This window comes from Streptomyces sp. NPDC037301 (genome assembly GCF_055602785.1).
This window is the reverse complement of record NZ_JBVJWD010000001.1, coordinates 517,308-632,650: the sequence shown is the minus strand read 5'-3', so window position 1 is coordinate 632,650 and position 115,343 is coordinate 517,308. Positions and strand designations below refer to the sequence as shown.

Sequence of the window (115,343 nt, the reverse complement as noted above, 5' to 3'; positions counted from 1 at the left end):
GCTCCGCCGCAGGATCCGGCGAAGTAGGAGCCGGACCAGAAGTGTCCGCCCCACAGGTACCGGCGGACATGCGCGTTGTACTCCTGGCGGAGCCTGCGGGAGCTGACGCCTTTGAGGGAGTTGACCAGTTTGGAGAGCTGCACCTTCGGCGGGTAGTGCACGAGCAGGTGGACGTGGTCCTGTTCGCCGTTGAACTGTTTCAGCTCGGCCTCGAAGCCGGCGCAGACCTCCCGCGTGATCTCTTCGGTGCGGGTCAGCATGGCGTCGGTGAGCGCGTTCCGCCGGTACTTCGTGACAAAAACCAAATGAACATGCAGGTTCTCTTGCTGTCCTTCCCGCGCAGGCCGCGCAGGCAGTACTCAAGACGTACTTCCAGGCGTGGAAGAACTGCTGGGACGGCCGCGCCGACGCCCCGAACTTCAAGGGCCGGTTCCGCACGGTGATGTCCGTGGACGTCCCTCAGGGCCGGGACCTGAACATCGTGCGCGTGCACCGCCGCTGGGGCGTGGTCAACATTCCCAAGGTGGGCCGGATCCGGTTCCGGTGGACCAAGGACCTGCCCGTGGGCAAGCACGCAGGCGCGGAGAACCGGATCACCGGGGCACGGCTGGTCAAGGACGCGCTCGGCTGGCACATCGCCTTCCGTGTTCAGACCTTGGAGGTCAAGCCCGAGCCCCACCAGGGGCCGGAAGTCGGCATCGACGTGGGCGTCACCGTGCCCATCGCCCTCTCGGACGGCAAGACGTACGAGCACGGCGAGTGGCTGACGGAGAAGGAGAAGGCCAGGCTTCTGCACCTGGAGCGGCGCGCCGCGCAGCGCAAGCGGCACCGCAAGCCCGGCGAGCGCACCAGCCGCCGGCTGCACCGCACCTACGACCAGATCGCGGGACTCCGCGCGAAAGCCAAGCGCAGGGCTCTGGACTGGCAGCACCGGACGACCACCGCCATCGCCCGCACATACGGCACCGTCGTGGTCGAAGCACTCACCATCACGAACATGGTCAAGTCGGCCAGGGGAACCATCGAGGAGCCAGGGAAGAACGTTGCCCAGAAGTCCGGGCTGAACCGCTCCATCAGTGGGGAGGCATGGGGCCGCACGGTCACCCTGCTGACGTACAAGACCGCCCGGCTCGGCGGCACCCTGCACAAGGTCCCCGCCCCCGGCACCTCCCAACGCTGCTCAGCGTGCGGCTTCACCACGCCCGGCAACCGGGAGAGCCAGGCCGTGTTCGTGTGCAAGAACCCGGACTGCGGCTGGTCGGGCAATGCCGACCACAACGCAGCCCGGAACGTCTTGCACCTGTACCGGATGGGCCTCGCGCTCATCCCGGCTGCCGGGAGGGCAGTCGTCAGGCGTGCGAAGCGCGTCAAGCCCGCTGCCGCAAGGTAAGCAGGAATCTCCCGGCTTCAGCCGGGAGAGCACTTCAATCATGACTGTGACTTCGAGCGATAGGTGGCCAGGGGCGTTCGGATCCGCCCTGGTCAGCCCTCCGTGACGATTCGTAGTTGGCCACTGTGTCGACCGATAGTCGGCCATCGGGGATCCGAACTGCATGGCCGAGTCCGATTCGGGAGACCGACGTGCTTCGGCCCCCGTGCTGCTGTGCAGCGCGGGGGCCGAAGGGGTGCCGTCCTCGCTCCGACTCAGGTCACTGGATTCCGGTGGCTCTGGTCACCATGCGTTGATGACCGGCGCGTCGGGTTCGTGCTGCCGCCAGGCCTCGTTGAGGCGCGCGAGCCGGTCCGCGGCGGCGATGCCGCGCAGGGACGCGACCTTGCCGTCTCTGACTTCGAACGCCACGGCGCCCACGACCCGGTCGTCGACCACGGCGAGGACGGCCGGGGAGCCGTTGACCAGCGCGATATGGATCGCGGGCGATCCGCCGGCCAGCCGCCGCTTCGCCGGCGTGGGCTTGAAGCCGGCCCGCACGTAGGAGGCGACCCGCTCGCGCGTCTTGTACCGCAACAGCCGCTTGCCCAGTCCGGCGCCGTCCGAGACCGCCGTCACGTCGTCGGTGAGCAGCGCCACCAACTGTTCGGTGCGCCCCGACGTGGCCGCGGCGAGGAACTCCTCGACGACCCGGCGCGCGGACGCGGGGTCGGCCTCGCCGCCGCGGCGGCGCTCGGCGGCGACCCGGATCCGGGCCCGGTGGACGTGCTGCTGGCTCGCGGACTCGGTGATGTCGAGGATCCCGGCGATCTCGGAGTGGCTGTACGAGAAGGCCTCACGCAGGACGTAGACGGCCCGCTCGACCGGCGAGAGGCGCTCCAAGAGGGTCAGTACGGCCAAGGCCACCGATTCGCGCTGCTCGAAGGTGTCGGCCGGGCCGAGCATCGGGTCGCCCTCGAGGAGGGGCTCGGGCAGCCAGGCACCGGCCGCTCGCTCGTGGCGCGCCTGCGCCGAGCGGAGCCGGTCGAGGCAGAGATTGGTGACGACCTTGGTCAGCCACGCTTCCGGCACCTCGACCCGTTCGCGGTCTGCGGCCTGCCAGCGCAGGAACGTGTCCTGCACGGCGTCCTCGGCGTCGGCGGCCGAGCCGAGCAGACGGTACGCGAGCGAGGCCAGCCGGCCCCGGCTGGCCTCGAACCGATCGATGGCTGCGCTGTCCACGCGGAGGAGCCTATGCGGCGCCCCTCACACCGGCCCGGTCAGGTGCGATGGCCAGGCGGCGCTTGCGCTTCGGCATGCCGAAGGTCGGGTGGGCGATGCCCCACCCGGCCCCCTTGAGCACGCCCGACTTGAGCCGCGCGGCGGTCCGGCCGCCCAGGTACCAGGACTTCGACCGGACGTCACCGTCCACCATCTGGAAGATCGCGTCCCGCCGCCCGAGGCTGATGTGGTTGCCGTGGTACTTCAGCCCGGTGGTCGGGACCTCGCTGCCCGTCAGGCGCGCGATGATCGCGGCGGTCGCCTGCATGTTGGTGAAGCCGGCCGAGGCGCAGGACATCGGCAGCGGCCGGCCGTTCTCGCCGATCGCGTACACGCAGTCACCGGCGGCGTAGACGTCCGGGTGCGAGACCGAGCGCATGGTGCGGTCGACGACGATCTGGCCGGTCTCGGCGACCTCCAGGCCGCTGGCGGCCGCGATGGGATGCACGGCGAACCCGGCCGCCCACACCGTCACGTCGGCCGGGATGGACGTACCGTCGGCGGCGATCGCCTGTGTCGGCTCGACGGCTTCGATGCCGGTGTGCTCGTGGACGGTGATGCCGAGCCGGTCGAAGGCCTGGCGCAGGTGACGGCGGGCCTTCGGGGAGAGCCAGGCGCCCAGCTCGCCGCGGGCGGCGAGCGCGACCGAGAGGTCGGGCCGGGACTCGGCGAACTCGGTGGCGGTCTCGATGCCGGTCAGCCCCTCACCGACGACCAGCACGGTGCCGCCCTCGCCCAGGCCGGCCAGGCGCTCGCGCAGACGCAGCGCCGAGGACCGGCCGGTCACATCGAAGGCGTACTCGGCCACGCCGGGAACGCCATGGTGGGCTACGGAGCTGCCGAGCGCGTAGAAAAGCGTGTCGTACGCGAGCTCGCCGTCGCCGTCCTCGCCGGTCACGGCGACGGTCCGGCGCTCGGGGTCGACGCCGGTGACGCGCGCCAGGCGCAGCCGCACCCCGGTGCCCGCGAATACGTCGGCGAGCTTGCGGAACGCGAGGTCCTGGCCGATCGCGAGCTGGTGGAGCCGCATCCGCTCAACAAAGTCGGGCACGGCGTTGACGACGGTGATCTCGGTGTCGGCGGGGGAGAGCCGGCGGGCCAGGTTTCCGGCGGCGAAGGCCCCGGCGTATCCGGCGCCAAGTACGACGATGCGGTGCTTCATGGCGTTGCTCCTGTCTCGTTCGCGTGCCCTTTGAACGAGACGGCGCCCCGATTGCTGACAGGAGCCGGGTGTGACGCGGGTCACCGAACCAAGACGGGCGGCTGAGCCTCCGACAGACGCTTGGGCCTGTCTTGGGCAGTCGAAACGGGGCGACGGCCAACTACGGATCGAGATGGCCAACTATCGGTCGGCGTCACAATGACCCCGGTCCGCTTTTGAGGGACGGTAGAGGCGATGGGCGACATCGCGGAGGCGGCGGGGAAGGTGCAGGCGGCTTTTCGCCGGAGCCAGGCACCCCCCCGTTCAGTGCGGTGACGGTTTCGGGTCCAGGGCGTTGCCGACGGTGCAGCCGCCCTCTCCGGGCAACCGCTGGATCCGGGGCGGCACCCACACCGCGGTGGCGCCGGGGCCCACGCGGGCAAGAAGGCAGTCCTGCGCGTCGAAGCCGTTGCCCTTTACCGACAGGAGAACGCCGACCCGGCCGCCGTCCGCCTTCACCTCGGTACGGATCGCCACGGGCTGCACCGTCGCCTTCTTCCTCCGGTACCTCATGGGCGACACGTCGGCGGAGGCACTCCTGACCGGCCGGGAGAAGCTGCCCGACGTGCCGGATGTGGTGAAGGTGGAGTATGCGAAGCCGCACTGAAGCGGCGGTCCGGCCGGTCGCGGCGTGAGTGGGCGAGGAGGCGTGATGCGAACCAGCGACGAGATCTATCACCGGGTCCGCTGGGATCCGCGGTTCGACCCGGCCCGGTTCGTGCTGGGGATCAGCCAGCGCGGGGATGCCTGCAAACGCATCCCGCTGCCTTCATTCGTGCCCGGGGGCGACATCCCGTGGCACCGGGTGGTGTTCATCGAGGCGGACGGCGAGGTGGTCTGGGACCGGGCCACGGGCGTGGACCGCATCGATGCGTCGGGCGCCGGCCGGGTGCGGGACCCGCAAGCGGACCTGAGCTTCGATACGAGCTCCGGCAGGGGCGATCCCGTCGGCGTCCTCGACGTGCCCCCGACGGCCCGCACAGCGGTGGCCTGGATCCCGCCTGCGGAGCTGTGGCCGCCGATCCAGGACATCCGCCGGGATTACGATCCGCAGATCCACCGGTGGCCGCCGCACGTCAATGTGCTCTTCGGCTTCGTGCCGGAGTCCGACTTCGAGCGGGCCGCCCCGCTGCTCGCCGCGGCGACGGCCGAGACGCCGGTCTTCACCGCCCGGCTGGACGGGGTGCGCACCTTCCGGCACAGGGCGTACTTCACCGTGTGGCTCGACCCGACGGCAGCCGGCCAGGCGCCGTGGGCCCATCTGCACCGTCTGCTGCAGCAGCGGTTCCCGCGCTGCAGTGGGCCCGCCAAGAGCTTCACCCCACATCTGTCCCTGGGCCGGACCCGGGATCCGCGGCGAGTCACCGCCGACTGTGTCACCCGGCTCGACACCATGGCGGCGACAGTCTGGGAACTCGTCCTGCTCTCACGCAGGGGCGACGGGCCGATGCGGCCACGGGCCACGGTCGCCCTGCGAACGGGCGCGGTCCGCCGGCTGCCCGCGCCCGGCCTCGGAGCGCCGGGCCCGGAGGACACGGCATGGCTCTCCGGGATCACCGACAGATGAGGCCATGGCCAGCTGGGGCAAAGCGCCGCCGGACAACAGCGTTCTAGCCGCTCCGACCGCCCTCCTCGGCGAGCGTCCTGATGCCCTGGAGGGTGGTCTCCATCCCGGTACGCAGTTCCTTCAGCCGAAAGACGATCATCTCCTGCTCCCGGTCCGGCCGGCTCTCGATGGCTGCGGTGACCCCGCTGCGGCCCGGCCCGAGGCGGACCGCCTGCCGCAGCCGGGTGCCCGAACCCTCGGCCTCGATCTCGTAGCGCCAGGTCGCCATGGACCGCGCCGGGTCCAGCGTCACCTCGCCGTACCGGCCGTCCGCGTCCGTGACGGCCCAGGCGAACACGCGTGGTTCGTCCGCCTCGATCACGTGGGAGACGGTCCGCCACTCGCCGAGCATCCGGTGGTGGTTGAAGCCCTCGAAGCGTGCTCCCACCACGGGCCCGTTCGCCCCGTCGAGCCAGGCGACGCGCCGCAACTCCGGGCTGAACCGGGCCGGCAGGCGGATGTCCGTCACCAGCTCCCAGACCCGTGGCACGGCTGCCTCGATATGGACAACACTGTGCACGCTCGGACCATCGGCGTATTCCAAGGCGTCCTCCTCACAACGGAGTTGCTGATCATTCCGATCCTGGACCATGGGCGCAACAGGCCCTGGCCCGGCTGTGTTCCCGGCGGTCCGGACAGCGCTGCTCAGGCGCCGTCACCACAGGAAACGGGCGGCCTCCGAGGCCGGGAATGCGTTGTCGGTGGGAACCGATACCGTCGGAACATGTCCAACATGGCCGTCCTCGAAGGGGTCCTGGAGCGGATCACCTACGCCAACGAGGAGAACGGGTACACCGTCGCCCGCGTCGACACCGGTCGGGGCGCGGGCGATCTGCTGACGGTCGTCGGGTCGCTGCTCGGTGCGCAGGTCGGGGAGTCCCTGCGGATGGAGGGGCGCTGGAGCTCGCACTCCCAGTACGGCAAGCAGTTCACGGTGGAGAACTACACGACCGTGCTGCCCGCCACCATCCAGGGCATCCGCCGCTATCTCGGCTCCGGCCTGATCAAGGGCATCGGACCGGTGATGGCGGACCGGATCACCACACACTTCGGGGTCGACACCCTCGACGTCATCGAGCAGGAGCCGAAGCGCCTCGTCGAGGTGCCCGGGCTCGGGCCGAAGCGGACGAAGATGATCGCCGCGGCCTGGGAGGAGCAGAAGGCGATCAAGGAGGTGATGGTCTTCCTCCAGGGGGTCGGCGTCTCCACCTCCATCGCCGTCCGTATCTACAAGAAGTACGAGGACGCGTCGATCTCCGTCGTGAAGAACCAGCCCTACCGGCTGGCCGCAGACGTCTGGGGCATCGGCTTCCTCACCGCCGACAAGATCGCCCAGGCCGTCGGCATCCCGCACGACAGCCCGGAGCGGGTGAAGGCCGGGCTGCAGTACGCGCTGTCGCAATCCACCGACCAGGGCCACTGCTTCCTCCCCGAGGAGCGGCTGATCGCCGACGGGGTGAAGCTGCTCCAGGTCGATACGGGGCTGGTCATCGAGTGCCTCGCCGAACTGGCCGAGGACCCGGAAGGCGTCGTACGGGAGAAGGTGCCCTCGCCCGAGGGCGGCGAGCCGATCACCGCCATCTACCTCGTGCCGTTCCACCGTGCCGAAGTCGCCCTCGCAGCCCAGGTGCAGCGGCTGCTGCGGACGCCCGAGGACCGGCTGCCGGCCTTCGCGGACGTCGACTGGGACAAAGCGCTGACCTGGCTCGCGGGCCGTACGGGGGCGAAGCTGGCCCCCGAGCAGGAGGCCGCGGTCCGGCTCGCGCTCAGCCGTAAGGTCGCCGTCCTGACCGGTGGGCCCGGCTGCGGGAAGTCGTTCACCGTCCGCTCCATCGTCGAGCTGGCCCGCGCCAAGAAGGCCAAGGTGGTGCTGGCCGCGCCCACCGGGCGGGCCGCCAAGCGGCTCTCCGAGCTGACCGGGGCCGAGGCGTCCACCGTGCACCGGCTGCTCGAACTGAAACCGGGCGGCGATGCCGCGTACGACCGGGACCGGCCGCTGGACGCCGATCTGGTCGTCGTCGACGAGGCGTCGATGCTGGATCTGCTGCTCGCCAACAAACTGCTGAAGGCGGTGGCACCCGGTGCCCATCTGTTGCTCGTGGGGGATGTCGACCAGCTGCCGTCGGTCGGCGCGGGGGAGGTGCTGCGCGATCTGCTCGCCGACGGCAGCCCCGTTCCGGCGGTCCGGCTGACCACGATCTTCCGCCAGGCCCAGCAGTCCGGAGTCGTCACCAACGCGCACCGGATCAACTCCGGAGTACCGCCCCTCACCCAGGGCCTTGACGACTTCTTCCTCTTCGTGGAGGACGAGACGGAGGACGCGGGCGTGCTCGCGGTGGACGTCGCCGCCCGCCGTATTCCGGCCAAATTCGGGCTGGACGCGCGGCGTGACGTGCAGGTCCTCGCCCCGATGCACCGCGGCCCGGCCGGGGCGGGCACGCTCAACGGGCTCCTCCAGCAGGCCATCACCCCGGCCCGACCCGACCTGCCCGAGAAGCGGTTCGGCGGCCGGGTCTTCCGGGTCGGCGACAAGGTCACCCAGATCCGCAACAACTACGACAAGGGGGAGAACGGTGTCTTCAACGGCACTGTCGGCGTCGTCACCGCCCTCGACCTGGACGAACAGCGGCTGACTGTACTGACCGACGAGGACGAGGAGATCGGTTACGACTTCGACGAGCTGGACGAGCTGGCCCACGCGTACGCCATGACGATTCACCGCTCCCAGGGCAGCGAGTACCCGGCCGTCGTCATCCCCGTCACCAAGAGCGCCTGGATGATGCTGCAGCGGAACCTGCTGTACACCGCCGTGACCAGGGCCAAGAAGCTCGTCGTGCTGGTCGGCTCACGGCAGGCGATCGGCCAGGCGGTCCGCACGGTTTCCGCAGGCAGACGCTGTACGGCGCTGGATTACCGGTTGTCAGGGGGTCTGGGCGGAGGATCCCCGGAAAAAATGATCGATCAAAACGGTGGGAAACATCACGGAGGCCTTCCGGAACCGGAGTCAAGGGGGCAGGATGAGTAAGCTCGCGGCACTCAGTGCCGCGAGTAGGTCCAATGGACGACCCCGAGTGCACTCTCCTGAGCCAAATGGGGGAGGGTGGAGACAGTCAGGGAACCTCGAAGAAGAGGCACTACGTCGGTGAGGGATGACGTGAGCGAGCACACCAACAACGCTGTAGTACTGCGGTACGGCGATGGCGAGTACACCTACCCGGTGATCGACAGCACCGTCGGCGACAAGGGCTTCGACATCGGGAAGCTCCGGGCCAATACCGGCCTGGTCACGCTGGACAGCGGATACGGCAACACCGCAGCGTATAAATCCGCCATCACCTACCTCGACGGTGAGCAGGGCATCCTGCGCTACCGCGGCTACCCGATCGAGCAGCTCGCCGAGCGCTCGACGTTCCTCGAGGTCGCGTACACGCTCATCAACGGTGAGCTTCCCAAGGTCGACGAGCTGTCGACCTTCAAGAACGAGATCACCCAGCACACGCTGCTGCACGAGGACGTCAAGCGGTTCTTCGACGGCTTCCCGCGCGACGCCCACCCGATGGCCATGCTGTCCTCGGTCGTCAGCGCGCTGTCCACGTTCTACCAGGACAGCCACAACCCGTTCGACGAGGAGCAGCGTCACCTCTCGACGATCCGTCTGCTGGCCAAGCTGCCGACGATCGCCGCGTACGCGTACAAGAAGTCGATCGGCCACCCCTTCGTCTACCCGCGCAACGACCTCGGGTACGTCGAGAACTTCCTGCGCATGACCTTCTCGGTCCCCGCCCAGGAGTACGACCTGGACCCGGTCGTCGTCTCCGCGCTCGACAAGCTGCTCATCCTGCACGCGGACCACGAGCAGAACTGTTCGACCTCCACCGTGCGTCTGGTCGGCTCCTCGCAGGCGAACATGTTCGCCTCGATCTCCGCCGGTATCTCGGCGCTGTGGGGTCCGCTGCACGGTGGTGCCAACCAGTCGGTGCTGGAGATGCTCGAGGGCATCCAGGCCAACGGCGGCGATGTCGACTCCTTCATCCGCAAGGTGAAGAACAAGGAGGACGGCGTGCGGCTGATGGGCTTCGGCCACCGCGTCTACAAGTCCTTCGACCCGCGCGCCAAGATCATCAAGGCGGCGGCCCACGACGTGCTGTCCGCGCTCGGCAAGTCCGACGAGCTGCTCGACATCGCGCTGAAGCTGGAGGAGCACGCGCTCTCCGACGAGTACTTCGTCTCGCGCAACCTCTACCCCAACGTGGACTTCTACACGGGTCTGATCTACCGGGCCATGGGCTTCCCGACCGAGATGTTCACCGTGCTCTTCGCGCTCGGCCGGCTTCCCGGCTGGATCGCCCAGTGGCACGAGATGATCAAGGAGCCGGGTTCCCGCATCGGCCGCCCGCGCCAGATCTACACCGGCGAGGTCCTGCGTGACTTCGTCCCGGTCGAGGGCCGCTGAACCTCGTACCGCCCCTGCATCACCCCGGCCGCCGAGGCCGGTCGTCTTCGCCCCGAGTACCGCGCTTTCGCACAGAGCGCGGTGTCCGGGGCGATTTGCGTGACCGCCGCAGCCGTGGCGCAGTGCCGGGCGGACAGCGAGAAGCGCCCCGCCATCGATCCCCCCACGGGCCGACAGCGAGGCGCTTCCCATGTCCCGGAGCGGATTCCCCCCACGGGATCCGGCCGGGCGTCTGCGGGAGCCGAAGCTCCTGGGCGCTCCTCACCTACTGCGAGCTGCGCTCTTCACTTGTACTTCCAGTGCGGTCTGCCGGGGTACGTACGCACGGGAGGGCCGCTCAAAGCTCCCCGGTGCACGTGCCCCGGCCAACGCTTGCCCGAAGCATCCCCCAAGACGCTTCGATGGACGTCCCCCAAGACATCCTTGGCATCGCACTCTTAGACTCGCGAACCCACCGGATGGTTACCCTGAAATCGGTGTGATCTAAATCTCTTTGTGGAAGTTACGTGAAGGCGCGCAACCGCAGGCTGTTCGTCACGACGAAGACCGATGAGAACGCCATCGCCGCTCCCGCAATCATAGGGTTGAGCAGGCCAAATGCCGCAAGGGGTAGGGCAGCTACGTTATAGCCGAATGCCCAGAAGAGATTGCCCTTGATGGTCGCCAGGGTGCGCCGGGAGAGCCGGATCGCATCGGCCGCCACCTTGAGATCTCCACGAACGAGGGTCAGATCGCTCGCCTCGATCGCGGCGTCCGTGCCGGTCCCCATCGCCAGGCCGAGATCGGCGGTGGCGAGAGCGGCCGCGTCGTTGACCCCGTCACCGACCATGGCTACGGAGCGCCCCTGGGCCCGGAGCCGCTCGATGATGCGGACCTTCTCCTCGGGCAGGACCTCGGCATGGACCTCGTCGATTCCGACGGCGTGGGCCACGGCGTCCGCCACGGCCCGGTTGTCGCCGGTCAGCAGAACGGGACGGAGGCCGAGCGCGCGCAGCTCGGCGACGGCTGCCGCGCTGGACTCCTTGACCGCGTCGGCGACGGCGAGGACGCCGCGTGCCTGCCCGTCCCAGGCGGCCACGATCGCGGTACGGCCCTGAGCCGCCGCGTCCGCCACGGCGCCGGACAGGGTGCCGGGGATGTCGATGCCCGCGTCGGCGAGCAATTGCGGGCGGCCGACCAGTACCTGGTGCCCGTCGACCGTGCCGCGTACGCCGAGGCCCGCGACGTTGGCGAAGTCCTCGGGGGCGGGGAGGGGGCCGCCGAGGCGTGCCGTGGCTCCGGCGGCGACGGCCTGGGCGATGGGGTGTTCGGAGGAGTGCTCCAGGGCGCCCGCGAGCCGCAGCACATCGCTCTCGTCCGTACCGTCCGCCGTGTGCACGTCCAGCAGGGTCATCCGGCCGGTGGTGACCGTGCCGGTCTTGTCGAGGACGATCGTGTCGATGCGATGCGTGGTCTCCAGGACCTCGGGGCCCTTGATCAGGATGCCGAGCTGGGCGCCGCGTCCCGTACCGACCATGAGGGCGGTGGGAGTGGCGAGGCCCAGGGCGCAGGGGCAGGCGATGATCAGTACGGCGACGGCGGCGGTGAACGCGGCTGTCACGTCGTCCGTGACGAGCAGCCACGCGATCAGGGTGACCACGGCGAGCACCAGCACCACGGGGACGAAGACCGCGGAGATCCGGTCGGCGAGGCGCTGCACATCGGCCTTGCCGTTCTGCGCGTCCTCGACGAGCTTCGCCATCCATGCCAGCTGGGTGTCGGCGCCGACCCGGGTGGCTTCGACGACGAGCCGGCCGGAGGCGTTCACGGTGGCCCCGGTGACGCGGTCGCCGACGCCCACATCGACCGGGACGGACTCGCCGGTGAGCATGGAGGCGTCCACGGCGGACGCGCCCTCGACGACGGTGCCGTCGGTGGCGATCTTCTCGCCGGGGCGGACGACGAAGCGGTCGCCGGCGGTGAGCCGGCCGACGGGGATACGTACCTCGGTGCCGTCCCGCAGGACGGAGACGTCCTTCGCGCCCAGGTGCATCAGCGCGCGCAGGGCGGAACCGGCCTTCCGCTTGGACTTCGCCTCCAGGTAGCGGCCCAGCAGGATGAAGGTGACGACGCCGGCCGCGACCTCCAGATAGATGGTGGACGAGCTTTCCCCGAGCTCTCGGCTCCGCTCGAGCAGGGGAGACCCCATTGCGCGCGAGACCGTGAAGTCGAAGCCGTGCCGCATCCCGGTCATGCCCGCGTCGCCGAGGAACAGCGCCCACAGGGACCAGCCGAAGGCGGCGAGGGTGCCGACCGAGACCAGGGTGTCCATGGTGGCCGCGCCGTGCCGGAGATTGGTCCAGGTGGCGCGGTGGAAGGGCAGTCCGCCCCAGACGACGACGGGGGCGGCGAGGGTGAGGGAGAGCCACTGCCAGTTGTCGAACTGGAGGGCAGGGACCATCGCGAGCACGACGACGGGGGCGGCGAGGACGGCCGAGACGATCAGACGCTGACGCAGTGATGCGAGGGCGTCGGCGGCCTTCCGCTCGGCGGGGTCGTCGGCGCCGGTGCCGTTGCCGGTCTCGGCTTCGGTGCCGGTCTGGCTCTCGGTGGCTTGCCCGGTGCGGACTCGCGCGCTGTCCGGGCCGCCGCCCTCGGAGGCTCCTGTGGCGGTGATTGCGGGCGTGACCGGTGCTGCGGCACGTGCCGGGGTGGGCGGTGCCGATTCGGGGCGGCGTACCGGCTGAGCGGTATAGCCGGTCTTCTCGACCGTGGCGATCAGATCCGCGAGGTCGGTCCCTGAACCGAAGGAGACACGGGCCTTCTCGGTCGCGTAGTTGACGGTGGCGGTCACGCCGTCCATCCGGTTGAGCTTCTTCTCGACGCGCGCCGCGCAGGAGGCGCAGGTCATCCCGCCGATCGTGAGTTCGGCCCGCGAACTCTCCGCTGCCGGGGGCGCGGCCTCTGTTGCGCTGTGCATGTCCGAACTCCTGAAACGCCGACCGGGCCGTATCCCACCAGTATCTGCTGGTTGGTCCGGCCCGGCGGCAAAGGGGGGTTATACGGGTGTATCCGGCGTATCGGGTGCGCCCCGATGGCGTTCAGGCCCGGCCGACGAGCTCGTAGCCGGCTTCGTCGACTGCGGCGCGCACGACGTCCTCGGCCAGCGGAGCCCGGGAGGCGACGGTCACCTGGCCGGTGGCGGCGACGGCCTTCACCGAGGTGACACCATCGATGCCGGAGATCTCCTCGGAGACGGCGCCTTCGCAGTGGCCGCACGTCATGCCGGACACCTGGTAGACGGTGGTCACCCCGCCCGCAGGGGCGCCGGAGTCCGCACCGTCGTGGCAGGAGCCGCTGGGCGAGCAGCAGGAGCCGGTGGCCTGGGGGAGCTGGGTCTCGGCGGTCATGGTGTTCTCCTCTTCGACGAGCACAAAAGGGTGTGGTGTGTCGGGAACCCCGGGAGACCCGTGCGCCCCAACACTCATCAGACTATACCCCTAGGGGGTATGAATGCGAGTGTCCGCTGCGCGCGCTTGCTCGTCAGTGGGGGCCGGGGTGCATCCCCGTGCGAAGAGTGCGCGGCTCGGGCCGGCGTCGGTGACCTGGGTGGCCGGATCGCGATGTCGTGCATCGAGTCCCGGAGTGAGTGCAGCACGGTGACGCCGAGGTGCGTGGTGTTCGCGGGCGCGGCGAGGTGGAAACGCCCGTTCGGCCTCCGGAAGGAGGGCAGGGCGCCAGCCGGCGATCGCCGTCCGTAGGCCGTGCCCGAACGGTGCGGGCACTCCGCGCGGCACCTCGGTCTCCAGCGGGGCGCGCGGGCCTGTGCCCCGCAGCCGGGCGGGGCGGACGAGGCGGTACGCGAACTGACGGGCGGCGGGGCCCATCTGTCTCTCGACGCGTTGGGCTCCCCGGTGACCTGCGCCGCCTCGGTGCGGAGCCTGCGACGGCAGGGCCGCCATGTGCAGGTCGGGCTGATGCCCGCGGCTGCCGGTGACCCCGTCGCGCCCATGGCGCGGGTGATCGGCCTGGAGATGCTCGGCAGTCACGGCATGGCCGCGCACGCGTACCCGCCGATGATGGACATGGTCCTGGCCGGCACCCTGCGCCCCGATCTGCTGGTGACCTCCACCATCGGCCTGGACGCGGCCCCGGCGGCGCTCGCCGCGATGGGAACGGTGCCCGGGGCAGGGGTGACGATCACCAAATGTCGAGCGGTGGGACGTACACCCCGGCGAAGGAGTGAAGCCCCGTACGGCGGCAGGTGGGAGTCGTTCCCTGTACGGGGCCGGAGGTGTCAGTCCCTGCGTCCTCGGTTGCCGGGTCTTGAGGCGACCCAGGCGCGGATGGTGTCCGCGTACCAGTAGGGCTTGCCGCTCTCCACATGATCGGGTGACGGGAGGTGGCCGTGTTTGCGGTAGGAGCGGACGGTGTCCGGCTGCACCCGGATGTGCGCGGCAATGTCCTTGTAGGACCAGAGTCTTCTGTCCGTCATGGATGACACCTCTCTGCACCGCAGCGGCAGCCGGGACGGCCGTCGGGAGAGCTGCGGCACGGACGCTGACGATCGCTCAGCCTGCGCCCGGTGCAACGACAGGGGGTGAGTTCCGGGGAGGGGCTGTCGAGCGCCTGTGACGGAAGACCCGTGTAACGGAGACATATGTGACGAGGATGTGATCTCTGTTACAGAAGGCGTGCATAGTGCCCAGGGGCTACGGGAGAGGGGCCTGGCGTGCCGGGTCACGCCGGCGGACAGGGGGGCGTGCGGGTCGGTCCCGCGTGCCAGAGCGCCGACCAGGTGACCGGGGTGACCAGGCCGTCCGGCACGAGCGGCGGGTTGTCCGCCTGGAAGCGCTGTACGGCGAGGAGGGTCTGCGGTCCGAACGTTCCGTCGAGCGCCGACCACGGCAGATAGTGACGGTTGGCCAGCATGCACTGCACCTGGGAGACCCGATCGCCCTGCTGGCCGTACACGGTGAGCCCGTCGCCGTCGTAGAAGGCGCAGACCGGGCTGGAGCCGGGCGGTGGCGGCGGGTTGTGCTCGTCGGCCGAGGCGCCCGGGGCGGTGGCGAGGGCGGCGGCCAGGGCGACGACGGCCAGGGCCGAGGCACCGGCCGTCCTGCGGGACGACGACATCTTCCGGATCATGGCGAGCTGCTCCTGGTGCGGTAGTGGTGCGTGCGGTGGTGGGGCGCGGCCGAGGCCGCGCACCCACTTCTCATCGAGGACAACACCGCGTACCGCCACTACGTCACTTCCCGGGGCCGCTTGGTGTGTCAGGGAGCCCGGTGCGGGCTGCCGCAGGAGCGGAGGAAGTCCCGGGTGCGGCGGGCGATGGGGAAGGGCTTGTCGGGCGGGCAGGGATACATGTCCTGCTCGACGATGGCGAAGAGATCGACGTCCAGCTTGCGGGCGGCTGCGAGTACGGGCTCCAGCGCGGGCACCCCGCCCGGCGGTTCGCACATCACTCCGCGTGCCACGGCGGGGCCGAACGGCACTTCGTCCGCCACGACTTCGGCCAGGATCTCCGGGTCGACCTGCTTGAGATGCAGATAGCCGATCCGTTCGCCGTAGGTCTCGATCAGCTTGACGCTGTCGCCGCCGCAGTAGGCGTAGTGGCCGGTGTCGAGGCAGAGTGAGACCAGTTCGGGATCGGTGGCGTCGAGGAAGCGGCTGACGTTCTCCTCGCTGTCGATATGGGTGTCGGCATGCGGATGGACGACGATGCGCAGCCCGAAACGGTCCTGCACCTCGCGGCCCAGCCGTTCCGTCTGGGTGGTGAGGCTGCGCCACTGCTCCGCGGTGAGGCTGCGGTCCTCCAGGACCTCGCCGGTCTTGTCGTCGCGCCAGAACGACGGGATGACCACGAGATGCCCGGCGCCCATCGCCCGGGTGAGTGCCGCGATGTCGGCGACATGTGCCCAGGTCCGGTCCCAGACGTCCGTCCCATGGTGCAATCCGGTGAAAACGGTCCCGGCCGAGACCGTGAGCCCGCGGCGGCGGGTCTCGTCGGCGAGGCGGGCCGGGTCGGTCGGGAGGTAGCCGTACGGGCCGAGCTCGATCCACTCGTAACCCGCCGCGGAGACCTCGTCGAGGAAGCGCGGCCAGGGCACTTGCTGCGGATCGTCGGGGAACCACACACCCCACGAGTCGGGTGCCGAACCGACACGGATACGGGCCGGAGCCAATGCGGAGGAGGTCATGCGGCCCAGCCTCCCGGCCCGGGAGATGAGTGTCAATCATTCGTCCTTATGTCCGGACAAAATATTGACAGGGTTCCGGGGGAGGGCTAGACCTGGGAGCAGCCGCCCCGGTCGCCGGTCGAAGGGATGCATATGCCTGAGCTGTACGACGTGATCACCATGGGCCGGATCGGTGTGGATCTCTACCCCCTGCAGACCGGTGTGCCGCTGGCCCGGGTCGAGACATTCGGGAAGTTCCTCGGCGGCTCACCGAGCAATGTCGCCGTTGCGGCAAGCCGGCTCGGCCGGCGGACCGCCGTGGTGACCCGCACGGGCCGGGATGCCTTCGGGGAGTATCTCCACCACCAGTTGCGGGAGTTCGGGGTGGACGACCGATGGGTGACGCCCGTCGACGCGTATCCGACACCGGTCACCTTCTGCGAGATCTTCCCGCCCGACGACTTCCCGCTCTACTTCTACCGGCAGCCCAAGGCCCCCGACCTGGAGATCCACGAGTCGGAGCTGGACCTCGACGCGGTGCGGTCCGCCCGGGTCTTCTGGATGACCGGCACCGGGCTGTGCGCCGAACCGAGCCGCACATCGACCCTCGCCGCCCTGCGCGCCCGCGACCGGTCCGGCATCACCGTCTTCGACCTCGACTGGCGCCCGATGTTCTGGGACACCACGGAAGAGATCCCCGGGGCCGCGTCCGGCCCCACCGCCCGCTACCGCGAGGCCCTCGCCCATGCCACCGTCGCCGTCGGCAACCTCGACGAATGCGAGATCGCGACCGGCGAGCGCGAACCGTACGCGGCCGCCCGCGCCCTGATCGCCGCGGGCGTCGAGCTCGCCGTCGTCAAACAGGGCCCCAAGGGTGTACTCGCCGCCCACCGCGACGGCACGGTGGCCGATGTGCCGCCGCTGCCCGTCGAGGTCGTCAACGGCCTCGGTGCCGGTGACGCCTTCGGCGGGGCGCTCTGCCACGGGCTGCTCGCAGGATGGGAGACCGAACGCATCATGCGGTACGCCAACGCCGCCGGTGCCATCGTCGCCTCCCGGCTCGCCTGCTCGTCCGCCATGCCGTTCCCGTACGAAGTCGAAGCGGCCCTGACCGAAGGTGCCGTCACCTCCCGCACCACCGGAGCCACCCCATGACCCCCCCGGCCTCCTCGGTCTCCGAACTCGTCCAGCTGCGCATGCGCCACCCCGAGGCCATCGCCGAAGCCGCCGCGCGACGCCGCAGACGCCCCCTCGTCGGCAGCGGCGGCCGCCTGATGATCATCGCGGCGGACCATCCGGCCCGTGGCTCCCTGGCCGTCGGCGACCGCGAACTGGCCATGGCCAACCGCTTCGAGCTCCTGGACCGGCTCTGCCTCGCCCTCTCGCGCCCCGGCGTCGACGGCGTCCTCGCCACCGCCGACATCCTCGACGACCTGCTGCTCCTCGGCGCACTGGAGAACAAGGTCGTCGTCGGCTCGATGAACCGTGGCGGACTCGCGGGCGCCGCCTTCGAGCTCGACGACCGCTTCACCGGCCACCGCCCCGAGGACCTCGCCCGGCTCCGCTTCGACGCGGGCAAGCTGCTGCTCCGTATCGACTACGACGACCCCGGCTCGCTCGACACCATGCACGCCACCGCCCGTGCCATCGACGCCATGGCCGCGCACCGGCTGCCCGTCTTCGTCGAGCCGTTCCTCTGCCGCCGTATGGACGGCCGCGTCCGCAACGACCTCGGCGCGGAGGCGGTCACCACCTCGATCGCCATCGCCTCGGGGCTGGCCGGGACATCCGCGTACACCTGGCTCAAGGTCCCCGTCACCGAGAACCCCGACGACATGGCCCGGGTGATGGAGGCTTCGACGCTACCCGCCGTGCTGCTGGGCGGCGAGGTGGGTGATGACCTGGACGGCGCGTTCGAGAAGTGGCGCACGGCGCTGCAACTGCCGACCGTCCAGGGCCTGGTGGTGGGGCGTTCGCTGCTCTACCCGGCCGATGGTGAGGTGGCCGCGGCCGTCGACACGGCCGTATCGCTGCTGGAGCCGAGAGGAACGGGCGGGGACCGGGTATCAAGTAGGGAATGGGTATGACGACGCACAACGAACCGCGGTACCACCTCGGCGCCGGGAGCGCGGCGAGCGGCCCCTACGCCCTCGACATCGACCCGAAGCGCGCCGGCTGGGACAGGTCGAGCCTGCGTGTGCTGGAGCTGGGGCCGGGCGGAGTTCACACGCTTGTCACCGGGGAGAGCGAATGGATCGTTCTGCCGTTGACCGGTGGCTGTACGGTGCACACCTCAGGTGAGATCTTTGAACTGCTGGGCCGGGAAAGCGTGTTCAGCGGGGTATCCGACTTCGCCTACGTACCGCGTGACGCCCATGCACAGATCGCCTCCGGCGCAGGAGGCCGCTTCGCCCTGGCAGGAGCGAAGTGCGAGCGACGACTCCCCGCTCGCTACGGCCCCGCGCCGGAGGTACCCGTCGAGCTGCGCGGCTCCGGGAACTGCTCCCGCCAGGTCAACAACTTCGCCGCCGCCGACACCTTCGAGTGCGACCGGCTGATCGCCGTCGAGGTACTCACCCCGGGCGGCAACTGGTCGTCCTACCCACCGCACAAGCACGACGAGCACCGCCCCGGCGTCGAGTCCGTGCTGGAGGAGATCTACTACTTCGAGGTGGAGAGCGACGGCCTGGGCTACCACCGTGTGTCGCCGTCGAGGGACGGCGGTACGGACGTCCTCGCCGAGGTCCGCAGCGGTGACGCGGTCCTCATTCCCGACGGCTGGCACGGTCCGTCCATCGCCGCCCCCGGCCGCACGCTCTACTACCTCAATGTGATGGCGGGCCCGGGGGAGCAGCGGGAGTGGCTGATCAGCGACCACCCCGACCACGGCTGGATCCGCGACACCTGGCCGTCGCAGCCGGTGGACCCCAGACTCCCGCTCTACGGACCGGAGGCGACCTCGTGAGCGCGCCACGCACCCGCAGGCTCACCACCGCCCAGGCCCTGGTGTCCTTCCTGTCCCGCCAGTACACCGAGCGCGACGGCCGGCGACAGCGCCTGATCAGCGCCACCTGGGGCATCTTCGGCCATGGCAATGTCGCCGGAGTCGGTCAGGCGCTCGTCGAGTCGGGCCGGGCGATGCCCTATCTCCAGGGCCGCAACGAGCAGGCCATGGTGCACGCCGCAGTCGGCTACGCCCGCCAGTCCGGCCGGCTCTCCGCGCACGCCGTCACCACCTCCATCGGCCCCGGCGCCACGAACCTCGTGACCGGCGCCGCCCTCGCCACCATCAACCACCTCCCCGTCCTCCTCCTGCCCGGGGACACCTTCGCGACCCGGCCCGCCGACCCCGTGCTCCAGCAGCTCGAAGTCCCGTCCGCGGGCGACATCTCGGTCAACGACTGTCTGCGTCCCGTCTCCCGCTACTTCGACCGGATCACCCGCCCCGAGGCCCTGATCCCGGCCGCACTCCAGGCCATGCGGACCCTCGCCGACCCGGCGGAGACCGGCGCGGTCACGCTCGCGCTGCCGCAGGACGTGCAGGCGCAGGCGCATGACTGGCCGGAGGAGTTCTTCGCCGAGCGCATCTGGTACGTACGCCGGCCGGCCCCCGATCCGCACGAGCTCGACCGGGCGGTGCGGGCCGTGCGCAGCGCCCGCCGGCCGCTGATCGTGGCGGGCGGCGGCGTCCATCACAGCGCGGCGGAGGAGACCCTCGCCGCGTTCGCCGCCGCCACTCGTATCCCCGTCGCCGCCACCCAGGCCGGCAAGGGCTCCCTGCGTCACGACCACCCCGCCGACGTCGGCGGCATCGGCCACACCGGCACCGCGACCGCCGACGAGCTGGCCCGCACCGCCGACCTGGTGATCGGCATCGGCACCCGCTACTCCGATTTCACCACCGCCTCCGCCACGCTCTTCTCCGACCCGGCGGTCCGCTTCCTCAACCTCAACATCACCGGCTTCGACGCACACAAACTCGGCGCGCTCCCGCTCGTCGCCGACGCCCGCACCGCCCTCGAAGCCCTCACCGCCGCGCTCGCCGCACGCAACCACCGCGTCGACCCGTCCTACGAGACCGAGTACACCGAGGCCAAGGAGAAATGGGAGCAGCGCGTCACCGCCGCGTTCACCGCCGACGACCCGCATGCCCGCCCCACCCAGGCCCAGGTCCTCGGCCTGCTCGACGTCCTGGTCACCGAGGACGACATCCTGATCAACGCGGCCGGATCGCTCCCCGGTGACCTGCACAAACTCTGGCGGGCCCGCTCCCCGCACCAGTACCACGTCGAATACGGCTACTCCTGCATGGGCTACGAGATCCCGGCCGCGATCGGGGTCCAGCTGGCCGCCCCCGACCGCCCCGTCTGGGCCCTCGTCGGCGACGGCACATATCTGATGAATCCCACCGAGATCGTCACCGCGGTGCAGCAGGAACTCCCCGTGAAGCTGGTCATCCTGCAGAATCACGGCTACGCGTCCATCGGCGGCCTGTCCGAGACGGTCGGCGGTGAGCGCTTCGGTACGGCCTACCGTCACCGTGCCGCGGACGGCGCCTTCACCGGCCCCCCGCTCCCCGTCGACCTCGCGGCCAACGCCGGCTCGCTGGGGATGCGGGTACTGCGCGCCAAGACCGTGCGTGACCTGCGCGAAGCCCTTGCCGAGGCGCGCCTCGCGGACCGTCCCACTTGTGTCTACGTCGAGACCGAAACGGCAGACACAGTGTCGGGCCCCCCTCCGGCGCAGGCGTGGTGGGATGTTCCCGTAGCCGAAACGGCCACCCGGCCGTCGGCCGTGAAAGCCCGGGAAGAGTACGACCGTCACGTCGCCGACCGACGCCACCACCTTTGAAGGAGTTCTGTCATGAAGACCGTCAACCACTGGATCGGTGGCAAGACCGTCGAGGGCGCGTCGGGCAACTACGGCCCGGTCACCGACCCGGCCACCGGCGCCGTCACCACCCAGGTCGCGCTCGCATCGCTCGAAGAGGTCGACGCCGCGGTCGCCGCCGCCAAGGACGCCTACGCCACCTGGGGCACGTCCTCGTTGGCCGCCCGCACCGCGGTTCTCTTCCGCTACCGCGCGCTGCTCGACGCCCACCGTGACGAGATCGCCGCGCTGATCACCGCCGAGCACGGCAAGGTGCACTCGGACGCGCTGGGCGAGGTCGCCCGCGGTCTGGAGATCGTCGAGCTGGCCTGCGGCATCACCACCCAGCTCAAGGGCGAGCTGTCCACCCAGGTCTCCAGCCGGGTAGACGTCTCCTCCATCCGCCAGTCGCTCGGTGTCGTCGCCGGTATCACCCCGTTCAACTTCCCGGCCATGGTGCCGATGTGGATGTTCCCGCTCGCCATCGCCTGCGGAAACACCTTTGTGCTCAAGCCCAGCGAGAAGGACCCGTCGGCCGCCAACCTGCTGGCCGAGCTGGCCGCCGAGGCCGGTCTGCCGGACGGTGTGCTGAACGTCCTGCACGGCGACAAGGTCGCCGTCGACGGCCTGCTCAGCCACCCCGACGTGGCCGCGGTCTCCTTCGTCGGCTCCACCCCGATCGCCCGTTACATCCACGCCACCGCCTCCGCCAACGGCAAGCGCGTCCAGGCACTCGGCGGCGCGAAGAACCACATGCTGGTGCTGCCGGACGCGGACCTCGACGCCGCGGCCGATGCCGCCGTCTCCGCCGCGTACGGCTCCGCCGGTGAGCGCTGCATGGCGATCTCCGCGGTCGTCGCGGTCGGCTCCATCGCCGACGAGCTCGTCGCCAAGATCAAGGAGCGCGCCGAGAAGATCAAGATCGGCCCCGGCAACGACCCGGCGTCCGAGATGGGCCCGCTGATCACCGCCGCCCACCGCGACAAGGTCGCCTCCTACGTCAAGGGCGCGGCCGCCCAGGGCGCCGACGTCGTCCTCGACGGCACCGGCTTCACCGTCGAGGGCTTCGAGGACGGCCACTGGCTCGGCCTCTCCCTCCTCGACAACGTGTCCACCGACTCGGACGCGTACAAGGACGAGATCTTCGGCCCGGTCCTGTGCGTCCTGCGCACCGAGACGTACGAAGAGGGCGTCGCCCTCATGAACGCCTCGCCGTTCGGCAACGGCACCGCGATCTTCACCCGTGACGGCGGCGCCGCCCGCCGCTTCCAGCTGGAGGTCGAGGCCGGCATGGTCGGCGTCAACGTGCCGATCCCGGTGCCGGTCGGCTACCACTCCTTCGGTGGCTGGAAGGACTCCCTCTTCGGCGACCACCACATCTACGGCAACGACGGCGTGCACTTCTACACCCGCGGCAAGGTCGTCACCACCCGCTGGCCGGACCCGGCCGACGCCCCGGCGGGCGTGGACCTGGGCTTCCCGCGCAACCACTGACTCCACTGCCCTTCTGCGCCGACGGCCCGTACGGAAGCTGTATCCGTACGGGCCGTCGCCATGCCCGGGGCACCCCCGCGCTGACGTGTCGCTGACATCGGGGACACATGCCCGTACCGCCGTTCCGACGGCGCTGGACTGCTCTCGTGCTCGTCGACTGGAATGGAGCAGGCACCCGCGAAGCGCGGTACGGGGGCTCTTGCGGAGGCTCGACCTGGCGGAGGCGATGGCAGTGAGTGCGTTGGACGAATGCCCTTCGGGGCCCGAGACGGTGGGCGCCGCCACGGTTGTGGACGACCTGCTCGATCTGCCCCGGTCCGAGCGACGGCAGGCATTGGAGGATCTCGTCGTCGCCGAGTTCAAGATCGTGCTGCTCATGGGCGACGGTGACGAACTCCCTTTGGACGAGAGCTACTTCGATCTGGGGCTCACCTCGCTGACGATCACCGATCTGAAGCAGAGCCTGGAGTCGATGATCGGACACGAACTCAGCGCGAGCCTGCTGTTCAACAGTCCCACCGTGGGCCAGCTGATGGACCACATCTGCGACGAGCTGCTCCCCGGCCTGTTCCGCCCCGCGAGCGTGGCCGCACCCGTGAACGGGCCCGCATCCGCCGCTGCCTCCCGCTCGGTGGACCACTCGGCGGACGCGCTGGTCGACGAAGCCCTCAAGAACCTCTACCAGGGGTAGGAGACATGGCGGATCCGGACGACGCGACCACCGAGAGTGCCCTGAAGCAGGCTCACGATGACCTGCGCAAGCAGCGCGAACTCCTGAAGGAGCTGCTGCAGGAGAAGTACGAACCGATCGCGATCGTGGGCGTCGGTCTGCGCTTCCCCGGCGGAAACAACTCCCTGGAGGAATTCACCGAGTTCCTGCGCGAGGGACGCAGCGCCATCGGACCGTTCCCGAAGGACCGCTGGGACGTCGAGGCATACGCGTCCGGCGAAGGACGCGGCGTCATCCGGACCTCGGGCGGTGGCTTCCTCGACGGGCTCGAACGGTTCGACCCCAGGTTCTTCAAGACGGCCCCCGCCGAGGCGCACTGCCTGGACCCGCAGCAGCGGCTGGTGCTGGAGACCGCGTGGGAGTCCCTCGAACACGCCGGGATCGACCCGACCGCGCTGCGGCACGGCAACGGCGGCATCTACGTGGGGGCCAGCTCCCTCGACTACGTGATGGAGATGGACGAGCTCCGCGACGACGAACTGGACGGCCGGATCGCGGCCGGTGTCTCGCACTCGGGCATCTGCGGCAGACTCTCGTACTTCCTGGGCTGGCGCGGCCCTTCCATCACCGTGGACACCGCCTGTTCGGCCTCCCTCGTCGCACTCCACCTCGCCGTCCAGGGGCTGCGCCACCGCGAGTGCGACATCGCCCTGGCCGGCGGGGTCAACGCCATTCACCACCCCCGCAGCACCGCGCTCTTCTCCGATCTGAGCGCGCTCTCGCCCGACGGCCGGTGCAAGACCTTCGACGACACGGCCGACGGCTACGGCCGGGCCGAGGGCTGCGGCATGATCGTGCTGAAGCGGCTGTCGGACGCCCGGCGCGACGGCGACACCGTCCTGGCGCTCGTCCGGGGCAGCGCCGTCGGGCAGGACGGGGAGAGCGCGGGGCTCACCGTGCCCAACGGTGCCGCGCAGGAGGCCCTGTTACGGAGGGCGCTCGGCAGCGCCCGGCTGGAGCCCGGCGACATCCAGTATGTGGAGGCGCACGGCACCGGAACCCCCCTCGGGGACCCGATCGAGATCGGTGCGATCAGCGAGGTCTTCGCGGACTCGCACAGCAGGAACGATCCGGTGATCGTCGGCTCGTCCAAGACCAACATCGGACACATGGAGCCGGCCGCGGGGATCGGCGGAGTCATCAAGGCCGTTGCCCAGCTGCGGAGCGGCGAGATCTTCCCCCACCTCAACTTCGAGAAGCCGTCGACACGCATTCCCTGGGAGGTCTCCCCGGTCGAGATCCCCACCGAGACCCGCCCCTGGAAATCCGGCACCCGACGGGCGATGGTCAACTCCTTCGGCTTCGCCGGCACCCTGGCGTCCGCCGTGCTCGAAGAGGCTCCCGCCGGTGCGGACGGTCCCGTCCGCGAAGACGTCGAGCAGGCCGGGGGTGCGAGGGACGCGAACCGCGACAGCGGCCATGTCTTCACGCTGTCCGCCAAGTCGGCCCGCTCGCTCGCCCTGCAGATCGAGCGCTACCAGCGACTGCTGGCCGACCGCCCCGACCTTCCGGTCTCCGCCATCTGCTACACGGGCAACACCGGGCGCGCCCACTTCGACCACCGGATCGCCGGAGTCGTCCGCGACCACGCCGGTCTGTCCGCGCTGCTCGCCGACCGGGCCGCCCGGTCCGCGACGGCCAGGCCGGAGGCCGTACGCAAGGCGGTCTTCCTGTTCACCGGTCAGGGCGCGCAGCACCCGGGCATGGGCCTCGCCCTGTACGGGCGCCACCCGCTGTTCCGCCGGACCGTCGACGAGCTGGACGAACTCTTCACCCCGTATCTGGGCCGCTCCATCAGGGAGTTGATGTTCGGCCGTACCGAGGACGCCGGAGAACTGCACCGCACCCGGTACACCCAGCCCGCCCTGTTCGTCCTGGAGTACGCGCTGGCACGGCTGTGGCTGTCCTGGGGCGTGCGGCCCTCGGCCGTCATCGGGCACAGCATCGGAGAGGTGGTCGCCGCCGCTGTCGCCGGCCTCTTCAGCGTGGGCGACGCGGTCCGGCTGGTCGCGGTGCGGGCCCGGCTGATGGACTCGGTCACCGCCCCCGGCGGCATGGCGGCCGTCGGGGCCGACGCGGAGACGGCGACCGCCCTGGTGGAGCCGTACGACGACCTCGCCGTCGCCGCGTACAACGCACCCACGCAGTGCGTCATTTCGGGAGGTGCCGCTTCGCTGGACGCGGTGATCGCCGAGCTGTCCGCCAAGGGCGTGCGGGTCAAGCGGCTGCCCGTCTCGCACGCCTTCCACTCGCCCCTGATGGGAGCGGTCACCGAGGAGTTCCGCGCGGCCTTCGACGACATCGCCTTCCACGAGCCCGAGTTCACCCTGATCTCCAACCTCACGGGCCAGGTCGCCAGGTGGCGGGACATCTCCAAACCCGACTACTGGGTCCGGCACATCTGCGAACCGGTGGACTTCGCGGCCGGTATGCGGACCGTGGCCCGGCGCGGCAGGCACGCGTTCATCGAGATCGGGCCGTCCGCCACACTGTCGTCGCTGGCCCGGGAGAACCTCGACGCCCCGGGTGACATCTGGCTGGCCAGCCTGCGCCCCGCTCAGCAGGACGACCTCGCGCTGCTGTCCTCGGCGGCCAAGCTGTACGCCGCCGGATACCCGGTGTCCTGGTCCGGTTTCCACGCGGAGCGGCGGCTGCGCCGGGTGGTGCTGCCGGGCTACGCGTTCGACCGTCAGGAGTACTGGCTCCGGTCGGCGGACCCCCGCCGCTCCGCGCCCGGGACCGGAGCGGGCGCACGGCCGGGCACCGCCCCGGACGCCCCCGCGTCCGGTCCCGTCGCCGCCGCCCCCGCGGAACTGGACACCGAGCGGCTGCTCTCCATGGACCAGGGCGAACGACTCGCCGCCCTCACCGGACACATCCGTGCGCTGATGGCCGCCGAGCTGCAGTTCGACGACCCCACGGAGATAGAGCCCGGTGCGCACTTCCTCGACCTGGGCCTCGACTCGCTGGCCGCCGCCCGGCTCAGCGGACAGCTGGGTACGGCCCTGGGCCGCAGGACCACGGTGTCCGAGGTCATGGACCACCCCAGCGCACGCTCCCTGGCCGAGTTCGCCGAGCAGCGGCTGACCTCGGACTGAACCCCGTGCCGCACACGGCCGGGGCCCCGACCTCCGGATCAGCCGGACCTGTTGATGGAGAGACCATGGACGAGGCCACGCCAGAGACACTCGCCGCCATCCCCGGACACCACGCCGCCGTCCGGCCCGATCATGTCGCCATGATCCACCTCGGTACCGAGGTGACGTACGCCGAACTCGACCGCGAGAGCAACCGCGCCGCGCACGCCCTGCTCGCCGCAGGGCTCGCTCCCGGCGACCGGGTCGCGTTCCTCGGCATGGAGTCGCAGCACTACTACGAGATCGCCTTCGCCTGCGCCAAGAGCGGCACCGTCCTGGTGCCGGTCAACTGGCGGCTCACCGAGAGCGAGGTCGAGCATCAACTGCGGGACTCCTGCGCCCGGCTGCTCTTCGTGGAGGAGGAGTACCGCGCCACCGTCGAGCGGATCGAGGCCGAGCTGCCGGAACTGAAATGCGTCGTCGGCATGGACGCCGCCGGGCGGCGCGGCGCGGGCTTCCTGGACTGGAAGTCCGCCTTCACGGACACCGGCACCGGGTACCGCCCCGATCCCGCCCAGCCCATCGCCCAGATGTACACGAGCGGCACCACCGGGCTGCCGAAGGGCGTGGTCCTGCCGCACCGCAGCTTCTTCGCACTGGGCCGGGCCATGGACGACAACGGTCTCGACTGGGTGGACTGGAAGCCGGACGACAAGAGCCTGATCGGGCTGCCGGGACTGCACATCGCCGGGCTCTCCTGGTCCATGCAGGGCTTCACCGCGGGCGTGACGAACGTGATCATGCGGATGTTCGTCGCCCAGGACGCGGTCGCCCTGATCCGGGACGTGGGTGTCACCACCACCTTCGTCGCCCCGGCCATGCTCCAGATGATGCTGGCCGAACCCGCCGCGTCCAAGGAAGCCTTCGCGACACTGCGCAAGGCGGTCTACGGCGGCTCGCCGATCGCCGAGGAACTGCTGGTCCGCTCCATCGAGGTGCTGGAGGCCGACCTGGTGCAGGCGTACGCCGCCACCGAGACGGGCAACGCGGTGGCCCTGCTGCCGATGCCCGACCACATACCGGGAAGCCCCCGGCTGCGTGCCGCCGGACGCGCCTGCCCGGGGGTGGAGATACGGATCGTCTCCGACGGCAGGACCTGTGCCACGGGTGAGACCGGCGAGGTATGGGTGCGGTCGCCCGCGTTCATGCTGGGCTACTGGAACCTGCCGGAGGCCAGCGCGCAGACCCTGGCGGACGGCTGGCTGCGGATGGGCGACGCCGGCTATCTCGACGAGGACGGCTATCTCTACCTCTGCGACCGGATCAAGGACACGATCATCGTCGCGGGGGAGAACGTCTACCCCGGCGAGGTCGAGGAGGCACTCGGAAAGCACCCCGCGGTGGCCGAGGCGGCGGTCATCGGGGCCCCGCACCCCCGCTGGGGCGAGGCGGTGCACGCCTGCGTGGTGCTGCACGAGGGAGCGCGGGCGACCCCGAGGGAACTGATGCTGTCCCTGAAGGGGCGGATCGCCGACTTCAAGATCCCCGTCCGGTACGACTTCCTGGACGGCCTGCCCCGCAATTCGACCGGCAAGGTGCTCCGTCGCGAACTGCGGGACCGGTTCTGGGCGGGACGGGCCAGCAAGATCCACTGACGTCGGCCGGCGGCACCGGCACCGGCACCGGTGCCGGTGTCAGCCCCGTCGAGGGCCCGCCGCGTTCCGCCGCAGCCGGCGTGCCAGGTCCGCGGCCACCGCCATGGCGTGCTCGTAGATGTAGAAGTGACCGCCCGGCAGCTCGTTGAGCCCCTGGAACGCGTCCGCCCGGTCGGCCCAGGCACCCATGGCACCCGCTCCCAGGAGCGGATCCGAGGCCCCGCCGTAGGCCACGACCGGGCAGTCGACCCGTGCGCGGTCGTCCGTATAGCCATTGACCACCGTGAAATCGGCGCGCAGTGTCGGGAGTACGAGGTCGAGCAGCTCGCGGTTCCCGGTGACCTCCGGCGGCAGACCCCCGAACTCCCCGACACGGGCCAGGAATTCCTCGTCGGAGAGCTGTGCGACGGGCACCGGGCTCGGTCGGTGCGCACTCCCCTCCCACCCCGAGACCGCGAGCAGAGCGGGAGCGGGGGCGCCGTCCTTCTGCAGGGCGAGGGTCAGCCGGTAGGCGATCAGCGCGCCCATGCTGTGCCCGAAGAACGCGAAGCGGCGTCCGTCGAGGTCGTCCTCCAGGGCCTCGTACACGGCCTCGACGAGTGTGTCCAGATCGGTGAACGCGGGATGGGAGCGGCGGTTCTGCCGGCCGGGCAGCTGGACCGCGGCGACCTCCACGTCGTCGGGCAGCATCTGTGCCCAGGGGGCGTACGTCGCGGCCGATCCGCCCGCGTGGTGGAAGACGTACAGCCTGCACGCCGCGTCGGGCCGTGCCCGGCCGGTGTGGAACCAAGCGGCGCCGAGCCCCGCGTTCTCCTGGACCATCTGCCCCTCCCGCGTTTGTGCCGCAATGGGCGGGGACCTTGCCGCGGCCCCGCCTCGCGTCCGTACCGCTCGACGCTAGGCAGCGGGCGGTGGCCCGGTCGATTACCTGCCAGGTAATCGACACCGTTGCCGCCGTGCGCGGAAGGTGAGCGGACTCGTACCGGTTCGAGCGCGGGAAGGAACGCTGTGACCGACGTCAACACCACACCACCGAAACTTGGCCGGGCCGCTGCCGACCGGCCCGGCTCCCTGGCGCTGCCGGTGATCCTGGCCGGCACCTTCATGGTCGTCCTCGACTTCTTCATCGTGAACGTCGCGATTCCCGCGATGCAGAACGAGTTCGGCGCGAGTACGGCCCAGGTCCAGCTGATCGTGGCCGGATACGGTCTGGCGTACGCCTGCGGCCTGATCACGGCGGGGCGGCTGGGCGACATCTTCGGGCGGCGCCGTCTCTACGTCATCGGGCTGCTGCTGTTCACGGCGGCCTCGCTGGTGTGCGGGATCGCGCCGAACGCCCCGGTGCTGGTGCTCGCCAGGGTCGCCCAGGGCATCGGGGCCGCAGTACTCTCCCCGCAGGTGCTGACCATCCTCGGGGTCACCTACACCGGAGCCTCCCGGGTACGGGCGTTCACGGCGTACGGCCTGGTCCTGGCCTCGGCTTCGGTCGGTGGCCAGCTGATAGGCGGGGCGCTGATCCAGGCCGATGTCGCCGGTCTGGGCTGGCGCAGCTGCTTCCTGATCAATGTGCCGATCGGGGCAGCCGCGCTGCTGCTGACCCCCAGGCTGATCACGGAGTCACGCGCGGAGGGGGCCAGCCGGCTCGACATCCCGGGGATGCTGCTGGTCACGCTGGGCCTGGTGGCGGTGGTGCTGCCGCTGGTCGAAGGGCGGGAGGCGGGCTGGCCGGCCTGGACCTGGGCGTGTCTGATCCTCGCCGTGCCGTTCCTCGGAGCCTTCGTACTGCATCAGCGACGGCTGTCGGCGAGGGGCGGCTCGCCCCTGCTGGATCCGGGGCTCTTCCGTCAGCGTGCCTTCACGGTCGGCCTGTTCGCGGTGATCGTCTTCTACTCGGGGATGGCCTCGTTCTTCCTCGTTCTCGCGCTGTATCTGCAGCAGGGACGCGGGCTGAGCGCACTGGACTCCGGTCTCACCTTCACGATCATGGGAGCCGGGTTCTTCGTCACGTCCGTGTTCGGGCGGCGGCTCGGGGCATGGCTGGGGCGACAGTCGCTGGCCCTGGGCGGGGTGCTGATCGCGGTCGGTCAGCTGCTGCTCTTCCTCACGGTGTCCCGCATCGGCGTCGAAGGGAACATCTGGCTGCTCGCCCCGGCCCTGCTGCTCGACGGGGCGGGGATGGGGATGGTGATGGCGCCGCTCAACTCGACGGTCCTGGCGGGCATTCCGCCCCGTCTGGCCGGTGCGGCCTCCGGGGTTCTGACCACGATGATGCAGGTGGGCAACGCACTGGGTGTCGCACTGATCGGCATCATCTACTACGGCAGGGCCGACGCCGTCCCGGCGAGCGCGGCGGACGGGCTGGACGCCGGGCTGGTGTATCTGACCGTCCTCGCACTGCTGCTCGTCCTCGCCATCCAGCTGCTGCCGAAGAAGGCCACCGAGGAAGCCGCCTGAGCGCACGGCCACCGAGGAACTCTCTGAGTGCACGGCCACCGGGGAGCCCGGCTGAGCGCACCCGCAGCAGCGGCGGGTGCGCTCAGCGGCCGGTCGGCAGCAGGGGAGAGCCCTCGGGCACAGCCGCGCGCAGGTGATCGTTCCAGTGGTGGGAGTGGAGCGTGCCGGCGGTGTGCCTGTCGGCGGGATAGAACGTCTCGATGGTCAGCTCGGCCAGCGTGATGTCGACGGGCGCCACAAAGGTGGTCACGGCACTGAAGAAACTCAACTCGGTCCCGAGCGCGCGGATGTGCAGCGGAATCGCGATCTGGTAGGTGTCCGAGGTGTCCGAGGTGTCCGGGGAGTTCGGCTCCGTGCTCAGCAGAGCCGGCGGGTATTGGTAGGCGCGAACCTCCTCGTACAGGCAGCTGAGCCGCTCGTCATTGGTGAACGCGGCATCGCGCCGCAGCCGGGAGAGCAGATGCCGGCGCCACTCGGCGAAGTTGGTGATCCTGCGCGCCATGCCCATCGGATGCAGACCGAGCCGCACGACGTTGACGGGCGGCAGCAGCAGCTCCTCGGCCACGCCGTCCAGCAGCGCCATCGCCGACCGGTTGGCCCGGAACAGATCCGAGACGGTGTCGAAGACCAGGGCGGGATACGGCTCATGGCCGGTGAGGAGCCGCTCGACGGCCTCATTGGCCCGATTCATATGTGACTCGTCGATCGGCGTCTCCTCAAAGGCCGGCGCGTAACCCGCGGCCATGATGAGGCGGTTGCGCTGGCGTACGGGCACGTCCAACTGATCGCAGAGCCTCAGGAGAAGTTCGCGGCTCGGCCTGGCGCGGCCGGTCTCTATGAAGCTCAGATGGCGGCTGGACGTCTCGGCCAGCAGGGCAAGCGCCAATTGGCTCAGATTCCGTCGATGGCGCCACTCCCGGAGCATGGGGCCGATTCGATTGGACTTCGCGTGTCCGCTGGGCATCGTGTCTCCGCGCATTTACCCATCGTAGGCAGGTCGACTTCGCCATTCTCGGCCCGGCCGTGAGCTGCAATAAATTTTGGCCGGAATGATTCGCCCGCAGCCGCAGGGATCATTTATCGCCTCCCTGGCCTGTTGTTGACTGTCTCGTAAATAAACGGGAATCGGTGTCAAGAATCCGGAGTCCCGATCCCGCACGTGCGAAGCCGCGCTCCGTCCGGTTTCCGGATGGTCAGTCCACCGTCAGGGCCGTATCAGTGGGCCCTGCCAGAATCGCCGACGTGCCGAGTCGCGCAGCTTCCGGCCACTTCCGTGTATCCGCAGCTTTTGTCTCCGCAGCGTCGAGCACCCAGCACCTCGGAAGGAAGACATCGAATCGTGGAATCTCCCACCGGGACCTTCGGACAAGTCGCCACGAGTGGTTCGCGACCGGCCCGACCCGTGTTCCTCAGCTACGACTCGTATATCGCCGGACGTGAGGTGGCTGCAGAAAGACATGTCTACACGGTGAAGACGTCGTCCATTCTTGACGATGTGTTCAGAAGCCTGACACTCAAACGAAAACTGGAACGTGGTAAAGCCGATCCCGCGGAAGCGGCGGACTTCGTCGTGGGGCGCTGCGCGCTGGCCGACGACCGTACGGTCGAGGAGGCATCCCGCAAAGCGGCCGAGGCGGCTCCGGTGTGGGCACGGTTTCCGCTGGAACAGCGTCTCGGGCTGGGCAGGGGAATCCGCGAACGGCTGCTGAGCCGCCACCTGGAGTTCGTCGATCTGCTCATCGCCGAAGGCAACCCGCGGGCACTCGCCGAATGGCAGGTGGCCGGACTGCTGGAGATCTTCAGCGAGGAGACCCTCGGCTGGTGCGCCCGGCAGATGGAGCACAGCATCGAGCACGCCAACCGGCGGATGACCGTACGGCGGGTGGCGGACGGCGTGGTCGCCGTCAACCCGCCGCAGAACGCGCCCGCCAGCAGCGCACTGTTCGGGATCACCCCGCTGATCGCCGGCAACGCCGTGGTCGTGCGGGCCCCGCGCAGCGCACCGCTCGGCGTCATGTACGCGATGCGTGAGCTGGTGGCACCGGCCCTCGACGACATCGGCGCTCCCCCCGGCACGCTCAACGTCTTCTGCTCCCGCCCCGGGCCGGCCATCAAGAGCTGGCTGGAGAGCCCGCACATCAACGACATCTTCTACACCGGAGGCGTGATCACCGGGCTGGAGCTGGAGCGCGACTGCGTCGCGCACGGCAAGAAGCCCGTCCTCGAACTCGCCGGCAACGACGCCGTGCTGATCTGGCGCGACGCCGATCTGGAGGCCGCCTGCGAGGCCCTTGTGGAGTGCTTCTTCGGCTCGGGGCAGATCTGCATGGTGCCCAACCAGGTGATCGTGCACCCCGCCGTCGCCGAACAGCTGCTGGAACGTCTGCGGCTGACCGCATCACTGATCCGCCCGGGACTGCCCGAGGACCCCGGCGCGCTGCTCTCCCCAGTACTGCGCAGCGAGCGCTTCTACGCCTATGTCCAGGACGCCCTCGACAAGGGAGCCACCCTGGTACACGGCGCCCGGCGGATGGAGACCGACGGTACGCCCTCCGACACCGGCCTCTTCCTCGAACCGACCGTCCTGCGGGTGGACGGCCTCGACCACTGCCGCGACATCGAGGCGGTCGCCGAGGAGACGTTCTTCCCGCTGCTGCCGGTCATCGTGCCCGAGCCGGCCCCCGACGGCGAGCTGCTGGACCGGATGCTCGCCTACGTCAACAGCAACCCCTACGGGCTCCGCAACTCGCTGTGGACCCGGGACGAGGCCGTCGCCGACCGCTTCGTGGACGAGGTGTCCAACGGCGGCCTGCTCAAGGTCAACGACTCGCACATCGGCTTCCTGCCCTATCTGCCGACGCACGGTGGCACCGGACGCACCGGCGGCGCCTTCGGCGAGGCCAACTACCCGATGCTGCGCACCACTCATCTGCAGGGCGTCTCGCGCGCCACCGGGGTGCGGCCGCGCGAGGCGGTGTTCGGAGCGTACGCCGAGCTCGCCGGAATGCGCCCGGGGCCGCTGCCGACCGCCACGCCGGATCACAACTCTGAGGAGCAGTAATGCAGTTCATGCAAGCCGACCGCGAAACCTGTGAGGCGCTGCTGCCCGGCCTGCTGGACCGGCTGGACGAAGTGCCCTTCGCCGAGCTGGAGTCCGGCAACAGCCCCGCCGTCGGGATCTTCCGGGACCACGGCGGATCCAACCTGCTGGTGCCCGCCGCGTTCGGAGGGGCGGACGCCACCGCGCTGCAGGCGGCCCGGGTGGTGCGCGCCCTGGGTGCCGCGGCCCCCTCCCTCTCCGTGGCGACCGCCATGCACCACTTCTCGGTCGGCACGCTCTTCGGCGTCGCCGACACCTTCGCGGACGGCACCGACCTCGACGACCTGCTGCTGAAGCGGGTCTCCCAGGAACGCCTGCTGGTGGCCTCGGCCTTCGCCGAGGGCCGTACCGAACAGGGCATCCTCAGTCCCACCATGGAGGCCCGGCCGGTGGACGGCGGGTATCTGCTGACCGGCTCCAAGAAGCCGTGCAGCCTGTCGAAGTCCATGGACCTGATCACCGCGAGCGTCGGGATGCGCAGGCCGGACGGCTCGGTCGACATGGGCTTCCTGATCCTGCCCGCCGACACCCCCGGCATCAGCGTGCACCCCTTCTGGCAGACCAGCGCACTGCTGGGCACCGAGAGCAACGAAGTCCGCCTGACCGACGTATTCGTGACGGACCGCCAGATACTTCAGCCGCCGGCCGAGCTGGCCGAGGAGCTCAGCGAGCTCCAGGAGGTCGGACTGATCTGGTTCCAGATGATCGTGTGCGCCGCGTACACCGGCATGGCCAGCTCCCTGGTCGACCGGGTGCTGCGGCGCGGACGCGGCTCCGCCTCCGACCGCGGGGCCCTCGCCGTCGGCATCGAGACCGCGGCCGCGCTCACCGAGGGACTGGCCCGGCGCGTCATGGACGGCGACACCGACAACGACGGGCTCGCGGCCGCCCTGGTCACCCGGTTCGGCGTGCAGAAGCTGATCGCCGAGACCACCGCACAGGCCGTGGAGATGCTCGGCGGCATGGCCTTCATCTCCTCCTCCGACATCGCGTACCTCGCCGCGGCGACCCACGCGATCGCCTTCCACCCGCCGTCGCGCACCAGCACCGTCGACGGCCTGCTCGACTACTACGCCGGCCAGCCGCTGGTTGTGGCATGACACCGGGAGCATCCACGATGACCACCACGTACACCGGCACCGCACCGGCGCCCGCCAAGGACCCGTACGCCGACCTCGTCACCCGCTACCGCCGCTACCTGAGCAAGGGCCGCGCCTCCCTCGGCGAGATGTTCGGCGGCGATGTGGAGGTCGCCGCCGAGGGCCCCTGGATCCACACCGCGTCCGGAAGCCGCATTCTCAACTGCGGCGGATACGGGGTCTTCCTGATGGGCGCCCGGCACCCCCGGGTCGTCGCCGAGGTGACCCGGCAGCTCAACACCAATCCGGTCGCCACCCGGCTGCTCCTCGAACCCGCCGTCGTCGACGCGGCCGAGGCGCTGATCGACGTCGTCCCCGCCGGGCTGCAGAAGGTGCACTTCGCGGGCTCCGGAGCGGAGGCCGTGGAAGGTGCCATCAAGCTGGCGCGCGCCCAGGGCCGCAGCCGGCTGATCTCCATGGACCTCGGCTACCACGGCAAGACCATGGGCGCCCTCAGCCTCACCGCGAAGGATGTCTTCCAGCAGCCGTTCCGGCCACTGCTGCCCCAGGTCTCGCATGTGCCGTACGGCGACGCGGCCGCCCTGGAGGCCGAGTTGGCGCGCTACCCGGGAGAGGGCTGCGTCATCGTCGAGCCGGTGCAGGGCGAGGCCGGTGTGATCGTGCCGCCCGAGGGCTATCTGCGGGACGTCGCACGGCTCTGCCGTGAGTACGGGGCGCTCTTCGTGCTCGACGAGATCCAGACCGGACTCGGCCGCCTCGGCACATGGTGGGGCGCCGACCGGGAGGGCGTGGTGCCGGACATCCTCCTGGTGGGCAAGGGGCTGGCCGGCGGCGTGGTGCCGGTCTCGGCCCTGGTGGCGACACCCGAGGTGTTCCGGCCCTTCGACAAGGACCCGTTCATCCACACCTCGACCTTCTCCGGAAACCCGCTGGCGATGGCCGCGGCCCGCGGTGCGCTCGCCGCCATCAAGGAGGACTCCCTGGTGGAACGGTCCGACGAGCTGGGGCGGCTGCTGCTGACCGAGCTGGACCGGATCGCCCGCGAGGTACTCGGCCACCGGCTGCTGGAGGTACGCGGAGCGGGCCTGCTCATCGGCCTGGAGTTCACCGTGCCGGGACTGGCGGGGGACCTGCTCCTGGAGCTGATCGGCGCCGGTGTCCTCGCCAACCACTCGCTGAACTCCTCCACCGTCATGCGACTGACGCCACCGGCGGTGCTCGGCCAGGACGACGTGCAGTTCCTTCTCGACGCGTTCGAGAAGGCCGCCCGCGCCGTCATCGCCTGACCGTTACGGCCGCCCTTCCCCCCGACAACTGGAGCAATATCACCATGAGAAGCATTCACCTCCTGGTGGCCCTGGACACCGAGAACCCTTCGGCGGCCTTCGAGACCATCACGGACTTCAGCCGCTTCGCGGACATCGCGGAGGACATCCACGTCGTCGAGACCCATCCGCCCGCCACCCCCAACGCGCCGCGTGACAGCGACTGGGAGGTGAACTTCCGGCGCGGCATCATGCGCTGGAACGAGGCGGAGACCCTCGATCCGGAGAAGCTGAGGATCGAATTCGACCAGACCGACGGCGACTTCGAGGAGTTCCGGGGCAGCTGGCAGCTGACCCCGGCCGGCTCCGGCATCGAGGTCCGCTTCGAGGTCACCTACGACTTCGGCATCGAGAGCCTCGTGGGAATCATGGACCCCATCGCCGAACGCGTGATCAAGCGGGCCATCTGCTCCGTCCTCGAAGGGCTCTTCGGCTCCATCACGGTGCTGGAGGGCGGCGAGGCGCTCACCGACCTGGCCGGTCCCGTTCCGGAGCCGGCGCACTCGCTCTCCGCTCGAGGAGGCGCCTGATGGACGCGCTCAATCGCTTCGACACCAGAACCACCTACCGGCTGATCCGGCTCGAATACCTCTTCGCCCTCGGTGTCAGCTTCTACTTCTTCTTCCGGCACCTGGGCGACATCCGCTGGTGGCCCTTCGCCCTGCTCTTCGTCTACATCGACCTGATCGGCTACATCCCCGGCGCCATCGCCTTCCACCGCAGCAGGACCAAGCGGATACCGAAGGCGTACTACGTGCTGTACAACACCATGCACAGCATGGCGACCCAGGGCGCCGTCGCCCTGCTGTGGATCCTGCTGATCGGCAACGAGTGGGCGCTGCTCGCCCTGCCCATCCATCTGTGCGGGGACCGGGCCCTGTTCGGCAACTTCCTGAAGCCGTTCGGCGTCAGCTTCGAGCCCGTCGTCCATCCGCAGTTCGCCGCGCTGGAAGCGGCCGTGGAACCGGGATCGGGCCGGACCCCGGCCGCCGCTCCCGCCCCGGCCCCCGCCCGTCAGTCCGCCACCTCATGACCTCGCCGATCGGCACGGCGCACCGGCCGGTCGTCGAGACCACGGTGTGGAGCGCCGCCCGCAGGTTCCCCACCGGGGTGTCGGTGGTGACCGTGGGCAACGGGGACGCGGTGCACGGCAGCACGGTCAGCGCGTTCTCCTTCGTCTCCCACGAACCACCGCTGATCTCCGTCTGTCTGCAGAACGACAGCTCGCTGCTCCCGCGCATCACGCAGCACGGTGTCTTCACCGTCAATGTGCTCGCCGCCCACCAGTCCGCGCTGGCCCGGCACTTCGCCAGCCGCTCCAAGAGCCCGGGGCGCGCCCAGTTCCAAGGGGTGCAGTGGACACCGGGCGAGGGCGGCGTGCCCCAGCTGCGGTCCGCCCTCAGCTGGCTGCACTGCCGGGTGCACGAATGCGTTCCGGCCGGGGACCACGTGGTCGTCCTGGCCACCGTGACGGCCTGCGCGGCCGAGAGCACCGGGGCCCCACTGCTGTACTTCGCCGGGCATCTTCACCCCGGTCACATCCGGATCGAGGAGGAAACCACATGACCACGCAGATTCCAGCCGAGGCGGACTGGGACCAGGCCCCCGGACTGCTCGAAGGCGCCATGGACCTGGAGCTCACCGCGGCGGACTGCAACCTCCGCTACTGGCTGCAGGCCGTACCGCAGGGCACCCTGCGCGGCCGCCCGGACGGACACGACCCCGCCCTCACCGTGGCCCCGCACATGCTGGAGGGGCCGTTCTTCGAGGCCATCACCCAGGAGTACGCCTTCCGGGCACTGGCCGAGGAGAAGGCCACCCGGGTGCTGTCGTACCTGGTCCCGATCGCGCCGGACAACGACACCATGGAGTTCTACGCCACCCAGGTGCTGGACGAGTGCCGGCACGCCATGGTGTTCCGCAACCACCTGCTGGCGCTCGGCATCGCCCCCGAGCGGCTGGTCGAGGCCGTCGACACCTTCGCCTCCCCGTACAAGGACAGCGTGCTGGGGCCGCTGGAGCAGCGCAGCCTGGAAATCATGCGTGACGACCGCGACTTCATCGGCGGCGTGGTGATGATGACCATCATCCTGGAGGGCGCCCTCGCCCCCGCGGCCGAACTGAGCGAGCGCAAGTGGCGCCCGCTCGACCCGGCAGCCGCGGAGATCGACAAGGGTGCGGGCATCGACGAGATCCGCCATCTGACGGTCGGGGCGGACATCGCGCGCCGCCATCTGATCGACCACCCGCAGGACAAGGGCCGGGTCGTGGAGCTGATCCGCCGCGGCATGGACATGTGGGAGGAGCTCCCCACCCACGACATGGTGCACTGGCGCGAGGAGAGGTTCCAGGAGGGGCTGCGCCGCCACGGGGACGTGGTGGGCGACTACGAGATCTGGCCGGGCCGTCGGCTGATCGACACCACCCCGCAGGAGCGCCAGGACACCGCCGACCAGTGGTCCGACGACATGAAGGCCAAGCGCCTGAAGTACATGGGGCTGGAAGAGGCCCTCATATGACGGGCCCGGCCGAGGCCGGACGGCGGAACGGACCGGCCGCGGTGCTGTGCGGGCTCGGCGGCTGGCTGCCGCCCCGGGTGGTGACCAACGAGGAGCTCGTCGCCCGGCTGGACACCTCGGACGAGTGGATCCGCACCCGTACCGGCATCCGGCAGCGGCATGTGATCGAGCCCGGGATGTCCACCGGTTCGCTGGCCGCCGAGGCCGGAGCCAGAGCCCTGAAGTCGGCGCAACAGGACTCCGTCGGCGCGGTGGTCCTCGCCACCACCACCTCGGACCGCCCCTGCCCGGCGACCGCCCCGGAGGTGGCCGCCCGGCTCGGACTGGCCGGGGTGCCGGCCTTCGACGTCGGGGCCGTCTGCGCCGGATTCGTCTACGCACTGGCGATCGGCGCCGGACTGATCGCCTCGGGCACGGCGGACGACGTCCTGGTGATCGGCTCGGACGCCTACTCGACGCTGCTCGATCCCGAGGACCGCACCACAGGACCGATCTTCGGGGACGGCGCCGGAGCCGTCGTACTGCGCCGCGGTGAACCGGACGAGCCCGGAGCGCTCGGCGGATTCGACCTGGGCACCGACGGACACCTCTCCGACCTGATCGAGATCCCCGCCGGGGGCTCGCGCCAGCGGGGCAGCGGCGTACCGGCCGGGCCCCGTGACCACTACTTCGCCATGCAGGGCAAGCAGGTGTTCCGGCACGCCGTGCTGCGGATGACCGGCTCCGTGCAGAAGGCCGTCGGCCAAGCCGGCTGGACCGTGCGGGACATCGACCGGCTCGCCGCCCACCAGGCCAACTCCCGAATCCTGGACGCCCTCGCCGAACAGCTCGGGCTGCCGCAGGAACGGGTTCTCGCCAACATCGACCGGGTCGGCAACACAGCGGCGGCATCGGTCCCGCTGCTGCTCGTCGACGCGGTCGCCGACGGCTCCCTGCGCGCCGGCCACTCGGTGGTGCTCACCTCCTTCGGAGGCGGCCTCGCCTGGGGCTCCACCACGCTGCGCTGGCCGCAACTGGACGCCGTCTGACCGCACGACCACACCCGTCCCGTCCAAACCCTTTGCGTACACCGTTAGGAGACAGAGATGCCCAGCGTTCTCGACCGGATCACCGAGGTCCTCGTCAGCCGGTTCGGAGTCGAGCCGGAGGAGGTCACCGAGGACACCACCATGCGCGATCTCGACCTGGACTCCCTGGCCCTGGTCGAATTCGCCCTGGTCGCCGGTGGTGAGTTCAACATCCAGATCGACGACGAGGAGGTCGGCGCGGAATCGTCGGTCAAGGACCTGATCGCCCTGATCGACAGCAAGAGCGCGGTGCTGTGAGCCCCGGCCGCGACGACGCCGGGGCCCGAGACATCGCGGTCACCGGTCTCGGCCTGCTGACCCCGGCGGGCAACGGGGTGGCGGAGAACTGGGCGCGGGTTCTGGACGCCGAGCCGGCCGCGGCCACCGACCCCGGTCTGGCGGGGCTGCTGGTCGACTTCAGCTGCCGCGCCGCGGACTTCGACCCGGTGGCCCACTTCGGCAGGCGACGGGCCTGGCGGCTCGACCGCTACGTACAGCTGGCCCTGATCGCCGCGGCGGAGGCCGTCCACGACAGCGGGCTCGACCCCGCCGACTGGGACGGAGCCCGGGTCGGCGTGGTCCTGGGCAACGCCCTCGGCGGCACCGCCACGTTCGAGCAACAGGTCCGCACCCTCGACCGGCAGGGGGCGGCGGCCGTCTCACCGATGCTGGTGCCGATGTCCGCGGTCAACATGGTGTCCGGTTACGCGGCCATGGAGTTCGGCGCCCTCGGCCCCAACCTCGTCACTGCCACGGCGTGCGCCTCGGCCGCCACCGCCATCGGCACCGCACGGGACCTGCTGCGGTCCGGTACGTGCGACGTGGTGATCACGGGAGGCACCGAGGCGAGCCTGACCCCGGCGGTGCTGTCCGGCTTCGCCCGGATGGGAGCACTCTCCCGGCGGTGCGACGATCCGGCCGCGGCATCCCGCCCGTTCGACACCGACCGGGACGGGTTCGTGGCGGCGGAGGGCGCGGGGGTGCTGGTCCTGGAGCGGCCGGCCGATGCCCTGGCCCGCGGCGCCCGGGTACGGGCCCGGCTGAGCGGATACGGGGCATCGGCCGACGCCCATCACGCCACCGCTCCCGACCCGGAGGGCCGGGGCGCCGAACGCGCGATCCGCACAGCGCTGCGCGACGCGGGCGTGGCCCCCGACGAGGTCGACCATGTCAACGCGCACGGCACCTCGACCCCGCTCAACGACCTCACCGAGGCCCGGGTGTTGAAACGGGTGCTCGGCACGCGCCCCGTGGTGACGTCGTCCAAGGGCGTGACCGGGCACTCACTCGGCGCCGCAGGAGCCATCGAAGCGGCGCTCACCGTACTCGCGCTGGAGCAGGGGATCGTGCCGCCCACCGCGAACCTCGACAGCGTCGACCCCGCCATCGAGGTCGACATCGTGGCGAAGGCGCCCCGGGCCCTGCCGATCGGAGTCGCCCTGAGCAACTCCTTCGGATTCGGGGGGCAGAACGCCGTACTCGTGTTCACCGCGGCCTGACCACGGCGCCATTCGGCCCGACGTTTCGGCCCGACATGAAGGAGAAACGCTCATGCCCGCCCGACAGGACTCCCTGACCATCTCGCCGACAGGCTCCTTCGAGGAACTGTCCGATCTGGTCAAGCAGGCCGGGCTGATGGATCCCCGGAAGGACTACTTCGCCTTCAAGATAATCTCCAACCTCGTTCTGTTCGGGGCCTGCTGGGCGGCCCTGTTCTGGTTCGGGGACACCTGGTGGCAGCTGGTGACCGCGGTCGCGCTGGGGCTGGCCTTCGTCCAGACCGGCTTCATCGCGCACGACACGGGCCACAAGCAGATCAGCAAGGCCAAGGTGCCGTCCGAGGTGCTGGGTGCCATCCATATGAACCTGCTGATGGGCACCGCGTACGGCTGGTGGATCAACCACCACAACCGGCACCACAGCAACCCCAACAACCTCGACCGCGACCCGGACACGATGCGCCGTCAGGTCATCTTCGACGTCGACGAGATGCCGGCGAAGGCGACGAGCGGCTTCCGGAGGTTCGTCATCCGCTTCCAGGCGGTGATGTTCTTCGTACTGCTGGGCCAGGAGGCCTGGCGGCTGCACGCGTCCGGCTTCAAGGCGGCACGCGCGGGCGGGCTGCGCCGCCCCGTCCTGGAGCTCGGGCTGATCGGGGTGCACGCCGTGGTCTGTCTGGCCGCCGTGTTCACCGTGCTGTCACCGCTGACCGGTGTGGTGTTCGTGCTCCTCAACCAGGCGGTGTTCGGCCTGTATCTGGGCGCCGTCTTCGCCCCGAACCACAAGGGCATGGTCGTCTACCGCAGCGATGTCCAGCTCGACTGGCTCCACCGTCAGGTGCTGACATCGCGCAACATCCGGTCCAGCCGGCTGACCGACTTCCTGTACGGGGGGCTGAACTACCAGGTCGAGCACCATCTGTTCCCCGCCATGCCCCGGGTCAATCTGCGGTACGTACGGCCGATGGTCATCGACTACTGCGCGGAGCACTCCATTCCGTACCGGGAGGTGTCCGCCTGGGCCTCGTACCGCGAGGTGGCACGCTTCCTCGGGAAGGTCAGCGACGAGGCCCGCAACGGCGCGGAACCGCAGGCTGCGTGAGTGTCACGGCCGGGTCCGCCGGTGCCGGATCCGGCGGCGGCGGCGCGCGGCATCGGGTGCCGCTGGGCCCGCGTGCCGGATGGTACGTGGGCCCTCAGCCGCACCGGCCGGCACCCAGGCATTCTTGGTTATTTTTTTGCATTCTCTGCTGAGAATGGGTTTTATCACGCTCCCCGGTGAGGCGTCAATTACTGGATGGGTAATGGACTTCGCCAATTGCTGTACTGCACAGTTGGCCGAGCGAGGGGCGTGCTCGATAAATATTCAACGAGTTGCGGCCCTTCCCGACGGTCAACGGATGATTGGACACGGGGGGATTCGTGACATTCAGGGTTCTTGGCTCAGTGGGAATAATAAACGGAACCGGTTTGACCGCCTTACGGGGTGCGCGTCAGTGCACGCTGCTCGCGCTGCTGCTCCTGAAGGCGGGGGAGCCGGTGACCAAGGAGCAGTTCTTCGAGGAGCTGTGGGAGGAGGGAATACCGAGTCAGCCCGGAAACGCCCTGCAGGCCCAAGTGGCCCGGCTGCGAAAAGTGCTCCGCGCCGAGCTCGGTGACGAGTTCGTCTGCCGGCGGCTGATCACCCGCCCGTCGAGCTATGTGCTGGACGTCGACCCGCTCGAAGTGGACGTGCACCTCTTCGGGTCCCTGACGAAACAGGCGCGCGCTTCGATGCGGAACGATCCGGCGGGCGCGAGGGAGCTGTTCGACCGGGCCCTGTCGCTCTGGCACGGTGCGCCGCTGGAGGGGGTCACGGGCGGCCCGATCTGCCAGAGCGCCGCCGCGCAGTTCGAGGAGAACCGGCTCTCGGCCGTGGAGGCGCGGATACAGCTCGACATCGCGATCGACGGATACGCCCAGGCCGTCAGCGAGTTGAAGATGCTCGCCTACCTCGCCCCCTGGCGGGAGCGGCTGTTCGAGCTGCTGATGGTGTGCCTCTACCGCCTCGGTCGTCAGGCCGAGGCCATACAGACCTACAACCAGCTGCGCAGCCGTCTGGTCGAGGAGTTCGGGATGGAACCCTCGCCGAGCGTCAAGAGCTGCATGATGGCGATCCTCAACCAGGACCCGGCGCTCGGCGGCGCCGAACGGCTCGTGGTGGCACGTACCCCGCTGGCCGGTTCCGCGGTCGCGTCCTGACCCGCACTCCCGGCACGCCGCTCCCCTCCCCCACGTACCCCGGAAGCGATTGTCGATGACGGAGGAATTTCTCGTGACGAAGCCCGACCGGTCCGCTTCGCCGGATGCACCGAAGACGGAACTCGACGAAGTGCGCGATCTCATTCTGCGATACCCCGGAGTCGCCCGTGTGCGGCTGGACCACACGTCCGCGGGCCGGCTGACTGCACGCATCCAGGGCTGGGGCAATGGGAATGACCTGTCGCCCGCCGGTCCGTTGAGTGAACTCGCCGAAATCAATCCGCACGAGACACGCTTTCTCTACGACGAGATATTCTCCGCCGAATCGTACTTACAGGGCGGCATCACTCTGCGCGAGGACGCGGTCGTCTTCGACGTGGGCGCGAACATCGGAATGTTCAGCCTCTTCGTCGGGGCCCGCTGCCCCTCGGCCAGTGTCTTCGCGTACGAGCCGGTACCCGATGTCTTCGATGTGCTGCGCCGCAACGTCGAGCGGCACGGAGTGTCCGCGCGGCTGCTCCCCTTCGGGCTGTCCGACCGGGAGCAGGAGATCGTTTTCAACTTCTACCCGGGCATCTCGATCATGTCGTGCCGCAGTGACTACGCGGACCTGGACAACGAGGTCGATCTGATCAAGCAGTACGTCGCCAACACCCGGGAGACCGGTGCCGCGGGCCGGGACGACCATCTGACGCAGGTGGAGGCCCTGGTCGCCAAGGACTTCGAACTCACCGAGCGGCACTGCCGGCTGCGGCCGCTCTCCGATGTGATCGAGGAGACCGGAGTCACGCGCATCGATCTGCTGAAGATCGATGTGCAGCGGGCCGAGCTGGATGTCCTGCGAGGCGTCGAAGGCCGTCACTGGCCCTTGATCCAGCAGATCAGCATGGAGGTCCATGACGAGAAGGGCACCCCGACCGAAGGCCGGGTGCAGCTCGTGCGGGACCTGCTGACCGCGAACGGTTTCCGGGCCACCGTGGCCGAGGAGGACCTGCTGCGTGGCACCGGCCGGTACGCCGTGCAGGCGGTACGCCCCGAGTACGCGGACGATCCCCGCCCGGTGGTGGCCTCGGCCGAGTCCGGCAGGCCGCGCCTCGACCCCCGGACCATCGCCGACTGGCTGGCCGGACGCAGGCCCGCCGGACGCGTTCCGGACGAGATCGTGCTGGTCGACAGCCTGCCCCCGCAGGACTGAGCGACCGGGCCGCCGCCCGCACAGCGTGAAAGACCCCCGGGCCTGCGGGCCAGGGGGTCTTCCGTGCGGTGAGGGGGCAACCGTCAGGCGGTGGCCTCCTCGGGCACCGCATCCAGCAGGGCGTCCAGCTCCGCCAGCGCCAGGTCCGCCGCCGCGGCGGCGGAAGCGCTGTCCGGGTCGCCGGCCAGGCCGAAGAACGAGTTCAGCAGCTGGCCTTCGGCGGCCTCCAACTGCTCCGGTGTCGGTCCCATGACAAGCTCCCGGGTCTCGGAACGGATCGGTTTCCGTACTCCGTACGTCATGAACGGACGGCGGGCCGCACCGGCAGGTGCGGCGCGTCCTCAAATGGCGTTGGACGCCTTGAAGATGTGAAGAAGCCCGCTCAACCGGGCCTCGCCCTGGAAGGCCACGTACTCCGGCAGCACCAGCGGTGCCCACTTCTGCTTGTACGCCAGCTGTGTCTGAGCCGGGTACACAGCGGCGCCATTGGCCAGCAGCCACCGCATGAACCAGGCGAAACCCCTGCTGGCGCCGGGCACTTCGTACTCCTCGGCGAGCCCGGTGAACGGCGTGAAGCCGAAGTGCAGCCAGTCGGCCCCCTCGGCGACGAAGGTGTCGATGGCCGTCCTGTTGATGGCCTCCATGATGCCGGGCACCTTGTCCGGAAGGCGGCGGCTGAGATCGTGCAGCCAGCCGCTGCGGCTGCCGTGGGCGGGCGAGTAGGAGATGTAGCCGACGGGCTTGCCGTCGATCCGGCCCACGAAGAGCCGGCGCAGCGCCTGCGCTTCACCGCCGAGCTCACCCACCAGGAACTCCAGCGGCTTGGCGTGCTCGCCCTTGCTGCCCAGCCAGGCACGGTCGACCTCCGCCACCGCCTCCGCGCAGTCCGCCAGCGGACTCTCCGTCACGGTGAGACCGGCCCGGAACGAGCGGGCGATCTTGTTCCGCAGCTGCATGAAGCGCGTGCCGCGCAGGCTGAAATCAGCCAGGTCGATGGCGTACGACGCACCCACCTGGTTCACGGTGAAGCCGTGTTCGGCGTACAGACCGGTCTCCGCCTGCTGGAGCTGGACCGACACGACCAGACGCTCCTGGGCCGCGGCGAACTCCAGAAAGCCCTTCAGCAGCCGGCCCGCGGCGTCCGGGGGAGACAGGGGACCGCCGAACTGCACCAGATACGGCCCGGAGGTCCGGTACACGATCACTCCGGGAATCCCCGGCAGTGCGAAGCGGGAATTACCGCTGCTGAGGGCCAGGAATGCGCTGGGATTGTCGCTGAACTCCGCCACGGCGCGGAGCGTGTTGTCGAAGTCGATGCTGTCTGCTGTGACACTGGAAGTCATCCTGCACGCCCCACGAGAATAGACGGGTAATGCGGTCTGCCGCCGCGCAGCGGGAAGTCAGACAGATCCGGCCCTGCTCCTGATGGAGTGCAGGGCCGGATCCATTGCTGCGTGCTGCGGAGAGGGCAGGATTCGAACCTGCGTGGACCGTTGAGGGCCCGACCTTGCTTGCGCGCGGTCCCCGATAAACCACTCCGGGCACCTCTCCGTGTTTCCGGTCCGGTTTCCCGTCCCGTTCACAGGTAAGAGTCTGCCAGAGGGGCCTGATATGGCCCTGACGTCCCGCTGATGGTGTGCCGGCCTCGGTTCAACCCTGCCCGGCGCGCTCTCACATGCGCCGCAGGCCCATGTACTGGAGTGCACCCATGGCCCCCACGACCAGGCCCTGGAACACGATCCAGCCGTTGCCGATCCCCGTCGCGGTCAGTGCGTCCACGGCGACAGCCGCGACGCTGGCCACGGCCCAGGTCATGTTCAGAGTGATGATGAAGGCGACCGCGCCGCGGTTGATGCTCTCCTGGCGGGAGACGACCAGCACCCACAGGGCGTACACGGTGAGGAACACGCCCACCGGGTACTGCACCGAGAGGCGCACGCCGAGGAACGAGTCCAGGACCGTGGCGAGTACGAGGTATCCGATGCCGTTCGCACCGGTCAGGATCACGTCCGCCACGAGGGCGAATCGGAGCAGGCTGTCGGAACGGGCGGCGCCCGTCGCCGGGACCGTACCAGCGTTCTGGGACGACGTCATGAGGTCTTCCTTTCGTTGTCATGCTGCTGATCTGGAGGTGTGTGCCGAATGGGCCCGGAGGTGCTCCCGGCACCGGGGAACACCGGGGCGGGCGAACCGAGGAGGACCCGGGTCTCGGTATTCGCCGGCAGGAACGATTCGAGCGCGATGCCGCTCAGCGGACCGGATGGAAGATCGGAGAAGAGGGTGCCGGGGCGCTCGCCGAACGAGGTGACGATGTGGAAGAAGGTCAACAGGTGCCCCTCCCGGTACAGCTCGATGGGCAGAAGCATGCGGTCCGCCTCCCCGGATACGGCGAATTCGGCTTCCTCGGATTTGGCTAATTCGGCATCCTGCGCCGACGGAAGGCCCGCTATGGACGCTTCCAATTCCCGCAGGCGGCCGTTCCCGGTGATTGCGCTCCATCGCCGGAGCATTCGTATGACGTGGTATCTCACCTGGGGAAGATTGGTCAGATGCGGCGCCAGCCCCTCCGGGTGCAGAATGATGCGGAGAAAATTGGCGGGCGCCAGGAGATGGCCGGCGACATCGCTCATCAGCATTTCCATCGTGTGGTTGAGAGCCACGATGTTCCAGCAGCTGTCGGTGACCATGGCCGGATACGGCTCATGGCCGGTCAGCACCTTCTCCAGAACCGGGCGTACATCAGCCGGCAACGGGGGGACGCTGTCGTACCAGCGCAGCTTTCCCGCCGCGGTCGCACGGGCAACGAGCTGCTGTCGGTGCGCGGGCGGCAGCCCGAGCGCCTGGGCGATGTGGAGAACCGTCTCGGCGTCGGGCGTCTGCTCGCAGGCCTCGATTCTCCTCAGATGGTTCAGGGAAAAGCCGGCCCGCTCGGCAAGCACCTGCTTGCTGAGCGATTTCTGGCGCCGCAGGTCACGCAGGAGCAGCCCCAGGACTCCGTCGTCTTCTGTGGAACGCATGCCCATACGGGGACGGTAATGACCGGCACGGGGCCACCTCAATTACCTCCCAGGTAATGCTCGAAGGGGCTGCACCGGCTCGCGGGACGTGTCAGGGCCCGCCCTCCCCAGCCGGAAAGGGGAGCCGCGAAAGCGGCTCCCCTTTTCCGGCCTCACCACGTCAACGCGTACCGTCCGCGGTTCTCTCGGCACCGACCGCCTCGGCGATCATCCGTTCCATCGGAACGGCGCCCACCCGCCCCGAGACCAGGAACGCCAACACCATCGTCGCGACCATGATCACTGTGCCGAGCCACACCATCGTCCCGACCGGCACGGTGTACGCCCCCACGGTCCGCACCACGCACTCACCCAGCAGCGCCGCACCCCACACCGCCGAGAACCGCATCTCCGCCCGCCGGAACGCCGCCGACCGAGCCGAGAGCCGCTGCCAGGCGGTGTCCTTGGCCGCATCGCCCTTGGTCAGCCACGGCCGTACCCCCGCGCTCATCATCGGCTGCCCCTTCAGCGCGGTCACCAGAACGACGATCCCGATGATGCTGCTCACCCCGCTGTCCTTGGCGAGCATCAGCCGCGGGTCACCGACCACCAGACTCGTCAGCAGCCCGACCACGTTGACCGTCACCATCAGCGCCGCCAGCCCGTTGAGCCGGCGCTTTTGGGCGACACCCCACACGGTGCGCACGGCCGGCACCACGCTGCTCCAGGCCAGCGCGGCGAAGGTACCCATGCCCGCCGCCTTCAAGGCGTAGTAGGAGACGAGCGGTACCCCCACATCCACGAGCAGCGGCATCATGCTGTCCAGTAGTGCCTTGCGCGGAGCGAACGGAGCGGCGGCAGCCGGAGCATCTGCGACAGGGGCGGTGGCTGTGGCGGCCGGGCTGGTCATGACGGGTTCCTCTTCCGTATCGGCGGGCGCCTTCGCGGCCCCGCTCTCGATACGTACAGACTGGCCGCCGGAGCCCGGTGCCCGGCAGAGCCGCGTGTACCGAGGTCCGTATGACGAATGTCAGCCCCTGCCGGTGACAGCGGCTGCGCACCGCTTGAAGGAGGCCGGGGGCTCCGACGCACCCGAAACTCGCTCGCCGCGCCGGTCGAACCGGTGCTGTGATGAGGTCATGACCGCCCCGACCAGGCCACAGCACGAGATCCGCGCCCAGTACACGGACACGACCGTCACCGTCTACCAGGCGTACGCCCCGTTCATCGGTCTTCCGGCCGTGCGCGACGGGCGCTTCCCGGAAGTCTGGAAGCGCGACCGCATGACATGGATCAAACCGAGCTTCCTGTGGATGATGTACCGCTGCGGCTGGGCCACGAAGGAGGGCCAGGAGACCGTCCTGGCCGTCGAGATCACCCGTGAGGGCTTCGACTGGGCCCTGGCGAATTCCGAACTCTCGCATTACGTGAGGGCAATTCACCCCGACCGCGCCGCCTGGCAGCGCAACCTGCGCCGGAGCCCGGCCCGTGTCCAGTGGGACCCCGAGCGCGATCTGCGCCTGGACCGGCTTCCGTACCGTTCCCTCCAGCTCGGGCTCTCCGGTGAAGCGGCGCGGCGATACGCGGACGAGTGGACGGTGTCGATCCGTGACGTCACCCCGCTCGCCCGGCAGATCCACGAACTGGTGCGGGCCGGGCGGCTCGACGACGCGGCGGAACTCCTGCCGCGGGAGCCCCCGTACCCGTCGGCCGGCGCCGGGCTCCCGGTGGGGGCGACAGCCTGACCTGTAACCCGGGCAAAAGAGTTAATGCCCTATAAGAGACATATCTGGCGTTACGCTCCGCGCATGACCCACCATGCCATCCCCCTGGCGGCATCCGGCCTGAAGATCGACTGGGCCAGGATGCCGACGTACAACACGATCATGGCGGTGGCCGCCGGTGCCGGGCTGTTGCTCGTGGTGGCGCTGGGGCGTCAGCTCCTCGCGTCCGGGCGCATCATCACCCCCGACGGCTGGGTGCTGGCGTTCGGGGCCATCGGCTTCACTCTTGTCACCACCGGCCTCCATATGACCCTGACCTGGCCGCTCGCCGGACAGGGCTTCCCGTTCGACAACGTCATCTTCGGCGAGCCGGCACTCGCCTTCGGCGTCTTTCTGCTGGCCGCGTCCTTCTACCTCTGGAAACGCGGCGCCGAACTCAACAGCGCCGACCGCATCGTCCGCACGGCCCGCGTAGCCTCGCCCATCTCCGTCTTTGTGTTCGGCCTCGGGCTCGCCTGCTTCGGGATCGCCGCCGCGGGCTGGAAGTACGCCCTCTTCGCCGCGCCGCCCGAGGAACCCATCTCCGGGGAGTTCGCGAAGTGGCCGATGGTGGAAGCGAGCTTCATGTCCGGGCTGTACGTCCTCGTGGGCATCGGCGCGCTCCTGTTCCCGTTCGCGCTGCACCGGCCCAAGAGCTGGATGGCACCGGTCATCGGAGTCGTCTGGGGTCTGGCCGGACTGGCGTTCCTGCTCTTCGGCGGGCTCAACTACTTCACCCACATCGGCCTCATCGTCAACACCATGTGAGTCACTCAGGACCACGGTGGGCCCGGTCGGACGGCCGGTCCACCGGGTCCCCCCACCCCGTGACGGCCACCACCTCGCGCGCGATGTCCGTCACCTTCCGCCCGTCCGTCGCCACCCGGACCGTGTCCGCCGGTGCATGCTCGTCCAGGAGACGGGCCTTGCGGACACTGTTCGCCACCTCACGGTCCAGTTCCGAGCCGATCTCGCGTCCCGAAAGCCGGCCGTACGTCGTGGCATCGGAGGCGGTGAGCAGGATGCGGACGATCCGTACATCCGCACCCATCGCACGCTCGAACATCACCGCCGACTCCGGCAGCACGCTCACCGTGTTCGTGTAGATCAGGCGCCGGTAGCCGAGTTCCGCGAAGTTGGACCAGACCGCCGTCAGATTGCGCTCGGTGATCCCCGCGCGGTGCGGATCGCCCTCCGGCGCCGGATGGACCTGGCCCATCAGATCACCCTCCACCACCGCGTGCGCCGCCTCGACGGCCCGCAGTTGCGCCGAAACCTCCCAGGCCACGGTCGACTTGCCTACGCCCGCGCGCCCGCCGATGAGCAGTACCTCTGCGTGATTCATGTCGGCAGGGTGCCAGCCCACGAGAGCTCCCGCGATCCGATTGCGCGGCCGTGTCGAACGCGCCCGCCCGAACGGCGCGGCATACCGCGCATGGAGTACGGCGGGGGACTGCCGTACACCGCAAGAAGGCCGGAGAGTTCCCCCTGGCGGCTGCCTGCGCACGGCGACTGTCGGCTTAGGGTCGTGAACCATGGAGACCCCTATTGCGCGTACGTCCCGGTGGCGGCGACTGCTGCCCCGTAAACGCGGCCGGTGGGCCGCGGGCCTCGCGGCGCTCGTCGTGCTGGCCGGTGCGGGCACCTGGACCGCCACGGCCGACGACGGCGGGCCCGCCGTGCACCGCCAGGACCGGATGATGCGCGTGGACGGCGTGTCCATCGACACCTCCTACTTCACCACCGGGGGCACGCAGCGCAGGCCCGCCGTGCTGATCGGGCACGGATTCGGCGGCAGCAAGAACGATGTACGGGCGCAAGCCGAACAACTGGCCGGTGCCGGGTACGCCGTGCTGACCTGGTCCGCCCGCGGGTTCGGGAAGTCGGGCGGGGAGATCGCACTCAACGCCCCCGACCGCGAGGTCAAGGACGTGTCCCGGCTGATCGACTGGCTGGCGGACCGGCCCGAGGTGGAGCTCGACGCCAAGGGCGACCCCCGGGTCGGGGTCACCGGGGCCTCCTACGGCGGAGCCGTCTCGCTCCTTGCCGCCGGGTACGACAAGCGCGTCGATGCCATCGCACCGCAGATCACCTACTGGAACCTGGCCGACGCCCTCTTCCCCGACGGGGTCTTCAAGAAGCTCTGGGCCGGAATCTTCGTCACCACCGGTGGCGGCTGCCAGAAGTTCGAGCAGCAGCTCTGCGACATGTACGAACGGGTCGCCGTCAGCGGGAAGCCGGACGCCGCCGCGCGAGCGCTGCTGACCGAGCGTTCCCCGAGCGCCGTCGCCGACCGGATCAAGGTGCCCGCGCTCATCGTGCAGGGGCAGTCCGACTCCCTCTTCCCGCTCGGCCAGGCCGACGCCATGGCCGAGGCGATAAGCGGCAACGGTGCGCCGGTCGCCGTCGACTGGATCGCCGGTGGGCACGACGGCGGTGACCTGGAGACCGACCGGGTGCGGCAGCGGATCGGCGGATGGTTCGACCGGTATCTGAAGGGCGACAAGGGCGCCGACACCGGGCCCGGCTTCCGCGTCACCCGGACCGGAGGTATCGACTCCACCGACGGGGCCGCCCTCACGCGCGGGGCGAGCAGCGATACGTATCCGGGACTGAGCAGCGGAGGAGAAACGATCGGCCTCGGGCGCCGGACGCAGACGTTCCGTAACCCGGCCGGGGCCAACCCGCCCGCCATCTCGGCCGTTCCCGGCGTCGGCGGCGGTCTCTCCCAGCTGTCGTCCCTCGGCGTCGGCCTCTCGATCGACTTCCCCGGGCAGTACGCCCGCTTCGACTCGGCCCCGCTGGACAAGTCCCTGCGCGTCACCGGCTCACCGACCGTGCGGATCGTCGTCGATGCGGAACGGGGCGACGCCGTGCTGTTCGGGAAGGTGTACGACGTGTCGCCGGACGGCAAGCAGCAGGTGCTGCCCTCCCAACTGGTCGCACCCTTCCGGATTCCGCAGTCCCAGCAGGGCAAGGGCGTGCAGCTGACGCTCCCCGCCATCGACCACCAATTCGACGCAGGACACCGGCTCCGCCTGGTCCTCTCCGCCACCGACCTCGGCTACGCCTCACCGGCCGAGCCGACGACGTACAAGGTGACCGCCGCCGGCCCGCTGACCGTCCCCACCGCCCCGGCCCTGAAGACCGCAGCGGCCACCCTGCCCTGGTGGACCTGGGGGCTCCCGGCCGCCGCCGTCGTGATCGCCGCCCTGCTGCTGCTCACCGCCCGCCGCCGCACCGCGACCCCGGCGCCCGATCCGGCGCTCGCCGAAGTGCCCCTCCAGATCACCGGCCTGTCGAAGAAGTACGCCAGGTCTGCCGACATTCCCCAAGCTCTCAGCTTCGTTCGAGCAGGGGAGACCCCATTCGCCGTGAAGGAACTGTCCTTCCGGGTCGAGAAGGGGCAGGTGCTCGGCCTCCTCGGACCCAACGGCGCGGGCAAGACCACCACCCTGCGCATGCTGATGGGGCTCATCACGCCCGACGACGGCGAGATCCGCGTCTTCGGGCAGGCCATCCGGCCGGGAGCGCCCGTGCTGTCCCGCGTCGGCTCGTTCGTCGAAGGAGCCGGCTTCCTGCCGCATCTGTCGGGCCGCGCCAACCTGGAGCTGTACTGGCAGGCCACCGGGCGGCCCGCCGAGGACGCGTACATCGAGGAGGCCCTGGAGATCGCCGGGCTCGGCGGCGCACTGGCCCGCGCCGTCCGTACGTACTCGCAAGGCATGCGGCAACGGCTCGCCATCGCCCAGGCCATGCTCGGGATGCCGGACCTGCTCATCCTCGACGAACCGACCAACGGACTCGACCCGCCCCAGATCCGGGAGATGCGCGACGTGATGATCCGGTACGCGGCCGGGGGCCGGACCGTCATCGTCTCCAGCCACCTCCTCTCCGAGGTCGAACAGTCCTGCACCCACCTCGTGGTCATGGACCGCGGCCGGCTCGTCCAGGCGGGCCCGGTCGCCGAGATCACCGGCTCCGGCGACATGCTGCTCGTCACCAGCGCGCAGGACGTGGCCGAACCCCTTGTGGGCAAGGTCGCCGCACTGCCGGGGATCGGCTCGGCCGTCCGTACGGACGACGGCCGCGGACTGCTCGTACGGCTCGACGGCGCCACCTCGTCCGAGCTGATCGCCGAACTGGTGCGGCTGGACGTGCCGTTGACCGGTGTCGGGCCGCATCGCCGCCTGGAGGACGCGTTCCTCACCCTGATCTCCGGAGGCTCCGCATGAGTGCCGCAGTCGATGTCACAGAAGCCGCCGAGGCCCCCGGCTACCGCGCCCGGCGCACCCTGCCGCTGCGCGTCGAGGCGGTGCGTCAGCTGCGCAGGCGCCGCACCCTGCTCATGGGCGGGGTGCTGGCGGCGCTGCCGTTCATCCTGATCGCCGCGTTCGCGATCGGCGGCACGCCGTCCTCCCGGGGCGGCGGCGACCGGCTGACCCTGATGGACACCGCGACCGCGTCCGCCGCGAACTTCGCCGCGACCTGCCTGTTCGTGTCCGCCGGGTTTCTGCTCGTCGTCCCGGTGGCGCTGTTCTGCGGGGACACCGTCGCCTCCGAGGCCAGTTGGTCCTCGCTGCGCTATCTGCTGGCGGCACCCGTGCCACGGGCCAGGCTGCTGTGGAGCAAGCTCGTCGTGGCGCTCGGCTTCAGTCTGGCCGCGATGGTGCTGCTGCCGCTCGTCGCGCTGGCCGCGGGAGTCGCCGCGTACGGCTGGGGGCCGCTCGAACTCCCTACCGGCGGGGCGCTGGCGACCTCGGACACCGTGCCGCGCCTCGCGCTCGTCGTCGCGTTCATCTTCGTCTCCCAACTGGTCACCGCCGGGCTGGCGTTCTGGCTGTCGACGAAGACCGACGCCCCGCTGGGCGCGGTCGGCGGGGCGGTCGGGCTGACCATCGTCGGCAATGTGCTGGACGCCGTCACCGCACTCGGGTCCTGGCGCGAATTCCTGCCCGCGCACTGGCAGTTCGCCTGGGCGGACGCGCTTCAGCCCGATCTGGAATGGGGCGGCATGGTGAAGGGGGCGGCGATCTCGGTGACCTATGCCCTGATCCTGTTCGCTTTCGCCTTCCGGGGGTTCAGTCGTAAGGACATCGTGTCCTGAGCTTGACGCCCCGTCGGTCGAAACGGGCTTGTGTGCTCGGCTAGTTGTGGGGGTCCTCGGGAATTCGAAGAGTGAGCCATGCGTGGTCTGCGTAGCTTGAAGTGACACCATGACAACTTTGCGGGGAGCCGAGGACGCCGGGCACGCCCGGTACACCTATCGGCTTCGCGTGTCGGCCACCGCGCTCGTCGCGCTGATGTCCGAGTGGGGGCGCTGCCGCTGGGTGTGGAATCAGTGCGTCTCCGAATCCCGCGCATCACGCAAGGCCGAGGAAGACTGCGGCCCGGCCAGACTGGACAAGATGCTGACCAGTTGGCGAGCCGAACATGAGTGGCTGCGTCAGGGTGCGTCCGTTCCGCAGCAGCAGACCATCCGAAATTTCGCCAAGTCCCGTGCCAAGGCGCTGAAGGACATCAAGGCCCGGTTACCGGCCAAGCAGCGTGCGGGGATGCCGAGTTTCAAGAAGAAGGACCTGGCGGATCCGACACTGAACTACACCGGGCGCGGTTTCCGTCTCAAGGACGGCCGTCTGCACCTCGCGGGTGGCACAGCATTGGCGGTGGTGTGGTCGCGGGAGTTGCCCGCCGAGCCGTCCAGCGTGCGCATCTACCGTGACAGCCTCGGCCACTGGTACGCCTCCTTCGTCGTCATGGCCGAAGTGCAGCCCCTTCCCGGAAATGGGCAGTGCATCGGTATTGACTGGGGTGTGAAGAAGATCGCGACCACCACCAGCGACACCTACGACCTTCCGCACGCCGAGCATGGAAAGAATTTGGCTGGGAAGCTGGCCCGGCACCAAAGGCTGATGGCCCGAAGGAGTCCCCGGCGCGGACGCGCAGCCTCCAAGGGCTACTGCAAGGCGAAGCGCCAGACCGCAAAGGTGCACAAGAAGATCGCCCGGCAGCGGAAGGACTCCGCCCGCAAGTGGGCCAAGCGCGTCGTGACGGGTTTCGATCAGCTTGCGGTGGAGGATTTCCGACCGGGATTCCTCGCCAAATCCACCATGGCAAGGAAGGCGGCAGACGCGGCGATCTCGGCCACCAAGCACGAGTTGATCAACATGGCGCGCAAGCATGGCCGGGACCTTCGGCTCGTGCACCCTGCACACACCACCATGGACTGCGGACACTGCGGAGCGAGAACCAAGCACGCACTCCCGTTGTCCGAACGCATGTACACCTGCACCGCCTGCGGAGCCGTCTCACCCAGAGACAAGAACTCCGCACGCGTGATGCTCGTCCGGGCTGGTCTGAACCCGGCTGGTGCTGATCGTGGAAGACCTGACAACCCGCTGGGCGGTCAGGCAGCGTGAGCCAGAAATCCCCCGGCCCCGGCCGGGGGAGCAGTCAAAAGTGCTGACACGACGTTGTGACCGCGATCGTGCGCTTACTGGACCCCAAGACCCTGGCGCCGCACGAGTAGACGGGTTGGGTCGGGACGAACGCGATCGACGGTCCGCTGTGGGGCGGCGACAGCAAGCGGCTTCAAGTGACCGCGATCGCCGGCTGCTTTGCCGACGCGCTACGCGGCGTCCGGCTGCCGGGCGCGCCCGGTCTCGTCGAACTCGCCAAGCGTACCGAGAAGGTGGCATCGCAGACCTAGGGCGATTCGGTACGGAAGCTGGCGACCGCGATCGGACAGGCCGACCGGCTCAAGGGCGGTGGGGACGACAACGGGTCCGGGGACGCACCGGAAGGCGAGATGGGCTGACCGGGGGAGGCATCGGGCCGCACCGGTATACGAAAGTGGGCTGTGCGGCCCGTCCGCCGACGCCATGATGTGCATCATGTCCTCCCTGTTGCCGGCGCTCGCCGTGATCACGACCGGCCTCTACGCCGGCTTCCTGCTGACGTTCCTGATCGCGATCATGCCCGGCATCGCGGCACTGCCGGACGAGCGGTTCACGGCCGCGATGCGCCGCTTCAACGAGAAGGTGCCCTCACCGGCCTTCCTGGTCCTCTTCGCCGGTGTGATCGCCTTCCCGGCCGCCGTGGTCGTGGGAGCCGACGACGACGCGGACCGGGCGCTCGCAGTGGCGGCGCTGGTCTGCGCGGTCGGCAGCCACCTGATCACGATCACCGGGAACATCCCGCTGAACAAGGCGCTCGCGGCGTCCGAGGGCGGCGGTGACAGCGCGGCCCGCGAGGCGTTCGAGTCCCGTTGGAACAACCTCCACCGGATCCGGACGGCCCTGTCCCTCGCCGCGTTCGCGCTGCTGGCCGTGGCCGCCGGGTAGGACGACGGGCCGGTCCCTCCCACGAGCCGACGGCCGCGCTCACCGGCAGCGGGACGACCCGGTTCCCAACGTTCGCTCGATGCCCGCCCGGACGAAGGTGCGTGCGAGGCGTCCCCGTCTGATACGCCACGGCAGGGAGGCCCGGCGCGGGTCGGTTCCGTACCGGCGGCGGTGTATGTCACCGACGACCTCGGCGGGAGCACCCAGCTCGGCCAGCACCTCCAGCGCCTGCCCCTTGGTGATGAGCCGCCCGTCCCGCAGGGTGACCGATGCCCGTGCGAGGGTCAGCAGTCCGAGGTCCACCCAGATGTCGCGGAGCCAGCGGGTGGGCTTGGCGCTCGCCGGGTACCAGTAGCCCTTGAGGTCGCCCCGGATGAACTCCGCCAGCTCCTGATCGGACACCTCCGCAACGAGCTCGGCGGGCTCCGGGCCGAACAGCGACAATCCGCCCGTACTCAACTCCCGTCGGCTGACCGCCGTGACCGGCCGCTCGAACAACCGGCCCTGAGCCCAGGTCACATGATCACGGCCCACGTCCGGGAGTTGCGACCGCACCACATACGAGCAGTGCAGCTTCGCGGCCATCGGCACATCCGCAATCAACGCGCGGTGCAGAAGCCCGAGGTGTCGTCTCTGGGCCTCGGTGACCGGCGACTCCACGAGGGCCACGAGGTCGAGGTCGCTGCGCCCCGGCTGATAGTCACCCAACGCCAGGGACCCGTGCGCCCAGACCGCCTCCAGGGCAACGGCGTGACCGGCGTCGGCGATGAAGCGGTCCAGGAGGAGCCGGGTGGGCCGCGCCTCGTCGGCATTCATGGAACCGACTATGGCACGGTCGCCCGGCCGCGCGGGTGACGGACGACCGGATCAGGCCTCCGGCGGGTCCCCGTGGTTCGCGAGCGCATGAACGAGACCGAGTACCGTCCGCAACTGCCCGTCGCGTCTGATCGACGACGACGGCGCATCCGGCCAGTTCCGCCCCGGCCCCCGCGATGGCAGCGCGGCCGCTCCCGTCCTGGAGATTCGCGACATGGACGATCTGCGCCGTATGGATCTCACCGCGGGCGATCTCAACCGCGACGGCCGCACCGAACTGGTCGTCGGCGCCCCCGGCGGGAACGCGCACGCGGGCTCCCTGTGGGTCTTCCCGACCACGGCCTCCGGTGTGACGGCCAAGGGCTCGTTCACGTTCGGCCACGGGACGCTGGGCACGGTGGCGACGGCCGCGGAGCTGGGCCCGCCGTTCAACCGCTGACACAGGCTCCGCCCCGCGTCACGATCACGGCCGGGGGTAAGGCCGGCCCTACCCCCGGGACTCGGGCAGCACGGATGTACCCGCCCCGAGACCCTCTCCTACGGTGAGGCCATGCGCCCCCGCACCGTATGGCAGGCCCTGCCGACCGCTCGCTATCTGCTGACGTCCTGGCCCTGGAGGTCGGCCGGTTACCTGATCAGCGGTGCTCTGGCCGGCGCGGTCGTCCTGGTGGTGATCGTGACCGGAGTGGCGGTGGGCGGTGCGCTCTCCCTCGCATTGATCGGACTGCCGCTGCTCGCCCTCCTCGCTCTGACCGGGATTCCGGTCGCGGCCCTGGAGCGGCGCAGGCTCCGCCTCATGGACCGCGCCCCAGCCCCCGACCCGCACCGCCGGCCTGAGGAACCGGGGCTGTGGAGCTGGATGACGTGCCGGTTCCGGGAGCGGGCGACCTGGCGGGAACTCGGGTACGTGCTGCTGGCCGTGGTCCTGTGGCCACTCGACACCCTCGCGGTGGGCGTCTGCACGGTCGTCCCACTGGCGGTGGTGAGCACTCCCGTGGTGATGGAGGTGTACGGGGACGGTGCGGAGGCCCGGGTGGTGAAGCTGTGGACGGTCACGACGTGGCCCGAAACCTTCGCGACCGCGACGGGCGGACTCGTAACTCTGATGCTCGGCTGCTACAGCCAACTCCTGCGCCGCCGCCGCGATCCACTGGAGCGCCTCACCGCCAGGGAACGCGAGGTGCTCGCCCTGGTGGCCCAGGGCAGGTCGAACGGTGCGATCGCCCGCGACCTGGTGGTCTTCGAGGCCGCGGTGGGCAAGCACATCGGCAACATCCTCGCCAAGCTGGACCTCCCACCGGCCGACGAGACGCACCGCAGGGTGCTGGCCGTACTGACCTTCCTGCGCGCGTAACCCGGCGGATTTGCCACGACGTCCCGTGGCGGGATGCGGCAACCGCGCCGAGGAGCGCGCCGGAAGACAGCTTTCAGGGGCCGGGCCTGTGCACAGGGGGCCCGGCTTCGGCGTGGGACCGCCCGGGCCCCTCGGCCGGAGGCCCCGGACATCAGGGCCCGATCGCGGAAGGGATGACCGTCGCGATCAGGCGAGGAGGTTGCGGGTCAGTGCTGCGAGCCGTGCTCGTGCCGTCGTGTCGTAGGCCTGCTCGTGGGCCGGGCTCTCGGTGAACTGATCGAAGTACTTGCCGGTCACCGTCTCCAGGGCCGGGTCGGTGATCAGCCGGACGGTCGGCCGAGCCCCCTCGTCGATGCCGACCGCGGGGGTGAGTCCGGAGTCGCGCACTCCCTGGGTGTCCATCAGGTGTGCCGGGTGCAGCGTGTTGACGGTGACCCCGCTGTCCACGAGTTCGGCGGCGAGGTCGAACGTCCACATGATCATTGCCAGCTTGCTCCGGCAGTAGGCATCAACACCTCCGTAGACGCGCTCCAGCATGACGTCGTCGAAATCGATGGGCGCCTGCCCGACCGAGGCGACGTTGACCACCCGCGCGGGCGCGGAAGCGGTCAGCAGCGGCAGCAGTTCGCGGGTCAGGAGGTGGGGCGCCAAGTAGTTCACGGCGAAGCGCAGTTCGTGGCCCTGGCGGCTCACTTCGCGCCTGGTGCGGTCGGTGCCGAAGCCGATTGCGACATTGTTGACCAGGACGTCGAGCCGGGACTCGGCATCGATGATGCGGGCGGCCATGGCCAGGACCTGATCGAGGTCGGCCAGGTCGGCGAGGTATGTGCGCACCGGCACATCCGGTGCGGTCGCGCGTACTTCTGCGGCGATCTCGTCCAGCCGCCCACGGTCGCGGCCGTGCAGCAGCAGTGTGGCGCCCTTGCCGGCGAGGTCGAGTGCGACATGGCGGCCCAGCCCCTGGGTGGCGCCGGTGATCAGGACCGTCCTGTTACGCGCCGAAGGAATCTCGGTATCCATGCCTTGAGTTATATCAAGACCTTGTCATCATAACCATTCTTGCTGACTGTTCGCGGCTGTATGCTCGCCGTCATGGGAATGACCGCAGACGAGCGCCTCGGAATGGACATCAAGCGCACGGAGCAAGCCCTCATGGCGGCCAAGAGCGCCGCACTGAAGGGAGCGGGCCTGACCGTCGCGCAATACGCCGCTCTGTTCGTCCTCGCCGAGAACCCCGGCATCTCCGGGGCCGCGCTGGCCCGCACCTGCCTGGTCACCCCACAGGCCATGGCGGCCGTGCTGAAGAACCTCGAAGAACGCGGCCTGGTCACCAGGTCGGCGCACCCGTGGCACCAGAAGATGCTGGAGACCCGGCTCACCGACACCGGCCGCGAAACCGCACGCCTGGCCGACGAACGGGCCGTGCGCATCGAACGCCGCCTCGCCGACGAGTTCACCCCCCAGGAACGCGACACCCTGCGAGGGCTGCTCGCGCGCTGCGTCACAGCCATCCAGCAAGACTGAAATCAGCCCCCCCTGGCCGACCGCTTGGAGAGGCTGACGGCCCAGCTGAAGCGCGTCGCGGGAGGCTGTGCCCGGCAGGGCAGGGCCGGGTTCGGTGGTTCTGATCACGCGGTCGGGCGGCGCTTCCCGTATGTACTGGGCGTGCTTCGGTTGACCGTGGCTTCGGAAGTGCCGCCGCGCATCCGCTGTGGCCAGCCGCAGAAACCCGGTGACAGCCGGACAGCGCCGGACCCGCCCCGCCGTGACCTGGGGCCGGTCCGGCGCTTATGCGTTCGCTACGCCGCCCTCGCTACGGTGCTGTGGCCTGCAAAAAAGGCCCTCCCGAGGGAGGGCCTGATGTCGTGCGGACTGTGTGCCCCCGGCAGGACTCGAACCTGCGGCCAAGCGCTTAGAAGGCGCCTGCTCTATCCACTGAGCTACGGGGGCCGGGTGTTGGCCTCGGCGGCCTGGAGCCCTGGGGCCGGGCCGGTCGATGACCCGCCGGGACAAGGATAGGGCTCCGATCGCCTCGACCTGGTTGCTTCACCTGCGTGGCACGATGTGGAGGTTCGGTGAAGCGAACCGATAATCGCAGGTGGGTGGGATTCCCGCATCGCTTTTTACGCCTCGTGGCCCGGGTGTTGTGCACTCGTTATGCCTGCGCCCCACTCGTCCCCTCTGTCCCGACTCTGTCTCAGCGGGAGAACCGGCGCGCAGAGGTGGCTATACGCTTCAAAAAGGCGCCAAAATTGGGCATTCTTCGCATGTGGTGACCTTGGACGTACGGCCTCAGCTCATCGACGCACTTTCCGCCCTGCGCGACCGTGTCGCTGCCGTGCGTCTTCCACTTCCGCTGCCGGGGGCCGCGCGCGCCCGCCAGACCCGTAGCGAGTTGCTCGCCCAGCTCGACGACTATCTGCTTCCCCGGCTCAGAGATCCTGAAGCGCCCCTGCTCGCGGTCATCGGCGGGTCCACCGGGGCGGGGAAATCGACGCTCGTCAATTCGCTGGTGGGGCGGCTGGTCAGCGAGGCCGGGGTGCTGCGCCCGACCACGCGGACGCCCGTGCTCGTCTGCCATCCGGATGATCACCACTGGTTCGCGGGGGTCCGCGTACTGCCGCAGCTCACCAGGGTCTGGCTGCCCCCGGAGGAGAACGGGGACCCTGGTCGGTACGACGACCTCGACGGGAGCGAGGAGGACGGGACCGCGCTGCGCGTCGAGACCGCCACCGGGCTGCCGCGCGGGCTCGCGCTGCTCGACGCGCCCGATATCGACTCGCTCGTGGTACGGAACCGGGTCCTGGCCGCCGAGCTGATCTGCGCCGCGGATGTGTGGGTGATGGTGACCACGGCCTCCCGGTACGCGGACGCCGTGCCGTGGCACCTGCTGCGTACCGCAAAGGAGTACGACGCCTCGCTCGTCACCGTCCTCGACCGGGTACCGCACCAGGTGATCGCCGAGGTGTCCCGGCAGTACGGGGCGCTGCTCACCAAGGCGGGCCTCGGTGAGGTGCCGCGCTTCACCATTCCCGAGCTGCCCGAATCGGCCGGCGGCGGCAGCGGCCTGCTGCCCACCACCGCGGTCGCCCCGTTGCGGGCCTGGCTCAGCCACCGCGCCCAGGACCCGGCGGCCCGTCAGCAGGCGGTCGGGCGCACGGCGGCCGGGGTCATCGACTCGCTGGACGTACGGATGCCCGCGCTGGCCGGGGCCGTCGCGGCCCAGTGCGCGGCGGCCGTGCGGCTGACCGGCGTGGTCGAGGACGCGTACCGCACGGAAGGCGCCCGGGTCCGGCGGCGGCTGCGCAACGGCGGCGTGCTCGCCGGGGACGCCCGGACCCGGTGGCGTGGATACCCGATGTACAGCAACTCCGAGGAACTCCTCGAAGCGCTGGTGGAGAGTCTCGCCGCACTTCTGCAGTGCGCGGTGGCCGCAGCCGACGAACAGATCCGCACGACCTGGCAGCGCGAGCCCGCAGCCGGGGTGTTCGGCTTCGAGGATGTCGGCCGGGAGGCCGGGGGATGGGGGCCCGCCGAGGACATCCGGGGCCGGATCGCCATGGCCGTACGGCGGTGGTGGCGGGTGCTGGAGGAACTGGCCGAGGAAGAGGTGCGCCGGCTCGAACGCAATGCCGCACCCGACGCCGAGACAGTGGTGGCGCTCCTGGCCGCCGCACTGCTCGGCGGTCGCCGTACCCGCGGCGCCGGGGAACAACTCGCCGAACGGATCGGGGCCCAGGGTGCGCTGCGGCTGCGCGACAAGGGCGGCGCACTGCTCACCAACTGCCTCGACCGGGTGCTGGACGGCGAGCGCGACCGGCGGCTCGCGCCGCTCGACGCACTCGATGTGGCCCCGGAGCCGCAGGCCGAACTGATTGCCGCGCTGTCCGTACTGCAGAAGGAGAGGTGGCAGCGATGACTGCCGTCATTGACGAGGGGCCCGGCCGGGGCGAGAGTCCCACTTCTCACGAGGACCGGAACCACCGGAGCCGGCGCCGGACACCCGGCGACCTGCGCACAGCCGTGCCGGAGGCGGGCGGGGACTGGAACGACGGGCTCATCGCCCGGCGCGCGGCCGCCAAGGGGGCAGACACCGAGACCGGGAACGCCCCGAGCGGCGAGGTACGGCTGCCTCAGGGCGAGGCGTACGTACCGTCGAGCGGTCCGCTCCGGCCGCGGCTCGACGCGCTGCGTGAGCTCGTCGGGCTGTCCAGGGCCAGGCTCGACCGGGCCACCCTCGCCGAGGCGGGACGCGTGCTCGACGAAGCGGCGGCCCGCCAGCGGCTCTCCTCCAGACACACCGTCGTCGCCATCGCCGGAGCGACCGGCAGCGGCAAATCGACCCTGTTCAACTCCCTCGCGGGTGCCCAGATCTCCGACACCGGTCTGCGCAGGCCGACCACCTCCGCCCCCATCGCCTGCTCCTGGACCGACGGGGCCGCCGGGCTGCTGGACCGGCTCGCCATTCCGGGACGGCTCAGGCGCAGGCCGCAACAGAGCGGCATGGACGCCGATGAGGCACTCCAGGGGCTCGTCCTCGTCGACCTGCCCGACCACGACTCGGCGGCGACCGGGCACCGTGATCAGGTCGACCGGGTGCTTGCGCTGGTCGATGCGGTGATCTGGGTCGTCGACCCGGAGAAGTACGCGGACGCGGCCCTGCACGAGCGCTACCTGCGGCCGCTCGCCGGGCACGCCGAGATCACGTTTGTCGTCCTCAACCAGATCGACCGGCTGCCCGGCGACGCCGCCGACCAGGTCCTCGACGATCTGCGCCGGCTGCTCGACGAGGACGGCATGGCGCTCGGCGAACACGGCGAACCGGGCGCCACCGTCATGTCCCTGTCCGCACTCACCGGCGAAGGCGTGGGCGAACTGCGCGAGGTGCTCGGCCGGTTCGTCCAGGAGCGCACGGCAGCGGCGCGCCGGCTGTCCGCGGATGTGGACGCCGCCGCGGCCAGGCTCCGTCCGGTGTACGTCGCCGAGGGGCGGTCCGGTCTCGGCGAAGGGGCCCGCGAGGAGTTCGCCGACCGGCTCGCGGAGGCCGTCGGAGCGGCCGCGGCGGGACAGGCGGCCGAGCGCGAGTGGCGAAGGAACGCCGGCCGGGCATGCGGCACGCCGTGGCTGCGGCTGTGGCGCTGGTACGAGTCCACCCGGCGGCCGGGAAGCCTGGAGTGCCTGGCGCAGCCCGCACCCCCCGAGGAGCAGCTCACCGCCCGGCAACGTGTCGAGCAGGCCGTGCGGACGGTGGCGGACGAGGCCGCCGGCGGACTGCCCGGCCCCTGGGCACAGGCGGTCCGCGAGGCCGCGGTGAACGGTGCGGAAGGGCTGCCGGAGGCGCTCGACGAGCTGGCGGAAAGGGTCGGCAGCGCGGACGGGCGGGGGTGGGCGGTGAGCTGCTTCTCGGGTGGCGCGGCAGGCGGCGCGCAGGGTTCGGTCGGTCCGGGCGGTTCGACGGTCGTGGCGACCGGGGTGGCCGGGGCCTCCGGTGTGGCGCACAGCGGTCGCGTGGGCGGGAAGCCGCCGCGGCCCAGGTGGTGGCCCGCCGCCGTGCTGGCACAGGCATCGATGACGTTGCTGCAGATCTTCGGCGGTCTCTGGCTGGTGGGCCAGATCGTCGGCGTACTCGAACCGGGATTCCTCACGCCCGCCCTGGTGATGCTGGCCGGGATCACCGGCGGTCCGCTCGTGGAGTGGTCGTGTGCGGCCGCGGCACGGGGGCCCGCCCGACGGTACGGGCAGGAGGCCGAGCGGCAGTTGCGCGAGGCGGCGGCGGCCTGTGGGCGGGCACGGGTGCTCGATCCGGTGGCGGCGGAACTCGTGCGGTACCGCGAGGTGCGGGAGCGGTACGTGACGGTGACGGAGTTTTCCACAACTGTTCGGTAGTCCACAGGCATCAGCAGGATTTCCGCCTTCCCTCCAACCTGGGATCAGTGGCCGCGCGGGTGCGGTCGCTGGAGCCGAAGGCCGAAGGGGAGGCGGAGTCATGAATGACACCTTGGTGACACTGGTGGGAAACGCGGCGACGGGCGTGGAGTTCCGGGAGACCGCGACCGGCGGAATGGCGCGATTCCGGTTCGCGGTGACGCCGCGCCGCTGGGACCGCGAGAAACAGCTCTGGACGGACGGGCACACCAGCTTCTACACCGTGTGGGCCTGGCGGACTCTGGCATCGAATCTGTCCGGTTCCGTCTCCATCGGAGAACCACTCGTCGTGCACGGCAGGTTGAAGGTGCGCGAGGAGGAACGGGAGGGCCGGCGCAGGACGTTCGTGGACATCGAGGCGGTGGCGGTGGGGCACGACCTGACCCGGGGGACGGCTGCGTTCCGGCGGGTGATGAGGGGTGACCCGGGGCTGGTGGCACGCCGGGGGAGTGTGGACGGGGCGGTGGACCAGGGCGACGGGCCGGTGCGCTCGGACGAGCCGGACTGGTCGGGCGGCCCGGCGCGGGAGGCACGGGAAGCACGGGAGGTGAGCGAGGCGCGGCCGGGTGGTTCGTGCGAAGCGGTACGGGCCGAGGGGGACGAGCGGGAGGGGGGAGGCGAGCGGAGTGAGCAGCCCGAGCGGTCCGAACAGTCTGAACGGGTCGGGCGACAGCGGGTGCGGCGGCCGACGGTGCGTCAGAAACGCGGTCAGGAACTTGCGTCGGCGTCGTGACCGGACGGGAGCGAGGGGCGGATCTGACGGGAAGTCGGATCGGAGGGCGTCGAGGCGCCGCGCGCGATACCGGCGATAACGATTCCGATTCGGAATGGTTGTACGACGGTATGAGGGGGGAATGTTCATCCCTTCCTCCTTAGGATTCCCCCGTACTCACGGGGCACTTGAGTCGACTGGCGGGACAATCCCCACACGCGCATCAGGCGCGGAGGGTCTCGCCCGGAGGGGAATTCTGTGTTTTCTGCTCATTCAGCGACCGTTTCGTCGTCCACGGAGACGACCAGTTCTCCACGGCGGCGGGGCATAGCCCGGCTGGCCGCTTCGGTGGTGGCATCCGGTCTGGTCATGGCAGGCGCCCTCGTCGGCGCGGGCAGTGCGGTCGCCGACGAGGCGCCGCAGCATCAAGGTGGCGCGGCAGCGGTCCTGGACGGGTTGAAGACCTACGACCGTGCCGTGCTCCACGCGGACGGCCGGAATCAGGAGCTGCCCGCCGGGCTCTTCGAGATGACCGTCGACGGCGGTGGCAACCTCAAGACGTACTGCATCGACATCCACAACCCCACCCAGGACCAGGCGAAGTATCTGGAGACCCCCTGGAACCAGACCTCGCTCGGCAGCAACAAGAACGCGGGCAAGATCCGCTGGATCCTGGAGCACTCCTACCCGCAGGTCGACGACCTCGCGGCGCTCGCCAAGCAGGCCGGCACCGGGCCGCTCACCGAGAAGACCGCGGCGGCGGGCACCCAGGTCGCCATCTGGCGCTACTCGGACAACGTCGATGTCGACGCAACCGACAGCCAGGCCGAGAAGCTCGCCGACTGGCTGGAGCACAACGCCGTCGACCAAGCCGAGCCCAAGGCCTCCCTCGCCCTGGACCCGGGCGCGGTCTCCGGCAAGTCCGGTGAGCGGCTCGGGCCGGTCACCGTCCGTACCAATGCGGGCCAGATCTCGGTGACCCCGCCCGCCGACGCCGCCAGCGGTGTCAAGGTCACCGACAAGAGCGGCAAGCCCGTGACCGCGGCGGCCAACGGTGCTGAGCTCTACTTCGACGTACCGGCGGGCACCGCCGACGGTTCCGCCTCGCTGACCGTCCAGGCAACCACGTCGGTGCCGGTCGGCCGGGCCTTCGCCGGGGTGACCAAGAGCCAGACCATGATCCTGGCCGGCTCCAGCGAGTCCACGGTCTCCGCGGCCGCCACCGCGACCTGGGCCAAGCAGGGTGCGATCCCGGCGGTCTCGGCGCAGAAGAACTGTGCCAAGGGCGGCGTGGACGTCACCGCGAGCAACACGGGCGACGAGGCGTTCACGTTCGAGCTGGCCGGGGCGAAGCACACCATCGAGGCGGGCAAGTCCGAGACGGTGACCGTCCCGGTCGCCGAGGACCAGGCATACGACATCACGGTGACCGGCCCCGGTGGCTTCACCAAGACGTTCAAGGGCGTCCTGGACTGCAAGACCAGCGGCACCGGCGGCACCGGCACTGACACCCAGACCGGCGGTGACAAGCCCGCCCCGGCCACGACCGGTGGCGGCTCGACCGGTGGCTCGGGCGACCTCGCCGAGACCGGTGGCTCCAGCGCCACTCCGGTCATCGGGGGCGTCGCGATCGCTCTCGTCGTCGTCGGCGGCGGCGCGGTCTTCCTCCTCCGCAAGCGCAAGACGCAGTCCTCCGCCCAGTAATCACGGAGTGACGAACGGCGGGCAATCTGTCACGCCTGCCTGATGGCGGCCCCGGTACGCGAACGCGTACCGGGGCCGTCGCATGCCGGAAGACGGGGGGCGGTGCGTGCCGGTAGGCGGGACGGGGTGTACCGCGGACCGGACTGGTTTCCATCCCGGGATGGACGTCAGGCAAGATGGGGTGTATCTGCCCACACATCGATTGCCGGACGGTTTCTCTTGGCTGAGTACATCTACACGATGCGCAAGACGCGCAAGGCGCACGGCGACAAGGTGATCCTTGACGACGTCACGCTGAGCTTCCTGCCCGGGGCGAAGATCGGTGTGGTGGGCCCCAACGGCGCCGGTAAGTCCACGGTGCTGAAGATCATGGCGGGCCTGGAGCAGCCGTCCAACGGTGACGCGTTCCTGTCGCCCGGTTTCAGCGTCGGCATCCTCATGCAGGAGCCGCACCTCGACGAGGCGAAGACGGTCCTGGAGAACGTCCAGGACGGCGCCGCCGAGATCATGGGCAAGCTCAAGCGCTTCAACGAGGTCGCCGAGCTCATGGCGACCGACTACTCCGACGCGCTCATGGACGAGATGGGCAAGCTTCAGGAGGACCTGGACCACGCCAACGCGTGGGACCTGGACGCCCAGCTGGAGCAGGCCATGGACGCCCTGGGCTGCCCGCCCGGCGACTGGCCGGTCGTCAACCTCTCCGGTGGCGAGAAGCGCCGCGTCGCGCTCTGCAAGCTGCTGATCGAGGCCCCCGACCTGCTGCTCCTCGACGAGCCCACCAACCACCTCGACGCCGAGTCGGTGAACTGGCTGGAGCAGCACCTCTCGAAGTACGCGGGCTGCGTCATCGCCGTCACGCACGACCGGTACTTCCTGAACAACGTCGCCGAGTGGATCCTCGAACTCGACCGCGGCCGCGCCATCGCCTACGAGGGCAACTACTCCACATACCTGGAGAAGAAGCAGGCCCGCCTCAAGGTCGAGGGCCGCAAGGACGAGAAGCGCGCGAAGCGGCTCAAGGAAGAGCTGGAGTGGGTCCGCTCCAACGCCAAGGGCCGGCAGACCAAGTCCAAGGCGCGTCTCGCCCGTTACGAGGAGATGGCGGCCGAGGCGGACAAGATGCGGAAGCTGGACTTCGAGGAGATCCAGATTCCGCCGGGCCCGCGGCTCGGTTCCGTCGTCGTCGAGGTCGAGAACCTCTCGAAGGCCTTCGGCGACAAGGTCCTCATCGACGACCTGTCGTTCACGCTGCCGCGCAACGGCATCGTCGGCATCATCGGTCCGAACGGCGCGGGCAAGACCACGCTGTTCAAGATGATCCAGGGCCTGGAGACCCCGGACACCGGCTCCATCAAGACCGGTGACACGGTCAAGATCTCCTACGTCGACCAGTCCCGCGCCAACATCGACCCGAAGAAGACCCTCTGGGCCGTCGTCTCGGACGAGCTGGACTACATCAACGTCGGCCAGGTCGAGATGCCCTCGCGGGCGTATGTCTCCGCGTTCGGCTTCAAGGGCCCGGACCAGCAGAAGCCGGCCGGTGTCCTGTCCGGTGGTGAGCGCAACCGCCTGAACCTGGCGCTGACGCTCAAGGAGGGCGGCAACCTGCTGCTCCTCGACGAGCCCACCAACGACCTCGACGTCGAGACCCTGTCCTCGCTGGAGAACGCCCTGCTGGAGTTCCCGGGCGCCGCTGTGGTCATCTCCCACGACCGCTGGTTCCTGGACCGCGTCGCCACGCACATCCTGGCGTACGAGGGCGACTCCAAGTGGTACTGGTTCGAGGGCAACTTCGAGTCGTACGAGAAGAACAAGGTCGACCGCCTCGGCGCGGACGCGGCCCGCCCGCACCGTGCCACGTACAAGAAGCTCACGCGAGGCTGATCGTCTTGGCACGTCACATCTACAACTGCCCGCTGCGCTGGTCGGACATGGATGCCTTCGGCCACGTGAACAACGTGGTCTTCCTCCGCTATCTGGAGGAGGCGCGCATCGACTTCATGTTCCGGCTGGCGCCGGGGGACGGCTCGCCGTCCTTCTCGGGCGGGTCCGTCGTGGCCCGGCACGAGATCGACTACGTACGGCCGCTGGTCCACCGGCACGAGCCGGTGACCGTCGAGTCGTGGGTCACGAAGATCGGCGCCGCGTCGCTGACGATCGCGTACGAGATCAAGGACCCGGACCAGGTCTACGTACGGGCCTCGACCGTCGTCGTGCCGTACAACCTGGCCGAGGAGCGGCCCCGGCGGATCTCCGCCGAGGAGAAGCTCTTCCTCCAGCAGTACCTGGTCGAGGAGCCTGCCGCAGCATGACGGTGCCCGTGCGGTCGCTGGAGTTCGCCGACACGAGGGAGGCCGCGGATCTCGCGGCCTTCCTCGGCCGGCTGCTCCGCTACGACCGGGCAGCCGCGGTGCGGATGCAGGCCGGCGGCAGCGCGCTGGCCGTGTTCGGCAGGCCACCGTCGTTCGAGGTCCTGGCGATCCGGGCGGCGCGGCTGGCCGGATCGCACGACTTCGACGTCACGGTGTCCGCCGGTGAACTCCTCGAATCCCTCGACGTCGAGGGCACGGCAGCCGGTTCGGGCGCCCTGCCCGCACCCGTCACCGGGCCGCCGTGGACGGGTGTCCTCCCGCCCCGCGGTGGCTGGCACGAACTGCCGGGCCTGCCCGACCCGGTCTCCCTGCGCACGGCAGTCACCGCCGCGGTGGCGGAGTTCCGCTCCCGCGACGAGGCCCTGCCCGAGGACCGCCGCACCCGGGCGGAGCGGGACCTGATCGGCCGCGAGATCTGGTCGCGCACGGTCGCCGGTACCGAACTTCCGCTGCGGGCCGTGCACGCCGCCCAGTCCCTCGGCTTCCTCCGCCCGGCGCCGGACTTCCCGGTCGCCCTGCTCGCAGCAGGGGCCTGGCTGCGGCTGCGCACCCCGTTCGGCTCGATCGCCCTGCGTGGCCCGGGCAGCGGGCTCGGCACGCTCGCGGTGACGGTGGGCGCGGGCTGAGCGACGGCCCGACGACAGGACCCGTCCGGACGGGCCGGCGGACCCGTCCGGACAGACTGACAGGACCTAACCGGTCAGGGCCCTGTCCACCAGCCGGAGCGCGGCCAAGTCCTGGGCGTCCTGTGCCGGGTCGCCCATCCGCAGGGTGAACGTGGCGCTGGTCGCGGCCCGCGCACCGTCCGGCGTCACCCCGCTCTCGGAGACGATCCCCAGATGGGTTCCGCCGTGGAACCAGATCCCGCCGCTGCTCCCGGCCACCGGGCGCCAGGCGATGCCCAGTCCGTAACGGACCCCCGGCGCCGCACTCCAGTCCTCGGCCACGACCGTCTCCTTCATCGCGGCCAGCTGGGGCGGGCGCAGCAGCCGGCCGCTCATCAGGGCGCGCAGGAAGACACCGTGGTCATGGGTGGTGCTGATGACGGAGCCGTCCGCCCCGCCGCCGGACGCCAGCGTCGTGTCGGTCGGCCGGGCGCAGCCAGGGAACCAGGTGTACGCGGTGGCCGTGGGGTGGGGCACGTACGGCGAGGTTCCCGGCGTGAACGTGTGGCGCAGGACCAGGGGTTCGATGATCCGGTCGTGGATCTCCTGCGCCCAGGAGTTGCCGGTCACCTGCTCGATGATCAGGCCCGCCACCACGTAGTTGGTGTTGGAGTAGCCCCAGCGCCGTTCCCGGGCGGGGTGTTCGGCGTTCGGCACCCACAGGGGCGGCCGGCTCAGGGCCGCCTTCAGCTGGTCCTCGGGGGCCGTGGTGCGGAACCGCGATCGGCGGTAGCCGTCCGGGGTGAACGCATCGGCCGAGTCCGGTGAGACGGCGAGATAGTCGTTCAGCCCGCTGGTCTGGCGCAGCAGATTGGCGACCGTGATCCTGCGGCCGTCGTTGCCGTTGCCCCGCACGGCGCCGGGCAGCCATCGCTCGACGGTGTCCGTGAGCGCGAGCCGCCCCTCGCCGGCCAGTTGGAGGGCGAGCGTGGCCGTGAAGGTCTTGGTGTCGCTGCCGAGCCGGTAGTAGGCGTCCCAGGGGACCGGGTGGTGCGGGGCCCGCAGGTCGGCGGATCCGGCGCGAGCCGTCGTCCGGCCGTGGGCGCTCTGCACCTCGGCCAGTACGCCGGTGGCGCCGGTGGCCCAGATCGCGTCCACATCGCTCTGGAGACGGCTGCGGAGCCCTGGGGCGCGGTGGGGTGCGGCGGCCGTCGCCGCGGGTCCGGACGCTCCGGTGAGCAGGGCCGCTGCCGTGGCCGCCAGGCCAGTACGTCTGCTGATCACCGGTCCTCCCCGGTGCGGGGGCAGGTCAGGTCGGCGCCGGGCAGCATGCCGTCGCGCAGATAGTCGTTGACGGCTCTGTCGGCGCAGGGGACGGAGGTGAGGCCGTCGAGTCCGCGCCCGTACACCCCGTGCGAGCGGATGTCCGCAGTCACCAGCCGCGAACCGGTCAGCCGGTGATGCAGAGCCAATGCCCCTTCGTAGGGGACGTTGTTGTCGCGCCGGGCCTGGAGCATCAGTACGGGTACGTCGTTGCCGATCACCGTGGCGGGCTCACGGGATGTGCTCGTCCAGAACGCGCACGGGGCCATCATGCTGTTGACGATCGGGCCGAAGACGGGCTGGGTGGCGCGGCTGCGCTCCATGTTCTTCCAGTACGTCTCCGGATTCTTCGGCCAGCCACCGGCCGGCCAGCCGTTGTCGCCGCACATGAAGAGGGCCCCGCCCAGCATGCTGTCCGCCAGTTCGGGCGACGCGAGCAGCTCAAGCATGGCGGCGAGCTCCGGGCCGGGCTCGACCGGCCTGCCCGCGGCGGCATCGGTCAGGTCGCGCACCGTACCGGCGAGCGCCGGGTCGTACTCCTCGTGCTGGATGAGCTGCCTCAGCACCAGTCGCAGCAACGGCGCGTCGAGCCGGATGCCGGAGACGGTGACCGGGCGCCGCTCGGCCCCGTCGAGCAACTGCTGGACATTCGACCGTACTTGGACGGGCGTCTTGCCGAGCCGGTAGGTGCCGTTGTGCCGTGCGGTCCATCCGGCCCAGGCGTCCAGTGCCTCTTCGAGCGGCTTGCCCGCCCGCTGGAAGAGTTCGTACTGGGTGGCCGACGGGTCGGTCGAGGAGTCGATGACGATGCGGTCGGCGCGGCGGGGGAACATCTGGGTGTAGACGGCGCCCAGATCGGCACCGTAGGAGACGCCGTAGTACGACAGCCTGCGCTCGCCCAGCGCCGCGCGGATCGCGTCCATGTCGCGGGCGACGTTCCGGGACGTGGCGTGCGGCAGGAGCCGGGCGTTGTCCCCGTGCTCCAGGCAGCGGCGTGCGGTGTCGCGTGCGGACCGTACCGACCGCTCGAAGTCCTCACGGCGGGTCGTGGTCGGGCCGGGCGCGGGCGTCGGGGCGGCGGGGTCACAGGTGATGGGGGTGGACTCGCCGAGGAAACGGGGATCGAAGCCGATCAGGTCGTAGCGGTCCGCCACATCCTTCAAGGCGGGTCGCAGATAAAGGGTGTTGGCGAGTCCGGCGCCGCCCGGGCCGCCCGGATTGGACAGCAGGATGCCCCGCCGCTTGCCGTGTTTCGCGTCGGCCTTGATACGGGAGACCGCGATCCGGATCGTCGGGCCGCCGGGATCGGAGTAGTCGAGGGGAACGGTCACCTTCGCGCACTGCGCGCCCGCCTCGTTCAGCTCCTGCTGCTGCGGCGAGCAGGGGCCCCAGACGAGCCGCTGGTGGGCGGGGGCGGAGGGGGCGGCGGGGGCGGCCGACGCGGGCACCGTGCCCGCGAGTAAACAGGTCAGGCCCAGGCCGGCGGTGGCCAGTCGGGTAACGCGCATCGTGCTCCTCGGGATCAGGTGGATGACTCCCGCACGACGCTAGGGGTGTGCCCGGCGCGGGAACATCGGGCCACCCGGTCGAAGCGCCCTGGGGCCAGCACCACCAACACCCCTTACGGGTGCGGCTGGTCGTCCGGCCACACCCCGATGTGGTCCTGCTCCAGCTCCAGCATCACGCGGTGCTCCATCCCGAGCGCCTCCGTGTAGTCGGCGGGCAGCTGCAGGCGGCCCGCGCGGTCGAGCATCGCGTACTCCCGCGCCACCTGGGACTCCAGGCCCGTCGCCGCGTCGACCTCGGTGCGGCGCAGCACCTCGGAGCTCGTACGGCCGTCACGGATGGCGACCGTGCGGCGGACCTCGCTCGCCACCGCCAGGTCGTGCGTGACGATCACGATCGTGGTGCCGAGCTCCTCGTTGGCGCGGCGGAACGCGGCGAAGACCCGCTCGCCGGACGCCGAGTCGAGTTCACCGGTCGGTTCGTCGGCGAGCAGCACCGACGGATTGTTGGCGAGCGCGACGGCGATCGCCACCCGCTGCTGCTGGCCGCCGGAGAGCTGCTGCGGGCGCCGGTCGCGGCACTCCTCCAGCCCCAGCATCCGCAGCAACGACTCGGCGCGCTCCACCCGTTCACGGCCCCGGCCCCGGCCGCGCAGCTGCATCGGCAGGGTGATGTTCTGTGCGGCGGTGAGGTACGGGAGCAGATTCCGGGCCGTCTGCTGCCAGACGAACCCGACGATGTCCCGGCGGTAGCGGAGCCGTTCCTTCGGTCCCATCGACAGCAGATCGCACCCCGCGACCTTCGCCGACCCGGCCGTGGGCACATCGAGGCCCGCCAGGATGTTCATCAGGGTCGACTTGCCGCTGCCGGACGCACCGACCAGGGCCATCAACTCGCCTTCGGTGACCAGCAGATCGAGGCCCTGGAGGGCCTGCACCTCCACCCCGTCCGCGGAAAAGATGCGGACCAGTCGGTCGCAGGCGATCAGCGCGTCGTGCCCGTAGGAGGGCCGGTCGCGGCGTGCGGTGGCCCGCTGTTCGAGCTCGGCCAGCGTGGTGTCGGTCGACGGCGACGTCATCGGGGGTCTCCTGCCCTGAGTTCGGTGATCGGTCCGCGGCTTCCGGCCCACCAGGCCTGGACGGCGGCCACCGCGGCGGTGAGGACGACCACGCCGAGCGCCGGAAGCGTCAGCGACCACGGGTCGGCCCGTAGCGCAATGGTGTCGTCTCCGCCGGATTCCGGCCCGGCGGAGAGAGCCAGGCTCACCAAGTCGACGCCCGGCGCCAGCAGGGCGGTCGTCGCCCATCCGACGAGCAGCCCGCCGACGGCGGCCAGCAGCGCCTGCGGCATCGCTTCGAGGCCGAGGAGCCGTCTGCCCTGCCGGGAGGTGAGGCCCATGGTCCGCAGCCGGGCCAGCAGAGCGGTGCGTTCCGGCGCGGTCTGCAGCAGCGACAGCAGAACGGCGAGCAGGGCGTAGCCCGCGCCGGCCGCGATCGCCGCCGCGTAGATCTTCTCGGCGCCCCGCTGCACGGGGGTGTCGACGAACGCCTCGCGTGCCTCGGAGCGCAGCCGCACGGAGACGTCCTTGCCCGTGTGGTGTGCCGCCGTGCGCAGTGCCTTCGTGTCCGGGGAGCCGCCGGTGACCAGCAGGGTGGTGGTCTGCCGGCGGGTGAGCGACGCGGCGTCGACGATCAGGAAGTCGCTGTCGGAGACGGCGGGAGTGCGCGTGACGGTACCCGCCACCCGCACCGTGAAGTTCCCGGCCGCCGCGGAGAGGTCACGTGCCCGGTCGCCGAGCCGCTCGGCGACGGACGGCGAGGCGATGACGGGCAGCACCGGGTCCTTCGGAGGCGCGGACTTCTTCGCTGCCGCGGAGGCCCTCAACCGGTCGGCGGGGAACGCCCCGAGGCCGGTTGCGCGGGCCAGCCGGGCATACGTCGCCGGGTCGACGCCCACCAGGGTGGCGTCCTTCGTGTGCTGGTCCCCGGTCCCGTCGGCCGGCAGCACCACGTCGTACTCGATCTGCACGCGCGCCACCTCCCGCACGCCGCCCGCTTTCCGTACCTCCCGGATCAGGCGGTCCGGGAGCGGTACGGAGTTGCCCGGGCCGCTGATCCGGGCGTCCGCGCCGATCGCGCGTACCGCCGCGTCGTCCCGCGCGTCCGCGATGCCCGCGAGCACCGAGCCGCCGAACGCCGCGGTGGTCAGCGCGATCAGCAGTGCGAGCAGCGGGAGCGTGCCACCTGCCGAGGTGCGCCCGGCGCGGGCCAGCGACAGGAATCCGACCGCGCCGCGCCGCCGGGCGACGGAGCGCGAGGCGAGACGCAGCGGCAGCGGAAGGAGCCGTACGAGGACCAGGGCGGCGATCAGACCGACGAGTACGGGGGCGGCGCTGACCAGCGGATCGCCGCCGCCGGAGCCCGTACCGCGCCGGCGCAGCGCGACGACCGCGCCGACGGCCAGCACCAGCAGGGTGAGCTCGGCGACCGTGCGCCGTCGCGACGGGCGGGCGTCCATCAGGTCGTCGCGGGCTCCGTGCAGCCGCGGCCTGCGGTGCGGCAGCGCCGTACACAGCGGCAGGGCGACGCAGACCAGTACGGCGACGGCGACCGCGCCGGTGACCGAGGGCCACAGCCGGGCGTCCCCGATGGTCAGTACGGCGATCAGCAGACCCAGCGCCGCCGCGGGCACCGTGGTCACCACCGTCTCGGCGAGCAGCCGGCCGCCGATGCCACGCAAGGATCCGCCGCGTGAGCGCAGCAGGGCCAGTTCGCTGCGGCGCCGGCCGCCCATCAGTCCGATGGTCATCAGCAGGACGACGGCGGCGACGGCTCCGATGCCCACGGCGGCGACCATGACGACCGGGCCGATCGCCTGACGCAGGGTGTCGTACCTGGTGAGGATCGTGTCCAGGTCGGTCGTGAGCGCGGCGTTCTCGCCGGCCACCGCACGCAGGTTCACCAGTCCCGGGCCGCCCTCCAGCGAGGCGATCGACGAGCGCAGGGCCGCCACGTCGGTGACGGTGAGGGGGGAGGCATCCGGTGGGATCCGCCAGAACGCCTCCGGCTGACCGGCGGTGGCGAGCAGCGCGGGCGCGGCGTCCGGCGGCAGCAGGACAGCCGCGATCCAGTAGTAACGCGGGATGTCATGCGTCGGTTTGGCCACCAGGGACGGGGTCCGGAGCAGTGGCTGGACCGACCAGTAGGCGGCCGCGGGACGCTCCGGGGTGACGATGCCGGTAATGCGCACGGTCAGCGGTGTTCCGCCCTGGGTCGGTACGGAGATGGCCGAGCCGACCTTGATCCGCAGGGCTTTCGCCGTCTCCTCGGTGACCGCGCCCTCCACCTCGGGCGTGCCCGCCGTGACCGTGCCGTGGACGGCGGGCCAGGTCCCGGTGCGCAGGGTGGCGTGGTCCGGCAGGTCCGACAGGGTCGAGTAGGTCAGCTCGGGGTCGATGAGGGACGGCCGCGGCAGCCAGCCCTCCTGCGCGGAGATCGGTTTCCCGGTGCGGAAGCCGTACGCGGACTGGGCGGTGTCGGGCCGCACCACGTCGGGCAGCCCGGACAGCACCCTGCGATGGACGGACGCCAGCGACGCCGCACTCACCGCTTCCTCACGCCGGGGCTGGGGCACCTGCAGATCGGGCTGCGGCGTGCTCAGCTCCAGCACACTGAGCCGGGGGTCCGCGGCGGCGATGTCATGGCGCAGCCCCTCGTTCTCGTAGCGGTCGACGGCACGCGGGAAAGCGGCGGCGAGGAACGCCGTCAGCAGCACCAGCAGCCCGAGCGCCCAAGCCGTGCCGGGAGCGGTACGCAGCCGGGTACGGACCCAGGGCGCGCAGGCGGCGGGGGCGCGACGGTCTCGAACGGAACGCGCACTCATGTCAGTTGTCCCCCTGGTGGCGCAGCGAGGTCGCGGGGTCGGCACCGCGCAGGGCGAGAAACACGACGATCAGCAGCGGCAGCGCGGCGACACCCGCCAGCAACGCGGCCACCTGCCCGGCCGGCAGTTGCACCAGCACCGGGGGCACCGGCGCGGTGGCCTGCCCGGTCAGCACGATGAGCGGCACGACGGCGCGGTTCAGTACGGCCCCGAGCGCGGCCCCGACCAGCAGCGCGATCGCGATCAGCACGCCCTGCTCGGCGGCGATCATCCGGGTCAGCCGTCGGCGCGGCGTCCCCAGTGCCCGCAGGACGGCGAACTCGGCGGTCCGTTCGCGCTGCGCGCCGGCGGCGCTCACCGCGAAGCCGACCGCGGCCAGGGCCGCGGCGACGACCGCCACCGCGGGCAGCGCGGACTGCGGCCCGGCGCCCAGTGGATCGCTGACCAGCTCCCGCGCGATCTCGTCGCGCACCTCGACCTGAGCCGGATCGGTGTAGGGCTGTGCCCGCAGCGCGGCGGCGACCTTTCCGGCCTGCCCGGGGGCGGTGCTCAGCCACCACTCGACGGGGGTGAGCACGGTGCCCGGACGGTGTGCGAGGACCTGGCCGACAGCCCTGAGGTCGAGCAGCAGGGCTCCGCCGTCCCGGGCCCGGTCGGAGCCGGTGACGGAGGCATCGGAGCCGGTGCCGGGGCCTGTGGTCGGCAGCCTGCGCACCACATCCGCGATCTTCACCCGGACCGTCTCGCCGGCCAGCGTGATGTCGACGCTCTGCCCCTTCCTCGCTCCGGCGGCCTTCAGATACGCGTCGGTGACGATGGCGTTCGGCGTCGGCGCCTTCGGACGGGGCGCGGTGGCCCGTACGGAGAAGGCGGGCGACTCCCACACGTCCGGGGCCGAGCCGGTGTCGTACCCGAAGGCCAGCAGGCTCTTCGCGGAGACCGTCACGTACACCGGATCGCCGGGCTGCTCCTCACCGGGCTGCTCCTCATCGGATACGGCGGCGGCGGTCTGCGTGGCGTCCCAGGCGAACCCGTCGGGCACCGGGACCGCCTGCTCGGTGCCGTCGGCCGTCACTGTCCTGAGGGCGCCGATGTCGACCCGGTGGGACTCGCTCCGGCCGGTCGGCCGGTTGCCGTCCAGCTCGAACCCGGTCACCGCGAGATCACCCGCGGCCGCCACCGCGAACGCGAACGGATGCGTTTTCCCGTCGACGGGTACGGCTCCGGCCGGTACCCGGTACGGGAAGCCGTAACGATCCTCCAGCAGCACGGTGACGAGCGGCGCGGTGCCGGACGGCGACGGCCGCGAGGGCGCCCCGGCCACCGTGATCCGCACGTCGAACCGGACCTGTTCGCTGCGCTGCGGCAGGAGCAGCCCGGCCCGTGCGGTCCTCGGCGGGGCGAGCGAGTCGAACAGCCGCTCCCGCGGCCCGTCACCGAGGTCGCCGCGCATCAGCATCCGCTCGTCGGCGTGCGCGGTGTCCAGGGCGAGGATCTCGGCGGTGCGTTCACCGGAGAGATCCAAGGTCGTACGGAACGCGGGCGCCGCCTCCCGTACGCCCGGCAGCCGCGCGTACGCGCCCGCCTTCGCCGGATCGTCCTCGACACTGCCCACCACGCGCACCGACGCACCGGCCCTGAAGTCCGCCTGGTCGCCCTGCGAACGGTCCCAGGAGGCGCGCTGCCCGATCGCCAGCATGCCCATGGCGACCGACAGGACCAGCAGCAGCACCGGTCCGGCATTGCGTAGCGGGCGCCGGCTGAACTGCCAGCTGGCCAGTGCAGTGATCAGCCCCCGGCCGCCCGCCGCACGGCGCTCCGCGAGCCGGGCCGCGGGCGGCAGCAGACGCAGCGTCAGTACGGTGCCCGCGAGCAGCAGCAGGGCGGGAGCCGCGACGAGCAGCGGATCGACGCCGAGACCGCCCTGCCGGTCACCGCTCAGCGCGCCGCCGCCGGAGCCCGTGTTCTGACGGTCGAGCTGCCAGTACGCCACCGCCGCGATCACCAGCAGACCGATGTCGGCGCCCGCCCGGAGCGGCGCGGGCAGCGCGGCGGCGCGGCGGGAACGACGCTCCCCGGCACCGGCCGCCAGCGCGGGCGCCACGACGGCCAGCGCACACGTCAGCGCGGCGACGGCGGAGACCAGCCACACGGTGGCGGTCGCGCCCCCGTCGAGCCGCAGCCCGATCCGGGACAGCGCGCCGCGGTCCGCAAGTAGCCGGGTCAGCGGCCCGGCGAGCAGCGGGGCGAGGAGCGCCGCGGGCAGCGCGAGCAACAGCGCCTCGATGGCGGCGAGCGCGGTGACGCGTCCGCGCGATCCGCCGCGGGCCCGCAGCAGCCGGGTCTCCCCGTCGCGCTCACTGCTCAGCAGCCGGGCCACCAGCAGCAGCGCGTAACCGGCGAGTATCACCAACTGGACGGCCACGATCATCAGCGTCGAGCGGGAGACCAGCAGCGCCCGGTCGATCTGCTCCAGCACCTGGGGGAGTGAGGTCCGCACGGTGGCCCCGCTCCTGAAACCGGGGGCGGCCTGCAGCTTCTTCGGAGCGGCCACGGCGGCGCTGTGCAGCGCCGCGGTCCGGCCCGTGGTGACGGTGCGGAAATCTGCGGTTGCCAGCCAGGACATCGTGCCGGAGCGCATCCGTCCGGAACCGAACACGGCAGGATCGGTGAGCAGCGGACCGTACGTCGTGAAGGCGACCTTGCGGATGCCGCGCCCGCCGAGTTCGTCCAACTGCCAGTACGGGTCGGCCTGGTCGGACGCCTCGTACACGCCGGTGATCAGGACGCGCACCGGCTTGTCGTCCAGCCGGTCGGTGAGGGTGAGCCGCGAACCGGGCCGCAGCTTCAGGACCCCGGCGGCGGTGTGCGGCAGGGCGACCTGGACGGGATCGCCGGCCCTTCCGTTCCCGGCCGCGGGCATGCGGCCCGCGGTCAGCCGGACGCGGCTGCGGTCGAGCGCGGCGAAGTGGGTGAGGTCCGGGTCGCCGCCCCGGACGTCCGAAGCCTGTGGACCGCCCGGCAGCGCGTACGAACCCGACGTCTCCAGGGTCCGGACCGTCACGGGCAGGCCGTCGAAGGTGTCGCGGGCGGTTCTCCGCGCGGTCGCGTCGGCCGCGTCCCGCTGCGCGGGCATCACCTGCGCGGACACGACGAGGGAGGCGGCGGACGCCGACCGATGCGTGAGGGCGTGGCGCAGCGCCGCGTCGCCGACGGAGCCGGAGAACGCGGTGAGCGCGGCCAGTACCGAGGCGGTGAGCAGGATCGCGAGGACAGCGGCGGCGAGCAGGAGCCGATAGGCCCTCACCCGGAGAAAGACAAACCCCGTCACACGTGCCCCCTTGGACCCTCACCGCACACACGCCCCCCGGCGATGTAGGGATGCTTTCAGGAAGCACGTGCAGTTGGAAACCGCTTGTGTGTGCACCTTGATGGGATCGTGATCGTTAATCGGATACGGAGGAACACATTCCGCACCCGGTGCGGGGGGCCGGGGTGTGTTCTCAGCCCTCGGTGTTCAGCATCGAGGCGGCGGCATAGGTGAGGTAGTCCCACAGCTGCCGCTCGTGCTCCGGCGCCAGTCCGAGCTCGTCGAGGGCGACCCGCATATGGCTCAGCCACGCATCGTGCGCCGCCCGGTCCACCCGGAACGGAACGTGCCGCATCCGCAGCCGGGGATGTCCGCGCTGCTCACCGTAGGTACGGGGACCGCCCCAGTACTGCATCAGGAACAGCCTGAACCGCTCCTCGGCCGGACCCAGATCCTCCTCCGGATACATCGGCCGGAGCAGCGGGTCCTCGGCGACCCCCTGGTAGAAGCGGTGCACCAGGCGCCGGAAGGTCTCCTCGCCGCCGACCTGCTCGTAGAAGGTCTGCTCCTGCAGCGTGTCGTGCGGAATGTCAGTCACCCGTCCATCGTCGCAGACGCACCGGCCGAGGACCGGGGTCCTAGGTCCTGCCCTCGGACCGTCGTCCGCCGGCCCCGACCTGCCCCGGCCCGGTTCCTGGCGCCGGGGCCCCCGGCGCAGGAAGGTGGAGGTATGGACGACGCACACCCGGACCCGTTCGCCGCGGCCGCCGCCGAGGAGCGATGGGCCATGGTGCGCGGGATCGTGGCCGGTGGGGCGCTGGGTGACCCGCAATGGCTAGCCGCGTTCGAGGAGGTGCCGCGGCATCTGTTCGTGCCGTACTACTTCGTGGGCGGTGGATTCGACCGCCTGTGGTGCGAGGACCCCGACCCGGTCAGGCGGGCCCAGTGGCTGCACGGGGCGTATGCGGACGGGGCGCTGGCCACCCGGATACGGGACGGTGAGCTGATCTCTTCGAGCAGCCAGCCGTCGCTGATGGCCCGGATGCTCGAAGAGCTGGACGTACGGGAAGGGCAGCGGGTCCTGGAGATCGGCGCGGGCAGCGGCTACAACGCGGCGCTGCTCGCGCACCGGCTCGGTGACGACGCCGTGACCACCGTCGACCTCGACCCGGAGATCACCGAGTCGGCCCGCCGGCATCTGGCGGCGGCCGGATACCGCCCGGCGGTGATCACCGGGGACGGGGCACGGGGCTGGCCCCGGCGCGGCCCGTACGACCGGATCATCGCGACCTGCACCCTGCCGTGCGTACCGCAGGCCTGGCTGGCACAGTGCACGCCCGGCGCACGGATACTGGCGCCGTTCGCCACCGGACTGATCGCGCTGCGGGTACGGGAAGGGGCGCACGGGAAGTATGCCGAGGGCCGGTTCCTGCACACGCCCGCGTACTTCGTACCGCTGCGCGGTACACCGGCGCGGCCCGCGCGGCGTCCTCACACGGGCGCACTGCCGAGGCGCGTCAGCGAGAACGAACTCTTCCGGTTCCTGCTGACGCTGACCGAGGCCACCCTCGACCCGCGCGAGGCCCTCGCCCTCTGGCAGCGCGAGCGGCGCCCCGAACGGGAGAGGTTCGGCATCACGGTCCGGGACGGGCGGCAGTGGGCCTGGCTGGACGACCCCGAGGGGCCGTACGCCTGGCCACTGCCCAGCGGGTAGGCGCGGGTCAGCCCCGGCGGATCGTGATCGTCGTCCACGCCCCGACGTGCACCTGGTCGCCGTCCTGGAGCGGGACGGGGACATAGGGCTGGATCGGGTCCTCGGCGCCGTTGAGCGTGGTGCCGTTGGTGGAGTTCTGATCGACCACGGCCCAGCTGGCGTCGGGCTGCTGCACCAGCACCGCGTGCTGGTGCGAGACGCCCGGGTCCTCCGGCGGCACGGACAGATCGATGTCGGGGGACTCGCCGGTGCTGTGCCTGCGGCGACCGATGGTGATCTGGTTGCCGGTCAGCGCAAGCTGCTGTTCCGGGGAGTACGCGGGCAGGTTGAGCCCGGTCGCCTCGGGACCGCTGCGCTGCATCATCGCCAGGAAGTACTCACGGTCCGGGGCGATGACCGCGGTCCAGGTCGCGGGCGGCTGGTTCTGGTTCTGACCCGGGAACGGCTGCTGCTGCGCCGGGGCCGGCGGCTGCGGAGCCTGCGTCCGGGACGGCGGCGACAGCATCCAGTCGTCGTCATCGCCGGACTGCGGCCCCTGCGGCGGGGCCGGCGGCTGGGAGGCCTGCGGGGCGGGTGGACCGGGCCGCTCGAACGCGGGCGGCGCCGACTGCTGCTGGAACGGCGGCGGCGGGGTCTGCTGCTGGAACGGCGGGGGCGGCGCGGTCTGCTGCTGGAAGGACGGCGGAGGCGGCGGTCCCTGCTGCTGGAACGGATGCGGCGGCTGCGGCGACTGTGGACCCGGCGCCGGGGGCCCGGGCCGGCTTCCCTGGTCGGGGGAGAGCGGTTCGGCCGGACGGTTCACCTGCGAGGGCCGCGAGCCCTGGTACTCGAACGGATCACGCTGCTGCTGAGGGCCCGGCGGCTGCTGCGCCTGGAAGCCGGGCGGCAGGTTGAGACCGGGCGGAGGGCCGGGAAGGCTGTGGGCCGGCGCCAGCGGCGTGTACGACGTCGCGGTGTTCGTGAGGAAGTTCCAGCGGCACTCCTCGCAGAACGGCGCCATGGCCTCACGCGGTGTGCGGCACTGCGGGCAGAGCTCGGCCTGCTGGGTCGCGTCGGGGCCCTGCGGGAAGCCGTGACCGGGAGCGGGCGGCGGGGGAGGCGGCGGGGGGACTGCACCCGCAGGCGCGCCCGCCCCGGCCATGCGATGGCCGCAGACCTCGCACCAGTCATCGGAACCCGACTGGTGTCCGTTCGGGCAGGTCGGCATGTCGGCGCTTCCCCCTCTCCTCGTCCGGCCCTGGGGGCCGTCATTTCTTCTTGCTCTCAGCCACCCGGCGGATCGCTCCGGCCGGGCGGCTCGGCTGTGCGGCTGTGTGGTTATTTCTTGACGCGAACGGTCTTGGTCGAGCGTGTTTCGAGTGTCATCGAGTCGGCTTCCGCGACCTTCGCCTTCAGTCGCACAGTACCGGTCGCGGCATCGACGACGTCCACCACCTTCGAAAGCAATTTCGCAGTTTCCTCGTTCCCGGACGCCGATGCCAGCTGCACCGCACGGCCCAGTTTCGCCGTTGCGCCGTCGAAGTCTCCCGACTTGCGTGCATCGAGCCCCTGCTGGATGACTTGTGCCAGTTCCGCCTGGCCCGTGTAGTGCGCGACCTGCGGGTTGATCGAGGTGGACGCCACCATGTCCTCCGTCCACACCGCCCGTACCAGGCCCTGCGAAAGGGTCTGCGGGGCCCCGCCCGACGGGTCGGGGAGGATCAGCGAGACCCTGGACGCCAGCATCTCCTGCCCGATGCCCGCCTCCGGCACCTGTACGCACACGTGGTAGTCGCGGGACTCGTCTCCCCAGGAACCCGTGGGATAGTCCCCGGCGCGGGGGCCCGCCTCGGTGCGGCGGTCGGTCAGATCGACGACCGTCGGTGCGACCTGCTTCACAAACTTGATCTCGACTCCGACGGGCGTCCAGAGCCGCAGCGCGACATCCGCGACCTCCTTGCCCATCGCGTTCTCCATCATCTGCGTGAAGTCCGCGGCCAGCCCCGCCGGGTCGGCGACGATGTCGGCCGTGCCGAGCAGCGCGGAGGCTATGGCTGTGACCTCTTTCACCTCCCAGTCGGTGCCGACACCACGGGCGTCACAGGTGAAGCGGCCCGCGCAGGATTCGAGCGCGGCCCGCAGATCCTCCGGCGCCTCGTGCTCGTTGCGGCCGTCGGTGAGGAGGATGCCGTGCCGGATCTCCACATCGGCGGCGCCGAGCAGCCGGTCCGTCAGCCGCAGCCAGGTGCCGATCGCCGTACCGCCACCGGCGCTGAGCGCACGCAGGGCCTCCTTCGCCTGGGCCTTGGTCCGCGCATCCGCGACGGCGAGCCTCCCGTTGCCCGGGTAGACCTCCTTGGCGACGTGCGTACCGCCGACCACGGCGAACGAGGTGCCGTCGCGCAGGGTGTCGATGGCCGCGGCCGTCGCATCGCGGGCGTTGCGCATCTTCGTCGGCGGATAGTCCATCGAACCGGAGCAGTCGACCATGATCGCCACGGCGGCTTTCGGCGCCTGCCCCGGTACGTGCGTGGGCGTTGCGGCCGCACCGGACAGCGGGACGCCGCCGGTGGTACCACCTCCGGTCGAGGTGACCGTGACGATCGCGTTGACCTCGCGACCGCCCTCCGGAAGATATTCGTTCTGGTACACCTCGACGGAGAACTGCGGCACGTTCGACTTGGAGAAGTTGGCCATCTGATCGGCTCCTTGAGGCTCCAGGTGTCAGATGAAGACAGCTGTGAGGGCAGAAATGCGGGTGAACGCGGGCGACGGCGTCAGGGATGGAGTGGGCGGACGGAAACGGAATCAAGCGTTACGGAACGGGACTCATGTGTTGCCGCAGGCCGATCCTGCCCCCTGAGGCGGTACCGCGAACGGCAGCAGAGCCACTGTTACGTTGTCGTGGCCCCCACCGTCGAGTGCATGACCCACCAGCACCTGGGCGCCGTGCAGCGGCCGCAGCTGGGCATCGGCCGGCACCGCAGCGGCCATCTCGGCCGCCGACTCCGCGTAGTTCCACAGGCCGTCCGTGCACACCACCACGAGACCGGACCGGTCCGGTTTGAAGGACGCGGTGTGCGGCTCCAGTTCGTACGCGTCGGCGCCGAGCCACCCCGTGATGGCGTGGGCGCGCTCGTCCGCGTACGCCTCGGCCTCGGTCATCAGGCCCGCCGCCACCATCTGCGCGGCCCAGGAGTCGTCCTCGGTCAGCCGGGCGGGCGGGTTGGTGCGGTCGTCCGGCACCCAGTAGACGCGGCTGTCGCCGACCCAGCCGACGACCAGCAGACCGCCCGCCATCACCGCGCCGACCAGGGTGCACGCCGGGGCGTTCTGGTGGCGCTGCGGGGCGTGCTCCATGGCCTGGCCGGGCTCCTCGGCCAGGGAGTTGACCGACTCCGAGGCTGCGACGATCGCCTCGTGCATCGCCTGTTGCGGATGGGTGCCGCGCGGCAGCGACTCCAGAAGCGCTTCGTTGGCGGCGCTCGCGGCGGCCGCCGACGCCTCGTCGGGGCGGCTCGCCGATGAGACGCCGTCACAGACGATCGCGACGACGGCCGGTGAACCGTCGGGCAGGGTGGTGGTCGACACCGCGAACGAGTCCTCGTTGCGGTGGTGGCGCAGGCCCCGGTCGCTGACGGCGGCCACCGAACCGAGCTCCTGCTCCATGTGGTCGCGCTCGCGTGGCTGGGCGTGACCGCAGTTCTCGCAGTAGCCGTCGTTGTCGACACGGCCGGCGCGGCAGGCTACACACAGTCTGGTGCCGGCCGGTGGCGTGGAGGGCAGTTCCACGGCAGGGGTACGGGGGTCGGGTGCGGGCGCAGACGCCTCGGCGGACGGCGTGGATGCGGGCGCGGCCCCAGGTGCGGCCCCGGGTGCGGCCAGCTCGAAGTCACCCGATCCGCCCGGCTCGTCGAACCGGACCGCTGCCGGGTGGGCCGCCGGAGTGCGGGCGGCCGCCGCGCCGTTCTCCGCCGGCACGGCCATGGCGATCGTCGGGTGGTCCTGCGGCGGTTCGGGCACGGCCGACAGGTCGTACCCGCACGCACCGCAGAACAGGTCCCCCGGCTCCAGCGGCTCCTCGCAGCCCGGGCACTCCGACAAGGCCGTCTTCTGGGGCTTCTGCGACATTTTCACACCCACGTCCGGGGGCGGAAACGGTTGGCCCGCTCCACCAGTTCGATCCTCTCGTCGCCGGGCTCTGCAAGCCGGGCGAGCATCCGGTACGAACGCTCCAGCCCGAAACGCAGGCCGCGCTCGTCCAACTCACTGCCGAGCAGTGCTCTCGGCCCGGGCGACCCGGCAGGCGCGTGCGGCTGCGGAGCCGAGGACTGAGCCGTTGGACTACCGGAGAGTACCCAGTCGAGTGCCGTCCCCAGCACCTCTGTCGACAACTGTTCGCGACGCACCGCGTCCAGACCGAAACCGGCCAGCCCCGAGACCTGGTCGGCGGCGGCCGTCAGATCGGCGATCAGCGGCTCGTCCGGGGACCGTTCACGCAGCCGCGCCCGCACCGCGGCGACCCTGGCCGCCGTGTAGTGGATCGACGCCTCCGGCACGGACTCCAGCGTCGTCACGGCGCCGACCCGGTCCCCGGCGGCGATCTGTACCCGGGCCAGGCCGAACGCGGCGCTGACGAAGCTCGGGTCGGTCGTCCACACCAGGCGGTAGTACTCGGCGGCGTTGTCCAGCTGACCCAGGACCTCCGCGCAGATCCCCAGCGCGAGCTTGGGCGCCGGCTCGCCGGGGAACGCGTCGTACACCGCGTCGAAGGAGAGCGCCGCGTTCTCGTTGTCACCGGTCACCAGCGAGGTGATGCCGCGGTACCAGACGACCCGCCAGTCGTCCGAGTACTGGTCCTCCAGCGCCGTCAGGGTCTGCCCCGCGGCGCCGGGTTCGTGCAACTCCAGACGGGCACGCAGTTCACGCAGCCGGGTCTCCAGCGAGGCCGCGGGTACGGCGTTCAATGCGGCAATCAGTTCGGCGGGGGCGGTGGCCATCAGTCCGGCGAGGAAACCCGCGTTGGGGTCGCTCGCGTCGACCCGGGGTACGGGCAGCGCGAGCGAGGTGGCCCGTGCGTCGAGCCCGGCCAGCCGGGGGCCGTTCGGGACGTACGGCCCCGATGGCGCACCGGGATGGGAGGCCGGGACACGGGGGGCCGGAATCGCGGCCCGGGTCTGCCCGTACGAGAAGGCCGCACCGCTCTGGCCCGCCCCGTTGCCCGCCTGTACGTGGGTGGGCGGCGCGGTCAGCGGACCGGCACCCGCCGCGGCGTACCCGGGTGCGGGCGGAGCACCCGCGAGCAGCGCGCCCGGCCCCTGCCCCGCAGGCGGCACGGCGGCTGCTCCCGGGGTCGCACCGGCCACCGACCCGTTCCGCCGCCCGAAGCGCCCTGACGATGCCGGAGCGACAACCCGTGCCCCCAGCCGCGACACATCGTCCGTCAGCTCGGCGAACAACTGCGTGTCCGTGACCCGTACCTCCGTACCGAACAGCGTCGACAGCGCAGGCCGCGGCCGCCCCGTCTGCAGCGACACCACCTCGCGCAGCACACCCGTCAGCTGCTCCGCCATCTCCGCCGCAGAGGCGAACCGCCGCGCCGGATCCGGGTCGGTGGCCCGCACCAGCAGCCGGTAGAACGACTCATAGGTCCGGAACACCTCGATGTTGTCCGGGTCCGGCAGCGAGTCCACGAAGACGTTGGTATAGCCCTGGAAGTCGAAGGTGAGCACCGCGAGCGTCCGCGCGACCGTGTACAGATCGGAGGCGACCGAAGGGCCGACCTCCGCGACCTCCGGTGCCTGATACCCCACCGTGCCGTAAATGGCCGACTCGTCGTCGTCCACTCTGCGGACCGCGCCCATGTCGATCAGCTTCAGCTGGTCCTCGGTCTGGATCGCGTTGTCGACCTTGAAGTCGCAGTACAGCAGGTTGCGGCTGTGCAGATGACCGAGCGCCTCAAGCGCCTCGATGCCGTACGCGCACGCCTGCTCGACCGGCAGCGGATCGCGCTTCCCGGCCGGGGTACGGCGCTCGTTCGCGATCTCCTTGAGCGCCTTGCCGCCGACGTACTCCATCACGATGTAGCCGTCGAGCGAGCCGGTGCGCTGGTCGAGATGCTCGACGAAGTTGTAGATCCGGACGATGTTGGAGTGCTCGATCTCGGCGAGGAAGCGGCGCTCCGAGATGGCGGCCGCCATGGCGTCCTGGTCACCCGTGTCGAGCAGGCCCTTGAGGACCACCCAGCGGTCGGACACCGCACGGTCGACCGCGAGATAGACCCAGCCGAGCCCGCCGTGCGCCAGACAGCCCACGACCTCGTACTGGCCGTGCACGATGTCGCCCTCGTGGAGCTTGGGCACGAAGGAGTACGGGTGGCCGCACTTGGTGCAGAACCCCTCCGTGCGGCCCGCCCGTTCGCCGCGCGCCCGGCCCACCGGGGCTCCGCAGTCCGAACGCGAACAGAAGCGCTTGCGCTCCGGCACCTCCGGGTTCTCCATCACCGCGGAGCGCGGGTCGGGACGCGGCACGTCCGGCACCTGTACCAGGCCCACGCCCAGCCTCCCCCGGCCGGACGACGCGCCCGTGGACGAACCGGAGGAACGGACCGACACCGAAGGGGACGTGGCGCCACCGGACAGCGAGCGTGAGAGCCGCCCCGAAACGGAACGCCGCGAGGTCGACGAGCGGGACGAGGAACGCGAGGACGCCCGGGACGACGCCCGCGAACTGCTGTTGCTGCCCCGACTGCCCCTGCTGCTCGCGCCACCGCCGCCCGCGATCCCGGTCGGCGGCGAACTCACCATGCCCGTCGGCGACACGACCGGAGCCAGGCCGCAGGTGTCGCAGTACAGCTCACCGCCGCCCACGTCCTCGTAATTGCCCTCGCACGCGGGGCGCTGGCACTGCGTACTCATGGTCCGTCCCCCTGTTCGCCCCGCCGCCGCGGCGGCCCTTCCACCTTGCACATGCCTGTACTCATCGCCGGTCCTCCGGTCCCGAGGTCCGGCGCTGGGACAGCAGTTCGGCCGCCGCCTCCTGATAGCGCAGTACCGCCTGCGCGGCGACCCGCAGATCGCACGGTGCGCTCCACAGCATCCGGCGTGCCGCGTCGTACCGCTCGATCAGCAGCGGGTCCTCGGCCATCCCGTGCCGGGCGACCTTCGCCTTGTACGCGTCGAGCCTGCCGCGCAGCTCCGCCCGTACGGCCAGCGGGGCCGTGACCGCGGTCAGCGACTCCCGGGCCCGCAGCAATTCCTCCTCGGCCTCCCGCTCCAGCGTCTCCAGGAGCGGGGAGAGCCGGTGCCACTGGGCATGCCTGCGGTACTCCGAAGCGGCGGCCAGCCGCTCCTGGAGCGCTGTCGCCGGGCCGCTGACCGCGGGCACCTCGGAGGCGGCGATCTTCGCCAGCACTTCGCCGCGCGCGGACCGGGCCTCGGTCAGGGTGCGGTCCGCGCGGGAGAGGACATCACGAAGGTGGACCAGACGCTGCTCGGCGTCCTGCCGGACCGCGAGCACCGCCTCGATCTCGCGGCGTACGTCGTCCAGGGCGCGGGCCGCCCGGTCGTAGCGCGTGGTGTCGGGGCGGCCGCCGCCGGGCGCCGAACTTCCGGGGCCCGACAGCCAGAACGCGAGCGGGTCGGAGATCACCTGGACCCGCAGCGTGGTCAGTTCATGGGTGATCGCCTCCAGGTCGTCGCCCGCCGGGTGCTCTCCGGGCCGTACGCCGACGGAGTGCGCCAGCGAGCGGGTGCGGTGCAGCTCGGCGGCGAGGAGATCTATCCGGGCGGGCAGTGCGGACCACACGGAGTCGGAGGCGACGACCATGTCCAGCGAGCGGGCGTACAGGTCGTTCATCCGGGCGACCAGCTCCTCCAGCGTGAACCGCTCGGAGAGCTTGGCCGGGCCCGTGATCGACGGATCGGGGCGCCCGGCCGCATGCGCCACGGTGACACCCTGGCCGCGCAGCAGTTCGGTGAGGGCCACCAGGTCGTCCCGGTTGGGGTGGCGCCGGCGGGCCCGCACCGCGCGGGCCTCGGCCAGCGCCCCCGCGTAGGCGTCGAAATACCCCCATAGCAGTGTGATCGACTGCTCGGTGGAGGCCCAGCGTTCCTTGGTGACACCGGTCAGATCGGCGCCCTCCAGGAGCCGGCGGCCCGCGTGGTCCTGCAGGGCGAGGAGCGAGGTCTCGATCGCCTCGTGCTCCGCGCCCAGCCGGGCCAGCGCACGGTCCGCCTCGTCCCGGTCCATGACCGGGCCGGGGGGCCTTTCCGCGTAGCCGGGGAAGGGGCCCGCGACGCCCATCGATCACCTCTCCGCTCTTCCTGCCGGGACGGGCCCGGCAGGATCAGTGCCACTGTCTCGCCGGTCCGGTCCGGTCCGCACCGTCGCGCACACCTGTCCGGCCCGGCGCTAGTTGCTCCGGTACTTGGGGGCCGGCGGCGCCGATATCCCCGGCAGACCGGCCTCCAGCCAATTCCGGTACGACACCATCCAGGGGCTGTCCGCACCACCCCTGCGGTAGTCGACCAGCACCTGGTTGATCCGGGCCACCAGATCGTTGGCACCGCGCTTCGTCGCCACGCCGTAGTACTCGGTGGTGAACGGCTTGTCGCCCTTGAGCTCGACCGCCGGGTCCTGGGCGGCCTGGCCGGCTGCCAGCGCGTTGTCCGTGACCACCGCGTCGACCTCGCCCAGTTGCAGCCGTACCAGGCAGTCCAGCTGGTTGGGGACGGTGAGCCGGTCCTCGTCCGCCTCGGTGCCGTCGTGCTCGTCCTTGAAGACCGAGCCGAACGACTGCTTCTCCAGCGCCTCGTACGCGGTGGAACCCTCGGCGGTGCAGATCCGCTTGCCCGCCAGGGACTTGTCGAACCCGGTGATCGGCGAGTCCTTCGGCGCGAGGACCTGCTGCCCGGCCCGGAAGTAGGCCGTGGAGAACGAGACCTGGTCCAGCCGGCTGCAGTTGATCGTCATCGTCCGGACGACGACATCGACCTTGTCGTTCTCCAGGGCGGCGATCCGCTGGTTGGTGGGGATGGCCCGGAAGATCACCGCGTCGGGATCGCCCAGGATGTCCTTGGCGATGGCCCGCACCAGATCGATGTCGAAGCCCTCGAGCTTGCCTGTCTCCGGATTGCGGTATCCCCAGCTGAAGCTGTTCTGGTCGACGCCCGCGATCAGCTTTCCGCGCGCTTTGATCTTCGCGATGTCCGGGCCGTCGGCGCTCGACGGCGGCAGGCTGGCCTCCGGGTCCGTGCAGTCGTCGGACCGGGCCTGCACCGCCTGCGCCGTACCCGGCCCCGAAAAATCCCCGCCGAAGGCGCCGGCGCCGGCGTGGGAGAGCGGCAGCAGGGTGAGCGAGGCCGTCACCGCACAGGCCACGGCCATGCCCGTCACCCCGCCCCAGCCGCGCAGCCTGCTGCGGGTGGACCCAGGGCCCGTGCCGAGCTTCCCACCGGGCTTGCGGGTTCTGGGGCCTCCGCCTCCGGCGTTGTCGTCAGTCACCGACGCTCCGCGTCGACTCCTTCCTCCGCCTTGGATTCGAAGGCCCCAGACCCCGCTCCCTGATCCGGCGGGAAACTCGGCACGGGCCCTCACGCCCGTGCGCTTCCTGGTCATCGCTCCCCCTCTCACCGGTACTCCGAGAGCCTGCGGTTGACCCCGACTATCGCGGCGAGGGCACCCAGCGCGGCGAGCGCGGCGGCCCCGATCGGCAGTCCGCCCAGCGCCCCGCGCCCGTCCTTCGCGGCCCGGGTGAACTCGTCCTGCTCATGGGCGAGCGCCTGCTTCAGCGCCTCGTCCACCTGGTTGAAGGACTCGCCCGTCGAGTTCCTCGGCCCGATGATCTGCTTCAGCGCGCCCTCGTAGTCGCCGTTGTCGTCGGTCGTGCGGGCGGTCCGGTGGCGGCCCTGCCACTCGGCGACACCGTTGATGGCGTTCGCCACCGGCCCGCTCCCCTGGGAGTCGTCGGCGAGCTTCCTGGCTTTCCCCAGCTCTGCACCGAGGGCCTTCATGCCCGTGTTGTAGTCGGTCTCGTACTGGTCGTTCTTGCCGTCCGGGGTGAGTACCGCGCCGCGGGCGACAAGAGTGAGGTTCTCATTGGCGCGAGCCTTCAGCGAGTCGATCCGCGCATGATTGAGGACATCGAGGGACTGCTGCCCGTGCGCATCGGCGTCCAGCAGTTCGGACCGCGCCACCGTGTGCCCCACGGCCAGCCACAGCAGCACCACGGTGGACGCGGTGGTCGCGACGAGCAGCCCGTGGTTGAAGACCCGGTTCGTCCTGCGGTAGTTGCGCCGCTGCGCCCAGAACAGTGCGGCCAGTGCCACGACACCGAGCCCGAGCGAGAGGAACGGCCAGGCCCTGGCCGAGTCGTTGTCCCGGTCGAGCCGCCCGGTCTCCGCCGTGTACAGCCGCTCGGCGGCCGGCAGCAGTACGTTGGTCATCTTCTGGTTCGCGTACCGGAGATAGGCGCCGCCCAGCGGCAGGCCCTGCCGGTTGTTGGCACGGGCCCGCTCGATCAGACCCGCGTAGCGGGGGAGTTCCTCGTTGAGCGTGGTGATCTCGTGCCCGGAGTTCGTCGACGCGTCCGTGTTGGCCGCGGCCTTCACCAGCAGCCGGGATGCTTCCTTGATGTCCTTTTCGTACCGGTCGTGGACATCGCGTGGCTCCTGCGCCCCGGCCAGGAAGCCGCTCGCCGCCGCGGTGTCGGCATCGGCCAGCGAGCGGTAGATGTCCGCCGCGTCGGCGCTCAGCGGCTGGCTGCGGCTCACCACGTCGTCGGCCGCGGCCGCCCGGTCGGCGATCTCGAACGCCGTCACGGCCCCGAACGCCACGACGAGCAGGGCCAGCACGGCCCCGATGATCTGGAGCCTGCCCGGTTCGGTCGTCGCCGCGGCCCGCAGCCGGTCCGCCGTAGCGGGCCAGGCACCGCGCTGCGGCGGAGCGGGTACGGTCGCGGGCACGGGCGGCTGAGCCCGCGCGTGTTCCGGCGCCGTGCGCACATTCGGCGGGTATGTCACTCGACCTCCCCCTCGGTCACTGACGGTGGCCCGGCCCCCCGGCCGATCGGAGGACTGGTACCCGGCCAGAAGTATGGCCGCAGGGACCGACATCCGCACCAGGAACGCCTGGATCCTGCACCGGTCCACGGATGGTAGTCACACGCATTCGATCAAGGCCTGAGCCGCCGATCAAGCCGATCGGCGGACCAATCCCCGAAGCGGACCGATCTCCCCACTCATGAACACGTCCGGGACAACTGAACGGTTCCCGTGCGCAAGGGGCGTCCTGCGACGCGAAACGCCACAGGACGCCCCTTGCGCCGGAAGACCGTCTCAGCTGTACTGCGCACGCAGCCTCTCGTGCACCCCGGCAGCCGCCCCCGTGTGATCCAGGCCGAGCAGCGCGGCCCCCAGGACCGGAGGCTCCGTCACCACCCGGACCACCGCCTTCGGGGCACGTACCGCGAGGAGTTCGGCGATCCTGTCGTCCAGCTGCGGGTGACGGGCTGCCAGCACCCCGCCGCCCAGCACCACCGGCGTCTCCTCGTCCAGCAGAGCGAGCCGGGTCAGCGCGACCGACGCCATCGCGGCGACCTCCTCCGCCAGCCGGTCCACCAGCGCACCCGCCACCGGGTCCCCGGCCGCCGCGGTCGCGAAGAGCACCGGAGTCAGCTCGTGCCTGCGCTCGAACTCGACCCGGCCCAGATGCAGCGCCTCGATCAGCGCGTACATCGAGTCGAGCCCGAAGTGTCCGGGCAGCGCACGGGCCAGCTCGGTCGGCTCACCGCGGCCGTCCTCCGCCCGCGAGGCGAACCACATCGCCTCCTCGGCCAGCCCCGAACCGCCGCCCCAGTCACCGGATATCCGGCCTATGGCGGGGAAACGCGCGGTCCGCCCGTCCGGCAGCATGCCGACACAGTTGATCCCCGCACCGCACACGACGGCCACACCCCGCGGCTCGTCCACCCCCGCACGCAGAATCGCGAAGGTGTCGTTGCGCACCTCGACCGTGGATCCCCAGCCACGGGCGCGCAGCGCCGCCGCCAACTGCTCCTCCTCCACCGGAAGATCGGCGTTGGCGAGACAGGCCGACACATGGGCGACGGAGTCCACCGGTTCGCCGGACAGCTCCAGCGCCCGGCCGACGGCCGCACCGAGAACGTCCACGGCCGTCTCGATCCCCACGACCGGCGGCTGGAAGCCACCGCCACGGGCAGCCGACAGCACCGTTCCGTCCTCACCGATCAGTGCCACATCGGTCTTGCTGTTCCCCGCATCGATCGCGAGGACCGAAGCGTTCACGCCCACGCCAGGTGCTCCCGGTTGTGCGCGATCAGCTTGTCGGTGAGCGCCTCGGCGTACTCGAACTGACCGATCAACGGGTGCGCGAGCAGTGCCTTGAACACCCGGTCGCGGCCGCCGCGCAGCGCGGCCTCCAGGGCGAGGTCCTCGTACGCCGTGACATTGGCGATCAGACCGGCGTACAGCGGGTCCAGCTCCGGTACGGCGAGCGGGGTGGCGCCCGTCCCGTCGACCCTCGCCTGCACCTCGATCACCGCGTCGTCCGGCAGGAACGGCAGCGTCCCCCTGTTGTACGTGTTGACCACCTGTACCGGGGTGCCGCCCGAGCCGAGCAGCGAGGACGCCAGGTCCACGGCCGCCTCCGAGTAGAAGGCGCCGCCGCGCTTGGCGAGCAGCGCGGGCTTCTCGTCCAGCGCCGGATCGCCGTACATGGCGAGGAGTTCCCGCTCCATCGCGGCGACCTCGGACGCCCGGGACGGCTTGGTGCCGAGCTCCCGCACGACCGCGTCGTGCGCGTAGAAGTAGCGCAGGTAGTACGAGGGGACGACGCCGAGCCGGTCGGTGATGGCCCGGGGCATGCGCAGGTCGTCCGCGATCGCGTCGCCGTGCTCGGCGAGCAGCTTCGGCAGGACGTTCTCGCCGTCCGGGCCGCCGAGACGCACCCCGAGTTCCCAGGTCAGGTGGTTGAGCCCGACGTGGTCGAGGTGGACCTCGGCCGGGGTGACGTCGAGCAGCCGGGCGAACTTCCGCTGGAAGCCGATCGCCACGTTGCACAGGCCGACGGCCTTGTGGCCGGCCTGGAGCAGTGCCCGGGTGACGATGCCCACCGGGTTGGTGAAGTCGATGATCCAGGCGTCCGGGTTGGTCCGGCGGACCCGCTCGGCGATGTCCAGGACGACCGGCACGGTGCGCATCGCCTTGGCGAGGCCGCCGGCGCCGGTGGTCTCCTGGCCGATGCAGCCGCACTCCAGCGGCCAGGTCTCGTCCTGGTTGCGGGCGGCCTGGCCGCCGACGCGCAGCTGCAGCAGGACGGCGTCGGCGTCGGCGACGCCCGCGTCGAGGTCCGAGGTGGTGACGATCCGCCCCGGGTGGCCCTGCTTGGCGAAGATCCGCCGGGCGAGGCCGCCGACGAGCTCCAGGCGGTCGGCCGCCGGGTCGACGAGCACCAGCTCCTCGATGGGCAGCGTGTCCCGCAGCCGGGCGAATCCGTCGATCAGTTCAGGTGTGTAGGTGGACCCGCCACCAACTACTGCGAGCTTCATAGTCAGCCCTTTACTCCGGTCAGTGTGACGCCCTCGACAAAAGCCTTTTGAGCGAAGAAGAAGACGAGGATCACGGGGGCCATGACCAGTACGGTCGCGGCCATGGTCAGGTTCCAGTCGGTGTGGTGTGCGCTCTTGAAGGACTCCAGGCCGTAGCTGAGCGTCCAGGCGGCCGGGTTCTCCGAGGCGTAGATCTGCGGGCCGAAGTAGTCGTTCCAGGCGTAGAAGAACTGGAAGAGGGCCACGGCGGCGATGCCCGGCTTGGCCATCGGCACGACGACCTTGAGCAGGGTGCGCAGCTCGCCGCAGCCGTCGACCTTCGCCGCGTCGAGGTACTCGTTCGGGATGGTCAGCAGGAACTGCCGCAGCAGGAAGATGGAGAACGCGTCGCCGAAGGCCATCGGGATGATCAGCGGCCAGAGCGTGCCGGACAGGTCCAGCTGCTTCGCCCAGAACAGGTACATCGGGATGACGACGACCTGCGGCGGCAGCATCATCATCGAGATGACCAGCATCAGCGACAGATGCCGGCCGCGGAAGCGGAACTTGGCGAGCGCGTACGCCACGGGCAGCGAGGAGACGACCGTGAGGACGGTGCCGAGCCCCGCGTACAGCAGGGTGTTCTTCCACCAGGTCAGAAAGCCGTCGGTGTCGAACACCCGCTGGTAGTTGCTCCACTCGAAGGGGTGCGGCCACAGATCGCGGGTCAGCGCCTGCTGGCCGTTCATCAGCGAGGTGAGCACCAGGAAGACGAACGGCAGCACGAAGAAGAGCGCGGCGGCGACCCCGAGCGAGTGCACGGCGATCCAGTTCAGCAGCGACTTGCGGCGCGCCCTGCGTTCGGCCGGGGTGACCGGGCCGGTCGCGGGGTCGGCTTCCTTGACGGTGTCGAGTACCTGCGCCACGTCACTCACCTGCCTGGATCAGTCCGCTGCGGCGTCGCATCAGCAGTGCGGTGAACGCCATGGCGAGTACGAAGAGAACGAGCGCGACCACGCAGGCGGAGCCGTAGTCGAAGCGCTGGAAACCGAGGTTGTAGACGACCTGCGGAAGCGTCAGTGTCGACTTGTCGGGATAGCCCGGTTCGAACTGCTGCCCGGAGCCGCCCATCACACCCGAGGCGACCTTCCCGGCCACGAATGGCTGGGTGTAGTACTGCATCGTCTGGATGATCCCGGTGACCACCGCGAACATGATGATCGGCGAGATGTTCGGCAGGGTGACGAAGCGGAACCGCTGGAACGAGGTCGCCCCGTCCAGCTCCGCCGCCTCGTACTGTTCCTTCGGTACGTCCAGCAGGGCGGCCATGAAGATCACCATCAGGTCGCCCACCCCCCACACCGCGAGCGCGGTCAGGGCCGGCTTGGACCAGGCGGCGTCGGTGAACCAGCCGGGCGTGGGGAGCCCCAGCTCGCCGAGGATCGAATTGACCGGCCCGGTCCCGGGGTTGAGCAGGAAGACGAAGCCGAGTGTCGCCGCGACCGGCGGGGCCAGGTACGGCAGGTAGAACAGGGTGCGGAAGACCCCGGCCCCCGTCTTGATCCTGGTGATCAGCAGCCCGATGCCGAGGCCGAACACCACCCGGCAGGTGACCATCACCACGACCAGCCAGAGCGTGTTGCGCAGCGCCGGCCAGAACAGCGGGTAGTCGTTGAAGACGAAGGACCAGTTCTTCAGCCCGCTGAACTCGGGGGCTGAGAACCCGTCGTAGTCGGTGAAGGAGAAATAGAGCGTGGAGATCAGCGGGTAGGCGAAGAAGACACAGAACCCGATCAGCCACGGCGACATGAAGGCCGCTGTCCGCAGCGCCGACCGGCGGCGCTTCGAACGGAGTGTGTAGGTGGTCATCGCGGTTCTACTTCGCCTGTGCGATTGCCGCGTCGATTTCCTTGGCGGTGTTCTCCAGACCCGCCTTGACGTCCTTCTGCCTGCCCTTCTCGATGTCGAATCCGAGGTTCTGCAGGGACACCAGGTACGCGCCGCCGTTCACCGAGGGCGGGGTGGTGGTGCTGTTCGGGTTCGCGGCGATGTCCAGGAAGGTCTTGAACCGCGGGTCGTACTTCAGCTTGGGCGACTTCAGCGCCGCCAGGGTGGACGGCACGTTGTGGATGGCGTTGGCGAAGTTCACCACGGCGTCGGTGTCGGTCGTCATGAACTTCACCAGCTCCCAGGCCGCGTTCTGCTTCTTCGAGGTGGCGGCGATCCCGGCGATGGTGCCGGTCAGATAGCCCTTGCCCCAGGTGTCGGCCTGGTCGTCGGCGACGGGCATCGGGGCGACGCCGATCTCGAACTTCGGCTTGGTCTCCTCGGCCATCCCGAGCCGCCACTCGCCGTCCAGCTGCATCGCCACCTGGCCGGTGTGGAACGGGTGCTTGGCACCCCACTCGTCACCGAAGGACGTGCGGTACTTCTCCAGCTTCTCGTAGCCGCCCAGGTCGTCGACCAGCTTCTTCTGGGTCGTGAGCATGGCGGCGAACGACGGGTCCTTGGCGATGTTCGACTTGCCGTCCGCGTCGAAGTACTTCGGGTCCCAGGCGCCGAGGTAGCGCTCGGTCGTCGTCTCGTAGCCGTGATAGTTCGGCATGAAACCGAGCCGCTCGTACGAGTCGCCCTTGGTCTTCGTCAGCTTCTTGGCGTCCTCGGCCAGCTCCGACCAGGTCCTTGGCGGCCGCGTGATCCCGGCCTTCTCGAACGCGTCCTTGTTGTAGTAGAGGCCGTACGCGTCACCGAGCAGCGGCACGGTGCAGCGCACCCCGTCGAACTGGGTGTAGTCGTTCATCGCCTTGGGGAAGGTCTTGTCCGGGTCGATCCCGTCCTTCTTCAGGAAGGGGTTGAGGTCGACGAACGCCTTCGACGAACAGAACTTGCCGACATTGTTCGTGGTGAACGACGAGACGACGTCCGGGGCGTTCGAACCGCCCGCCCGCAGTGCCTGGTTGACCTTGTCGTCGGTCATGTTGCCGACGACCTTCACATGGATGTTGGGGTGCGCCTTCTCGAAGGCGTCGACCGTCGCCTGGATTCCCTTGACCTCGTTCGGGGAGATCCAGCCGTGCCAGAAGTTGATGGTCGTCTCCTTGGACGGGTCATCACTGGCACCGGAGTTGCTCTGGCCCATACAGGCCGAGGCGAGCAGAGATATGGCGGCGGTCGCGGCGAGCGCGGCGGCCGTCTTCCGGCGGTTTCCGGACATGGCGGTCTCCCGGTGAAGGATGGGGGCGGAGGTACGGAGGAAGAGGGCGGGCCGAGAAGGGGTCAGCGGGACGTGTCGAAGACCTCGTCACGGGTGGTGGCGAGGGCGCTCTCCAGCGCGCCGCGCAGTACGGGGCGGTGCTTCACTTCCCCGGCGATCAGCCGGGGCCGGGAGGCCGCCAGTTCGGTGAGCTCGGACGCCACCCGGCAGCGCAGCGGCTCCCCGCCGGCCGCGATCAACTCGCCGGAGAGCACGACGAGTTCGGGGTCCAGTACGGCGACCATGGAGGCCAGGCCGGTCGCGAGGCCGGTGGCGAAGAGATCGAGGAGCCGGGGGTACGGGCCGTCCTCGCCCGCCTCCGCGGCCTCGGCGGCGCGGGCGAGCAGCCGGGCGGCGACCTCGTGGTGGGTACCGGCGGCGCGGATCAGCTCGTCGTCGATGCCGAGCTTCCGGCCCAGCCGGGACAGCACCTGCGCACCCGCCAGCTCCTGGAAGCCGCCCGCGTTCACCTTGGTGACCTGACGGACCAGCGGGGCGCCCGGCACCGGCAGGAAACCGACCTCGCCCGCGCCACCGGTGAAGCCGCGGTGCAGCCGTCCGTTGATGACGAGGGCGGCACCGAGCCCCTCCTCGTTCCACAGCAGCACGAAGTCGTCGTGCCCGCGCGCCGCACCGAGCCGTTGTTCGGCCACCGCGACCAGGTTCACGTCGTTCTCGTACTCGACCGGCATCGGCAGAAACGCGGCCAGCTCGTCCAACAGGGTGGGGGAGTGCCAGCCGGGCAGGTGCGAGGCGTACCGCAGCCGCCCGGTACCGGGATCGAAGGCGCCCGGGGTGCCGATGACGACCCGGTGCACATCGGAGCGGGTGAGCCCGGCGTCCTTGACCGCCCCGTCCAGCGCATCCGCCACCTGCCGCACCACGCAGTCGGCGCGCCGCTCCGGGGTACGCAGCTCGAACTCGCCGACCGTCTCGCCGGTCACATCGGCGACGGCGGCCACGATCCGGCGGGCGTTCACATCCAGCCCCGCGACATGGGCGGCCCGCGCGTTCACCGCGTACAGCTGGGCATTGGGCCCCGGCCGCCCCGCCACGGTCCCGGTGGCGACGACCAGCCCGGCGGCCTCCAGTCGCGCCAGCAGCTGCGACGCGGTGGGCTTGGAGAGCCCCGTCAGCTTCCCGATCCTGGTCCGGGAGAGGGGCCCGTACTCCAACAGCAGATCGAGGGCGGCCCGGTCGTTCATGGCCCGCAGAACGCGGGGGGTGCCCGGTGTGGTTCCGGCCATGAGCACTGCACCTGCCCTCTGTTAGGAAAGTTTCCTATTCGGTGAGAGGACGGTATGCGCGCGTCACCGGGCCGTCAATGGGCAGTACCCCGGTGGCTACCAAAGCGTTACCTGGGGCGCTTATGGAACGTGTGGGTCCTTGGTTGTGCATTCCCAATCGGGCTATTGAAGAACCGAGTTGAGGTCACGCCGACTTGCTCACGAGTGAGGGGCGCCCCGCAGAGCCTGTGGGGCGCCCCTCACTCGTACGGCCGGGTCCTGCTTCGGTCGAGGCCTACTTCGACATGTTCGGCGGCGGCGTGATCGGTGTCGTGGCCAGGGACTGCGGCGAGGTGGCCGACGCGTACGCCGAAGGAGCGGCCATGGCAGCCGTCGGGTCGGCCGACGAGGGCCCGTCCCCCTGGGCCGGAACGCCACCGACCATGCGGATTCCGGCCTCGTCGAAGGACCGCTTGATCCGCCAGCGCAGCTCGCGCTCCACGCCCAGCGCCTTGCCCGGCATCGTCTTCGCGGTCAACCGGACCGTCATCGAGTCCAGCAGCACGGAGTCCAGGCCCAGGATCTCCACGGGGCCCCACAGCCGCTCGTTCCACGGGTCCTCCTTGGCCATCGCCGTGGCGGCCTCGGAGATCACCGTGCGGACCTTGTCCAGGTCCTCCGTGGGGCGCACCGTCACATCGACACCGGCCGTCGACCAGCCCTGGCTGAGGTTGCCGATCCGCTTCACCTCGCCGTTGCGGACGTACCAGATCTCACCGTTGTCGCCGCGCAGCTTGGTGACCCGCAGGCCGACCTCGATGACCTCGCCGGAGGCGACGCCCGCATCGACGGTGTCGCCGACGCCGTACTGGTCCTCAAGGATCATGAAGACACCGGAGAGGAAGTCGGTGACCAGGTTGCGCGCACCGAAACCGAGCGCCACACCGGCCACACCGGCGGAGGCCAGCAGTGGGGCCAGATTGATCTGGAACGCGCCCAGGATCATCAGGGCGGCCGTGCCGAGGATCAGGAACGACGCGACCGAGCGGAGTACGGAACCGATCGCCTCGGAGCGCTGACGGCGGCGTTCGGTGTTGACCAGCAGCCCGCCCAGCGTGGTGCCCTCCACCGCTTGGGCGCTGCGGTTCATCCGGTCGATGAGCTTGGTGAGAGCACGGCGGACCGCGATGCGCAACACGATCGCGATCGCGGCGATGAGCACGATGCGCAGACCGATGCTCAGCCAGGTGGACCAGTTCTCCTCCACCCAGCTCGCGGCGTTGCCGGCCTGCTCGGCGGCCTCGTCCAGCGAGCCACCGGGCCCGGGCGACGGAGCTGCGGCCAACAGGGCGGACGGGAGCACGGTGGAACCTCCAGATGGGCGACGGCGGACCAACCACACTAACGGGGTATCGGGACTGTTCCGTTGCCGTGATCGGGGGGAGAACGCCTCTCACGAGGGGCGCGCAGGCGGCGTGTGGCCGATCGCACATCGGGGCGCGGCCGCTGCGGGGGAGGCCCAGAAGCGCCTGTTCCGGCGTGCGGCGACGGTGCGGGAAGCGGGGAGCGGCGAAAAATCCTCCCGGCCCGTTACCCGCACGTGGTGGCGCTTTGACCAGGCGTGAGTAGAGACTGAGATCGGATCGTCCCGGCGCGAGCCACGCGCCGCCGGCGTACAAGGAGGCATCCACCGTGCCGCATGTCCTGGTTCTCAACGCGTCGTACGAGCCGCTCGGCGTCGTACCGCTCCGCCGCGCGCTCGTCCTCGTGCTCGAAAACAAGGCCATCTGTCTTGAGGAGTCCGGCGCCTTCATGCACAGTGCCACCCGGGCCGTCCCGGCCCCCAGTGTCGTCCGCCTGAAGCGGTTCGTACGGGTTCCCTACCGGGGGCCCGTACCGCTGACCCGCAGGGCACTGTTCGCCAGGGACGGGGGCCGCTGCATGTACTGCGGCGCCGCCGCGACCAGCGTCGACCATGTCATTCCGCGCAGCCGCGGCGGACAGCATGCCTGGGACAACGTGGTGGCGGCCTGCCGCCGCTGCAACCACGTCAAGGCGGACCGGCACCTGCCGGAGCTCGGCTGGCGGCTGCACCAGCAGCCCGCCCCGCCGACGGGTCTCGCCTGGCGCATCATCGGGACGGGACACCGCGACCCGCGCTGGCTCCCGTACTTGCAACCGTTCGGCGCGGACGACGCGATGGCCCGGATCGACGGCATCTCAGCCTGAGAGATCCGGGCCTTTGTCGTCCCGGGGCCGGACGGGGGGGCTTCGGGGACGACAATCGCGCGCGACCGGGGCGTTACCCGGTTGCGGCGACGGCGTACGCCTGAAGCGACCAGAGCGAGTAGCCGAACCCGGTGGCCCGGGCATCGCCCTGCACCCTGATGAAGCGGGTGTCCTTCGCGTCCATCCGGACCGACTCGCGCCCGCCCTTGCCGTCCCGTACGGTCGCCGCCGTGCGCCAGCTGCGGCCGTCCGCGGAGACCTGGATGCGGTAGCGGGAGGCGTACGCGTCCTGCCAGTGCAGCACCACCTGGCCGATCCGGGCCGGCTGCGGCAGTTCCGCCTGCCACCAGGCACCGTCCTCGGCCGGCGAGGACCAGCGGGTCTCCGGATCGCCGTCGGAGGCGGCCGTCGCCGGGAAGTCCGGGGTCTCGTCGCCGGACGAGGAGACGGCGGCGGTACGCACCAGGTCGGTGCCCGCGGTGCGCGGGTACGCCCGGACCGTCAGCGTGCTGCGTTCCTCGCCGAAGCCGATCGGCACCTCGTACTCGCCGGCCGGGGTGCCCGCCGGGACGGTGATCTCGACGGGGACGTCGGTACGGGAACCGCGCGGCACCCTCGTCTGCTTCGGGACGCGCACCTCGATGCCCTCGGGCGCCTTCGCGGTGAGCGCGCCCCGCACCTCGGCAGGGCGCCGGGCGGCCAGCCGCGCCTCGACCCGCTGCGGCCCGCCGCCGATCTCGGCGTCCGTCTCGCCGCGTACGAGATCGAGCCGGGCGGCGGGCTCGTCGCCGAACCACGGTACGAGCGCGCGCACCTGCGGAGCCCGGCCCCGCGCACTCCCCAAGGCACCGGTTCCGAGGCTGCTTCCCATCCGGCTTCCCGGGACGATCGGCGGCATCGTGCCCGTGATGACCGGCGGTGTCGACGGACCGCCGGTGGGCCAGCTGATCCGGATCGCGTCGGTCCGCAGCCCCCTGGCCGGCGTCTGGGTCCAGCCGGTGGCCGACACCGGGCCGAGGCTGCGCCAGCCCTCGCCGGGCACATGGGCCTCCAGGGTCGCACCGGCCACCGCGCCGCTGCCGGGTACCGTCATCGCAGTCACGGTCTCCACCGGGCGGGACCGGTTCAGCCGGACCGTGTAGCTGCCCGGGGCCTCGGTCACCGTACCGGCGTCGCGGTCCGCGCCCGTCCAGGCGTCCGCCTCCCGGCGCACCCGGTCCAGGAACGGGCCGAGGACGCCCTTGCCGACCGTCGCACCGCTCGCCTTCGCGGCCTTGCGCACCGGCTCCAGCGCCAGCGAAGCCTGCCACGCGGCAGCGCCGTCACCGCGCGACTGGGCCTGCAGCAGATCGACGGCCAGCTCGCCCGCCCGGCCGTACCGGGACAACTGCTCCGTCCACGGCCGCACTTCGCCGTCCAGGCGTCCGTCGGCCGGCCCCTTCAGCCGCTGCGGGCTCTCCCGCATCACGGTGAACGCCGCCCGCAGCCTGCGCGCCGCATCGGCCTGCGCCGTGGCGTCGGTCGTCGTACGGGACTGCCAGAACGCGGCCAGCAGCGGCTGCAGATACGCCGACTCGTCTCCGCCCAGCACGGACGTCGCACTGTTCCCGGCCAGTGCGCGCAACGCGTCCCTGGTACGGGCGTCGCCGCCCGCCAGATCGTCGATCGCCGCCTGCCAGGACTCCTGCGGCCGGTAACCCTTCGGGTTCCAGGCGAAGTCGGCGGCGGTGAACAGCGGTATGCGGGACGCGGACGGCTGCTCCATGGCGTTGGCGAGCAGTGCCGCGGAACCCATCGCCACCGCCGGGTCCCGGCCGGTGTAGGGGCCGAGGAAGATGCGGTCCTGCGCGTAGTCGTTGACCGGGTAGTTGTCCATCGTGACCAGCGGATGCCGGAATGCGGCGCGGGCGCCGGCCAGTTCCCCGCCCGTGATGGTCCTCGGTACGACCCCGACACCGGTCCAGGCGATCTGGACCCGGTCGTCCAGCTCCTCGGCGAGCGCCCTGCGGTAGTCGGTCGACCCGTCCTGGTAGAACTCCGTCGGCATGACCGACAGCGGCTCCGCGTCCGGATGGCGGTCCGCGAGATGCTGCGCCACCTTGCTCGCCACCCGCGCCTGCGCCCTGGCGGCCGCCTCGGGCCCGCTGCCGAAGGTGTCGGTGTCGCTGTCGCAGTGCCACTCGCTGTAGCTGACGTCCTGGAACTGCAGCTGGAAGACCCGCACGCCCAGCGCCCACATCGCGTCGAGCTTCTTCGTCAGCGCCCGCACATCGTTGTCCGACGACATGCACATGGCCTGGCCGGGGGCGACGGCCCAGCCGAGCGTCACATGCTCGGCGCGGGCCCGCTCGGCCAGTGCCCGGAAGTCCGCGCGCCGGTCGGCGGGGTACGGGTCGCGCCAACGGGCCTGCCGGTACGGGTCGTCGCCCGCCGCGTACAGATACCTGTTCTGCTTCGTACGCCCCATGAAGCCGATCTGCGCCAGCCGCTCCGCACGGGTCCACGGCTGCCCGTAGAAGCCCTCGGTCGTCCCGCGTACGGCGGTGCCCGGCCAGTCCCTGACGGTGACCCCGGCGACGCTCCTGTCCCGGATCAGCTGACGCAGTGTCTGTACGCCGTGGAACAGGCCGTCCTCGCCGACGCCGTCCATGGCGACGGTGTCCCGGCCCGCGACCCGGCCCACCGCGATCCGGTAGCCACCGGACGGCAGATCGCCGCGGTCGGGGGCGTGCAGCGTGCGCAGGGCGTCCCGGGCGCCGTCGCCGCCGAGCCGGATGACGGGTCCACGGCCCGGCAACGCCTCGTGGACGGTCCGCACGCCCGTGTCCCGCAGGATCTGCCGGAGTGCGTCGACGGCGTACGGATCCGCGTGCGCGCCGACCACGAGGGTGACCCCGGCGGAGAGCGGTACGGAGGGCCCGGACGTCTTGATGGACTGGGGCCGCGGCCATACGGCGGGCAGCGTGCCGTCGTCCGTGCGGTCGGAGGTGGTGATGGCGGGGGAGCCGGGCGCCGAAGGGGCCGCGACGGCAGCCGGCGTCCCGGCGGAGAGCAGCCCGCCGAGCACGGCGACCGCGACGGCCGTTGCCTGCTTTCTGCACCTGAGCCGCATCGCTCTTCTCCCTCGCTCCCGCCGATGGGCTCCGAGCCCACCACCCGCGCGCGAGGGTGTCAATGCGGGTGGCTGTTGTGCCGTAAATGCCCGATGTGGCGGGTGAGGTGAGAGGTGGTCGGCTGTCGACGTGCGACGCCAAGGATGACGTCGAATGGCCGAAAACAGCGGACAACTTACGGAGAACCGGCCCCCGGGGAACGGAATGTGACCCAGAGCACGTTGAAGTCGTTGTGGTAACGCCTACGTCTGCGGTCGAGCCCGCTGGGTAGGTCTGCTGTGTCCTGTTCCCCCACGGCCGGGAGGCCGCCATGCCCGCTGCCGCGCAGCTTCCGCTCTCCGCCCTCTCCGAACAGGCACCCGGTCCCGTCCCGCTGCCCGGTGCGGTCCCGGCTGCCGGGACCGGCCCCGGTCCGCTGACGAGCGAGCCGCCGCTCGCCGATGCGATACCTCTCACCAGCGAGCCGCCGCTCGCCGACGCCACACCACTGACCAGCGAAGCCCCGCTCGCCGTCAACGCCCCGCTGACCAGCGAGCCGGCCGCCTCCGGCGGCGCGTGGGGCATGGAGTTCCCAGGAGTCTGAATGGGCTTGTCCCGGCTCGCCGCACTGCACGGCGTCGCCACCTCCTACTCCCCGTCCGCCGATGTCACGGTGTCCGTTCCCGACGACACCGTCATCGCCGTGCTCGCCGCGCTCGGTGTGGACGCCGCCACGCCCGAAGCGGTACGGGAATCGCTCGCCGCCGCCGAGTCCTCGGCCCGGTCCCGGCTGCTGCCGCCGACGCTGGTGGTGTGGACCGGGGAGCCACTGCCCCCGGCCCTGACCGCCCTGCCGCCCGGCACTTCGCTGGACATCGGACTCGATCGAGGGGGGGACGGCGGATCGCCCCCGCCCCGGCGGATGCGCATTCCGGCCGACCGGTCGGATCCGGCCGTTTCGGGACGGGGCGCCGCCGACGCGGGCACGGGTGCGGGCGCGGAGAGCGGAAAGGGCGCGGCTGAAGGTGCGGGAGGTGACACCTCGACGGGCGTGCCCCCGACCCCCGCCTGGTGGGTCGAACCGCCGCTCGGGGTGCACCGGTTGGCCGTACGTGCTCCGGGCGGCCGGAGCGCTACCGGCACGCTCGTCGTCGCCCCGCCCCGGGTGCCGCAGCCGCCCGCACGCAGCCACGGCTTCCTCGTCCAGCTCTACTCCCTGCTCTCCGCCCGCTCCTGGGGCATGGGCGACCTCGGGGACCTCGCCGACCTCGCCGCCTGGTCCGGGCGGACCCTCGGCGCCGGATTCGTCCAGGTGAACCCGCTCCACGCCGCCGTGCTCGGCAACCCCACCGACCCGTCCCCGTACCGCCCGTCGTCCCGGTGCTTCCCCGACCCCGTCCATCTGCACATCGAGTCCATCCCCGAGTACGGGCACGTGCCGGACCGGGGCACCCTCGACGATCTGCGGCAGGACGCGGCGACGCTCAGCGACACCGTGCTGAACAAGGGCGCCCTGATCGACCGGGACGCCGTCTGGGAACTCAAGCGCCAGGCTCTCGAACTCGTGACGAAGGTGCCCCTCACCCCGGGCCGCCGCGCCGCGTACTGCGACTTCCTGGCCGAGCAGGGGCAGGCCCTGGAGGACCACGCCCTGTGGTGCGCCCTCGCCGAGGTGCACGGCTCCGACTGGCACACCTGGCCGGCCGCGCTCCGCGACCCCCGTTCCAAGGAGACCGCCCGCGCCCGCCGCGCACTGCTGGACCGGGTCGATTTCCACTGCCGGCTCGCCTGGCTGACCGACAGCCAGCTCGCCGCGGCCCAGCGCGCCGCCCTGGACGCCGAAATGGCCGTCGGTATCGTCCACGACCTCGCCGTCGGTGTGCACCCCGGCGGCGCCGACGCCTGGGCCCAGCAGGACGCCTTCGCGCACGGCATGTCCGTCGGCGCGCCCCCGGACGCCTTCAACGCCCGCGGCCAGGACTGGGGCCTGCCGCCCTGGCGCCCCGATGTCCTCGCCGCGTCCGGCTACGCCCCGTACCGAGGACTGCTGCGCGGACTCCTCGCCCACGCGGGAGCCCTGCGCATCGACCACGTCATGGGCCTGTTCCGGCTCTGGTGGGTGCCCGAGGGGCGCCCGCCCACCGAGGGCACCTACGTCAGCCACGACGCCGAGGCGATGCTCGCCGTCCTCGTCCTGGAGGCGCACCGGGCCGGCGCGGTCGTCATGGGGGAGGACCTCGGCACCGTCGAGCCGGGCGTACGCGAGGCACTGGCCCGGCGCGGCGTGCTCGGCACTTCCGTGCTCTGGTTCGAACGGGACTGGGCGGGCACCGGCCGCCCGCTGGCCCCCGAGGAGTGGCGCGAGGGCTGCCTGGCCACCGTCACCACGCACGATCTGCCGTCCACCGCCGCCCGGCTGACCGGCGACCATGTGACGCTGCGCCACCGCCTCGGCCTGCTCACCCGCAGCCTCGCCGAGGAGCTGACCGCGGACGCGACGGACACCGCCGAGTGGCTGGGGTACCTCGCCCGGCTCGGCCTGCTCCCCGAGGGGGAGGGCGACGAGGAGGGCGCAGTCCGCGCCGTACACCGCTTCCTGCTGCGCACCCCCGCCCGCATGGCCGGAGTCTGGCTGCCCGACACACTGGGCGACCGCCGCCCGCAGAACCTCCCCGGCACCTGGGACCAGTACCCCAACTGGCGACTGCCCGTCGCCGACGGGGAGGGCCACCCGGTCACCCTGGAGGAGCTGGCCGCCGCACCTCGCCTGCACCGGCTGATGGAGGTCTTCGAACGCCGCGGGGACCGCCCGGGAACCCACCCGGAAATCCACCCGGAATCCCGCCCGTGACCCCGTACGGCACCCCCGGGCGCGCGCCCGTCCCGGGCGTTCGCTACGTTTGCACCGTGGACAAGAAGAACGCTATGCGCGCCGGCGCCGTCGCGGCCGGAACGACGCTGATGATGCTGCTCATGTCGTCCCCCGCGCTCGCGCTCACCCGCGACGACGGTGACGACCCCGGTCCGGGCCTGAGCGCGATGGAGACCATCGGTCTGTACGTCGTGGCCCCCATCGCCCTGTTCGTGGTCATCGCCGGCCTGGTCATGATCTTGGACAAGTCCAAGAAGCAGGCCTAGCACCCACGCTCTTCCCGAGTGCGCCGCAGGTACCCCGTACCGTGCGGCGCACACGCATGTCCGGACCCGGATGCCCGGTCCGGACCCCGGGTAGGTTGCGGCCATGACCGAGTGGGACGTCAAGAAGCTCCGCATCCTCCGTACCCTGCGCGACCGGGGCACGGTCACCGCGACCGCACAGGCCCTGCTGATGACCCCGTCCGCGGTCTCGCAGCAGCTGTCCAACCTGTCCGGACAGCTCGGCGTACCGCTCCTGGAGGCCCAGGGCCGACGGGTCCGCCTCACCGACGCGGCGCACCTCGTGCTGCGCCACGCCGAGGCCGTCTTCGCCCAACTGGAGCGCGCCGACGCCGAACTGGCCGGCTATCTGCGCGGCGAGGCCGGCGAGGTACGGATCGCGGCGTTCTCCACGGCGGTGCCCGCCCTCGTCGTGCCGGCGATCCAGCGGTTGCGTGCCGAAGAGCGCCCGGGACCGGACGTACGGGTGCGGGAGGCGGAGGCCGCGCAGGCGTACGAACTCCTGGCCGCCGGTGACGTGGACCTCGCCCTGTCCCTGGCCGCGCACGCCCCGACGGCCCGCGACCCCCGGTTCGCGGTGCTGCCCCTGCTGGCGGACCTGCTGGACGTGGCCCTGCCCGCGGACCACCGCCTCGCCGCGGCGCCTGCCCTCCGTCTGGCGGATCTCTCCGGCGACCCCTGGATCTTCGGCGGCTCCGGCCCCTGGTCGCAGATCACGACGGCCGCGTGCGAGGCCGCCGGATTCGTGCCGGAGCAGGCGCACAGCGCCTCCGGCTGGACGGCGATCCTGGCCATGGTCGAGGCGGGCATGGGGGTTGCCCTGATCCCGCGCATGGCGTCGGCGGAACGGCACAGCCGGGGTGGAGTGGTGATGCGCGCACTGGAAGCGGACCAGCCACGACGCCATGTGGTGGCGGCGGTACGACAGGGGGCCGAAACGGGGCCGGCGGTGGCCAGGGTCCTCGCGGCGCTCACCGAAGCGGCCTCATCGTTCACTTCATCTGAATAAATAATGCAAAAACTTTCGATGGACCTAATGGGTTGTTCGCCGCGACAGTAGGCGCATGACCTTCGAACAGAATGAGAACCGGCACGAGGATCCCCACGCCAACGATGCGGCTCCGTACGGCGGTGGCGACCCGTACGCCGACTACCGCACCACCGACCTTCCCTTCACCGAACTCGTCGACCTCGCCGACCGCCGCCTCGGCGCGGGCGTGATCGCCGCCAACGACGAGTTCTTCGCCCAGCGGGAGAACCTCCTGGTCCGGGAGCGCGCGGTCTTCGACCCCGAGCGCTTCGGCCACAAGGGCAAGATCATGGACGGCTGGGAGACCCGCCGCCGGCGCGGCGCGGACGCGGCCCATCCGTTCCCGGCCCCCGAGGAGCACGACTGGGCCCTGATCCGCCTCGGCGCCCCAGGCGTCATTCGCGGCATCGTCGTCGACACGGCCCACTTCCGAGGCAACTACCCGCAGCGCGTCTCGATCCAGGCAACGGCGGTCGAGGGCTCACCCGGCCCCGCCGAACTCCTCGCCGACGACGTGAAGTGGGAGGAGATCGTCCCGCCGACCCCCGTACGCGGCCATGCCGCCAACGGCTTCGAGATCACCGGCGGCCGCCGCTACACACACGTCCGCCTCCGTCAGCACCCCGACGGCGGCATCGCCCGCCTCCGTGTCCACGGCGAGGTCCTCCCCGACCCGTCCTGGCTCGCCACGCTCGGCACGTTCGACCTGATCTCGGTGCTGAACGGCGGCAGTTACGAGGACGCCTCCGACCGCTTCTACTCCTCGCCGACCCAGATCATCCTGCCCGGCACCTCTCGCAAGATGGACGACGGCTGGGAGAACCGCCGCCGTCGGGTCCGCGACACGAACGACTGGGTCCGCTTCCGCCTCCCCGCCCAGGGCGCGGTCCGCGCGGTCGAGATCGACACGGCCTACCTCAAGGGCAACGCGGCCGGCTGGATCGCCCTCCAGGGCCGCAACGGTGAGACGGGCGAATGGTTCGAGATCATCCCCCGCACCAGGCTCCAGCCCGACACCCTCCACCGCTTCCCCCTCCGCGACCGGGCGGTCGTCACCCACGTCCGTCTCGACGCCTTCCCGGACGGCGGAGTCGCCCGCATGCGCCTGCACGGCAGCCTGACGGAGTCGGGTGCGGCCGAACTGGCCCGGCGCTACGAGGAGTCGGGCGCATGACCCCCATCCCGCAACCTCTTCCTCCCGTAACCGCCCTCCTCCCGTAACCCCCTTTGCTCCCGCCCGTCGGACGGCTGCGCGACGGCGCCCGCCCGACGGGCGGTCTCCAAGGCCAACGGCCCCCGGACCAATGTCTGTTCGCGCGAATGTGTACGGGCTACGGTTCTGCAATGCCTACCGAGAGCAGCACCGGGCGGCGTGGCGGGAGCGACTGTGGGCGCGGAGATCAAGGCCGTGGTCGACCCGGGTGGCAAGACGTTCCGGCTGTTGTGATCCGACAGCCGGGCGGGAGAGAGGAAGGGGCGCCCCCGCCATCGCGGGAGGCGCCCCTCACTGTTTCACCGTTCAGCCGTTACGCCGTGGCCGCCGCAGCGTCCGCGGCCTGGGCCTTCAGCGCGCGCTCCACACCCGAACGCGACTCGGACATCAGACGGCGCAGGGCCGCGTTCGGCTCCGCCGAGGACAGCCAGGCGTCCGTGGTGTCCAGCGTGGCCTGCGAGACCTGGACGGCCGGGTAGAGGCCGACGGCGATCTGCTGCGCCATCTCGTGGCTGCGCGACTCCCAGACGCCCTTGACCGCTGCGAAGAACTTCTCCGTGTACGGGGCCAGCAGTTCGCGCTGGTCGGTCTGGACGAAGCCGGCGATGACCGCCTCCTGGAGGGAATTCGGCAGCTTGTCGGACTCGACGACCGAGGCCCATGCCTCCGCCTTCGCCTCCTCGGTGGGTCGGGCCGCGCGGGCGGTCGCCGCGTGGCGCTCGCCCGCCGCCGTCTTGTCGCGCTCGTACTCGGCGGCGATCTCGTCCTCTTCGAGCAGGCCGGTGGCGGCGAGCCGCTCGACGAACGCCCAGCGCAGCTCCGTGTCGACGGCGAGGCCCTCGACCGTCTCCTTGCCGTCGAGCAGCGACTGCAGCAGGTCCGTCTGCTGCGGGGTGCGGGCCGTCGCCGCGAAGGCGCGGGCCCAGGCCAGCTGGTGGTCGCTGCCCGGCTCCGCCGCGCGCAGGTGCGCCAGCGTGGCCTCGGTCCACTGCGTCAGCCCGGCCTCGCGCCACTCCGGCGCCGCGTACAGGTCCAGCGCCAGCTTCACCTGTCGGTGCAGCGACTGGACGACACCGATGTCCGACTCCTTGCCGATGCTGGAGAGCACCAGGGAGAGGTAGTCCCGGGTCGCCAGCTCGCCGTCGCGGGTCATGTCCCAGGCGGAGGCCCAGCACAGGGCGCGGGGGAGGGACTCGGTGAAGTCGCCGAGGTGTTCGGTGACGACGCGCAGCGACTCCTCGTCGAGACGGACCTTCGCGTACGAGAGGTCGTCGTCGTTCAGCAGGATCACGGCGGGGCGGGCGGTGCCGGCCGGGAACGGCACGGTGGTGCGCGCGCCGTCGACGTCCAGCTCGATCCGGTTCGTGACGACCAGCTTGCCGGAGCCGGCGGTGTCGATGGCATAGCAGCCGATGGCGATGCGGTGGGGCCGCAGCGTCGGCTCGCCCTTCGCGCCGGCGGGGAGGGCCGGGGCCTCCTGGAGGACCGTGAAGGACGTGACGTGGCCGTTCTCGTCCGTCTCGATCTCAGGGCGCAGGATGTTGATGCCCGCCGTCTCCAGCCATGCCTTCGACCAGGTCTTCAGGTCACGGCCGGAGGTCTCCTCCAGTGCGCCCAGCAGGTCGGACAGCCGGGTGTTGCCGAACGCGTGCGCCTTGAAGTACGCCTGGACGCCCTTGAAGAACTCGTCCATGCCGACGTACGCCACCAGCTGCTTCAGGACCGAGGCGCCCTTGGCGTAGGTGATCCCGTCGAAGTTGACCAGCACATCGTCCAGGTCACGGATGTCCGCCATGATCGGGTGCGTGGACGGCAGCTGGTCCTGGCGGTAGGCCCAGGTCTTCTCGGAGTTGGCGAACGTGGTCCAGGAGTGCGGCCACTTCGAGCCCTCCGCGTATGCCTGGCAGGCGACCGAGGTGTACGTGGCGAACGACTCGTTCAGCCACAGGTCGTTCCACCACTCCATGGTGACGAGGTCGCCGAACCACATGTGCGCCAGCTCGTGCAGGATGGTCTCCGCACGCCGCTCGTACGCCGCGTCCGTCACCTTCGAACGGAACACGTACTGGTCGCGGATGGTGACCGCGCCCGCGTTCTCCATCGCGCCGGCGTTGAACTCCGGGACGAACAGCTGGTCGTACTTGGCGAACGGGTAGTCGTAGTCGAACTTCTCCTGGAACCAGTCGAAGCCCTGCCGCGTCACGTCGAAGATCGCGTCCGCGTCGAGGAACTCGGCCAGCGAGGGACGGCAGTAGATGCCGAGCGGAACGGACTGGCCGCCCTTCTCGTAGCTGCTGTGCACCGAGTGGTACGGGCCGGCGATCAGGGCCGTGATGTACGTCGAGATGCGCGGCGTCGGCTCGAAGGACCAGACGTCGTCCTGCGGCTCGGGCGTCGGCGAGTTCGAGATGACCGTCCAGCCCTGCGGCGCCTTCACCGTGAACTGGAACGTCGCCTTGAGGTCGGGCTGTTCGAAGCTGGCGAAGACGCGGCGCGCGTCCGGCACCTCGAACTGGGTGTAGAGGTACGCCTGCTGGTCGACCGGGTCGACGAAGCGGTGCAGGCCCTCGCCCGTGTTGGTGTACGAGCAGTCGGCGACGACCTTCAGCTCGTTGGAGCCCGCGACCAGGTGCGGGAGCCTGATGCGCGAGTCGCGGAACACGGCCGCGACATCCAGCGCCTTGCCGTTCAGCTCGACCTCGTGCACGGCCGGGGCGACCAGGTCGATGAAGGTCTCCGCACCGGCTTCGGCGGAGTCGAAGCGCACGGTGGTCACGGACCGGTAGGTGCCGCCCTCCTGCGCTCCGGAGAGGTCGAGATCGATCTCGTACGCGTCCACGGTCAGCAGGCGCGCCCGCTCCTGTGCCTCTTCGCGGGTCAGATTGGTGCCAGGCACGCGGTCATCTCCTTGGTATGTGACGTTTCCGGTCATCCTTCCACGTCGCATGCCCGAGTGGAGTGGCTATGGGTGTGCCACTGCGGTAGCATCGATGGTATGAAGATCAGTGTGAGCCTGCCGCAGGAGGATGTCGCCTTCGTCGACGAGTACGCCATGAAGACCGAGGCGGATTCCCGGTCCGCGGTGATCCATGCCGCCATCGAGCTGCTGCGTGCCTCGAATCTGGAGGCCGACTACGAGGCGGCGTTCGCGGAATGGGACGCGAGCGAGGACGCCGCGTTCTGGGACAAGTTCTCGGGTGACGGGCTGACCGATGAGGCGCGGTGACATCTACCTGGTCGAGTACGAGCCGGTGCGGGGCAGCGAGGCCAATAAGGCCCGCCCGTCGGTGATCGTCTCGAACGACGGGGCCAACGCGGTTGTCGCACGGACGGGGCGCGGTGTGATCACCGTAGTTCCGCTGACGTCGAACACATCCCGGATCTATCCCTTCCAGGTGCTGCTCCCCGCAGCGGAGTGCGGCCTGCCGATGGACTCCAAGGCGCAGTGCGAGCAGGTACGCGCGATGGCCAGGGAGCGGTTCCTTCGGCACGTCAGCACCATCCCCCGCCGGCGCATGGCCGAGATCGACGCCGCCCTGCGTCGGCATCTCGCCCTCTGACGGACACGAGCGCATACGAAAGGGCGGCCACCGAGCACCGGTGGCCGCCCTTTCACACGCGAGGCGTCAGCCGTTCAGCTCCGCCGCCACCAGCTCCGCGATCTGTACCGCGTTCAGCGCCGCGCCCTTGCGCAGGTTGTCGTTGGAGACGAAGAGCGCGAGGCCGTTGTCCACGGTCTCGTCGACCCGGATCCGGCCGACGAACGAGGCGTCCTTGCCGGCCGCCTGCAGCGGGGTGGGGATCTCGGAGATCTCGACTCCCGGGGCGTCCTTCAGTAGTTCGTATGCGCGTTCGACGCTGATCGGACGGGCGAAACGTGCGTTGACCTGGAGCGAGTGGCCGGAGAAGACCGGCACCCGGACGCACGTGCCGGACACCTTCAGCTCCGGGATCTCCAGGATCTTGCGGGACTCGTTGCGGAGCTTCTGCTCCTCGTCGGTCTCGAAGGAGCCGTCGTCGACGATCGAGCCGGCCAGCGGCAGCACGTTGAAGGCGATCGGACGCTTGTAGACGCCCGGCTCGGGGAAGTCGACGGCCCCGCCGTCGTGGGTGAGCTTGTCGGCGTCGGCGACGACCTTGGACGCCTGGCCGTGCAGCTCGGCGACACCGGCCAGGCCGGAGCCGGACACCGCCTGGTAGGTGGCGACGGTCAGCGTCCGGAGGCCGGCCTCGTCGTGCAGCGGGCGCAGCACGGGCATGGCGGCCATCGTGGTGCAGTTCGGGTTGGCGATGATGCCCTTGGGCCGGTTCGCGATCGCGTGCGCGTTGACCTCGGAGACGACCAGCGGGACCTCGGGGTCCTTGCGCCAGGCGGAGGAGTTGTCGATCACGACGGCGCCCTGCGAGGCGACCTTCTCGGCGAGCGCCTTCGACGTCGAGCCACCGGCCGAGAACAGCACGATGTCCAGCCCGGAGTAATCGGCCGTCGCGGCGTCCTCGACGGTGATCTCCCGGCCCTCCCACTCGATGGTGGAGCCCGCGGAGCGCGCGGAGGCGAACAGCCGCAGTTCGTCGGCCGGGAACTTCCGCTCGGCCAGGATCCTGCGCATGACTGTGCCGACCTGACCGGTGGCGCCGACGATTCCGACCTTCACAGGGACTCCTTCAAACGTACGAACTGGCACGGTTGCCGCTCCATGATGCGTAGGTGAACGGCTTCCTTGTCCAATCCATTGTCCGCGCTGCGGACAGCGCCCGCCCGCCCGGCCGGGCAGAGCAGTGGGGGGGGGGGGGGGGAGGGAGACCCCCCCCCCCCCCCCCCCCGTGCACCACGAAATCCAGTGCCGCACCAAAAAGCGGACCCCCTCCCCCATTGTACCTCCTCCCCCCCCCCCGCC

General features: G+C 70.6%; 92 protein-coding genes, 2 tRNA genes and 4 pseudogenes (1 of these 98 only partly in view). 53 read left to right on the top strand and 45 right to left on the bottom strand.

Going from position 1 to position 115,343, the window contains the following annotated elements; all coding sequences use genetic code 11:
- Positions 1 to 356 (bottom strand): annotated as a pseudogene (tnpA, locus tag ACZ7IB_RS02950) (IS200/IS605 family transposase); its annotated part reaches 46 nt to the left of the window's first position; the annotation flags it as partial.
- On the opposite strand from tnpA, the pseudogene ACZ7IB_RS02945 reads away from it, so the two are divergent.
- Positions 323 to 1,390 (top strand): annotated as a pseudogene (locus ACZ7IB_RS02945) (RNA-guided endonuclease InsQ/TnpB family protein); the annotation flags it as partial. The pseudogenes tnpA and ACZ7IB_RS02945 overlap by 34 nt on opposite strands.
- 282 nt (positions 1,391 to 1,672) lie before the next feature.
- Here ACZ7IB_RS02945 and ACZ7IB_RS02940 read toward each other — a convergent pair.
- The 3 genes from ACZ7IB_RS02940 to ACZ7IB_RS02930 all read right to left on the bottom strand — a co-directional run bounded on the left by ACZ7IB_RS02940 (position 1,673) and on the right by ACZ7IB_RS02930 (position 4,364).
- Complete coding sequence (locus ACZ7IB_RS02940; RefSeq protein WP_470908634.1) at positions 1,673 to 2,611, bottom strand: sigma-70 family RNA polymerase sigma factor; 939 nt, start codon at positions 2,609 to 2,611, stop codon at positions 1,673 to 1,675.
- A gap of 10 nt (positions 2,612 to 2,621) precedes the next feature.
- Positions 2,622 to 3,812 (bottom strand): NAD(P)/FAD-dependent oxidoreductase, encoded by a 1,191-nt coding sequence (locus ACZ7IB_RS02935; protein ID WP_470908633.1) that lies wholly within the window; start codon positions 3,810 to 3,812, stop codon positions 2,622 to 2,624.
- Positions 3,813 to 4,115: 303 nt separating this feature from the next.
- Positions 4,116 to 4,364, bottom strand: coding sequence for a hypothetical protein (locus ACZ7IB_RS02930; protein WP_470908631.1), 249 nt, complete (start codon positions 4,362 to 4,364; stop codon positions 4,116 to 4,118).
- A gap of 139 nt (positions 4,365 to 4,503) precedes the next feature.
- Here ACZ7IB_RS02930 and ACZ7IB_RS02925 point away from each other — a divergent pair, with 139 nt between their 5' ends.
- Positions 4,504 to 5,418, top strand: a complete 915-nt coding sequence (locus ACZ7IB_RS02925) for an RNA repair domain-containing protein (protein ID WP_470908630.1) — start codon at positions 4,504 to 4,506, stop codon at positions 5,416 to 5,418.
- A 43-nt stretch (positions 5,419 to 5,461) separates the two neighbouring features.
- Here ACZ7IB_RS02925 and ACZ7IB_RS02920 read toward each other — a convergent pair whose 3' ends face one another.
- On the bottom strand, positions 5,462 to 6,001 hold the full coding sequence (locus ACZ7IB_RS02920; protein WP_470908629.1) for an SRPBCC family protein: 540 nt from the start codon (positions 5,999 to 6,001) through the stop codon (positions 5,462 to 5,464).
- A gap of 180 nt (positions 6,002 to 6,181) precedes the next feature.
- Between ACZ7IB_RS02920 and recD2 the strand changes: the two genes are divergently transcribed.
- Together recD2 and ACZ7IB_RS02910 are read left to right on the top strand one after the other, a co-directional pair.
- Positions 6,182 to 8,482, top strand: a complete 2,301-nt coding sequence (recD2, locus tag ACZ7IB_RS02915) for an SF1B family DNA helicase RecD2 (protein ID WP_470908628.1) — start codon at positions 6,182 to 6,184, stop codon at positions 8,480 to 8,482.
- A gap of 129 nt (positions 8,483 to 8,611) precedes the next feature.
- Positions 8,612 to 9,910, top strand: a complete 1,299-nt coding sequence (locus ACZ7IB_RS02910) for a citrate synthase (RefSeq protein ID WP_266361410.1) — start codon at positions 8,612 to 8,614, stop codon at positions 9,908 to 9,910.
- 502 nt (positions 9,911 to 10,412) lie between these two features.
- Here ACZ7IB_RS02910 and ACZ7IB_RS02905 read toward each other — a convergent pair.
- Entirely contained in the window at positions 10,413 to 12,869 is a 2,457-nt protein-coding gene (locus ACZ7IB_RS02905; RefSeq protein ID WP_470908625.1) for a heavy metal translocating P-type ATPase, read from the bottom strand.
- Between the two features lie 121 nt (positions 12,870 to 12,990).
- On the bottom strand, positions 12,991 to 13,299 hold the full coding sequence (locus ACZ7IB_RS02900; RefSeq protein WP_470908624.1) for a heavy-metal-associated domain-containing protein: 309 nt from the start codon (positions 13,297 to 13,299) through the stop codon (positions 12,991 to 12,993).
- Positions 13,300 to 13,674: 375 nt separating this feature from the next.
- Here ACZ7IB_RS02900 and ACZ7IB_RS02895 point away from each other — a divergent pair.
- Positions 13,675 to 14,091 (top strand): annotated as a pseudogene (locus ACZ7IB_RS02895) (zinc-binding dehydrogenase); the annotation flags it as partial.
- A gap of 95 nt (positions 14,092 to 14,186) precedes the next feature.
- On the opposite strand, the gene ACZ7IB_RS02890 reads toward ACZ7IB_RS02895, so the two are convergent.
- The 3 genes from ACZ7IB_RS02890 to ACZ7IB_RS02880 all read right to left on the bottom strand — a co-directional run bounded on the left by ACZ7IB_RS02890 (position 14,187) and on the right by ACZ7IB_RS02880 (position 16,092).
- Positions 14,187 to 14,384 (bottom strand): helix-turn-helix transcriptional regulator, encoded by a 198-nt coding sequence (locus ACZ7IB_RS02890; protein ID WP_266361413.1) that lies wholly within the window; start codon positions 14,382 to 14,384, stop codon positions 14,187 to 14,189.
- 245 nt (positions 14,385 to 14,629) lie between these two features.
- Positions 14,630 to 15,136 (bottom strand): peptidoglycan-binding domain-containing protein, encoded by a 507-nt coding sequence (locus tag ACZ7IB_RS02885; RefSeq protein WP_470908622.1) that lies wholly within the window; start codon positions 15,134 to 15,136, stop codon positions 14,630 to 14,632.
- A gap of 29 nt (positions 15,137 to 15,165) precedes the next feature.
- Entirely contained in the window at positions 15,166 to 16,092 is a 927-nt protein-coding gene (locus tag ACZ7IB_RS02880) for a sugar phosphate isomerase/epimerase family protein (protein WP_470908620.1), read from the bottom strand.
- Positions 16,093 to 16,224: 132 nt separating this feature from the next.
- On the opposite strand from ACZ7IB_RS02880, the gene iolC reads away from it, so the two are divergent.
- The 8 genes from iolC (at position 16,225) to ACZ7IB_RS02840 (ending at position 27,896) form a co-directional block, all read left to right on the top strand.
- Positions 16,225 to 17,226: a 5-dehydro-2-deoxygluconokinase gene (gene iolC, locus ACZ7IB_RS02875; RefSeq protein WP_470908619.1), complete on the top strand. Its 1,002-nt coding sequence runs from the start codon at positions 16,225 to 16,227 to the stop codon at positions 17,224 to 17,226.
- Positions 17,223 to 18,158, top strand: coding sequence for a Cgl0159 family (beta/alpha)8-fold protein (locus ACZ7IB_RS02870; protein ID WP_470908617.1), 936 nt, complete (start codon positions 17,223 to 17,225; stop codon positions 18,156 to 18,158). Before iolC ends, ACZ7IB_RS02870 begins: the two co-directional genes overlap by 4 nt.
- Positions 18,155 to 19,036 (top strand): 5-deoxy-glucuronate isomerase, encoded by an 882-nt coding sequence (gene iolB, locus ACZ7IB_RS02865; protein ID WP_470908615.1) that lies wholly within the window; start codon positions 18,155 to 18,157, stop codon positions 19,034 to 19,036. Before ACZ7IB_RS02870 ends, iolB begins: the two co-directional genes overlap by 4 nt.
- Positions 19,033 to 20,922 (top strand): 3D-(3,5/4)-trihydroxycyclohexane-1,2-dione acylhydrolase (decyclizing), encoded by a 1,890-nt coding sequence (iolD, locus tag ACZ7IB_RS02860; protein ID WP_470908613.1) that lies wholly within the window; start codon positions 19,033 to 19,035, stop codon positions 20,920 to 20,922. The genes iolB and iolD overlap by 4 nt, the downstream gene beginning before the upstream one ends.
- A gap of 12 nt (positions 20,923 to 20,934) precedes the next feature.
- Positions 20,935 to 22,434, top strand: a complete 1,500-nt coding sequence (gene mmsA / locus ACZ7IB_RS02855; protein WP_470908611.1) for a CoA-acylating methylmalonate-semialdehyde dehydrogenase — start codon at positions 20,935 to 20,937, stop codon at positions 22,432 to 22,434.
- Between the two features lie 232 nt (positions 22,435 to 22,666).
- Positions 22,667 to 23,125 carry an acyl carrier protein gene (locus ACZ7IB_RS02850; protein ID WP_470908609.1) on the top strand — a complete coding sequence of 153 codons (459 nt, stop codon included), beginning with the start codon at positions 22,667 to 22,669 and terminating at the stop codon, positions 23,123 to 23,125.
- Between the two features lie 5 nt (positions 23,126 to 23,130).
- Positions 23,131 to 26,262, top strand: a complete 3,132-nt coding sequence (locus tag ACZ7IB_RS02845; RefSeq protein ID WP_470908607.1) for a type I polyketide synthase — start codon at positions 23,131 to 23,133, stop codon at positions 26,260 to 26,262.
- 65 nt (positions 26,263 to 26,327) lie between these two features.
- Positions 26,328 to 27,896, top strand: coding sequence for a long-chain-fatty-acid--CoA ligase (locus ACZ7IB_RS02840; RefSeq protein WP_470908606.1), 1,569 nt, complete (start codon positions 26,328 to 26,330; stop codon positions 27,894 to 27,896).
- A gap of 39 nt (positions 27,897 to 27,935) precedes the next feature.
- Here ACZ7IB_RS02840 and ACZ7IB_RS02835 read toward each other — a convergent pair whose 3' ends face one another.
- Positions 27,936 to 28,718, bottom strand: a complete 783-nt coding sequence (locus tag ACZ7IB_RS02835) for a thioesterase II family protein (protein ID WP_470908605.1) — start codon at positions 28,716 to 28,718, stop codon at positions 27,936 to 27,938.
- Positions 28,719 to 28,904: 186 nt separating this feature from the next.
- Between ACZ7IB_RS02835 and ACZ7IB_RS02830 the strand changes: the two genes are divergently transcribed.
- Complete coding sequence (locus tag ACZ7IB_RS02830) at positions 28,905 to 30,350, top strand: MFS transporter (protein WP_470908603.1); 1,446 nt, start codon at positions 28,905 to 28,907, stop codon at positions 30,348 to 30,350.
- 82 nt (positions 30,351 to 30,432) lie between these two features.
- Here ACZ7IB_RS02830 and ACZ7IB_RS02825 read toward each other — a convergent pair whose 3' ends face one another.
- The gene (locus tag ACZ7IB_RS02825) at positions 30,433 to 31,329 is read right to left on the bottom strand and encodes a helix-turn-helix domain-containing protein (RefSeq protein ID WP_470908601.1); all 897 of its coding nucleotides are present in this window, start codon (positions 31,327 to 31,329) and stop codon (positions 30,433 to 30,435) included.
- Between the two features lie 462 nt (positions 31,330 to 31,791).
- On the opposite strand from ACZ7IB_RS02825, the gene ACZ7IB_RS02820 reads away from it, so the two are divergent.
- The 13 genes from ACZ7IB_RS02820 (at position 31,792) to ACZ7IB_RS02760 (ending at position 44,396) form a co-directional block, all read left to right on the top strand.
- Positions 31,792 to 33,411 carry an aldehyde dehydrogenase family protein gene (locus tag ACZ7IB_RS02820; RefSeq protein WP_470908599.1) on the top strand — a complete coding sequence of 540 codons (1,620 nt, stop codon included), beginning with the start codon at positions 31,792 to 31,794 and terminating at the stop codon, positions 33,409 to 33,411.
- Positions 33,411 to 34,550: an acyl-CoA dehydrogenase gene (locus ACZ7IB_RS02815; protein WP_470908598.1), complete on the top strand. Its 1,140-nt coding sequence runs from the start codon at positions 33,411 to 33,413 to the stop codon at positions 34,548 to 34,550. Before ACZ7IB_RS02820 ends, ACZ7IB_RS02815 begins: the two co-directional genes overlap by 1 nt.
- A gap of 17 nt (positions 34,551 to 34,567) precedes the next feature.
- Positions 34,568 to 35,836 (top strand): aspartate aminotransferase family protein, encoded by a 1,269-nt coding sequence (locus tag ACZ7IB_RS02810; protein WP_470908597.1) that lies wholly within the window; start codon positions 34,568 to 34,570, stop codon positions 35,834 to 35,836.
- A 44-nt stretch (positions 35,837 to 35,880) separates the two neighbouring features.
- On the top strand, positions 35,881 to 36,405 hold the full coding sequence (locus tag ACZ7IB_RS02805; protein WP_470908595.1) for an SRPBCC family protein: 525 nt from the start codon (positions 35,881 to 35,883) through the stop codon (positions 36,403 to 36,405).
- Entirely contained in the window at positions 36,405 to 36,908 is a 504-nt protein-coding gene (locus ACZ7IB_RS02800) for a hypothetical protein (protein ID WP_470908593.1), read from the top strand. The genes ACZ7IB_RS02805 and ACZ7IB_RS02800 overlap by 1 nt, the downstream gene beginning before the upstream one ends.
- Positions 36,905 to 37,441, top strand: a complete 537-nt coding sequence (locus tag ACZ7IB_RS02795) for a flavin reductase family protein (protein WP_470908591.1) — start codon at positions 36,905 to 36,907, stop codon at positions 37,439 to 37,441. Before ACZ7IB_RS02800 ends, ACZ7IB_RS02795 begins: the two co-directional genes overlap by 4 nt.
- Complete coding sequence (locus tag ACZ7IB_RS02790; protein ID WP_470908590.1) at positions 37,438 to 38,394, top strand: VlmB-like protein; 957 nt, start codon at positions 37,438 to 37,440, stop codon at positions 38,392 to 38,394. Before ACZ7IB_RS02795 ends, ACZ7IB_RS02790 begins: the two co-directional genes overlap by 4 nt.
- A complete protein-coding gene (locus ACZ7IB_RS02785; RefSeq protein WP_470908588.1) occupies positions 38,391 to 39,422 on the top strand; it encodes a beta-ketoacyl-ACP synthase III in 1,032 nt (343 codons plus the stop codon). Before ACZ7IB_RS02790 ends, ACZ7IB_RS02785 begins: the two co-directional genes overlap by 4 nt.
- A gap of 57 nt (positions 39,423 to 39,479) precedes the next feature.
- Positions 39,480 to 39,719 carry a phosphopantetheine-binding protein gene (locus ACZ7IB_RS02780; RefSeq protein ID WP_362206794.1) on the top strand — a complete coding sequence of 80 codons (240 nt, stop codon included), beginning with the start codon at positions 39,480 to 39,482 and terminating at the stop codon, positions 39,717 to 39,719.
- On the top strand, positions 39,716 to 40,960 hold the full coding sequence (locus tag ACZ7IB_RS02775) for a beta-ketoacyl-[acyl-carrier-protein] synthase family protein (RefSeq protein WP_470908586.1): 1,245 nt from the start codon (positions 39,716 to 39,718) through the stop codon (positions 40,958 to 40,960). Before ACZ7IB_RS02780 ends, ACZ7IB_RS02775 begins: the two co-directional genes overlap by 4 nt.
- A gap of 52 nt (positions 40,961 to 41,012) precedes the next feature.
- Positions 41,013 to 42,062 (top strand): fatty acid desaturase family protein, encoded by a 1,050-nt coding sequence (locus tag ACZ7IB_RS02770; protein ID WP_470908584.1) that lies wholly within the window; start codon positions 41,013 to 41,015, stop codon positions 42,060 to 42,062.
- 368 nt (positions 42,063 to 42,430) lie between these two features.
- Positions 42,431 to 43,201 carry an AfsR/SARP family transcriptional regulator gene (locus ACZ7IB_RS02765; RefSeq protein ID WP_189274301.1) on the top strand — a complete coding sequence of 257 codons (771 nt, stop codon included), beginning with the start codon at positions 42,431 to 42,433 and terminating at the stop codon, positions 43,199 to 43,201.
- 73 nt (positions 43,202 to 43,274) lie between these two features.
- Positions 43,275 to 44,396 carry an FkbM family methyltransferase gene (locus ACZ7IB_RS02760; protein ID WP_470908583.1) on the top strand — a complete coding sequence of 374 codons (1,122 nt, stop codon included), beginning with the start codon at positions 43,275 to 43,277 and terminating at the stop codon, positions 44,394 to 44,396.
- Between the two features lie 83 nt (positions 44,397 to 44,479).
- Here ACZ7IB_RS02760 and ACZ7IB_RS02755 read toward each other — a convergent pair whose 3' ends face one another.
- The 6 genes from ACZ7IB_RS02755 to ACZ7IB_RS02730 form a co-directional block, all read right to left on the bottom strand.
- A complete protein-coding gene (locus tag ACZ7IB_RS02755) occupies positions 44,480 to 44,647 on the bottom strand; it encodes an ABC transporter ATP-binding protein (RefSeq protein WP_470908582.1) in 168 nt (55 codons plus the stop codon).
- A 90-nt stretch (positions 44,648 to 44,737) separates the two neighbouring features.
- A complete protein-coding gene (locus ACZ7IB_RS02750; RefSeq protein ID WP_470908581.1) occupies positions 44,738 to 45,739 on the bottom strand; it encodes a DUF2156 domain-containing protein in 1,002 nt (333 codons plus the stop codon).
- 117 nt (positions 45,740 to 45,856) lie between these two features.
- Positions 45,857 to 45,947: transfer RNA gene (locus ACZ7IB_RS02745), tRNA-OTHER, on the bottom strand.
- Between the two features lie 120 nt (positions 45,948 to 46,067).
- Positions 46,068 to 46,490, bottom strand: coding sequence for a hypothetical protein (locus ACZ7IB_RS02740; RefSeq protein ID WP_470908579.1), 423 nt, complete (start codon positions 46,488 to 46,490; stop codon positions 46,068 to 46,070).
- Positions 46,487 to 47,419: a helix-turn-helix domain-containing protein gene (locus ACZ7IB_RS02735; protein ID WP_470908577.1), complete on the bottom strand. Its 933-nt coding sequence runs from the start codon at positions 47,417 to 47,419 to the stop codon at positions 46,487 to 46,489. The genes ACZ7IB_RS02740 and ACZ7IB_RS02735 overlap by 4 nt, the downstream gene beginning before the upstream one ends.
- Positions 47,420 to 47,573: 154 nt before the next feature.
- Positions 47,574 to 48,302: a VC0807 family protein gene (locus ACZ7IB_RS02730; protein WP_470908575.1), complete on the bottom strand. Its 729-nt coding sequence runs from the start codon at positions 48,300 to 48,302 to the stop codon at positions 47,574 to 47,576.
- A 229-nt stretch (positions 48,303 to 48,531) separates the two neighbouring features.
- Between ACZ7IB_RS02730 and ACZ7IB_RS02725 the strand changes: the two genes are divergently transcribed.
- Positions 48,532 to 49,137 (top strand): DUF4291 domain-containing protein, encoded by a 606-nt coding sequence (locus tag ACZ7IB_RS02725; RefSeq protein ID WP_470908574.1) that lies wholly within the window; start codon positions 48,532 to 48,534, stop codon positions 49,135 to 49,137.
- A 63-nt stretch (positions 49,138 to 49,200) separates the two neighbouring features.
- Positions 49,201 to 49,923, top strand: coding sequence for a DUF981 family protein (locus tag ACZ7IB_RS02720; RefSeq protein ID WP_470908572.1), 723 nt, complete (start codon positions 49,201 to 49,203; stop codon positions 49,921 to 49,923).
- Position 49,924: 1 nt separating this feature from the next.
- Here ACZ7IB_RS02720 and ACZ7IB_RS02715 read toward each other — a convergent pair whose 3' ends face one another.
- The gene (locus ACZ7IB_RS02715) at positions 49,925 to 50,500 is read right to left on the bottom strand and encodes a nucleoside/nucleotide kinase family protein (RefSeq protein WP_470908570.1); all 576 of its coding nucleotides are present in this window, start codon (positions 50,498 to 50,500) and stop codon (positions 49,925 to 49,927) included.
- Positions 50,501 to 50,690: 190 nt separating this feature from the next.
- Here ACZ7IB_RS02715 and ACZ7IB_RS02710 point away from each other — a divergent pair, with 190 nt between their 5' ends.
- The 4 genes from ACZ7IB_RS02710 to ACZ7IB_RS02695 all read left to right on the top strand — a co-directional run bounded on the left by ACZ7IB_RS02710 (position 50,691) and on the right by ACZ7IB_RS02695 (position 56,498).
- Positions 50,691 to 53,390, top strand: coding sequence for an alpha/beta fold hydrolase (locus ACZ7IB_RS02710; RefSeq protein WP_470908568.1), 2,700 nt, complete (start codon positions 50,691 to 50,693; stop codon positions 53,388 to 53,390).
- Positions 53,387 to 54,262, top strand: coding sequence for an ABC transporter permease (locus ACZ7IB_RS02705; protein ID WP_470908566.1), 876 nt, complete (start codon positions 53,387 to 53,389; stop codon positions 54,260 to 54,262). The genes ACZ7IB_RS02710 and ACZ7IB_RS02705 overlap by 4 nt, the downstream gene beginning before the upstream one ends.
- Before the next feature lie 109 nt (positions 54,263 to 54,371).
- Positions 54,372 to 55,574, top strand: a complete 1,203-nt coding sequence (locus ACZ7IB_RS02700) for an RNA-guided endonuclease InsQ/TnpB family protein (protein ID WP_470908564.1) — start codon at positions 54,372 to 54,374, stop codon at positions 55,572 to 55,574.
- A gap of 474 nt (positions 55,575 to 56,048) precedes the next feature.
- Positions 56,049 to 56,498: an anthrone oxygenase family protein gene (locus ACZ7IB_RS02695; RefSeq protein WP_470908563.1), complete on the top strand. Its 450-nt coding sequence runs from the start codon at positions 56,049 to 56,051 to the stop codon at positions 56,496 to 56,498.
- A 39-nt stretch (positions 56,499 to 56,537) separates the two neighbouring features.
- Here ACZ7IB_RS02695 and ACZ7IB_RS02690 read toward each other — a convergent pair whose 3' ends face one another.
- Positions 56,538 to 57,314, bottom strand: coding sequence for a nucleotidyltransferase domain-containing protein (locus ACZ7IB_RS02690; protein WP_470908561.1), 777 nt, complete (start codon positions 57,312 to 57,314; stop codon positions 56,538 to 56,540).
- Positions 57,315 to 57,528: 214 nt separating this feature from the next.
- On the opposite strand from ACZ7IB_RS02690, the gene ACZ7IB_RS02685 reads away from it, so the two are divergent.
- Positions 57,529 to 57,753, top strand: a complete 225-nt coding sequence (locus tag ACZ7IB_RS02685) for an FG-GAP repeat protein (protein ID WP_470908559.1) — start codon at positions 57,529 to 57,531, stop codon at positions 57,751 to 57,753.
- Between the two features lie 111 nt (positions 57,754 to 57,864).
- Positions 57,865 to 58,668 (top strand): sensor domain-containing protein, encoded by an 804-nt coding sequence (locus tag ACZ7IB_RS02680; protein WP_470908557.1) that lies wholly within the window; start codon positions 57,865 to 57,867, stop codon positions 58,666 to 58,668.
- A gap of 186 nt (positions 58,669 to 58,854) precedes the next feature.
- Here ACZ7IB_RS02680 and ACZ7IB_RS02675 read toward each other — a convergent pair whose 3' ends face one another.
- The gene (locus ACZ7IB_RS02675) at positions 58,855 to 59,688 is read right to left on the bottom strand and encodes an SDR family NAD(P)-dependent oxidoreductase (protein WP_470908556.1); all 834 of its coding nucleotides are present in this window, start codon (positions 59,686 to 59,688) and stop codon (positions 58,855 to 58,857) included.
- Positions 59,689 to 59,760: 72 nt separating this feature from the next.
- Between ACZ7IB_RS02675 and ACZ7IB_RS02670 the strand changes: the two genes are divergently transcribed.
- Positions 59,761 to 60,192 carry a MarR family winged helix-turn-helix transcriptional regulator gene (locus ACZ7IB_RS02670; protein ID WP_470908554.1) on the top strand — a complete coding sequence of 144 codons (432 nt, stop codon included), beginning with the start codon at positions 59,761 to 59,763 and terminating at the stop codon, positions 60,190 to 60,192.
- Positions 60,193 to 60,545: 353 nt separating this feature from the next.
- On the opposite strand, the gene ACZ7IB_RS02665 is transcribed toward ACZ7IB_RS02670, so the two are convergent.
- Positions 60,546 to 60,618: transfer RNA gene (locus tag ACZ7IB_RS02665), tRNA-Arg, on the bottom strand.
- Between the two features lie 328 nt (positions 60,619 to 60,946).
- On the opposite strand from ACZ7IB_RS02665, the gene ACZ7IB_RS02660 reads away from it, so the two are divergent.
- The 7 genes and pseudogenes from ACZ7IB_RS02660 to ACZ7IB_RS02630 all read left to right on the top strand — a co-directional run bounded on the left by ACZ7IB_RS02660 (position 60,947) and on the right by ACZ7IB_RS02630 (position 70,007).
- Complete coding sequence (locus tag ACZ7IB_RS02660) at positions 60,947 to 62,587, top strand: ATP-binding protein (protein ID WP_470908763.1); 1,641 nt, start codon at positions 60,947 to 60,949, stop codon at positions 62,585 to 62,587.
- Positions 62,584 to 64,554, top strand: a complete 1,971-nt coding sequence (locus tag ACZ7IB_RS02655) for a YfjP family GTPase (protein WP_470908552.1) — start codon at positions 62,584 to 62,586, stop codon at positions 64,552 to 64,554. Before ACZ7IB_RS02660 ends, ACZ7IB_RS02655 begins: the two co-directional genes overlap by 4 nt.
- Before the next feature lie 100 nt (positions 64,555 to 64,654).
- Positions 64,655 to 65,047: pseudogene (locus ACZ7IB_RS02650) on the top strand (single-stranded DNA-binding protein); the annotation flags it as partial.
- Positions 65,048 to 65,632: 585 nt separating this feature from the next.
- Complete coding sequence (locus tag ACZ7IB_RS02645) at positions 65,633 to 67,009, top strand: Cys-Gln thioester bond-forming surface protein (protein ID WP_470908762.1); 1,377 nt, start codon at positions 65,633 to 65,635, stop codon at positions 67,007 to 67,009.
- Positions 67,010 to 67,228: 219 nt separating this feature from the next.
- Entirely contained in the window at positions 67,229 to 68,893 is a 1,665-nt protein-coding gene (ettA, locus tag ACZ7IB_RS02640; RefSeq protein ID WP_266361440.1) for an energy-dependent translational throttle protein EttA, read from the top strand.
- A gap of 5 nt (positions 68,894 to 68,898) precedes the next feature.
- Entirely contained in the window at positions 68,899 to 69,321 is a 423-nt protein-coding gene (locus tag ACZ7IB_RS02635) for an acyl-CoA thioesterase (protein ID WP_470908550.1), read from the top strand.
- Complete coding sequence (locus ACZ7IB_RS02630) at positions 69,318 to 70,007, top strand: DUF8010 domain-containing protein (protein WP_327275185.1); 690 nt, start codon at positions 69,318 to 69,320, stop codon at positions 70,005 to 70,007. The genes ACZ7IB_RS02635 and ACZ7IB_RS02630 overlap by 4 nt, the downstream gene beginning before the upstream one ends.
- A 66-nt stretch (positions 70,008 to 70,073) precedes the next feature.
- Here the strand turns inward: ACZ7IB_RS02630 and ACZ7IB_RS02625 are convergent, their stop codons facing one another.
- The 6 genes from ACZ7IB_RS02625 to ACZ7IB_RS02600 all read right to left on the bottom strand — a co-directional run bounded on the left by ACZ7IB_RS02625 (position 70,074) and on the right by ACZ7IB_RS02600 (position 80,605).
- Positions 70,074 to 71,270 carry a serine hydrolase domain-containing protein gene (locus ACZ7IB_RS02625; RefSeq protein ID WP_470908548.1) on the bottom strand — a complete coding sequence of 399 codons (1,197 nt, stop codon included), beginning with the start codon at positions 71,268 to 71,270 and terminating at the stop codon, positions 70,074 to 70,076.
- Entirely contained in the window at positions 71,267 to 72,817 is a 1,551-nt protein-coding gene (locus tag ACZ7IB_RS02620; protein ID WP_470908546.1) for an alpha/beta hydrolase, read from the bottom strand. The genes ACZ7IB_RS02625 and ACZ7IB_RS02620 overlap by 4 nt, the downstream gene beginning before the upstream one ends.
- 113 nt (positions 72,818 to 72,930) lie before the next feature.
- Positions 72,931 to 73,893, bottom strand: a complete 963-nt coding sequence (locus ACZ7IB_RS02615) for an ATP-binding cassette domain-containing protein (RefSeq protein WP_470908545.1) — start codon at positions 73,891 to 73,893, stop codon at positions 72,931 to 72,933.
- Positions 73,890 to 76,697, bottom strand: coding sequence for an FtsX-like permease family protein (locus tag ACZ7IB_RS02610; protein WP_470908543.1), 2,808 nt, complete (start codon positions 76,695 to 76,697; stop codon positions 73,890 to 73,892). Before ACZ7IB_RS02610 ends, ACZ7IB_RS02615 begins: the two co-directional genes overlap by 4 nt.
- A 1-nt stretch (position 76,698) precedes the next feature.
- Positions 76,699 to 80,028, bottom strand: coding sequence for an FtsX-like permease family protein (locus ACZ7IB_RS02605; RefSeq protein WP_470908541.1), 3,330 nt, complete (start codon positions 80,026 to 80,028; stop codon positions 76,699 to 76,701).
- A gap of 172 nt (positions 80,029 to 80,200) precedes the next feature.
- The gene (locus ACZ7IB_RS02600) at positions 80,201 to 80,605 is read right to left on the bottom strand and encodes a globin (RefSeq protein WP_470908539.1); all 405 of its coding nucleotides are present in this window, start codon (positions 80,603 to 80,605) and stop codon (positions 80,201 to 80,203) included.
- A gap of 132 nt (positions 80,606 to 80,737) precedes the next feature.
- Here ACZ7IB_RS02600 and ACZ7IB_RS02595 point away from each other — a divergent pair, with 132 nt between their 5' ends.
- The gene (locus ACZ7IB_RS02595; protein WP_470908537.1) at positions 80,738 to 81,721 is read left to right on the top strand and encodes a methyltransferase domain-containing protein; all 984 of its coding nucleotides are present in this window, start codon (positions 80,738 to 80,740) and stop codon (positions 81,719 to 81,721) included.
- A 7-nt stretch (positions 81,722 to 81,728) separates the two neighbouring features.
- Here ACZ7IB_RS02595 and ACZ7IB_RS02590 read toward each other — a convergent pair whose 3' ends face one another.
- The 4 genes from ACZ7IB_RS02590 to ACZ7IB_RS02575 all read right to left on the bottom strand — a co-directional run bounded on the left by ACZ7IB_RS02590 (position 81,729) and on the right by ACZ7IB_RS02575 (position 88,314).
- A complete protein-coding gene (locus ACZ7IB_RS02590; RefSeq protein WP_470908535.1) occupies positions 81,729 to 82,928 on the bottom strand; it encodes an FHA domain-containing protein in 1,200 nt (399 codons plus the stop codon).
- 110 nt (positions 82,929 to 83,038) lie between these two features.
- Entirely contained in the window at positions 83,039 to 84,397 is a 1,359-nt protein-coding gene (locus ACZ7IB_RS02585; RefSeq protein ID WP_470908533.1) for a vWA domain-containing protein, read from the bottom strand.
- 132 nt (positions 84,398 to 84,529) lie between these two features.
- A complete protein-coding gene (locus ACZ7IB_RS02580) occupies positions 84,530 to 85,837 on the bottom strand; it encodes a protein phosphatase 2C domain-containing protein (RefSeq protein ID WP_470908531.1) in 1,308 nt (435 codons plus the stop codon).
- The gene (locus tag ACZ7IB_RS02575; protein WP_470908529.1) at positions 85,834 to 88,314 is read right to left on the bottom strand and encodes a serine/threonine-protein kinase; all 2,481 of its coding nucleotides are present in this window, start codon (positions 88,312 to 88,314) and stop codon (positions 85,834 to 85,836) included. The genes ACZ7IB_RS02580 and ACZ7IB_RS02575 overlap by 4 nt, the downstream gene beginning before the upstream one ends.
- On the opposite strand from ACZ7IB_RS02575, the gene ACZ7IB_RS02570 reads away from it, so the two are divergent.
- On the top strand, positions 88,286 to 88,579 hold the full coding sequence (locus ACZ7IB_RS02570) for a hypothetical protein (protein ID WP_470908527.1): 294 nt from the start codon (positions 88,286 to 88,288) through the stop codon (positions 88,577 to 88,579). The two genes, ACZ7IB_RS02575 and ACZ7IB_RS02570, sit on opposite strands and share 29 nt — an antisense overlap.
- Before the next feature lie 99 nt (positions 88,580 to 88,678).
- Here ACZ7IB_RS02570 and ACZ7IB_RS02565 read toward each other — a convergent pair whose 3' ends face one another.
- The 10 genes from ACZ7IB_RS02565 to ACZ7IB_RS02520 form a co-directional block, all read right to left on the bottom strand.
- Positions 88,679 to 90,004 carry a hypothetical protein gene (locus tag ACZ7IB_RS02565; RefSeq protein ID WP_470908526.1) on the bottom strand — a complete coding sequence of 442 codons (1,326 nt, stop codon included), beginning with the start codon at positions 90,002 to 90,004 and terminating at the stop codon, positions 88,679 to 88,681.
- A gap of 108 nt (positions 90,005 to 90,112) precedes the next feature.
- Positions 90,113 to 91,087 carry a glutamate ABC transporter substrate-binding protein gene (locus ACZ7IB_RS02560; protein ID WP_470908760.1) on the bottom strand — a complete coding sequence of 325 codons (975 nt, stop codon included), beginning with the start codon at positions 91,085 to 91,087 and terminating at the stop codon, positions 90,113 to 90,115.
- Positions 91,088 to 91,329: 242 nt separating this feature from the next.
- A complete protein-coding gene (locus tag ACZ7IB_RS02555) occupies positions 91,330 to 92,721 on the bottom strand; it encodes a hypothetical protein (protein WP_470908525.1) in 1,392 nt (463 codons plus the stop codon).
- Positions 92,722 to 93,036: 315 nt separating this feature from the next.
- A complete protein-coding gene (locus ACZ7IB_RS02550) occupies positions 93,037 to 94,011 on the bottom strand; it encodes an N-acetylglucosamine kinase (protein ID WP_470908523.1) in 975 nt (324 codons plus the stop codon).
- Complete coding sequence (locus ACZ7IB_RS02545) at positions 94,002 to 95,267, bottom strand: 6-phospho-beta-glucosidase (protein ID WP_470908521.1); 1,266 nt, start codon at positions 95,265 to 95,267, stop codon at positions 94,002 to 94,004. Before ACZ7IB_RS02545 ends, ACZ7IB_RS02550 begins: the two co-directional genes overlap by 10 nt.
- A gap of 2 nt (positions 95,268 to 95,269) precedes the next feature.
- Positions 95,270 to 96,172 (bottom strand): carbohydrate ABC transporter permease, encoded by a 903-nt coding sequence (locus ACZ7IB_RS02540; RefSeq protein WP_470908519.1) that lies wholly within the window; start codon positions 96,170 to 96,172, stop codon positions 95,270 to 95,272.
- A 1-nt stretch (position 96,173) separates the two neighbouring features.
- The gene (locus ACZ7IB_RS02535; RefSeq protein ID WP_389971442.1) at positions 96,174 to 97,115 is read right to left on the bottom strand and encodes a carbohydrate ABC transporter permease; all 942 of its coding nucleotides are present in this window, start codon (positions 97,113 to 97,115) and stop codon (positions 96,174 to 96,176) included.
- A 7-nt stretch (positions 97,116 to 97,122) separates the two neighbouring features.
- Positions 97,123 to 98,460: an ABC transporter substrate-binding protein gene (locus ACZ7IB_RS02530; RefSeq protein WP_470908517.1), complete on the bottom strand. Its 1,338-nt coding sequence runs from the start codon at positions 98,458 to 98,460 to the stop codon at positions 97,123 to 97,125.
- A 62-nt stretch (positions 98,461 to 98,522) separates the two neighbouring features.
- Positions 98,523 to 99,746, bottom strand: coding sequence for an ROK family transcriptional regulator (locus tag ACZ7IB_RS02525; protein ID WP_470908516.1), 1,224 nt, complete (start codon positions 99,744 to 99,746; stop codon positions 98,523 to 98,525).
- 274 nt (positions 99,747 to 100,020) lie between these two features.
- Entirely contained in the window at positions 100,021 to 101,088 is a 1,068-nt protein-coding gene (locus tag ACZ7IB_RS02520) for a mechanosensitive ion channel family protein (protein ID WP_470908514.1), read from the bottom strand.
- A gap of 329 nt (positions 101,089 to 101,417) precedes the next feature.
- Here ACZ7IB_RS02520 and ACZ7IB_RS02515 point away from each other — a divergent pair, with 329 nt between their 5' ends.
- Complete coding sequence (locus tag ACZ7IB_RS02515) at positions 101,418 to 101,954, top strand: HNH endonuclease (RefSeq protein ID WP_018552807.1); 537 nt, start codon at positions 101,418 to 101,420, stop codon at positions 101,952 to 101,954.
- 73 nt (positions 101,955 to 102,027) lie between these two features.
- Here ACZ7IB_RS02515 and ACZ7IB_RS02510 read toward each other — a convergent pair whose 3' ends face one another.
- Entirely contained in the window at positions 102,028 to 105,066 is a 3,039-nt protein-coding gene (locus ACZ7IB_RS02510) for a beta-N-acetylglucosaminidase domain-containing protein (protein ID WP_470908512.1), read from the bottom strand.
- A gap of 311 nt (positions 105,067 to 105,377) precedes the next feature.
- Between ACZ7IB_RS02510 and ACZ7IB_RS02505 the strand changes: the two genes are divergently transcribed.
- The 5 genes from ACZ7IB_RS02505 to alc all read left to right on the top strand — a co-directional run bounded on the left by ACZ7IB_RS02505 (position 105,378) and on the right by alc (position 110,406).
- Complete coding sequence (locus ACZ7IB_RS02505) at positions 105,378 to 105,650, top strand: hypothetical protein (RefSeq protein ID WP_470908510.1); 273 nt, start codon at positions 105,378 to 105,380, stop codon at positions 105,648 to 105,650.
- A complete protein-coding gene (gene malQ / locus ACZ7IB_RS02500) occupies positions 105,651 to 107,897 on the top strand; it encodes a 4-alpha-glucanotransferase (RefSeq protein WP_470908509.1) in 2,247 nt (748 codons plus the stop codon).
- 56 nt (positions 107,898 to 107,953) lie between these two features.
- Entirely contained in the window at positions 107,954 to 108,184 is a 231-nt protein-coding gene (locus ACZ7IB_RS02495) for a hypothetical protein (protein ID WP_470908508.1), read from the top strand.
- A 103-nt stretch (positions 108,185 to 108,287) separates the two neighbouring features.
- The gene (locus ACZ7IB_RS02490; RefSeq protein WP_470908506.1) at positions 108,288 to 109,211 is read left to right on the top strand and encodes a LysR family transcriptional regulator; all 924 of its coding nucleotides are present in this window, start codon (positions 108,288 to 108,290) and stop codon (positions 109,209 to 109,211) included.
- 55 nt (positions 109,212 to 109,266) lie between these two features.
- Positions 109,267 to 110,406 carry an allantoicase gene (gene alc / locus ACZ7IB_RS02485; protein ID WP_470908505.1) on the top strand — a complete coding sequence of 380 codons (1,140 nt, stop codon included), beginning with the start codon at positions 109,267 to 109,269 and terminating at the stop codon, positions 110,404 to 110,406.
- Between the two features lie 352 nt (positions 110,407 to 110,758).
- Here the strand turns inward: alc and pepN are convergent, their stop codons facing one another.
- Entirely contained in the window at positions 110,759 to 113,341 is a 2,583-nt protein-coding gene (gene pepN / locus ACZ7IB_RS02480) for an aminopeptidase N (RefSeq protein ID WP_470908503.1), read from the bottom strand.
- Positions 113,342 to 113,440: 99 nt separating this feature from the next.
- Between pepN and ACZ7IB_RS02475 the strand changes: the two genes are divergently transcribed.
- On the top strand, positions 113,441 to 113,671 hold the full coding sequence (locus ACZ7IB_RS02475; RefSeq protein ID WP_470908501.1) for a ribbon-helix-helix domain-containing protein: 231 nt from the start codon (positions 113,441 to 113,443) through the stop codon (positions 113,669 to 113,671).
- Positions 113,658 to 114,005: a type II toxin-antitoxin system PemK/MazF family toxin gene (locus ACZ7IB_RS02470; protein WP_470908499.1), complete on the top strand. Its 348-nt coding sequence runs from the start codon at positions 113,658 to 113,660 to the stop codon at positions 114,003 to 114,005. The genes ACZ7IB_RS02475 and ACZ7IB_RS02470 overlap by 14 nt, the downstream gene beginning before the upstream one ends.
- 66 nt (positions 114,006 to 114,071) lie before the next feature.
- On the opposite strand, the gene ACZ7IB_RS02465 is transcribed toward ACZ7IB_RS02470, so the two are convergent.
- Positions 114,072 to 115,100 carry an aspartate-semialdehyde dehydrogenase gene (locus ACZ7IB_RS02465; RefSeq protein WP_470908497.1) on the bottom strand — a complete coding sequence of 343 codons (1,029 nt, stop codon included), beginning with the start codon at positions 115,098 to 115,100 and terminating at the stop codon, positions 114,072 to 114,074.
- Positions 115,101 to 115,343: the final 243 nt, after the last annotated feature.

Bases quoted from the DNA above. Each gene is read 5' to 3' on its own strand.
- ACZ7IB_RS02935 (WP_470908633.1), bottom strand. From the start codon at position 3,812: ATGAAGCACCGCATCGTCGTACTTGGCGCCGGATACGCCGGGGCCTTC.
- ACZ7IB_RS02930 (WP_470908631.1), bottom strand. From the start codon at position 4,364: ATGAGGTACCGGAGGAAGAAGGCGACGGTGCAGCCCGTGGCGATCCGT.
- ACZ7IB_RS02925 (WP_470908630.1), top strand. From the start codon at position 4,504: ATGCGAACCAGCGACGAGATCTATCACCGGGTCCGCTGGGATCCGCGG.
- recD2 (WP_470908628.1), top strand. From the start codon at position 6,182: ATGTCCAACATGGCCGTCCTCGAAGGGGTCCTGGAGCGGATCACCTAC.
- ACZ7IB_RS02905 (WP_470908625.1), bottom strand. From the start codon at position 12,869: ATGCACAGCGCAACAGAGGCCGCGCCCCCGGCAGCGGAGAGTTCGCGG.
- ACZ7IB_RS02900 (WP_470908624.1), bottom strand. From the start codon at position 13,299: ATGACCGCCGAGACCCAGCTCCCCCAGGCCACCGGCTCCTGCTGCTCG.
- ACZ7IB_RS02890 (WP_266361413.1), bottom strand. From the start codon at position 14,384: ATGACGGACAGAAGACTCTGGTCCTACAAGGACATTGCCGCGCACATC.
- ACZ7IB_RS02880 (WP_470908620.1), bottom strand. From the start codon at position 16,092: ATGACCTCCTCCGCATTGGCTCCGGCCCGTATCCGTGTCGGTTCGGCA.
- iolC (WP_470908619.1), top strand. From the start codon at position 16,225: ATGCCTGAGCTGTACGACGTGATCACCATGGGCCGGATCGGTGTGGAT.
- ACZ7IB_RS02870 (WP_470908617.1), top strand. From the start codon at position 17,223: ATGACCCCCCCGGCCTCCTCGGTCTCCGAACTCGTCCAGCTGCGCATG.
- iolB (WP_470908615.1), top strand. From the start codon at position 18,155: ATGACGACGCACAACGAACCGCGGTACCACCTCGGCGCCGGGAGCGCG.
- mmsA (WP_470908611.1), top strand. From the start codon at position 20,935: ATGAAGACCGTCAACCACTGGATCGGTGGCAAGACCGTCGAGGGCGCG.
- ACZ7IB_RS02845 (WP_470908607.1), top strand. From the start codon at position 23,131: ATGGCGGATCCGGACGACGCGACCACCGAGAGTGCCCTGAAGCAGGCT.
- ACZ7IB_RS02840 (WP_470908606.1), top strand. From the start codon at position 26,328: ATGGACGAGGCCACGCCAGAGACACTCGCCGCCATCCCCGGACACCAC.
- ACZ7IB_RS02835 (WP_470908605.1), bottom strand. From the start codon at position 28,718: ATGGTCCAGGAGAACGCGGGGCTCGGCGCCGCTTGGTTCCACACCGGC.
- ACZ7IB_RS02825 (WP_470908601.1), bottom strand. From the start codon at position 31,329: ATGCGCGGAGACACGATGCCCAGCGGACACGCGAAGTCCAATCGAATC.
- ACZ7IB_RS02815 (WP_470908598.1), top strand. From the start codon at position 33,411: ATGCAGTTCATGCAAGCCGACCGCGAAACCTGTGAGGCGCTGCTGCCC.
- ACZ7IB_RS02810 (WP_470908597.1), top strand. From the start codon at position 34,568: ATGACCACCACGTACACCGGCACCGCACCGGCGCCCGCCAAGGACCCG.
- ACZ7IB_RS02805 (WP_470908595.1), top strand. From the start codon at position 35,881: ATGAGAAGCATTCACCTCCTGGTGGCCCTGGACACCGAGAACCCTTCG.
- ACZ7IB_RS02800 (WP_470908593.1), top strand. From the start codon at position 36,405: ATGGACGCGCTCAATCGCTTCGACACCAGAACCACCTACCGGCTGATC.
- ACZ7IB_RS02795 (WP_470908591.1), top strand. From the start codon at position 36,905: ATGACCTCGCCGATCGGCACGGCGCACCGGCCGGTCGTCGAGACCACG.
- ACZ7IB_RS02790 (WP_470908590.1), top strand. From the start codon at position 37,438: ATGACCACGCAGATTCCAGCCGAGGCGGACTGGGACCAGGCCCCCGGA.
- ACZ7IB_RS02785 (WP_470908588.1), top strand. From the start codon at position 38,391: ATGACGGGCCCGGCCGAGGCCGGACGGCGGAACGGACCGGCCGCGGTG.
- ACZ7IB_RS02780 (WP_362206794.1), top strand. From the start codon at position 39,480: ATGCCCAGCGTTCTCGACCGGATCACCGAGGTCCTCGTCAGCCGGTTC.
- ACZ7IB_RS02770 (WP_470908584.1), top strand. From the start codon at position 41,013: ATGCCCGCCCGACAGGACTCCCTGACCATCTCGCCGACAGGCTCCTTC.
- ACZ7IB_RS02755 (WP_470908582.1), bottom strand. From the start codon at position 44,647: ATGGGACCGACACCGGAGCAGTTGGAGGCCGCCGAAGGCCAGCTGCTG.
- ACZ7IB_RS02750 (WP_470908581.1), bottom strand. From the start codon at position 45,739: ATGACTTCCAGTGTCACAGCAGACAGCATCGACTTCGACAACACGCTC.
- ACZ7IB_RS02740 (WP_470908579.1), bottom strand. From the start codon at position 46,490: ATGACGTCGTCCCAGAACGCTGGTACGGTCCCGGCGACGGGCGCCGCC.
- ACZ7IB_RS02735 (WP_470908577.1), bottom strand. From the start codon at position 47,419: ATGGGCATGCGTTCCACAGAAGACGACGGAGTCCTGGGGCTGCTCCTG.
- ACZ7IB_RS02730 (WP_470908575.1), bottom strand. From the start codon at position 48,302: ATGACCAGCCCGGCCGCCACAGCCACCGCCCCTGTCGCAGATGCTCCG.
- ACZ7IB_RS02725 (WP_470908574.1), top strand. From the start codon at position 48,532: ATGACCGCCCCGACCAGGCCACAGCACGAGATCCGCGCCCAGTACACG.
- ACZ7IB_RS02720 (WP_470908572.1), top strand. From the start codon at position 49,201: ATGACCCACCATGCCATCCCCCTGGCGGCATCCGGCCTGAAGATCGAC.
- ACZ7IB_RS02715 (WP_470908570.1), bottom strand. From the start codon at position 50,500: ATGAATCACGCAGAGGTACTGCTCATCGGCGGGCGCGCGGGCGTAGGC.
- ACZ7IB_RS02710 (WP_470908568.1), top strand. From the start codon at position 50,691: ATGGAGACCCCTATTGCGCGTACGTCCCGGTGGCGGCGACTGCTGCCC.
- ACZ7IB_RS02705 (WP_470908566.1), top strand. From the start codon at position 53,387: ATGAGTGCCGCAGTCGATGTCACAGAAGCCGCCGAGGCCCCCGGCTAC.
- ACZ7IB_RS02700 (WP_470908564.1), top strand. From the start codon at position 54,372: ATGACAACTTTGCGGGGAGCCGAGGACGCCGGGCACGCCCGGTACACC.
- ACZ7IB_RS02695 (WP_470908563.1), top strand. From the start codon at position 56,049: ATGTCCTCCCTGTTGCCGGCGCTCGCCGTGATCACGACCGGCCTCTAC.
- ACZ7IB_RS02690 (WP_470908561.1), bottom strand. From the start codon at position 57,314: ATGAATGCCGACGAGGCGCGGCCCACCCGGCTCCTCCTGGACCGCTTC.
- ACZ7IB_RS02685 (WP_470908559.1), top strand. From the start codon at position 57,529: ATGGACGATCTGCGCCGTATGGATCTCACCGCGGGCGATCTCAACCGC.
- ACZ7IB_RS02680 (WP_470908557.1), top strand. From the start codon at position 57,865: ATGCGCCCCCGCACCGTATGGCAGGCCCTGCCGACCGCTCGCTATCTG.
- ACZ7IB_RS02675 (WP_470908556.1), bottom strand. From the start codon at position 59,688: ATGGATACCGAGATTCCTTCGGCGCGTAACAGGACGGTCCTGATCACC.
- ACZ7IB_RS02670 (WP_470908554.1), top strand. From the start codon at position 59,761: ATGGGAATGACCGCAGACGAGCGCCTCGGAATGGACATCAAGCGCACG.
- ACZ7IB_RS02655 (WP_470908552.1), top strand. From the start codon at position 62,584: ATGACTGCCGTCATTGACGAGGGGCCCGGCCGGGGCGAGAGTCCCACT.
- ACZ7IB_RS02630 (WP_327275185.1), top strand. From the start codon at position 69,318: ATGACGGTGCCCGTGCGGTCGCTGGAGTTCGCCGACACGAGGGAGGCC.
- ACZ7IB_RS02620 (WP_470908546.1), bottom strand. From the start codon at position 72,817: ATGCGCGTTACCCGACTGGCCACCGCCGGCCTGGGCCTGACCTGTTTA.
- ACZ7IB_RS02615 (WP_470908545.1), bottom strand. From the start codon at position 73,893: ATGACGTCGCCGTCGACCGACACCACGCTGGCCGAGCTCGAACAGCGG.
- ACZ7IB_RS02610 (WP_470908543.1), bottom strand. From the start codon at position 76,697: ATGAGTGCGCGTTCCGTTCGAGACCGTCGCGCCCCCGCCGCCTGCGCG.
- ACZ7IB_RS02595 (WP_470908537.1), top strand. From the start codon at position 80,738: ATGGACGACGCACACCCGGACCCGTTCGCCGCGGCCGCCGCCGAGGAG.
- ACZ7IB_RS02590 (WP_470908535.1), bottom strand. From the start codon at position 82,928: ATGCCGACCTGCCCGAACGGACACCAGTCGGGTTCCGATGACTGGTGC.
- ACZ7IB_RS02585 (WP_470908533.1), bottom strand. From the start codon at position 84,397: ATGGCCAACTTCTCCAAGTCGAACGTGCCGCAGTTCTCCGTCGAGGTG.
- ACZ7IB_RS02565 (WP_470908526.1), bottom strand. From the start codon at position 90,004: ATGGGCGTCGCGGGCCCCTTCCCCGGCTACGCGGAAAGGCCCCCCGGC.
- ACZ7IB_RS02560 (WP_470908760.1), bottom strand. From the start codon at position 91,087: ATGGCCGTGGCCTGTGCGGTGACGGCCTCGCTCACCCTGCTGCCGCTC.
- ACZ7IB_RS02545 (WP_470908521.1), bottom strand. From the start codon at position 95,267: ATGAAGCTCGCAGTAGTTGGTGGCGGGTCCACCTACACACCTGAACTG.
- ACZ7IB_RS02535 (WP_389971442.1), bottom strand. From the start codon at position 97,115: ATGACCACCTACACACTCCGTTCGAAGCGCCGCCGGTCGGCGCTGCGG.
- ACZ7IB_RS02530 (WP_470908517.1), bottom strand. From the start codon at position 98,460: ATGTCCGGAAACCGCCGGAAGACGGCCGCCGCGCTCGCCGCGACCGCC.
- ACZ7IB_RS02525 (WP_470908516.1), bottom strand. From the start codon at position 99,746: ATGGCCGGAACCACACCGGGCACCCCCCGCGTTCTGCGGGCCATGAAC.
- ACZ7IB_RS02510 (WP_470908512.1), bottom strand. From the start codon at position 105,066: ATGCGGCTCAGGTGCAGAAAGCAGGCAACGGCCGTCGCGGTCGCCGTG.
- ACZ7IB_RS02505 (WP_470908510.1), top strand. From the start codon at position 105,378: ATGCCCGCTGCCGCGCAGCTTCCGCTCTCCGCCCTCTCCGAACAGGCA.
- malQ (WP_470908509.1), top strand. From the start codon at position 105,651: ATGGGCTTGTCCCGGCTCGCCGCACTGCACGGCGTCGCCACCTCCTAC.
- ACZ7IB_RS02490 (WP_470908506.1), top strand. From the start codon at position 108,288: ATGACCGAGTGGGACGTCAAGAAGCTCCGCATCCTCCGTACCCTGCGC.
- alc (WP_470908505.1), top strand. From the start codon at position 109,267: ATGACCTTCGAACAGAATGAGAACCGGCACGAGGATCCCCACGCCAAC.
- ACZ7IB_RS02475 (WP_470908501.1), top strand. From the start codon at position 113,441: ATGAAGATCAGTGTGAGCCTGCCGCAGGAGGATGTCGCCTTCGTCGAC.
- ACZ7IB_RS02470 (WP_470908499.1), top strand. From the start codon at position 113,658: ATGAGGCGCGGTGACATCTACCTGGTCGAGTACGAGCCGGTGCGGGGC.